Origin of the sequence: Methanoculleus taiwanensis, assembly GCF_004102725.1 — an archaeon.
Classification (GTDB): Archaea; Halobacteriota; Methanomicrobia; order Methanomicrobiales; family Methanoculleaceae; genus Methanoculleus_A; species Methanoculleus_A taiwanensis.
Window position 1 is genome coordinate 240,789 of record NZ_LHQS01000003.1, and the last position, 113,605, is coordinate 354,393.

Genomic DNA, 113,605 nt, shown 5'->3' on the forward strand with positions numbered 1-113,605 from the left:
GCCACCCGGCTCGTGGTGGACACGGCGAATACCGCAGCGCTCGCCGCCGCCTTTGCCGACGAGCGGATAGCGATCCCGTACCTGACCGGCTACGTCGCCGCCATCGCCCCGGACGCAATCTTCACCGAGAGCGCGGGCATACTCGTCATCAATTTTCCCGCTGCCGAATAGCGCGCGCGCCTGTACAAACACCGCAGGATGCCCGGAATGCCGCCCCCGGCAGGGCCTGCGGTGCCGCATTCCGGGAGGCGCGAAACATCATTTCTAGAACGATTTCATCCCCCGGAAAACAGACCATTTCCTGAGAACTCCCTTCTCCTGTCGCCAATATTTTCGGCACATTTTAATAGATCTGCAGGATATTTCACCGGAGTTCGAAAATTGGTATAAAATAATTCCGTCGGAGACGACAACACAAAACATATATATATTTTAAAAGTATTCGTTATTGTCGAGTGACCGCCCGATACCGGGCGAAAGACACATTAGGTGATAAACCATGAACTTCAGAGAGAATGAAGATGCAGTCTCACCGGTCATCGGTGTGATCTTAATGGTCGCCATCACGGTGATCCTCGCTGCGGTTATCGCAGCGTTCGTGTTCGGAATGGCGGGAAGCGTGGATACCCAGAAGAATGTCGCTATCGGGGTTAAGCAGGTCGCTACAAACAACCTGCAGGTAACAGTTCAGGGCGGTCAGGACCTGCCGGAACTCCAGTATCTGAAAGTGACTATTGATGGCGGTACCGCGATCTACACTATCGACGGTCAGAGCACTTTAGAGGCCACAACTGCTGTTAAAGTAGTCACGTCATCATTAAGTGTTGGAGAAGTATTTACAGCAGCTGGGCTTTCTGACAGCAATGATCACGTTGTTGTAGTCGGTCACTTCAACGACGGTAAAGAACAGTTACTCATTGATACCAACATTTAAAACCTCTTTTTTTCCATGGATACGCCAAGTAGAGAAAGCACCAAGGTTCTCCTACTTGCATTAATTCTCTCATTGTCTGTCGGCTATCCAGCACTATATCTGACCGATGAATGGATTTCCGCAAACCAACTGAACCACATCGTACACGGGAAAGATCTCCTGCATGATTACGAGCCATATGGCGCATTGAACTATCAGGAGAGCCATGACAACCTTCTCTGTTACACCCTTGCACTCCCAGTGATGTCCTATCCGGTATACATGCTCTTTAATCTCTGGGGCGACTCATTCAGGACATTCATCATCGCTTTGTGGATGATATTGCTCTTGCTCCTGCTCTTCTTGCTCGGGCACCGGTATATTAGGGATCTCAATTACCAAGATCGCTTTCTGGCTTACGGCGGAGTCCTCGCCTTAAGCGCGGCCATATTCTTCAACATCTGCTTCTACGAGCCGTTTTCCTTTAGCCGTGGCATCCAGGCATATGACATAGGCGTCTACCCGGAGGTCGCGGCAATCGTCTTTGCCAACCACATTGCCTTTGCAGTCTGCTGCCTCGTGACCTACCTCATCTTCCGGGAGGTCTTCGCTTCGGAGTGGTGGGGCATCTTCGGTCTCGCAACCCTGGTCGCAGGCTCGTCATACCTCTTCTGGTCGGGAAATGCCAAAGACCACATGCTGACCATTCTCTTCTTCACGATCGTCGTCTACTTCTTCATCCTCTTTCTCAAGCAGGGATCATACCTCCACCTCATCTCGTCCTTCATCGCCGTCGGATGGGTCGCCTGGGTGCGCCCGGAGCTCGGGCTGACACTCGCCATCGGCCTCGTGCTTCTGGCACTGTTCTTTGCCTATCGACGCGGTTTCCGTGCAGCGCTCACGACGCTCGTGTGCTCCGTTGCGATTCTTTTCGGGGCATTGACGCTGCTGCTGAACAACTACGGACTGACGGGACACCCTCTCACCCTCCCATGGATGACGGTCGAGGTGGATCAGGGATTATCAGCAATGGTTAACACGCACTATACGGTTCAGAAGATCGAGATCGCGGCGAACCTGTATCACATCTTCGTCAACCCGGTTTTTGAGAACGCTTCCGGCATCTTTCAGATCTCACCCCTCTCGTTCTTTGCCGTACTCCTCGCCGTGACGCTCGGGTATTTACTCATAACCCGCACGGCAGTTCATCTGGAACCTCTTGATCGGCGCTACATCATCACCTTCGCTGCTATCTCTGCAATCGTAATTTTCGCGTATCTCAGGTCACTCCCCGGCCTCGGCATCAGCCCCGGAATAAATCCCGACATCAGATATCTCTCGCCGCTTTACCTCCCCCTGACGGGGCTCGGGCTGTATGCATTGAAACTGATAGATTTTACCGAGCGGGATATTATTACGTCTTTAAAGACCCTCGGCGCCCTCGCCGTAACCGTCCTGCCGCTCGCCTATGTTATTCAACAATATCTCTGGCCTTCAAGCCTTGCGACGCAGCTGACATTTCTGATGTGGCTCTCATATTCCTTCCTCGCCGTTGCCGCCATAACGTACCTGCTCGCTCTCTCGAAGAGGCTAAAAACCGAATACGTAGCCTATGCACTTCCTATCCCACTGCTCTTCTCGCTCGTGTGGGAGAGCGTGGTCGATTTTCGCTTTGCAACGGTGGGTTGGGAAGGGTACCACTTCTGGATTCCACTGGTGCAGTATGTCTGGTATATGCAGTACCATATCTTCCCATTCTGATCCGGGCATTTATTTCCTTCCTGCCGGAACAGTATTAAAAACTAAAACCAACGCCTGTATATTCAGGGGCACGAATAACACCTATCATGCCACGGCCAAATGAGCGGGACAGCGCCATCTCCGAAGTGATCAGCGCCGTCCTCATGGTCGCCATCACCGTCATCATCGCGGCGATCATCGCCTCGCTCATCTTCGGCCTCGCGTGGATACCGGGGTTCGCCGCCAATCCCGTCACCGCCGAGCGGGCGGGCTCCGCCATCACCTTCACGAACCACGGCGGCGGCGGTATCGAGGAACTCCAGGAGATCCGGTGCTGGATCAACGGGACGACACCCGGAGTGGATCACTACGTCATCCTCGGCACCGCTCCCGGTTCCACCGCCGTCAACGCGAATGCGAGCGCGAGCGACGACTGGGTCATCGTCGTCGGCACGTTCCACGACGGAACAGTGCAGATCCTCCTCGATAGGCAGATCTGACGCGCCGGTCTGCCGGAGACGCTTCGGCACCGAAAGCGGGGTTTGCGACAGTTGCGACCATGTACACCTCTTTGCGACACGGCACGCGGACAGGTTCGCGAGCAGGCTCCGGAAGTACAGAATTAAAACACGCTCACCCGAAAGCGCCGGTGATCGGCACAAGATCGGGTGCACGGCCACTCCCCGGGCTATCACATCAGGAAGGACACCCTCCCGGCAGAGAGTTCCGGGACGGATGTGATCGCTCTGCAACAGGTATCCCCGCCGAAGAGAACGAAAGAACACCACAGGCCTCGTCTCGATCATCCGGATACCATAGGCACGTACGGCGCACCATCGCCAGGAAAGATTGATGGGATAGCCACCGGAATATCTCCATACAGGGGCTCTGGAAGGAATGAAATTCACCGTAGTTATCGAGAAAGACGAAGACGATTACTTCGTCGCGACGGTTCCGTCACTTCCGGGATGCCATACGCAGGCAAAAAGCCGCGATGAACTCTCGTCCCGGATCAGAGAGGCAATAGAGATCTACCTCGATGCGAAGGGCTGCACCGATCGCGAGGAGCTCATCGAAATGCAGATCATCGACGTTGAGACCTGCCGATCCGAAGAAAATAATTGAACGCCCCATGCTGCCGTGCCGCAGTGCGACCCGCCCACCCGCCACCAAATCATTTTTACCTCCCGCCGCCATGAACCCCACCGATACGAACCGGAGTATACGGTTCGGTCGCTTTTGGAGGTAATCGACTCATGCCCGAATTTGCCAATCCCTTTGCAGGGAACAACCTTGACCGCAAACTCTCCCACGGCGAGATCCTGCGGGCGATCCGCTTCTCAATCGCCGCGGAGTACGAGGCCATCCAGCTCTACATGCAGATCGCCGACTCGACGGAGAACGAGCTCGTGAAGAAGGTGATGGTCGACGTGGCGAACGAAGAGAAGGAGCACGCCGGGGAGTTCCTGCGACTGCTGCGCGAGCTTGCGCCGGAGGAGATGGACTACTACGACCACGGCACCAAAGAAGTCGAAGAGATGATCGAAGAAGTGAAGAAAGGCGGGAAGTAACCCACCGCCCGTTTTTTCAAGAGCGGCCGGAGGAAGCCCCCGGAAGCCGACACCGCACCGATCCCGGGATTCCTGCCGGTGCCGCGGCCGGTGCCTTCACGCTTCCCCCTCCGGCATGGCCGGGGATAGCAACGATACCGGTCATGCCGGAACCGGGCGGTTTCACAGCCTCGTAGACAAATACCGACTCCCTTATATCTTCTTTCGGCGAACACCACTTCTGGTAGCCGGATATTCGGCTGCAGAGAGATCAGGAGGAGACAGATATGCCTGAATTTGCAACACCGTTTGCCGGAAACAGCCTTGACCGTAAGCTGACGAAGGACGAACTCATCCGTGCCATCCGCTACAACATGGCGGCGGAGTTCGAGGCGATCCAGCTCTACATGCAGCTCGCGGACGCCACCGACGACCCCCTCGCAAAAGAGGTCTTAAAGGACATCGCCGACGAGGAGAAGGTGCACGCCGGTGAGTTCTACCGCCTGCTCATGGAGCTCGACCCGAAAGAGGGCGAGTTCTACCAGAAAGGAATGAGCGAGGTCGAGGAAGAGATCGAGAAGCTGGCTTCCCGATCCTGATCGTCTTTTTTCGCCGCGGATCGAAGAGTGTTCCCTCTCTAAATTCCGGAAAAAACCCGAAAAACCCGGAAAAGAATTATTGATCCGGAGTAATATATTTACACTATAGATAAAATTAAATGACGGGGCGGATAACGCTGATCAGCAATGATACCGATCCCGGTGCCCGACCCTGAGTTTTTCTCGCTCATCATTCTCCCGCTAGCCATCTTCTTCGCCCGTATCTGCGACGTCACCTTCGGGACGATGCGGATCATCTTCATCTCGCGGGGCATGAAACTCCTTGCGCCGATCCTCGGGTTCATCGAGGTCTTCATCTGGATCGTGGCTATCGGCCAGATCTTCCAGAACGTGGCAAACCCTATCAACTACTTCGCCTACGCCGCAGGATTCGCCGCCGGGAACTACGTCGGGATGGTCGTCGAAGAGCGGCTTGCCGTGGGTCTCACGCTCGTCCGGATCATCAGCCAGCGGGATGCGACGAACCTCATCGACTACCTCCGGGGATCGGGCTACGGGGTCACGGTCATCGACGCACAGGGAAAACAGGGGCCTGGCAAGATCATCTTCACCGTCATCAAGCGCAAAAACCTTCCCTACGTCCTCGACGCCATCCACCAGTACAACCCGAAGGCATTCTACGCCATCGAGGATGTCCGGCACGCGGCGGAAGGCACGTTCCCCATGATGCCGTCGCGCCCGGGGCCGTTCCACCTCGGGAGAGTCGCCCGGAAAGGGAAGTGAGCACCCTTTACTCCTCACCGGTGTACGCGATCCGGTAGACGGCGTTCGCGGTATCGTCCGAGACGGACAAAGCCCCGTCGGGCATCACCTGCACGTCGACCGGGCGCCCCCAGGCCTCCCTCCCCTGGAGCCAGCCCTCCGCGAAGACCTCGTATCCGACGGGTTTCCGGTTCTCGTCGAGCCGGACGAGGGTTACCCGATAGCCTATCGGAACGACGCGGTTCCAGGAGCCGTGCTCCGCGATGAAGATCTGGTTTTGGTACTCCTCCGGGAACGTCTCGCCGGTGTAAAACCGCATCCCGAGCGCCGCGACATGGGGCCCGAGCTCCTGCACCGGCGGCGTAAACTCGCTGCACGATCGTTCGCCGCCGAACTCGGGGTCGGCGATGGCGGTGCCGTGGCAGTACGGGAACCCGAAGTCCAGTCCTGCCGTCGGCGCCCGGTTGAGTTCGTCCGGCGGGCTGTCCTCGCCGAGCCAGTCGCGGCCGTTATCCGTAAACCACAAAACGCCCGTCTCCGGGTCCCAGGCGAACCCGACGGTGTTCCGGATCCCGCGTGCGAAGATCTCGAGGTCCGATCCGTCAGGGTTCATCCGCATAATCGTCGCGAACCGCTCGTCCTCCGGGTTGCAGGCGTTGCAGGGAGCGCCGACGGGGACGTAGAGTTTGCCGTCGGGGCCGAAGGCGATGAACTTCCAGCCGTGGATGGGCTCGTCCGGGAAGTCGTCGCTTACCACCACAGGCTCGGGCGGATCATCGAGGCGGGCTTCGATGTCGTCGTAGCGGATGACGCGGCCGATCTCGGCGACGTAGAGCGAGCCGTTCAGGAACGCGACGCCGTTCGGGGAGTTCAACCCATCCGCGACGACGAGCACCTCGTCGCCCACGCCGTTCCCGTCCCGGTCAGGGATGGCGTAGACGGCTCCCGGCGACCGGCTCCCGACAAAGAGCGTGCCGTCCGGGGAGAGCGTCATCGACCGGGCACCGGTGACGTTCCCGGCGTAGACCGAGATCGAAAAGCCCGGCGGGAGCGTGATCGTATCGAGCGGCAGGGCGGTCGCCGTCGCGGTCGGCGTCGAGGTGAGGACGAAGACCGCCAGCACGATGGAGATCGCAATCGTCAGCAGAATGACAAGACTCCTGTGCCGCATGGCTATCGTCGCGGGTATCGGGATGAGGGGATATAAAATGAGCGGCGGGGATCGTGGGGGGTGACCGGCAGGCTATGTCGTTTGCGGCCGCCCGGATGAGCGCGGCTCTTTCGGATACGGTCTGCAAAAAAGTGGAGAGGATGAATCAGGTGAGATACTGCATCTCTGACAGATCGACCGCCGGTACATATCGGACAACTTCTTCCGACTTGCCGTTCCAGGTGGCAGTGCACGAAAAGACGTACACCGGCACGATGTATTTCTGGGGCTCGGTTTTCGTCTCCATCCAGTACCCAAGCGAGATATTGGTTACCACAATTTTATCGTACTCCCACGGGAGTGGCTGTATCATGACGTTTCCGGAAGAAAGTCGCTGGTATGCCTGTTCCGGAGTCACGATCTTCACATCGTGGACCGGTTTCGGATCGAATTCCCTGAGAGAACTTCCGGCACTCACCACTTCGCCGTTCTCCCCAATTGTCGCCCCGACGCCTGCATGATACACCTGAAGTCCCTGTATTTCTTTGAAGAATGATACCTGCTTTGTGAGGGTATATACCGTTTGAGATGTCAAGGTGCTGCTTTCATACGAACATCCTATCCTCACCCCCTCAACGTGTACATCCTCAGGAAGAAAGCCTCGCTCCTTCAGGTAGGTCACCGCAATCACACGAGCCTCCTCGTCGGACGGGAGGTCCGGCTGCCTGTCAGGAGTATTGGGGTACTCTTTATCCGGAATAGAGTACCGGAACGCTCCGGAATTCGTATAATAATAAAATATCTCAGCAGAACCTTTTGAATCATCGACAATCTTGGCCTCGCCGCTTGATGTTCGAGGTCCTCTCACATCTCCCGATACACCGAATAGATTGCCGATGCGCCGGATCTCCTCGGTACTGGTGTCGGGGGGAACCGTCCGATAGACCGGATACGAATCGTTCACGTCCGGGAACGGCGCGGCAAGGACATACAAACCAGACGATCCGACGATATTCGGAAGCAGAGGAATGTCGACGGCACCTACGACGATGATTCCCAGCACAATGACTGTGAATCCGGTTAATAACGCCTTTCTCTTCATCACTTATCCCTCACACCCGCTCTGCACCGGCACACGCCAAAACCCGTCCCTGTGGTGGAAGAAGATTCTCACGGTATAAATACATTGCCACGGTTGACCGCTCGTCAGACCGATGAGTTCGGAAATACGTATATTGTAACAGCGTTATTCCCTAGACCGGGCGCAGCCTGCGGATATTCCCGCCCACCTGCAGGACAGTTCACAGTGGGAGCACGCAGACCCGGCCGCCCGCGGGCGAGGGGAAACAGCCCTCTTCCCGTCCCGAACGGAGGGCAAATCGGCGCCCGTTCCCCAGTTTTCCCGGTAGTTCCGGATGCCAGAACCCGCCAGAAAAATTCACCGAGAAATATCGCCCCAATTCCCTAAAAACGGCAGGATGGCAGGGACATATCGACCATATGAGCCAGAGTAATTTTCACAGGATGGAGAGTATGGCTCGCCCCAAGATCGTCCGTCTGAGGGCTTCTGTGAGGGTCGAAATCTCGGAGGATCTGCCGCGGATTGCTGGTATTTAACGATTGCTTGACCGGTACCGCGTATTCATCTTCGCGATGGCCGGGAAGACGACGGCCTCCCCACCGGATGGAGCCGTCCCGGCAGCTGCCCGCCGGAAGAGCGGCCAACCCGATTTTGCAATCTATATCATCATGGTATCGCCGTTTCATGAAAGGGAGGAGGGAGATCATTACAGACTCTTTCCTAGTTCGGGAACCGCCGGGACGTACTGGCAGAAGATTCCCGTTCCTTTATCCCCTATCGCGGTTCCGTAAAGGTAGTAGGTCGGTGTGAGGTAGGGCTGCCCGGGGCCGGGCGGAGCTGTATAATAGCAGAGCCGGATCTCGTTGGCGATTGCTTTCTTTGGGAAACTTACCGTGGTGAAGATACCGGTCTCTCTGAGTTCTTCAAGCGCTTCTTCGGGAGAGAGGATCGCAAACTCCCTGTAGGGCTCGACACCGCACCAGTGTCTGCTGACCTCGAGAATATCGCCGCCCCCGCCGATGGTGACCCGGATCCCGCTTCCGACCACGGGAAAGCCGCTCAGTGTGTCGGTGAAGAGGACATCACGATCCTCGTACGTGGCGATGGGTGTATCTCCCGAATGGTTCGAAAAGATTCTCTTACTACCTTGAGACACACTTGAAAATACCGCCCCTTCGGGCATGAGGTCGTGCGAGGTGAGGAATGCCTCGGCGATCTTCCGGCACTCTTCGTCGGTCGGAAGGTTTTCAGGGCAGTCCCTTGGATCCGCACCACCACATCGACCATCCCAGATGTAGGCCATATCTCCAGTCTTTTTTTCAATCTCAAACGTGTAGGGATCGCCCGTGACGTAATACGCCAGTGCATCCTCCTCAAGCGGTCCGGTCATGCCGAACTTCTCCGCCGCCTTCAGGGCATCGTCCTTCGACACAGCGGTATCAACCACCAGGTAGACCATGAGCTGCCTGGGGTATTCGGGTAAGGCGACAGCAGAGGTGATCGTAGAGACATCCCATAAACAGTATGGGTTGGCGACCTCCATCCTCTCGAATACGTCTCCATCCTCCTGCGGATATCCTGCCGGCAGCAGTGTCGTCCCGATAGCGATCAGCAGAAGGACCGCTAGGCCGATTGCAATCTCTCTCTTCACCATGTTTACCACCCCTGTTCGCACGGAGCCGTCTTATACCGAAAATCCGGCAGACCATCGGGCGGATTGATCGACTGCCCTGACCCGTTCGGGAGTCATCTGTCAGGCGGGAGACACCATGAGCGCACTCATACGTACGAAGAGATCCGACGCGTAATGCCTACGGGCTGTTTGAGGGTCGTTGTACGTTCGACAGCTGGATGAAACCCGGCATCCGGCTCTTCTGGTCTTCACTCCGGTATTCGCGATCAACCGGTTCAGGTATAGCCAAGAGGGAAATTAACTATTTGCAGTTAATAAAGGAATCGATTTGAAGGCTGGGAATTCCTCGCTCGATAGGCGCTACTCATGCCTATTCGGCGAGCGTTGCGACGAGGGGATAGAAGAAAGCGCCATTCCGGTTCTGTGAAGTAGAGCCAGAACTTCACCGGGTTGACTTCAGGGTGTTCCGCAGGGCACTCCCAGCAGCCCTCATCCTGCGTATCCCGGCACGCCGGGAAGAGAGACCATGCCGCCGTCTTCACATCAGCCGCCGCATCTCCGCGAGGGGCGGGAAGATCACGACCTCGCGGTCGACCTCCACCACCGGCTGGAGCCTCCCCGCATCCACCCGCCGGAGGAGGGGAGAGAGGAAGTCGCGGCCTTTCGCGTAATTGATGATGACGCCCGGGGAGAGCGGGTTGAACGCGGGCATCATGATAAGGTCCTTCCCGTTCACGACGCCCTGCCCGTAGAGGAAACAGGGGAACCGCTGCAGTTCGATCTCGATCACCGGGTGGTCGTGCCCCATCACCAGAAATCCGTGGTCGGGGAACGTCTGGTCGCCGTGGATCACCGTATACTCCCCGGCATCGTAGCGTTCGACGCTCCCTGCCATCACCGACGGAAGCATGGTATCGTGCGACCCCCGGACGAAGACGACCTCGCACTCCGCCCGGAGCCGCTCAACGATCGTCACGAACTTCTTCTGCACGCTCCGGGCGATGCGGTCGAAGGAGTGGAAGATATCGCCGTCGAGGACGAATATCTCCGGACTGAACCGCTCGAGGATCGCCTCGAACCGGTCGAGGAGGGTCGCCCCCTCACGGAGCGGGAAGTGCAGCCCCTGTGCATAGAGTGTCTCTTCAAGGCCGATATGGATGTCGGAGACGACGCAGAGCTTCTTCTCGCGGATATAGAGGGCACCAGAGAAGAAGTCGAACCGCTCGAGGAGCTCCGCCTCCATCGCACAGTTCACGCCGCCATCTCCCCCGCGATGCTGCTGATCACCCGGCGCTGGAATTCCCGCAGGAGCGAGAGCTTGTCCTTGACGTAGACGGCGTCGCTGATACCGAGGGTCGCTATCCCGAAGGCCATCGGGCTCGGCGAGGGAGCGGCCGTCTGCACCACCTCGATCCCGCCGTCCCGGATGGCGGCGACGATCTGCTTGATATTCGCCACCTCAAACTTATCCTCGATAACCTCGCGGTAGGTCTCCTTCATTACCGCGAACTCCGGAAGGCTGCTTGCGAACGAGATCAGCATATCGGCGCTCACCTGCTGCCGCCGGGCGCTCCTCCGCCGTCCCATGTAGTTCCGGAGGATCATGTAGGAGCGGGACGCGTTGATCCGGAAGAGACGCTTCAGGAGCTGGGTGTTCTCGATCGCGACCTCGAGGATAGCCTCGCAGTCCTCGGGTCTGAGCCGGGCGAGGATGGCGGGGAGATCAGCACTCTTCTCAAGCGGGATCGAGACGGCAAACCCCGTATCGCTGATCCCGACCGAGACGTTCGTCGTCACCTCCTGCGAGATGAGGTAGGCGACGATCCGGGAGAATCCATCGTTGAACCGGAGGCCGTAGTTGGTCATTACGTAGTAGAGGCGACGCTGATTCGTCGTGTCCGCCTGCTCCTCGACGACGATCCGCTCCGGCGTCGGGATCGCGTCGGTTCCGAGATATCCGGCCTGGTGCTCGAAGATCTCGCAGATGCTCCGGGCGCTGTTCCCGTCGATAGGATATCCGGCAAGCAGGTGATCGACGAGCTCCTCCCGTCCCATCTCCTGCATCAGCCCGATCATCCGCTCTTTGAAGAGGAGGACATGCCCGCCGAGGTCGAAGGAGAGGGGGAGCTTCTCCGAAAACCAGCTCGGTATCGTGGGGCGATCCCGCGTCGGGTCGACGTAGAGTTTTCCCCCGCGCCGGTAGACGAACGTGTAGCGCTGCCCGCCGAGGGTGAAGACATCGCCCTTGTTCATCCGCTCGAGGTACTTCTCGTCGAGCGTGCCGACCCGCACCTGGTCCCGGGTGAGGACGTCGCAGGAGAACTCGTCCGGGATCGTCCCCGAGTTTAAGAAGTAGATCATTCGTGCGTTCCGCCCGCGCTTGCCGAATGTCCGGCTTTCTGCGTCGTACCAGATCTTGGCGTAGATCTTCCGCTCCTCGAATCCCGCGTAGTCACCGGAGAGGTAGCGGATGACGCTCATGAACTCCTCCTCGTCGAGCGTGCGGTAGCAGTGGGAGCGCCGGACGACGGCGAGCGCGGTGTCGATATTCTGCCCGCCGTCGAGCGCCATCCCGAAGACGTGCTGGGTGAGGACGTCGAGGCAATTCTCCGGGATATGGATCCGGTCGACAAAACCGCCCCTTCCCTCGCGGAGCATCACCGCGCACTCCACGAGCTCGTCGCGGTCGAGGACGAGGATCCTCCCCTTCACGACCTCGCCGAGCCGGTGGCCGGCCCTGCCGATCCGCTGGAGGAGCGCGGCGACCGATTTCGGGGAGCCCACCTGGAGGACGAGATCGATATAGGGCATATCGATCCCGAGTTCGAGCGAGGTCGAGGAGGTGGCGACCTTCAGTTCCCCGGACTTGAGTTTATCCTCGACGGTAAGCCGCCCTTCCGTCCCCATCGACCCGTGGTGGCACCCGGTATTCTCGCCCGAGTAGTAGCCCGGATAGCGCACCCGGAGGTTATGGAGAACCCGCTCGGCACCGTTCCGCGTATTCGTGAAGACGAGGGTGTTTTTGTGCTCCTGCACCATCTCATGGATAATAGCGTAGAGGCGGGCGTTCACCTCCTCGGGAGAGGCCTCGATGAGATCCGGAACCGGGCAGACGAGCTCGAGGTCGAACTCCCGGGCAAACCGGGTATCGACGATCGTCACGTCGCGCTCCGCCCCCGCAAGGAACCGGGCGATCTCGTCGAGCGGCTCTATCGTCGCCGAACAGCCGATCCGCACGAACCCGCCGTCAGGTCTTCCGATGAGCTCCTCGAGCCGCTCAAGGCTGACCGAGAGGTGGACGCCCCGCTTCGAACCGGCGAGCGAGTGGATCTCGTCGACGACGACCCAGCGCACGGTCTTAAGCTTCTCCCGAAAGCGCGGGGAGTTTAAGAGGATAGCAAGCGTCTCCGGGGTGACGTTGAGAATGTGCGGAGCCTTCCGGCTCATCTTCGCCTTATCCGCCCGCGAGACGTCGCCGTGCCGGATGGCGTGCCGGATGGGCGTCGCGGCTATACCGCGCTCCTCCATGATCTCCCTGACCCCGGCGAGGGGCTCGGCCAGATTCTTCTGGATATCGTTTGCGAGGGACTTTAAGGGCGATACGTAGAGGCAGTAGACGCTGTCGGCAAGCCCTTCCGTCCGCGAAAGGACGCAAAGCCCGTCGATGATCGCAAGAAACGAGGAGAGGGTCTTCCCCGAACCCGTCGGCGAGCAGATAAGGACGTTCTTCCCCTCGTGAATGAGGGGTACCGCCATCCGCTGCGGGGGTGTAAAGAGAGCGTCCCGCCCGCCAAATTTTCGTATACACCACTCTCTGACATTCTCGTCCAGGAGCGCGAGGACTGCGCCGTCGCCCGCCTCCGTTGCTGCTGTCGTAACACTGCCCATGGGATACTCCTGCCATCACTGAAACTTCTCTGCCATCTCTGCCCGCGGAACACGGGCGAAGGGCGGCTCGCTGCGTATGCTGCGTGCGGTCCGGCCGGCGGGGGATTTTTAGACAATGCTTTCGGCATTTTTATATTGAGTAAAGCATGATGTAATGAAACGCAATTCCCCGCAAAAACTACAGCCAGACGTTTCGTTCGTACCAATGTACTGAGGGACACTCTTTCATATTCTTTTTCCCGGAAACATACAGGATCCGGAGAGGCGTTACAGATTTTTACCAGATATAATAGACCAAAATAGAAAGAAGGCTCAAAAATAACCGAAACGGCACAATCAAGCAGAGGGATCCGCCGAGAGATCGGCAGCAGAAGATGTACGCAAAAATAAGGGCACTTTCTGCACATTCGCCCCGGTCAGAGGACTGCGCCCGGAACGCTCCGCCATACGCCCCCATGTCCGGCGTTAGGACAGAAGCAGATATTCTAATGTATGATCTGATGACAACGTGTAACAGGAAGTACGATGACAAATCACCCGGTTAAGGACATGATGCGGCTTATGGCAACCAAGATACGCACGATCGCCGATGTCACGTCCGATGAAGAGATCGATGCGCTGCTGAACGAGATACTGAATGCAGACCGCATCTATACGATAGGCGCCGGCCGTTCCGGACTCGTGGCGAAAGGTTTTGCAATGCGGCTCATGCACCTCGGGCTGCAGTCCTTCGTCGTCGGCGAGACCGTCACCCCGGCGATGAGGAAGGGAGATATCATCATCGCGTTCTCCGGGTCGGGCGAGACGAAGACGGTTGCCGATATCTCCGAGACCGTCAAGGAGATCGGCGGCAAAGTCTGCCTGATCTCATCGAAGCGGGATTCCCGGATCGGCCGCATGGCCGACTGCACCGTCATCATCGAGAGCCAGCGCGACAGGGTCACCGACGAGTCTGTGGAGTTCGAGATCAGGCAGATGATGGGCGAGCACAAATCGTTCGCACCTCTCGGCACCATCTTCGAGACGACGGCCATGGTCTTTGCCGACGCCATCATCTCCCGCCTCATGGAGATCACCCAGTGCGACGTCGAAGATCTCCGGTGCCGGCACGCAAATATCGAGTGAACGGGGATACAAACGATCGACATGACGACACGACGATACGCCCGACGGGTTCTCGGGGTCGAGGCGTCGGGGATACGAAAACTCTTCGACGCGGGAGGGCCTGACGCGATCAATCTCGGCATCGGCCAGCCCGACTTCGATACGCCCGACCATATCAAGGAGGCGGCGATCCGCTCGATCCGCGAGGGGAAGACAGGCTACACCGCAAACGCCGGTATAATCGAGCTCCGGGACGCCATCTGCGAGAAACTGCAGCGGGAGAATACCCTCCCCTATACCCCGGAGCATATCATCGTCACGGCGGGCGGGAGCGAGGCGCTGCACCTCGTGATGCAGACGCTCGTCGATACCGGCGATCGTGTCCTCTTCGCCGACCCCGGGTTCGTCGCCTACCCGACACTCGCAACCCTTGCCGGCGGGCGCCCAGAGGGGCTGGCGCTCGATGCGACGCTGCATATCGACGTCGAGGCGGCGAAAGAGCAGATGGACGGCGCACGCCTCTTCATCCTGAACACCCCCGCAAACCCCACGGGAATGGTCGAGAGCGAAGCGTCCATCCGGGCGCTCGTCGAGTACGCGAACGACCGGGGCGTCACCGTCGTGAGCGACGAGGTTTACGAACATTTCACCTACGAAAAAGAGCACTGCAGTGCCGCCCGCTACGGCGAGGACGTCATCACCATCAACGCCGCGAGCAAGACCTACGCCATGACCGGGTGGCGGGTAGGGTTCCTTGCAGGGCCTACCGAATACGTCGACCAGTGCATGAAAGTGCACCAGTACTGCCAGGCCTGCGCCACCGCCGCCTCTCAGTACGCCGCCCTCGCCGCGTATACCGGCGACCAGACGCCGGTCGCAGCAATGCGGGACGAGTACCGCGCCCGCCGGGACATCCTCTACGACGGGTTGACCGGTATCGGACTCGAGTTCCCGCGCCCCGAAGGCGCGTTTTATATGTTCGTCCCGATGGGGCGAACGCTTATACAACAGGCGATCGAGAAGGGAGTGGTCATCGTCCCGGGCGAGGCGTTCGGTCGGAACGCTGCAGGCTACGCCCGTTTCAGTTATGCAACCTCGCGGGAGAACCTCGTGCGGGCGGTCGAGAGACTGGAAAGACTCATGGAGTGAAAAATAATGGTAAAAGAACTACTGCGAACGCTCTCCGATGCACACGGTCTGACGAGCAGCGAAGGGAACATCAGGGAGATCGTCAGAAAAGAACTCGCCGGGCACGTCGACGAGATCCGCGAAGATACCATGGGCAACCTGATCGCCGTCAAACGCGGCGGGGATTTCTCGATCATGGTCGCCGCCCACATGGACGAGATCGGCCTGATGGTGCAGTATATCGATGACAAAGGGTTCATCCGGGTCGTCCCGCTCGGCGGCTGGTTCGGACCTGTCCTCTATACCCAGCGCGTCGTGCTGCACGGTGCGAAGGGCCCGGTCCGCGGCGTCATCGGGGCGAAACCCCCGCACAAGATGAAGGACGAGGAGCGGAAGAAGGAGATCAAGATCGAGGATATGTTCATCGATATAGGTGCGGCGAGTGCCGACGAGGTGGCAGCGCTCGGCATCGAGATCGGAACGCCCATCACCATCGACCGCGAGTTTGCCGACCTTGCAGGGAACCGGGTGACAGGTAAAGCGCTCGACAACCGCGTCGGCGTCGCGATGCTGATCCGGACGCTCCAGCAGGCAAAGTCCCCGCATACCATCTACGGCGTCTTCACCGTCCAGGAGGAGATCGGCCTGAAAGGCGCGAAGGTCAGCGCATATTCGCTGAACCCCGACTGCGCCATCGCAACCGACGTCACCATCCCCGGCGACCACCCGGGTATCGAGAAGCGTGACGCGAGCGTCGAGATGGGCAAAGGCCCGGTACTCGTCATCGTCAGCGCCAGCGGACGCGGGCTGATGGCCGATCCCAGGATGACCGCATGGCTCCGGGAGACCGGCAAGAAGAACGATATACCCGTGCAGATCGAGGTGGGGACAGGCGGAAACACCGACGCGACCATCATTCACCTGGAGCGGGAGGGCATTCCAAGCATCCCCCTCTCCATCGCTGCGCGCTACATTCACTCCCCGGTCGAGGTCATCGACATGGCAGATCTCGAGGCAGGCATCAGGCTGCTCGTCGAGGCGCTGAAGACCCGCCCTGCTCTCTAATTTTTTTGCTGCCTGCAAGCGGGCATACAGTTTATATATTCCAGGGAAAGTAGGGTTCCCTCCGTACGGCGGGCGCACGATACGGATACGGGGGGGCGGCATATGACCTGGATCGAGGATATTGTCATCGGAAATCTCTTCGACTACGCGAGACTGCTCATCGTCGGCATCTTAGCCTACCTTGCTCTGGTGATCATTCTCCGCATCTCAGGTAAACGGACGCTCGCCGCGATGAACGCCTTCGACTTCATCGTCACCGTCGCCATCGGTTCGACCCTTGCAGCGGTCATTACGTCCACGACCGTATCGCTGCTCGAGGGAATCCTCGCACTCTTCATCCTCGTCGGCCTCCAGTACGTCGTCACCTGGTCATCGGTCAGATTTAATCTCGTCGAACGGATGGTCAAATCCGAACCGCGCCTCCTCTACTACGGGGGCGAACTGCTCCGGGACGCCATGAAGGCGGAACGGATCACCGAGGCGGAGATAGAGCAGGCGCTCAGGGCGCACGGGACAGACAGCCTTGCGAGCGTGCACGCGATCGTCCTCGAGACGAACGGGAACATATCGGTTCTCCCAGAGAGCGACAAAGGAAAGGTAACCTCACTCTCGAACGTCGTCGGACCGAGGCCATAGACGGGCATAGGGCTTCCCACCGTTCTGAGCGGGAGGATTTCATCGCCTGGAATTGCACGGCAATCCGCAAGAGGCACAAGACTACTGAAAAGAACGGTGCCCGAGAGAGAAATGCATACCCTAGGTGCATTCCGGACTGCGGTGAGATGTCTTTGTCATGCATAAGTCTTGTACCGACTCGACTTATGCATTCACCTCACCACGGCGATGCACCTTCAGGTGTGATCCCCCTCTCAGGCAAACACTCCCATAGTCTCTATACTATATAATGATTTTTCAACAATTGCCACAGCCAATACAACCAGGCATGACCAGGCCGCCCCTCACCCATCCGCGGCAGATCTGTGCAGAAACGATCGTTCCCACAGGGAGAGAACGCAAGGACGGTGACAGGCGTCAGCAGCCAACCGGCATGGCGGCAGACCGTCAAGAGGCTCGCCACAGAAGGCGGGTATCCTAATAATCCCCCCTGTAATCTGCGATGCGGGATTCAGGCGATTAAAAAGAACCGCGGCCTATGAGACAGCCCATCGACAGTGCCCCGGCAGAGTGCCGCACCATAACATAAGAAGAGGGTGCCCGAGAAATGAATGCATACCAGAGGATGTATCCCGGATCAGGATATCGTGTCTTTGTCATTTACAGGCTTATACCGTCTCGACCTGTAAATTCACGGTATCCCGACGATGTATCCCGGTCTGATCCTTTTCTCAGGCAGACACCCACAGGACGGCAGAACACATATACTTTTGTTGGCCATAACCTTGACAATTCCCTGCAAGCGGCACGGTGCCGTCCAGCAGCCCGATCAATCCTCGACGAATATCACCGTCACCGGACACTGATCGGCGGCCTCACGGACACAATCCTCCTGCGATGCAGGTGCGTCCCCTTCTGCTGGGTCGTCCCCGAGCCGATACGGCTTGGTTACCTGGCTGAGCTCGTCGTTCGGATTCTGCTCAAAGAAATCGGGGCAGAGCAGCCAGCAGGCCTCGCAGCTGATACAGCCTTCCCGGTCGATCGTAACTTTCACCATTGTTTCAGTCCTCCATGGTCATCCATCGTCAGGACACTCATCCCAGTTAAACGTAGCGCATCCCGCGAGGCACCCTGACCCCCCGGCACGGTTTGAAAATGCTTAACCGGAACCGTTCCGATACCGTACTCGGGAAAGAGATGGATATACACTGTGAACGAAGAGACGGCGTCCTGATCGCCACCCTCACGGGAAGACTCGACGGATTCGGCGCCGGCCGCCTATCGGAGGGTATCGCCGCAGCCCTGCAGGACGATGACCGTGCAATCGTCCTCGACTGCAGCGCCATGACCTACCTCAGCAGCGGAGGAATTCGCGTATTCATCGCTCTGCGGAAACGGATGAAAGAGCGCAGCGGCTCCGTCGCCCTTGCAGGAGTCGGCGACTACCCGCGAAAAGTCCTCGAGATGGCGGGAGTCCATACCATCCTCTTGATCTATCCGACGCGGCAGGAAGCGGTCGCCGCATCTTCCGCCCCGGGAGCGAGCCTCTCCGTCCTGCAGGAGATAGAGCGACCTTCGGCGGTGCAGAGCGGCGTGCGCTACTCGATAGAACCCGTATCCCGGAAGAAGAGCGCACTCCGCGTCGTCGGGAGCCTTGAGAACGTACTCTATGCACGGCTCGGAGAGGAGGATATCCGCACCCTCCGCTTCTCCGACACCGGCTACGCTCTCGGCCTCGGGGCGCTCGGGGAGGATCTCTCCGATGCATTCTCCCTCCTCGGCGAGATGGTGTCCCTGCACGGCGCGATGGTCTGGCTGCCCACCGACGGCAATAACACACCGGATTTTTTCGCACCGGTGAAGGATACGGGAGACGTCCGGATCTACTCGGGGTTCAATGTCGCCCTCGACGGCCCGTTCGCCGAGATAATCACCATAGAGACCGGAAGCGAAGACGGGATCACCCTTGCGGACCTCTACCGGCTGATCTTCAGCCTCGCTGAAGAGCGAAGGCTGGAACATGCCGGCGTCGTGGCCGTTGCCATGTGGTCGGTGGTCGCCGGGGTCTGCAGCTCCGGGGTGAAGCACGCCCCCGTCCGGAGGTGCGCCCCCGCGGACGGTTCGTCGATTATGGATCCGCAGAATATCGAAGAGTGGCTCGCAATCGATGAAGAGCCGAAGTACCGCGGGGATACGATGGTCAGTTTCGGCATCGGCGTCAACCGTACCGGCGACCTCTCTTCCTTCGACCCCGGGTGCATCGCGTCGCTCTCCTATCGCCATCCGGCAAACCCCGGTGCCGAAGCGATGTACCTGCATAACCACGGCGTCGTCTTCAGGAATGTTCCCTGGGACGGAACGCTCGATCTGGATACCCGTATCCGGTGGATCGTGAACGAGGGCGAGTTCGTCGATATGCGCCACCTTCTCGACAGCACCCGGATACGGCGAGCGAAACTCGGCGTGGCGTATATCACGGAGATCACGCGGGAACCCTGACGGCTCTGCAACCGCCTTTTTCAGAGTTCCGAGCCCTGAAGACCGTCACCTCTGCGGATGCCGGGAGGAGCCGGACGAATACACGTACTCTTTTTGTCGGAGGATCGTTCCTCGCAAACCCGAGCATTTCGGCGAACTCCATGGCTCCACCCGTGGCGCACCGCCATCGGTCGGCACGCTCTCCGGGAAGGCGGCTCAGATCCTCAACCCGGATACTGATAACGGCAGTCTTGACCGCTCCTGCGGGCGAACGGTACCAGGAAAGAACCGGCAGTTCTCATTCATCGGGACACGATACAAAGAGCAGAAGGCTGTCGTAAGGAGATGAGAAAAATAAATGACGCCCCGGCCGGGACTTGAACCCGGGTCAAAAGCTCCGCAGGCTTCTAGGATATCCACTACCCTACCGGGACTTGAGGGCTGTTAGACCTGCCTAATAAGGTAGATCTTCCAGGGATAAAAAGCATTCCTCTCCGGGTGGAGCGCCCACACCCGGAGAACTGTTCGTTGCTTCACCAATGCTCCATGAATTGAGGAGATAGCCGGAGATGCGAGTGGATTCAGACGAGATCTTAAAAAAAGGCGACAGGGAACTGCAGCAGGATCTACGGCGAACCTGCGCGCATCCTCACATCGACCTTGACCAGGTTGCCGGTCATCTCGATCAGGTACACGCCTGCCGTCCTCACCGTCACCTCTTTCCGGGCCTCGGTGCTGTACGTCTTTGCAAATCCATCCTGCAGAACGATCGCTCCGCTCCCCTGGTCGCGAACCGTCACGGTAAACCAGGCCTGATTATTGATGTTGGTCACGGTCACGGTCTCTTCCTTCTGCGAACCGTACTGGCTGGTGACGGTCTTCGTCCGGGTGACCATATCGGGTGTCACCGCAAACGCAATCACAAGCGGCGGTGACGAGAGGTTGTAGACGAATGCGTCAGTCGTGTAGTTGTACCGTGCCGTGGCATTGTATATCTCAAGATACGTGCTATTTCCCTGACCCGCCTCGGGCGGTGCCCGGTACGTCGGTTGCGCAAGACCGCTGCCGCCCGCGGTGGTCGGGTAAGGCGTCGCCTGCGTGACGTACGTATGGGTGGGCGTAACCGACGATGTACCCGAACTGCCGCTCCCCGACGACGACGCTGCCGACCAGAAGGAGGACTCTTCCGGCGGGAGATCAGCACACCCCGCCGATGCGAGCGCCAGAATCAGGATGGCTACGAAAAATACCCCGCTGATTACCCTTTCCATGGAGTAGGAGTTGCACAATCGAGTATTTATGCTTTTACTCTCGGAAAATCGGGGAAATAAAGAGACGGCGGCATACCTGCACCGTTCAACGGCATGCACGTTCATGAAACAGAACCCCCGCACCCGAAGGGTTGCGGGAAATAATGTTTCGAGGGGAGATACGGCCGCAGCTCCGGGCCGGCAGGGTCGCAGAGGCAAACCGGCCTGATGCCGCCCAGCAACCATTATCTGCGCCCGCACCATAGATTTAATGATTCTCATGAAGAAGAAGCAGGGGAGAGAGAAAAAAGAAAAGCCGTCTTCGTCGAACGTATTCTGTGACACAACACCCGGCGACGGAACTGCGATGGAGGAGACCTCGCTCCCCGGACGGATACTGACGCTCGCGAAGACCTGCCCGTACATGCAGATGCTCGCCGTCCTTACCGCCGTCGGGCTGCTCTTACGGTTATACAACCTCGGCTACAACTCCCTCTGGCTCGACGAGGCGTCGACGCTCTACTTTGCCCGCCAGTCACTTGCAGGCATCTGGGCGAGCACGGCAGGAGGCGAGTTCAACCCGCCCCTCTTCTACTGGATGGAGCATATCATGCTCGTCTTCGGAAACAGCGAGTTCATCCTCCGCCTTCTCCCCGCACTCCTCGGCGTACTGACGATACCGGTCTTTTACTTCGTCGGAGCGACGTTCCGGGATAAGAATACCGGCATCATTGCGGCGGCGCTCCTGACTTTCGCTCCGTTCCACATCACGTACTCCCAGGAGGCGCGTGCGTATGCACCGATGCTCTTCTTCTTCGCGCTCTCCCTCCCCTTCTACTTCAAGGCACTCCGGACGAACGACCTATCTTCCTGGATACTCTTCGGCATCCTCTCGTCCCTTGCCTTCTGGACACACTTCTACGCCTTCGTCCCGGTCGGCATTCTCCTGCTCTTCGGACTCGCCGCTCAGGCGGGAGAACTCAAGAAAGACCTCGGACAAATGAAAAACCTGATCATCGGCGGGCTGGCATTCGTCCTCGCCAGCCTCCCCCTCATCATCGTCACCGCAGGCCTCTTCGTGGAACGGACGGCGGCCGCCCCGACCTACGGCATCCAGAGCCTCCCCATCATCTACGAAACGGTGCGGCAGGTCTCGGGGTACAACGAGTTCGTCATGATCCTGTTCCTGGTGCTCTTCGTCGTCGGCACCGCTTTTGTCTGGAGAGACAACAAACAGGGAGCACTGCTCCTCATTACCATGATGGTTCTCCCGCTGATCGTCAGCCTTCTGCTCTCGACGAGCATGCCGATGCTTCCGCGCTATCTCATCTACCTCCTGCCGTTCTACTTCGTCGGGATCGCCGCATCGTACCAGGCTCTCTTCACGGTATTCCCGGGGAAAAAAGCCATCTACCTCTTTATCGTGGTCATCATGCTGCTGAGCGTGCCGTTCCTTGCCTCGTACTATACCGAGTACCAGAAGAACGACTGGCGAGGCTTTTCGGCAGCCCTCGGAGAGAACACGGCGGCCGGGGACGTCGTCGTCGTGATGCCCGGCTATATGCACCAGCCACTCAACTACTACTACGACAATACAACGGACAGCACTATCGAGTACGGGGCCACAACCTCCCAGGATCTTATATCGATACAGGACAGGCACGCTAATACCCGGACATTCTATGTCGTGACCGGCGATCTCAATGCCGCAAACCCGAACGGAGACGCCCTTGCCTGGCTTCAGCAGAACACCAGGTATGCAGGACAGAATATGGGGATATACCTCTTCGTATCGCCGTAAACGAGGAGACGGAATATGAATACCGACTATGACCTCTCCGTCATCATCCCCACCTTTAACGAAGAAGAAAATATCGCGGCGATCGTCGAAGCAGTGGATGACGTTCTTACCGCGAGCGGTCTTCGCGGCGAGATCCTCATCGTGGACGACAACTCCCGTGACGGCACTATCGGGATTGCAGAGGGACTTGCAGCACGCAAAACCAACGTGCGGCTCATCGTCCGGATGCACGATCACGGCCTGTCGCAGTCGGTCGTCGACGGCTTTTCGCATGCCCGGTCAGGGATCTTTCAGGTGATAGACGCCGACTTCTCCCATCCTCCGGAGCTCATCCCCAGCTTCTACGAAGCGATTCAGCGGAGTAACGACGTCGCTATCGGCAGCAGGTACATGAAAGGAGGGAGCATCGAAGCGTGGCCGCTGAAACGGCGCATCATCTCCCTCGGTGCGACGGCTTTCGGCCGGGCGCTCTTCCCGGATATCACCGACCCGGTGAGCGGCTTTTTTGCCGTCCGCCGGAGCGTCGTTGCCGATGCACCGCTCAAACCGCGGGGCTATAAAATTCTCATGGAGGTTCTCGGCAAGGGACGCTGGGACTCATTCGTCGAGATCCCCTTCGTCTTCAAAGACCGGGAAGAAGGCGAGAGCAAACTGAAACCCGCAACGATACTCGACTACCTCAAACAGTGCAGCGATATCGCGTTCTTCTCGCTCCGGCACCGTAACGGGGCGGTCTGGCATGAGTGGAAGAAGATCTTCAGTTTCGGGCTCGTCGGGATATCGGGAATTCTCGTCAACATGGGGCTGCTCTATCTCCTGACCGAATACGCAGGACTCTACTACCTTCTCTCGGCTCTCATCGCCATCGAACTCTCCATCATGAACAACTTCTTCTGGAACGACGTCTGGACGTTTAAATCGCCGAAGAACCTCCGACTCGAGCGGAAACTGCATCGCTTCGCATCGTTCCAGTTCGTCGCGATCGGCGGCCTCCTGATCAACCTGACCGTTCTGTACGTGCTGACCGAGATCGCAGGGGTATACTACCTGCTCGCAAACCTTGCAGGAATCCTCATCGCATTCGCCTGGAACTACATGGTCAACAGGCACTATACCTGGAAGTCCGCATAGTCACAGTAAAAAGAGAGCGCCTCTTCCCTTTCAGGAAGAGTATGCCCCAATAATGCCTTTGTAGACCCTGACGGCATTCTCGAGGTCGGTGATCGCGATACGTTCGTCCACGGCGTGAAGAGTCCTGATATCGCCCGGCCCGTAATCGACGACATTAAAACCCGCCCACCGGAGATACCGGGCATCGGTCGCCGCCCACTGGAGGATCGGGGCGGCGGGCTTACCGTAGACCTGCTCGATAGCATTGCAGACGACCCCGACGAGCGGTGTTGCGGCCGGCGTCAGCGTCGGTTCCGCCACATTGATCTCGCGTATCACGGCGTTCTCTGCATGGGCGGCTATCGCCGCAAGGAGAGACTCCGCCGAACAGCCCCAGGGAAGACGGATATCGAGCTCCATCCTGCACCGTTCCGCGACGATATTCGCCTTCTCCCCGCCCTCGATCCGGCCGGGGTTGTACATGATCCGGGTCAGGACATCGCGAAGCCCCTCTATCCCGAAGATCTCCTGGAGAACCTGCGACGACCGCTCCACGATCGCCTGCATCTCGCCTCCCGCCGCATACTCGCGTGCATGAAGTTCCTTCATGTACTCGATCAGCGAGACCGCCTCCATAATCGCGCTCCTGCCGACGGCAGGATAAAGAGAACTATGGCCGGGCTCCCCTGAAAAACAGAGTTCCAGACGGCAGAGCCCCTTCTGTCCGATACAGGGGTTGAGCGGAGGCGTCGGCTCGGCGATCAGGCAGTCCCGGGGCGTGAGCAGACCTTCCTTCAGCAGGGAAGATATACCAAACTCGCCTCCCGTCTCCTCGTCGCAGACGAAGGCGAACTGCACCTTCGGCTCCTCCCCGGCATCCACGAGATCCTTATACGCCGCAAGGAGCGCCGCACAACCGCCCTTCATATCTGTGGCGCCCCGCCCCCATACAAACCCTCCGGCAATCTCGCCGCCGTACGGGTCATGCACCCAGGCATCGGCTATCGCCGGAACGACATCGACGTGCCCGCAGAGAAGGAGTCGGGAATCCGGTTCCGTCGTAACGAGGTTCTCCCTGCCGCCCGGGTACGACAGAACCCGGCTCCGGACACCGAGCGCATCGAGATACTCCCGGATATACTCGATGACCCCGGCCGTCCCACCGGGGGGATTCTCACTCTTGATCCGGACGAGCGACGAACAGAGGTGGGCGACATCCATGCCGTATCACCTCACAGGGCAGGCCGTGTTCTGACGAACTCGTCGAAGAGGTTGGCGAGGGCCGAACCGCGGTAGAGCCGGCGCAGGAACGCCTGGTCGAATAACTGATCGACGATTACGGAGAGATACCCCGCCGGGATAGGCCTTTTCTCCTCGGGATTCAGCACGATGCGGAAACCCCGGTACGAGGCGGGATCATCGTTGTCATAGATGCCGCTCCAGAGGAGGGGAAGCGACTCGAATGTATCGGGATGCTCCACCTTCAGCCAGTTGATGAACTCCGGGAAGAGAGCACGCTCACCCTGCTTCTCCTGGTCGAGTCGCCACCGCAGGTATTCCATATTCATGATGTTCTTCGGCGACATATAGTTGAAAGACAGCATTCCGAGCGTAAAATCGATATGGGCGAGTGAATCGACGAAGTAAAAATACAGCACCGGATGGAAGTCAGAAGGATCCTCAAGTATCAGCGACTTGTTGTACATCTGCTTCATGACACCGACATATTCGTTCTCTTCCAGCATACCAATCTATTGGAGAGAGAGTTAAAAAACATTGCTTTCGCGGAAAAATAAGAGCAGGCGGGAGGGTTTTCCGGAGAGAGCCAGGCCGGGTCAGTCCGGGAGGCCGAAAATGAATCTACCGGAAGAACGGTTCACGAATGCTCACAGCCTCTCTGAAAGCCGCTTCGAGGTCTTCGCCATGCTTTCCCCGGATCGGGATCAGGTTATCGCTCCGGAGAAGGCAGGGTTTGAGCTTCCCGTCCGAGGTGACGCGAAGCCGGTTGCAGAATTCGCAGAACTCCGTATTGTGGAGCGGCCGGACAACCTCGACCTCGGCATCGTCAAGGCAGTACTTCTTGCGGTGGTGCATCCTCCGCGTCACGATCTGCTCCGCCCGGGTATTTAGATCGCGCTCGACGCCGTCGACGTCTCCGTGGAACTTACAGCCGTGAAAGTCCATCAGCTCGATGACCTGCAGGATGAGGTTGCGGTTTCCCCGGACAAACTCCATGAAGTCATCGAACTCGTCGTCGTTGATCCCCTCAAGGAGCACCATATTGAGCTTCACCGGCGTGAGACCGGCATCGATGGCCGCCCGGATACCTGCAAGCACCCGGTCGAGTTGATCCCGTCCGGTAATCTCCCGGTATCGATCGGGTCTGAGCGTATCGAGACTGACATTTACCCGGGAGAGACCTGCCTCCTTGAGCGCGGCAGCCTTTCCTGCAAGCAGGGTGCCGTTCGTCGTCATCGACGACTCGATGCCCGGCGGCACCGCCCGGATAATATCAAGGAGATCCGGGCGGAGCATCGGCTCTCCCCCGGTAAACTTGATACTCCGGATGCCAAACTTCGCCGCGACCTGCATCAGTTCGGCGATCTCCTCGGTGCTCATCTGCTCTTTCGGGTTGACCTCACCTTCTGCGTGGCAGTAGATGCACCGGAGATTGCACTCCGATATCAGGCTTATCCGGAGATTCGTTACGGTACGGCCGTATGTGTCCTTAAGCGCCATCCTTTCGCCCTATGAAACTTTTCGCGATGATATACGTCTCGGTACTCCCTCTCCGCGTGCTTTTCGTCCGGTAGCCCCTGACAGAATGGAAGTGCTCTTTGATATCGTTCATCAGGTCGGCGAAAAGCTCGCCCTGGAACGACTTTATCACAAAGTTACCTCCCGGCTTGAGGACATTGCAGGCGAACGCGAGTGCTTCTTCGCCGAGCCCGATCGCTCGTGCCTGATCGTAGCTCTTCTGCCCGGAGAGCTTCGGAGATACGTCGGAGACCACAACGTTCACGACGTCGAGCTCGGCCAGAACCCGCTCCTGCACCTCCTTCTGCGTAAAGTCGCCGACGATCGTAGTGACGCCTTCGAGGGGTGCGATGGGGTTTAAGTCGATACCGACGATCTTCCCGTCCGTGAGCTCGCGCAGTACCTGCAGCCAGCTCCCCGGTGCCGCACCCAGATCCACCACATTGTCGTCGGGACGGATGATACCGTTTCTCTCCTGGATCTCCAGGAGTTTATATGCGGCACGGGATCGGTACCCGGCCTTCATGGCCCGGTTGTAGACCTTATCTCTCGACCACTGAGAACCCATTCTGCAAACACTCCTCCCGTATACGACCGGTGCGAACGATTAACCCACCGGCAGATCAACAAAAGATCACTGACACTATATGCTTTCGTGCAACATCAAAGTATGGGATTCCTGCAAAGTCGGTGCATTCCCCCGACCATTAAATGCGCAATCGTAAAACACTATAATTAAAAGTATGATTATATAGGTTATAATTGATTTTGATAAGGGGTCATGATGTTAAAGGCAACGATTGATGCGGAGATATTCAGGGAGTCTATCGACGCAATGGCGGCTCTTGTCACCGAGTGCCGACTTCATACTGAGGAGGATACGCTTCGAACACGGGCAGTCGATACCGCAAATGTGGCTATGGTCTCGCTTGAGCTGAAGAGCGGAGCCTTTGAATCGTATACGGCAACGCCGGGAGAACTCGGTCTTGATATCGCGAAGATGAAGAACGTCCTCGGGATGATGGGCAAGGGCGACACGCTGACGATGGATCTCCCCGAAGAGGAGCGCAAACTCGAGATATCGTTCAAGGGATACCGCTACTCCATCACGCTCCTCGATGTCAACACGATCAGGAAGGACCCGAACCCGCCGACGATAGAATTGCCGGGCAGAGTGATCATCTCCGGGAACGCGCTGAACAACGCGATCAAGGCTGCCGCAGTCATATCCGATAAAATAGCTCTCGGCATCGATCCCGATGCGATGACATTCTACATGGAGGCAGAGGGCGATACCGATCATATCAAGCTCGCTCTCGGCGAGGACGAACTCGTGAGTTTAAACCCGGTCTCCGCCCGGTCCCTCTTCTCGCTCGACTATCTCAAGGATATGGGCAAGGTCATGGCAAAAGCGGCAGAGGTCGAAGTCCACCTCGGCGTCGATCATCCGGTCAGGTTTGCGTTCGATATCGCCGACGGCAATGGTCGCGTCGAGTATCTCCTTGCACCCCGGATAGAGGCTGATTGATGGTAATCGCTCTTGATATTAAAGAGCTTGTCAAATACCCTTTTTTAAAAGAATCGGAACAGCTCGTCAGGAAACAGTTCGAATCGCTCGACCGGTTTCTCGCAGGGCCTCGCGGCGGTGAAGCCCTGAAACACGCCGAGGAGCGCGTCCTTGACGCCCTCGCCGGGAAGAAAGAGTTTCGCGACGACGAAGCGCACCAGGTATCTCCCGAGATCGAGATCGCAAGTTACGCGCTCGCCCGCATGCTGGTCTCCTGCAACGGCGACCGTATGCTCATCGACCGCCTCACACGATTCGAGGCAAGGCGGGCATTGCACTTCCTTGAAGCCGAAGAGCCTGAAAAGAAGCAGTACATTGCACAGAGCGTCGGCCTCGATATCGGCAGGGGAACGATACCGGTCTCCGGGTACGTCGAGCTCGTCGCGCAGCTCCGGGACTCCCGCTGGCGGCTGATCAACCGTGACGTACGTGCAGGTATCGTTACCCTCGATACGGACGAACGCGACGAACTGCTCCGCGAACGCATCCGGGTCGTTCTTACCCGCCAGCTGCCCCTGAAAGTGCCGAAATCGCTCTGCGAACAGTTCGCCCCGATAACCGCCGGGATAACCGCGGCATACCAGCAGCAGATCCTGGAGCAGTTCGGCGCGGTCGAAGAGAATGCATTCCCGCCCTGCATAGGGAGCCTCATTGCAGCGATCACCGCAGGCACGAACCTCCCCCACATGGGCAGGTTTGCGGTAACCGCATTCCTCCACACGATCGGACTGAGCCCGACAGAGATTGTCGGCATGTTTCAAAGAGCTCCGGACTTCGACGTCGGAAAAACGATGTACCAGGTGGAGCATATCTCCGGGCGGAGCGGGACAGAATATACGCCGCCGTCATGCGCGACCATGCGCACGTTCGGGCTCTGCGTCAACCGGGAGAAACTCTGCGAGCGTGTCAGCCACCCCCTCTCCTACTACAGAATAAAGAAGAACGATAAGAAGAAGCAGCCTTAAGCCACTCTTTTATCGAGGGCGGAACCCGCCGCACTCAGCGTGAGGATGAAGACCACCAGAGCGAGAAGGTACGCTAAGCCCTGAAACTCCGCCATAACCGGGGGCAACAGGATGAGCAGCGCGATGAAGAGCGCGAGACTCGCGATCGCGGTCACTACCTCGAGAATTCGTATATTCATAGTATCAGATCATCGTCAGGACGGGGTAAATCATTATGCTTTCTCCGCCCCGGGGAGACCGGACACCGCCACCGTTATGGCGTCCGGTGAGAACCTTATCTTCATGGACAGCGCTGAAGCGGAGAGGCTCCTCCACCAGCATGTGACGACCGGGTCGCTCCTCGTCCACAGTTACGCCACGGCGGCGGTGATGGCGAAGATCGCAGAACACCTCGGCGAGGATGCGGAGACCTTCCGGGTGATCGGCCTGCTGCACGATATCGACTACGAACGTACGGGAGGCGACATGACCCGCCACGGCCTCGAAGGATACCATATCCTGATCGAAGCAGGTCTTCCGGAAGAGCAGGCACGAGTGATCATGCGGCATAATCACATGCTCTTTGGCGACTACACTGAGCCCGTCGAGATAGCCCTGCAGGCGGCGGACAGCGTCTCCGGGCTGGTTCTCGCCTGCGCACGGGTCAAGGGCGGAAAGATAGACGAAGTCTCGCCAAAGACCGTCCGGAAAAAGTTCAAGGAAAAGTCCTTCGCCGCCGGGTGCGAGCGCGAGCGGATCGCAGCCATCGAACCCCTGATGGATACGGATACCCTGTACCGCCTCGCCATCGAAGGCCTTGCAGAAGTGAAAGACCGGGTCGGTCTCGTATAGACGCTACCCTTATCCCGCTCGCCTGCGAAAGGTATGTGCTATGGCTCCAGATGAACGCGCAGAAGTCGTCCGGAAACTCGGGGAGGCCGTCACGATGCTGACGGACCGGATGGACGTGCGGCTCATCCCCGAGGTGGGCATGAACATCGCCTACGCGCTTCCCGACCCACGGAGCAGAGAAGACGTCGCGGCCGTCCTCGGCAGAATCGTGCGGCTCGGCACGGCGGTTCATCCGGTCGGCGAGATCGCCTTCGGTGCCAGCGATCACGTCGCGCGTATCGTCATGACGGCGATGAAGTTCGATTCCGCCATACGGAGCGCGGCGAATATCCGCTACTCGGAGGCGGTGATCGACGAACTCGAGAACCTCATGTTCGAGATCTGCTCCTTCGACCGAACACACGAACCCCCCGGCATCCGGACGATGGACTGGGGCGTGGCATCCTGCTGCAGAGACGGTGTGCCGGACGTGATCTACGATACCGGAGCCGCCGGGAAAGAGCCGATGATTCGCATTCTCGGTGAAGACCCGGTCGTAGTCGCACATAATATTCTTAAACTGTCGAACCGCATAACATATACACAAGTTTAGGGAAGGTCAATAATGGGAATTAAACCGTCTTACATCAAGAACCTCGGCGAAGAGCTGATGGAGAAACATGGCGAAAAGTTCAGCAACAACTTCGACGAGAACAAGCATGCAGTTCTTGAAGCGGCAGTGATAGACAGCAAGCGCGTCCGGAACCGCGTCGCCGGGTATATCTCAAGAAAGATTAATAGAAGAAGACGGTAACCCTCATAGTATGTTTGAGGGAGTTCTTCCGGCAATCATCACCCCTTTTGAAAGGAGTTCGACGCTGGATCTCGATATTGGAGGGTTACGCTCAAATATCGAATTTTTAGTGCAGAACGGCATTCACGGCATCGTCCCGTGCGGCTCAACCGGCGAGTCGGCCACACTCAGTTTTGAAGAGCACGAGCGCGTCGTCAGCGAGACCGTCGATGTCGTGAACGGCCGGATCCCCGTGCTTGCCGGAACGGGATCGAACAACACCGAAGAGGCCGTAAGGCTTACCCGGTCCGCAAAGGATGCCGGGGCGGACGGCGCCCTTATCATCAGCCCGTACTATAACAAGCCGAACCGCTCAGGACTCGTCAAACACTTCACCCGGCTTGCGGATCTCGATATTCCCCTGATTCTGTACAACGTGCCGGGGCGGACGGGTCAGAACCTGCAGCCGGATCTCATCGCGGAGCTTGCGCGCCACCCGAACATCGTCGGGGTCAAGGAAGCAAGCGGCGACATTACCCAGATCTCGGAGATCATCGAAAAGACGCGGGACGAGGATTTCATAGTGCTCTCGGGAGATGACGCCATGACACTCCCTATCCTCTCGCTCGGCGGAGCAGGCGTCATCTCGGTCGCGGCGAACATCGATCCCGGCCGGATGGTCGCGATGTACGAGTCCTTCAACGCCGGAGATATCAAAAAAGCGCAGCAGCTCCACTATACGCTCTCGCCGCTCTTCCGTGCCATGTTCATCGATACGAACCCGATCCCGGTGAAGAAAGCAGTCGGGCTTAAGGGCATGGCGGCAGGGCCGGTGCGGCTGCCGCTCGATAACCTCGACGACGCAAAGACCCGCGCTCTTTCGGAGGTGCTTGTGCAGTATGACTAAGATAGTAATAGCCGGTGCTCTCGGCCGGATGGGAACGACGATCGCGAGGATCGTGGACGAATCCCCGGGCCTCGAGCTGGTCGGCGGAGTCGACATCAAAGAGGGGACGCTGCTTGGAACCGACGTGGTGACGCCGGATCGGATCGACGAACTCCTGCAGTCACGGCGGCCCGACGTCCTGATCGATTTCACGGTCGCCGATGCCGCCGTGGAGAATATCAAGGCAGCCACACGAAACGGCGTGGCGCTCGTCGTCGGGACGACGGGTTTTTCACCGGAGCAGCGTGCGGTTATTGAGGAGGCCGTCGTCGGCACCGTTCCCGCCGTGATCTCGAGCAACTACAGCGTCGGCGTCAATATCTTCTGGCAGCTCGTCCGGCAGGCCGCACGTATGCTCGCCGACTACGACGTCGAGGTGACCGAGGCTCACCACCGGTACAAGAAGGATGCGCCGAGCGGTACGGCAAAGACCATCCTCGAGATCCTCGACCAGGAGCTCGGGAGCCGTGAGAAGGTGTACGGAAGAGAGGGAATGAGCGAGCGGAAGGACGAGATAGGCGTCCACGTCATCCGGGGAGGCGACATCGTCGGCGATCACTCGGTTCTCTTCGCCGGAAACTACGAGTGCATCGAGGTATCTCACCGCGCCTACGACCGTGCGGTCTTTGCAGAAGGAGCGGTGCGGGCGGCGGCATGGGTGCATGGAAAAGAGAAGCGGATCCACTCGATGCAGGATGTTCTCGGCATCTGATCGAGATCAAAACCCCGTAACAGAAAAAACTGCTGCCCGCCGAGCAGTAAACCGAAATATATTTTTAACATTTTGCCGCACATATAGAGTCGGAGGAAATAAATTGGTCGCAATTGTAGATGTAGAGAAGTGTACGGGCTGTGAGACCTGCGTTGGCATCTGCCCCGCCGAAGCGATTCGGATGGAAGGCGACAAAGCAGTAATCGACATCGACCTTTGTGTCGATTGCGAGTCCTGCGTCGACGAATGTCCCGCCGAAGCAATCTCAATGGAATAAGAATCACATTCTTTAATAACACCAAGACTACAGATACTTTTGTCTATGATAAATGTAGGAGTGCTTGGTGCCACAGGAGCGGTGGGACAGCGCTTCGTTCAGCTTCTGGCTGACCACCCCTGGTTTCATCTGGAGGCGCTCACCGCTTCTGAACGAAGTGCGGGAAAGAAATTCGGTAACGTGGTAAACTGGCGCCTTGATGCGCCGTTTCCGGAGTCGATAGGCGATATCGCCGTCACTCCGACTACCGTCGAGAGCGTCAAGAACTGTGATCTCGTCTTCTCGGCGCTTCCTGCCGATATTGCAACCTCGATCGAGGCCGACATAGCAGCCGCCGGGGTCGCCGTATGCAGCAACGCCCGGTCGCACAGGATGGATCCGATCGTCCCGCTCGTCGTCCCGGAGGTCAACCCCGATCACCTGGGTCTTATCGACGTGCAGCGCGATAGAGGCCGGGACGGATTCATCGTAACGAACCCTAACTGCTCCACCATTGTTCTCGTCATGGCACTTGCACCCCTGCGTTCATTCGCATTCCGTGACGTACGCGTGGCAACCATGCAGGCGATCTCGGGAGGAGGATTCTCCGGGGTATCCGCAATGGATATCTATGATAATGTCGTCCCCTACATCGGCTCTGAAGAAGAGAAGATGGAGACCGAGACGCTGAAGATCATGGGAACCTTTGACGGGGCTGAGGTGCAGGACGCTCCGTTCAGCGTGAGTGCGAGCTGCCACCGGGTTCCGGTCGTCGACGGACATACCCTTGCGGTATGGGTCGACGTGGAGAACCCTGTCGATGAAGTGAAAAAAGCTTACGCAAGCTTTAAATCCCCGTTCAGCAATCTTCCATTACAACCGGCAAAGCCTGTTGAGATCTTCGACCAGCCCGATCGTCCGCAGCCCCGCCTTGACCGCAATAGAGGCAGGGGTATGACGGTCTCGGTCGGCAGAATCCGGGAAGGACTGCGGTTCGTTGCACTCGGTCACAACACCATCCGGGGTGCCGCAGGTGCTTCCGTCCTCAACGCCGAGCTGATATACTCGAAAAAGTATCTCTAATGAGGTGAGCCAACAATGATTAAGGATAACACAGTATTCGTTGGGAATAAACCTGTCATGAACTACGTACTCGCGGTGGTTACCCAGTTCAACAATGGAGCGGACGAGGTTGCTATCAAAGCACGGGGGAAGGCCATATCACGTGCCGTTGATACGGCCGAGATAGCCCTGAACCGGTTTTTAGCAAATGTCAGTAAGAAAGAGATCTTTACCTCCACTGAGATGATTGATACCGATACCGGCAAGACCAATGTGTCGAGCATCGAGATCGTCCTCTTCCAGGCGCGGTAGACGCCTCCCCGGCGTCCTATTTTCGAAATTTCCCGGGAGACGAACTGCCGGAACAGACCCGGGACTTTTTTTTGCGAAGCGTCCACGAGCAGCCCCGCGAACCGGCTTGACGCCCTATCCAGCGCAATACGCGGGAAAGAACCCCGTATCACTCGAATATCCCCAGGCCATCCCGAGTGAGACCATAAAGGATTTATCACCTTCACAATAATGTACTGAGCAATGCGATGGGGAGCGCTCGGGATTGTTCTGATGCTCATCTGCGTACTCGCCGTCCCTGCATTTGCAGGCGACGATGCTACGCGATACAGTTATATCACGATTAAAAGCGTTTCCGTCAACCTTGTCGAGGAGCACGCCGTCATAACCGTCGATTACACTATCGACGACGGAATCAGCCTTCTCGTATTTCTTCTCGGGCAGTCGGACTTAAAGAAGAAGGTGCTGCAGATCCTCGACTTTGAAAATGCACGCATCCAGCGGATCGACCTTAACCGTGCCCTGATCATCGTCAACAATGCGTCGCAGGACTACGGAAACAACGCCTATTGGTTCCCCGCCCACACCTTCAACGTGGAAGTGCCCTCGCTCACCATAACGACGCCACAGGAGACCAGGCACTATGAGAACGTACAGGCATTTCCAGGCGGCATCGGATACTTCGCCGCCCCCTGAACCTTCACAGGATCGGCCGGGCGGTACGGCAACACCACTTTTCGGAGTCCGACACGTCGGAGCAGTGTCTCCGGATGCAGGTTAGTCGCCAGGAAAGGATCATCCGGCCGCGCCCGTTCAGGAATGCCAGATAACAATCCTCCGATAGTGGGGCTTGCAGTCTCCGGGTTAAAAACCGGGCGTGCCCCTCACACCGGCGGGGCGGAGTCACGCCTCTCTCTCGATCGCCGTCGTTCCATGCTCCCCCGCCCACCTGCCGAGAAGGGACTGGAGATACACTCCGAAGAAGGCGAGGAAGAGTCCACCGATCGTCGCAAAGACAATGTAGCGTATCCCGACATCTTCGGCGATCGGAAACTGCGGAATCTCGCTGATCGAGAGCGTATAGATGCTGGCGCCGTAGGCGATCGCCCCGAGTGCCAGAACGAAGAACGGCAGGGCAACAACTCTTCTGAGATTCTCCCGTTCGTTCAGGAAGATATCGATCATCTTACCGACCGATGCGACGAGTCCCGCTGCGGTGAACCAGACGATTGCGCCGTAGATGAACGTCAGGATATAGAAGAAGATACCGGAGGTCTTGTAGAGGGCGAGGAGGCTCGTAAAGCCCATGACAATCCCGACGATAACCATCAGTATCGCCGCGATGTAAGACACAAACGTAAAACGCCCGCCCTGCAGAGATACCTGCAGCGACGTGACGAAGTAGTGGAAGATCTCGTCGACGCCAAACCCCTTGAAGAGCAGATACGTGCCGATGACTCCGACCACGACGATGGTGGCGCCTTCCGGATACCCGAGCAGGTATGCGGTCGCGTAGAGCAGCATGGCAAGACCGAGCGGGACGAGGACGATCTTTGCTATCTTGGGATCGTCGAGGAGACGCTTTAAGATATAGTAGGTGCCCTCGAGGTTCGGCATCTGGTTGACGACGACTCTCCTCACGCTGCTGACCGGCACCCGGGACTGGATGATCGGCATGACGTACTCGTCTTCGGCACCGTCCGTCACCAGGATACAGGACGTGGCGCCCGTCGCCCCGAGGATAGTATCGAGACCCGACGCTATCCGGCGATCGCCCTCAAGGAGGTTCGTGTGGTTGCCGCTGATGACCGCTATGGCGACCTCTTCTCCACGGCCGTGGAGGAGGTCGTAGATCTTGACGGTCTCGAAGATGGCGTTGACGTCCGAGTCCTCAGGGTCAACGAGGGCGAGAGCGTTTGCCGTCTTCAGGCACGCCTCCCTCCCGACCACCGGACCTTCGATCCCGGCCTTATAGCCGATATCGTCGTCGCGATCGACACAGAGGACTAGCGTCCGGTCTCTGGACATCTCAATAGAGATCGCTTCAAATCTATTAAATGATTTTCAACCCTTTGAAGAATCATTCACAGATTTCTGCCTTTCGTGCGGGAAAAATAGGGATTATATAAGTTTTGCGCGCTGAAGAAGGAGCAGATCGTCGGTCGTGAGCTTCTCGCCACTGCGGAAATTCTGGAAGATCTGTTCTGCTTCTTTTCTGACGGCTTTCTGTTCTTTGGTGACCTTCGTCTTCTTCGTCTTCTTGCGAAGGCCCGAGATGACCTTATCGTAGTCGCGAAGCTCCTTCTGACAGGCGATGAACTGCTTGTGCTCCTCGTCTGCGGACTCCTGCGCCTCGACGAAGAGCTGGTGGGACTGATCTGCAGCCTCGCGGGATTTGTCGGCCTTGCGGTACGACTCCACCATCAGGTCGTGGTGCTGCTGTGCAAGCTCGGCCTTCTCGGTCACTTCCTTATGGATCTCGGATGCGAGCCGGCGAAACTCGCGGGCATCGGTCAGCTTCGTCCGCATCTCTTTATTCTGTTCAAGCTCCGCTTCCTGCTCTTTCACGGAGGCTTTGAGCTGCTTGATCTTATCGATCAGTTCGCGCTCTTTATCGGTGCTGTAGACCTCCGTCTGCTGCTTGAACTCAAGGTGCTCGATCTGCTTCTGAACTTCCTTGATGCCGCGGTTCTTCAGGTTCCCGTGCTCTTTCTTGAATGCTTCAAGATCCTCGAAGAGTACGTTCGCCTTATCGTTGTAGTCGTTGCGCTCCTCTTTCAGTCTCTGAACGTCTCCGTTGTTCTGGTCACGGAGCTCTTTGTGCTTCTGCGCCTCCTCAACGAACTCGCGGGTCTGGTTGTTCAGCGTGTTACGCTCCCGGGCGTACTTGCTGGCAAGCGCATTCAGCTCGTTCCTTCGGTTTTTATGCTGTTCAGACTCTGCGAGAAACTTCTTTCTCTTATCAACTAAATCGTTCAACATCCACTACCAATCCTCAACGTTCGCTACCTGTCCGGTGTAACCCCGCCGAAGTGGATAGGTCGATACCGGAGACTCCGGAGTTAGTGACAACGTAACAAAAGACGGCTCGCCGGACAGAATCGTCCAGGCCGATATGCATCCATCTGCTCATGGTTGTTCAACCCCCGGTACCTCGCGGCATCTCCCGATGACTGGTGTAACCGGGAGCACCACCATTCCACCCATATTAGGCGGGATTTTACAGGATCGTTCTATTATTCAAATGTCATCCGCACTATTAAGTATTTCGGGAGGACGTGCATACCCGTTCAACACCGCCGTCAGGAGCGGCGCGGCACGGAACGGGCCACCGGTACCACCGGAAAAAGAAATGAGGAGAATATATTCAGAGGAAGTCGATGAGATGTCCGCTGGTCGCGTCCCGTGAAGGGGTGCGGCGTCCGGACGGCGTGGCCTGGCGGTTCACGACGGGTTCGAATGCACGCTGCTGCCCGAGAATCTGTGCACTCTTGACACCGGTCATGATGGCCATGACACGGACGCGGCCTTCGTACTCGCTGTTGACACGCGCTCCCCAGATAACGTCTGCATGCGGGTCGAGCTCGTAGGTGAGGGAACTTGCGATCTCCTCGGCATCCTGGAGCGTCAGATCGTTTCCGCCGGTGATGTGGATGAGGCTACCGGTCGCTCCGCGGTAATCGATGTCGAGGAGCGGGTGGTTCAGGCACTCGTGCACGACGCTCTCCGCCTTGTTCTGCTGCTTGCTCTCACCGACGAGCATCACCGCGACGCCACCCTTGCTCATGATCGCACGGACGTCGGCGTAGTCGATGTTGATGAGCGAGGGCTCGGTGATCGTCTCGCTGATACCCTTAACGGTCTCGGCGATGAGCTGATCCATGACCGAGAAGGCCTGTCCGAGCGGCAGGTTCGGCACGAATTTGATAAGGCGGTTGTTGTCGAGAACGATCACCGAGTCGGCGGCCGCGGCAAGCGCTTCCATGCCTTCCTCGGCCCGGAGAAGCCTCGCCTTCTCGACCTGGAAGGGATAGCTGACCATTCCGACGACGATGGCTCCCTGCTCTTTTGCTATCTGCGCCACGACCGGAGCAGTTCCGGTGCCGGTACCGCCACCCATACCCGCAGTGATGAAGACGAGGTCGGCGTCGGCGAGCAGACCCTCGAGCGTCGGGCGTGCCATCTCTGCAGCCCTTCTCCCGACATCGGGGAACCCGCCGGCACCGAGACCCTTCGTCAGGGATTTGCCCACGAGCACCCTCTTATCAGCCTGGATCATATCCAGGTGCTGCTTGTCGGTGTTGATCGCAATCGTCTCTGCACCGTTGACCTGCATGTGGTATAAACGGTTGATCGTGTTGTTACCGGCACCACCGCACCCGACGATAACAATACGCGGCTGGCCGATCATGTCGTCGCCATCATCGTTCATGGCGTTCTTGGTAAATCTCTCTCGCTCTGCGTGTTTCAAAGCTTCATTAATGATAGTCTGCATAGATTGCATTACCCCCTAAACTTTGAAGGAAACCTGATCGATCTCGCGAAGGACGCGGTTGCCGTGCTTCTCGAGAAGCTCCCGGACGGAATATCGTACAGCCTCCGAAACGGTAGGGAACTCCCCGGCCTCTACCAGTTTCTCAAGCATCTCAACCTGCTGCCTGGGCAATCTGATCGTGATTCGGTCCATCATCGTTATCACTCATATCCGACACATGACAGACAAGAGTCTGCTATTTGTCAGACCACGGTCACCTTATTATCTGACAACATCAGATAAACCCAAATAACATCCCGATGGTATAAAAACTTTTTTAAATTGCTCCAGGAGTTCTCAAAACCGTTTTATGCATTGCAATCTACAATCTACCTGCGATAAGTGCCATCATTATGAGTAAAAAATTTCCGACGAAAGTGGTGCACGGCGGAACCGTGCAGTGGCACAAAAGCCGTGGAAGCGGAGAACTGCTCGATTTTAGTGCAAACATCAATCCGTTCTCCCCCGAAATCGACTGGAAGCCCAACCCTGCAACACTCGCAGACTACCCCGACGACCGGTACGAAACCCTCAAAGGGGTCATCGGGCGGACTTTTTCGCGGAGTCCCGAGGAGATTGCCGTGGGCAACGGATCGGTCGAGCTTATCCGGGCATTCTGCGCGGTCGTTCTCGGCGAAGGCGACGCCGTCTTCCTTGAAAAGCCCACCTTTGGCGAGTACGAACTCGCGGCCCGCATGGCGGGAGCGACGCCCACGCCCGATGAGCAGGCGGCATCGGTGCGCTTCTGCTGCAACCCGAATAACCCGACTGGCTCACTTCGTATGCGCGGCACCGTCACCACGCTTCTCGAAGAGACGGCCGCGACCGGTGCATACCTCTTTCTCGACGAGGCCTTTATAGAACTCTCCGATCCCTGCCAGAGCCTCGTCGATCTCCGGCACGAGAATCTCTTCCTCCTGCGCTCCCTCACAAAATGCTTTGCCGTTCCCGGAATACGATTCGGCTACGGGTTTTCCGACCCCGATCTCATCGAGCAGATCGAGGCGGCACGCCTCCCCTGGACGGTCAACGCATTTGCCGAAGCCTATGCAATCGAGGCGTTCGCACACTACCACGAGCTCGAACACTCACGAGAGTGTATCGCCGGCGAACGCCGATGGCTCTGCGAACGGCTCGGCGAGATGGATCTTCCTTATGGCGAACCGTCCGCAAACTATATCCTCATCGCACTCCCGCTTCCGGCACCGGGCGTCGTGGAGCGGCTCCTGCACCGGGGAATCCTTGTCAGGGACTGCTCGTCGTTCGGGCTTCCGAAGCATATCCGGATCGCGGTCAGAACCCACGAGGAGAACCGACAGCTCATTGAGGCGCTCGAGGCATGCTTGCGCTGATCATGGCCGGGGGGGCCGGCTCGCGCCTCGGGATGGCGGAAAAACCGCTCGTCACCATCGGCACCAGGCCGATGATAGCCTACGTTCTTGACGCCTTCGCATCCGCAGGGCATGAGACACTGGTCGTCACCTCGCCACGGACGCCGGTTACCAAGAACTGGTGTCGTGCAAACGGGATCGAACGATACGACGCCGAAGGCTCCGGATACATCGACGACCTCGAAGAGACGGTACTCGCACTCGATCTCGGCGAACCCCTCTTCACCTGCGTTGCCGACCTCCCGTGCCTGAATGCCCGGATCATCCATACAATAGAAGAGCGCTACCGCACCGCCGGCACGCCGGCCTGCTCGACCTGGGTTCCCCACGACCTCTGCAGGGAGTACGGGTGCAGGACGCAGTATACGGCGATCGTGGACGGCGTGGACGCCTGCCCGGTCGGGATCAATATCGTCGACGGGACGCGTATAGGGAGTGCGCAGGAGGAGGTGGCGGTGCTGATCCGCGATCGACGACTGGCCTTTAATATCAATACCCGCGAGGAGCTCGCCCTGGTACGGTCATACCTCTGCAGATGAAAGATCGCTTCCCGACTTTTCCGCACACGCGGGTTCAACGGCCTGTTTTTTGAGAGAAACACTATTATCGCATCATCACCGACCTATCAGTATGGAGCTCTGCCGGGAAATCGAACTTGAGGGCCATATCATCGATTCCGGCATCATGACCCTCGTATTCGATAAGATCATGGACATGGGCGGGGAGTTTGAGATCCTCACCTTCAACGTAGGAAAACATAAAAAAGACCCGAGCTATGCGCGGCTTCGTATCACCGCCGCCGAAGACCAGCAGCTCGACTCCATCCTCTCCGAGCTGCACCGCCTCGGTGCACGCTCACCCGAGATTAAGGATGTCACCCTCAAACCGGCAGAGGGCGACAGGATTGTTCCGAAGGGCTTTTACTCGACCACCAACCACCCGACGTTCGTCAAGTACCGGGACGAATGGCTCCCGGTCGAGGGGATCGAGATGGACTGTCTCATCGTCGTTCTGGAGGATGCGAAGCGAGCGATCTGCACCCCCCTCTCAAAGCTTAAGGCGGGAGACGCCGTTGTCATCGGTGAGAACGGCGTCCGGGTCGTGTACCCCGAACGCCCCCGGAAAGTAAGCACGTTTGAGTTCATGCACGGCACGGTATCCTCCGAACGGCCGAGCGAGACGATCATCGCCAAGCTCGCACGGGAGATCCTCGCCCTGAAGAAGAAGGGCGGGAAGATCGCCATCGTCGGCGGCCCGGCGATCGTGCATACCGGTGCGGCGGACTCTCTCGCGAAGATGATACGGGAAGGCTACATCGACGTCCTCTTTGCCGGCAATGCCCTTGCAACCCACGACATCGAGTACAACCTCTTCGGCACGTCGCTCGGCATGGATCTCAAGACCGGGACGCTCGTCACGGGCGGCCACAAGCACCACATCTATGCCATCAGCGAGATCATGCGTGCCGGTTCGATCAAGAACGCGGTCGACCTCGGTATCGTCACCGGCGGAATCATGTACGAGTGCGTGAAGAACGGCGTTCCGTTCGTGCTTGCAGGTTCCATCAGGGACGACGGCCCTCTTCCCGACGTCATCACCGACGCCATGGAGGCGCAGGATGCCATGCGGGAACTCATTCAAAAAGATGTCGGGATGGTCCTGATGATCGGGACACTACTCCACTCGGTCGCCGTAGGGAACTGCCTCCCCTCCTACGTCAAGACCATCTGTGTCGATATCAATCCCGCATCCGTCACCAAGCTGATGGACCGCGGCACGATGCAGGCGGTCGGCGTGGTGAGCGATGCGGGTGCGTTCCTGCCCCTGCTCGCCAAGCAGCTCGACGAACAGAGTAGTTCATCTACCGCGTAAGCGGCATGCAGTAGGGGCGCTCCTCCCGGAGCACGAACTCCCACTCCTGCTTGCAGGCGCAGTCCTCTTCTGCGAGAACCCGAAGGAGTTCCTTATCCCCGGTGAGCGAGTACTCGCCGATTCCCTTCACAATCGGGCGGTCGCAGGCACCGCAGTTATGCGGCCCCCGCATCTGCCCGCCGCCGACAGGGTCGCAGAGGATGTGAACGGGCGAGCGGATCAGCACGTCAAGAGCGCTCCAGAGATACGGCGGGCGATAGGCGTTCTGTTTCCAGAGCCGCTCCACGTCGGTTCTGGTCTGGACGGTGCAGAGGTTCATCGAGATCATATCGGCAACAGGCGAGACCTCTTCTATCGAGCGCAGCATATCATCCCGCGCCTCGGCTTCGGTCAGGAACGGGGGCTTCATCATCAGGTAGGCCTTAACGCCCGCCCCGGCGCGACGGGCGGTTGAAGCCGCCTGCAGGAAATCGGCGTAGGTAAAACCCTTATCGATGCTCTTCTCCCGGATAGCGTCGTTCGTGGTCTCAAGGCCCATCGCAACATGAAGAGGGGTAGACCAGGTGCCGTCGTCGATACAGGCGACGAACTCCGCCAGGCTATCCTCGCTCACGTACTCCGGCCTTGTCTCCGCAACGACCAGCTTGCCGCGGAACGCCAGGCCGGCGGCAGTCAGCACCGCCGGAGGGACCTCCGCAGGGTCGAAGAAACTCCCCGAGGTGAAGATCTTCACCATCTGGTAGTCGTCATCGGCGAACGACTCTTTCACCCAGGCGATCTGCCCGAGGAGACGGTCGACAAGTTCGCTTTCGGAGAGCGGCGGGTAGCGTTCGTGACGGTATCCGCACATCAGGCACCGGTTCCAGGAACAGCCCGCCGTCCTGAAGATGACGGTCACCGTTTCGAGAACCTGTCCATCGTAGAGGTCTTTTCCCCGCCAACAGGCCAGAGGTTTCAGAGCACTTTTGGATATCATTAACACCATACCAGTTCATTCTATGATTATGAAAAGGATCGCATGGCTATCACTCATAAGCATGCTGCTGATCGTGGGCACCGCATCGGCGGCATACATCGGCATCAGCGCGCCCGATCGTGTCGAGGCAGGCGCCCCGCTCATTGTGACGGGAACCACGATGCCCGAAGGCCTGACGAAGCCGTCGCTCAATCCGGGCTTCTCGACAGATGTCGTCCTCTACTACGCGGTCGGAACAAAACAGGAGGTTGCACGAAACACCATCGTCATCCAGCAGGACGGGACGTTCAGAACGACGTTCGAGACGGCGGGACTCCGGAGCGGCCAGTACACCGTCGAGATCATCGACCCGACAAAGACGACCTTCGGCGGGAGCTCCACCACCCTGCAGTTCGTTACCATCGTCAATAGAGCCGAGGAGATTAAGCTCACCGCACCCACCACCCAGATCTACGACGGCACCCTGAACCTCGCCGGCTCGGTCCCGGCCCTCGGAGATGCAGGCATCCAGATCGAGGTCAGCCACGAAGCAGCAACGGCTTTTGGTCCCGCGTACATCAAGACCGACAAGAACGGGGCTTTCTCGCTCGAAGTTCCCATCTCGGAGGGCGGGACATACCGGGTGCAGTATGCCGACTATAAAGGGTTCATCACCGCCGTCGACTACACCGTCACCGGAGGCTTCGTGAACCCCACAGGCCCTACGCCGACGATACTCCCCGATGCCATGACCGCCTCTGCCGGCGCCTCGCGTGACTCCCCTGCATACTTCGTCATCGATACGAAACCAGGACAGGTAACAGTCACCACCTCGCCCGGCATCGACTGGGTGATCGAGTACGCCGATGAAGACCAGGCCACCCATAAGGTAAACAATAAAGGCCTCGTCGAGGGAGAAGAAGCCTCGTTCACCACCCGGGGCGGCGTGGTCTACGTCAAGGTATATCCCATGAGTTATACGGACAGCGGCACCGTCCGCCTCACGGTCGAGAACGCAGAGACCGTTCAGGCAAGCCAGACGGTACCGCCGGTCTTCGGTGACGTCCCGACGACGACGCAAGCGACCCCGATACCCGTGGCGCTCGGTATCTTCGCCCTGCTCATCCTGCTTGTGATCAGGCAGCGGTGACCAATCTATTTTTACCCGGAGAACCCACACTATAAGGCGAGCCGGGATAGTCTAGTCCGGAAAGGCGGTGGCCTTGAAAGCCTCTGGTGCTCGGCACCTCGGGAGTTCAAATCTCCCTCCCGGCGTTCTTACTTTTGTGCATGTTCACTGTTTCAGAGCGGAGCCGCCGGCACCCCGCATACCTTCCTGTTTGAATACGACGTGACTGTTGCCCGCCGCGACACGTTTCCGCAGACACGCTCCCTCATACAGCTGAAGCGCCGCGATCCGATAGCGGGGTCACGTCAGGTCACGGACAATAAGAATGCTGTTCGGATCACGAATACAGAGAACAACGCCGTCCGCCACCGCGCCTCTGACGCCTCCGGCGGACGGCGTACCAGTGCTCGGATGAGGGAAAACATGCACATCCCCATCCCGGAAAAGGCTCGTTTGATGCTATTTTCCGGTTTTTAACCCAGATCCCTGAAGGCTGAATTTAGTCGGGAGATTTCGCGGAGGATATCGACCTGATTCCCGAAATACTGGAGATACTTAGAGTTACAACGGCAATATGAGGGGCAGTACGTTCTGGAGGATAGATCCCCCGCCTCACTCCGGGATCAGCCGTCTGTGGGCTTCTATGAGGGTCGGTTTTCCGGCGGATTCTCCCGGAACTGCTGGGATATAAGCGTTGCTGAGCCTGAGCGACGGGCAGGAGACGCTCCTCACGACGCGAGGCCGTGTCGGCCGGGTGAGGGCGCAGGCGTACCGGATATCGAGAGGAACCGGTGCAAGGATTGGAAACTTCCTGCCGGAGCATAGCCGCCGATGCCCGAAAAGGAAGGCCTGGTATCTCCCGCCTCTTGATCAGGAGCAGTAAGCGCACCCCGACCGTTTTCCGGCCTTCCTCATTATGGCGAGGGCTATACCTGCCAGAACGACCAGCCCCAGCCCTATAATAACGATCTTCATCACCCTCACATGCACTCCCTCCACAATTGAGAGATCTTTCCAATCAGGTTCATTTCAGGCCTCCGTGCCTATCCTCCATGCCCGCACCTGGGGGCGGCAGCATCGGCACCACGGTGCATAAACCTTGCGGGCACCATTCACTCCTACTCGGAGAGGAGCGGGAATATACTCATCAGGCCAGGATCGAGCGGTTTTTTCTTCTGCCAGGCCTCTTCAAGCGGCGTATAAGTAACCTCTCCCCTCACCTCTCCGGCCATGCACCCGCTCCGGCCTTCGAGGAGTGCCGTAACGGCCGCAACACCGAGCTTGCTGCCGAGCACGCGGTCACGTACCGTAGGCGGCCCCCCCGCTGGAGGTGCCCGAGAACGACGACACGTGACTCGAACTCGAGATACTCCCGGAGGGATTCGGCTATCTCAAAGGATCTCCCCGGCCGGTCGCCTTCAGCCACGACAACGATCGCGCTCTTCTTGCCGATGGCAAGCCCCTCTTCAAGTCGGGCGGCTATCTTTGCAAGCGCTATCGATTCTTCGGGGATAATCAGCTCCTCAGCACCGCCGGCAATACCGCTCTCGAGCGCAAGGTAGCCGCTCTCCCGGCCCATCACCTCGACAAAGAAGAGGCGATCGTGCGACCGTGCCGTATCACGGATCCGATCGATTGCATTGAGGGCGCAGTTCGCGGCAGTATCGAACCCGATGCAGTAGTCGGTACCGTAGACGTCGTTGTCGATGCTCGCCGGCACCCCGATAAGCGCTACCCCCCACTCTTCGGCGAGAATGCTTCCGCCGTGGAAAGTCCCGTCGCCCCCGATCAGGAGCAGCCCGTCCAGCTCCGCCTGTTGAACGGTCTCTGCAGCCTTTGCCCTCCCTTCCCGGGTTTGAAACTCCGGGGAGCGGGACGTCTCGAGAATCGTTCCGCCGAGGTGGATGGTGTTCCGGATCGCCGTCCGGTCGAGCGGCATCGTCTCGCCCTCAATAAGCCCGGCATACCCTCTGCGTACCCCGACCACCTCCACCCCGCCTGCAAGCCCGGTGCGCACCGCAGCCCGGATACAGGCATTCATACCCGGCGCATCACCGCCGCTCGTCAGTACGCCTATCCGCTTCATCGAGATTCCCCGAAATGCCGGACGATCAGGCTCGCTTCTCCATGAGCTCCGGCATCGCATCCTGGAGCGCCTCGACCCCGGGCAACGGTTTTCCCGCAAGGAGTTCCAGTACGGCTCCGCCGCCCGTCGATATATGCGAGATCCGATCCGCAAACCCAAACCGCTCGACCGCCTCGATAGTCGAACCGCCACCGACTGCCGTGGTTCCCCGGATCGAGGCAATAGCCTCCGCGACCTGCCGGGTTCCCGTTGCAAACTCGGGGATCTCAAAGATACCCATGGGTCCGTTCCAGATGGCGGTACGGCAGCGGGAGAGCGCCTCCGAAAAGTCATGAACCGTCTCCGGTCCGATATCGGCAATGCGGCATCCCTCCGGAATCGCGGTTATCGGAACGGTGCGTGTCTTTGCGCCCGCCTCCAGCAGATCGGCCACGACGACGTCGCGCGGGAGGAGGAGGGTGACCGGCAGCGATTCGGCCTTCTTCTCGATCTGCCGGACCGAATCGAGCTGATCCGCTTCCACACGCGATGCTCCGACGCGGAATCCCTCACTCGTGATGAAGGTGGATGCCATGCCTCCCCCGATGATCAACAGATCCACCTTCGTGATGACATTCTCAAGGACAGCGAGTTTGTCGCTCACTTTCGCACCGCCGATAACCGCAGCAAACGGCCGCTCTGGGTGTTCGAGAAGATCTGCAAAGAGATCGAGCTCCCGCTGCAGGAGCAGCCCCGCCACCGCAGGCAGGTAGTTCGGAACGCCGACCACCGATGCCTGGACACGGTGGGAGACTCCGAAAGCATCGTTGACGTACACGTCGGCAAGACGTGCAAGATCTCTGGCAAACCCGGGGTCGTTTGCTTTCTCTCCCTTGTGGAACCGGAGATTCTCGAGCAGCACGACATCCCCGTTTCTCATGCCGGAGACAGCTGCCTCGACCTCCGGCCCGACACAGTCGCGGAGCGCCGCGACGGGTTTATCCAGCAACTCGGAGAGGCGTTCGGCGACCGGGGCGAGTCGGAGAGAGTCCACCGCCTTTCCACCCGGCCGGCCGAGGTGAGAACAGAGAATGATCCGTGCATTCCTCTCGAGCAGGTAACGTATCGTCGGCAGTGTTGCACGTATCCGGGTATCATCGGAGATAGCCCCGCTGCTGTCCAGCGGGACGTTGTAATCGACCCGGATAAGTAAACGCTTTCCATGCACATCGATATCCTGTATGGATTTTTTCCTCATTTTCACCACTCCCGGCATGTTGTTCGCCCCCGGCGGGACGAGGAAGCGTCCGACATCTGCATCCGCATCATATACTACAGATCCGTGCCGTAGCCACGGATACCGACATCAGCCACTGGTTCTTCGGGATGCGCCCCGTAGCATATAATGCTGTTGCTCACAGATCGTCCGGGACAAAAGACGGTGATCCGGATACCCCCTCTCACTTCGCAAAAGAACTTCTGCCGGGATTTCAGCAAAAGACCTGCAGAAACGGACTTTGCAGGGCACCTCCTGCAACGGTCCGAACGCCCGTCCAAGGCCGTCGATGTGGATCGAAATCCGGCAACGTCCGCATCCCGCGCCGCACCTGTACACCACACGGGGAGGCTGCCCAAACAGAACCTGCCCGGCAGAAAAATGAAACATTGTGCCCCGGGATCGACCCCGGCGGTCTCGCGCATACTTTTTTTACGTGACGGAACGAAACGTACGTATACCGGAAAGCGAAAAGCTCGAGGACGGTACGCCGCATCACCACAGGATTGCGCCCATCCCTTTTCAGGTAGCAGTATACATCGCCATCGGGCCCGGTCAACCGGATATAACGAGGAGTGAAGAGACATGTGCATCGCAATGCCCGCTGAAGTACTGGAGATCAAGGACGAGAATATCGGGGTCGTGGACTTCGGCGACCTGCGGCAGGAAGTCAGGCTCGATCTCGTGGACGTGGAGGTCGGCGAGTTCGTGCTGGTTCACGTCGGGTTTGCAATTCAGAAACTCTCGAGAGAGGAAGGGCTCGAGACCCGTGAGATCTTCCGGCAGGTTCATGCAGCGATGATGGAGGAGTAATGCACGAGTACAGCATTGCCCACGACATCTACGCGACCGCACGCCGCGCTGCCCTCGAGAACAAAGCAGACCAGGTGAAATGCGTCCACATCGATTTCGGCGAGATGGCAATGGTGAACCCGGAGCAGGTGAAGTTTCTCTTCGAGGTTATCATCGAGGAGGATCCGCTCTTTGCCGGGGCGACGCTCGACTGCCGGAACGTCGCGATCAGATCCCGTTGCGCCTGCGGATACGAAGGGAACGAGCGGTTCGTCTGTCCGGAATGCGGGAAACTTCCCGAGATCGTCGACGGCAGGGAAGTCGTCGTCACTAACATCGAGATTGAAGTCGCGGACTGAAAGGCGCGGCTCAGCAGGGCAGGATACGGATCCTTTTTCAGACACTCTTCTTCTCTGCAGGGAGCAACTCATATCGGGCAGCGGATGCCACTCTGCGACGCGCATATGCTGCACTGTCCGGCCTAGCTCTTCCCGGCGGATCTCCGATTGCCGTTTTTCCATCATAGCCCGCGGAGCACGCCGCCGCGCAGTACCGGGACACTGACCGCTCCGAAGAAGAGATACTTTATGGGGTGCCGGATCAAACGTACTAAGAATCAGTCATACTTCCGGACTTCTATCGAGGATCCGGTTCAGATCGAATATTCGGAATTATTTCTCAGAGAAGTGGATGCACGATGAAAGTTAACCTCATGCACGGAGCCGGTGGAGAGGTGATGGGCGAACTCCTCAGGACCATTACCAATCTGAAAAATAACAACGCCGGTGGAATCGGGCTCGAATCACTGGATGACGGTGCAGTGATCCCCATTAACGGCCAGAACATCGTTTTTACTACCGACAGCCATGTCGTCTCCCCGATATTCTTCCCGGGCGGCGACATCGGCAGGATCGCCGTCTGCGGAACCATCAACGATCTTGCCATGATGGGGGGGAGGCCTATCGCACTTTCGTGCGGGATGATCATACCGGAGGGATTCGAGATCGCCGACCTCGAGCGGATCGTTGCGTCGATGGATGCCGCCCTCGGAGAATGCGGTGCAAGCCTTGTCACCGGCGATACCAAAGTGCTCGAGCGAAGCGCCCTTGATACCATCATCGTCAACACCGCCGGAATAGGCATCGTTGAGCGGCCCGTGCGTGATAACGGACTTGCCATCGGCGACCGCATCATCGTCAGCGGCACCCTCGGCGATCACGGCGTCGCCATTATGGCGCACCGGGAAGGATTCGAGTTCGGAGACCAGATCCGCTCGGACGTATCGCCGCTCTGGTCGCTCGTCGAGAGTGCGATGGCGGCGGGAGAGATCCATGCGATGAAGGATCCCACGCGGGGCGGGTTTGCAAACGCCATCAACGAGATGGCCAGAAAGAGCGGGCACGGCGTCGTCATCGAGGAGGAATCGCTTCCGCTTCGGAAGAGTGTCAGGAGTGCGGCAGGCATGCTCGGCATCGACCCGCTCGAAGTGGCGAACGAAGGGAAGGTGATCCTCGGCGTGAAACCGGAGGACGCCGAGGCTGTTCTCGAAGCAATCCGTTCACACCCCTACGGTCGGGACGCCGCTATCGTCGGCACCGTCGTCGAGGGGTCGAATGTCGTTATGAAGACCGCCATAGGGGGAGAGCGGTTCATCGAGCCGCCGATCGGCGACCCCGTTCCAAGAGTCTGTTAGAGCGATACCCGCAGATACCCTTTTTGAGTTGCCGTGCCGTAACCCTGCGAATCGGACAGGAATGATAGAGCTGCAGACGGGGGGAGAAATACGGATATAAAGCAGGGAACAGGGATCGAGATACGGATGGTGAACACCTGGGACGAAGAGGTGATCGCCGATCTCTATCGCGCAGGAGGATGGTGGAACGAACGGTGGGATCCGGCCGGGCTCGACGCCCTCGTTCGGGGGAGCTTTGCCTTCGCCGTCGCCGTCGAGAGAGAGAGCGGCCGGGCGGTCGGCATGGGCCGGGTCATCTCGGACGGGGTCTCCGACGGATATATTCAGGATCTCGTCGTCCTGCCCGACTACCGCGGACGGGGCATCGGGAAGATGCTTGTTGCAGCGCTGCTCGAGCAGTGCAAAACTGCGGGTCTCGGATGGATAGGGCTGATCGCCGAGCCCGGAACAGAAGAATTTTATCAGCCGATGGGCTTTTCGAGACTCGAAGGCTTCGTCCCCATGCGATATTACGGAGAGCAGTGAAGATGCTGTCACTGGATGATTTCAAACCGGTTACCCTGGATGACAGGGACACATTTACGAAACAGTACGCACTGTACCCGCAGGTACACAGCGATAATACGTTTGCAAACATGGTCTGCTGGAACCACTATGCGGACTACCGCTACGCCTGCATCGGCGATGCGATTATCATCTCGAGCACGATCGACGGCGAGACGACGTTCCGCCCGCCGATAGGCCCAAAGAATCCCGATCTCCTCCGTGAAGTGCTGGAACTTGCCGCATCGGCAGGCGGCAGAAACCCGCTCATCTCGCTCGACCCGGACTCGACGGCATGGATACAGACGCTCTACCCGGATCTTCTCCTGCACCCGGATCGGGACTTCTTCGATTACATCTACCGCGCCGAGGATCTCGCCGAACTCCCCGGCGGTGAGTACCTCTCCATACGCCGGAACCTCAACAAGTTCCGGCGCGAATTTTCGTATACGACCGATGCGATCACGCCGGATACTATTGATGAGGTACTTGAGTTCCTCATCGAGTGGTGCGAGTGGAAGGACTGCGACTCGGTTCCCATCCTCGCCTACGAAAAAGACGCCATCCTCTATGCCATGGAACACTTCTTCGATCTGGAGCTCCGCGGCACTATTATCAGGGTCGGAGAGAATATCGGCGCAATATCGGTGGTGGGACGGCTGAACGAGAATACCGCGGTGGTGCACTTCGAAAAGGCGCTGCCCGACGTGTACCGGGGCATCTATCGTGCGATCAACGCCGAGACCGCGGCCGGCCTCGTGAACGAGTACCTCTGCATCGACCGGGAATGCGACATGGGGGTTCCGGGACTCCGGGAGGCGAAGATGCGGTACAAACCCGACCATATGGTCGAGGTGCACTACGTGCAGAAAGACGACCTGAAGGCGAGCCTCTCATGACCCGACCGGTCGATCTCCTCCTCGAGAATGTGACGCTCCCGGACGGGCGGATCGCCGATGTAGCCATCGATCGCGGGATCGTGAGGCACGTCGGGGCGCCGCTCAGGGCGTACGAATCCGTCGACTGCAGCCGTCTGATCTGCATGCCTGGAGCGATCGATATGCACGTCCATATGCGGGGCGGAGAGCAGGCGTACAAAGAGGACTTTGCCAGCGGCACGGCAAGCGCCGTCGCCGGCGGGGTGACGGTCGTCGTCGATCAGCCGAACACCATCCCTCCCCTCACCACCGGAGAGCGCATCACCGCGCGGATACGGGATGCGGCGGAGCATGCCGTCTGCGGTTTTGCGGTGAACGCCGGCGTCACGGCGGATGCGGATCTCGAGGGGATGTGGCGTGCGGGCGCACTTGCTTTCGGGGAGACGTTTGCAGCTCCCTCGAGCTACGGCGAGGCGCTTTCGCCCGAGGAACTCAGCGGTGCCCTCCAGCGGATTGCCCGGATCGGTGGAGTCGCCACAATCCACGCAGAGGAGATCGTTTCCGGAAAACTGCCGCAGACCCTCGCCGATCACGACCGGATGCGTCCGGCGGACGGGGAGGCGCGTGCGGTCGCGATCGTCGGCGGGCTTGCACCCCCCGGGTCACGGATCCACTTCTGCCACCTGAGCACCGCCGCGGCCGTCAAGACCGCACGAGGCTCGGTCGAGGTGACGCCGCACCACCTCTTTCTCTCCCGCGAACGGTTCGACCCGGAGGATGCGGCCGGGAAGGTAAACCCCCCGCTTCGGAGCGAGACCGACCGGCGGCATCTCTGGTCGTGCTGGGAGAAGATCGATGTCGTTGCATCCGATCATGCCCCGCATACGGCGGAGGAGAAGCGCCGCGCTCTCGCCGAAGCACCGTCTGGGATTCCCGGCGTCGAGACGATGGCTCCCCTGCTCATGGCAGCGGTGCAGAAACGGGAGATCTCGCGGATCTCGGTGATGGAAAAGACGTCCTGGACACCGGCAGTCCTCCTCGGCATCCCGGTCGCCGGGTTTGCCCCCGGCGATCGGGCAGACTACGCCCTGTATCCCCGTGAGATCGCGAGCGTCGATCCGGACGCCCTGCACTCCCGCGCCGGGTGGTCGCCGTACGCGGGCTATGAAGCGGTCTTCCCGGTGGAGGTTATCATGCAGGGAGTTCGCGCATATAAAGACGGCGACCACCTGGCCGCACTCCCACGGTGGTACCCCGGGGATGGATATAATATCCCGGAGAACAAATACTAGTCTGCCGATACAGCGCACTTTATAGGTCCCCGTGTGATCATCTGGCGAGATGCCCGGATATGAACCTCGGGACAACCCAGGTGCGCGACAGGCAACGCCCGGCATAGGGTTAAAAAGCGGGTGAGGTACGGCACCAGCCACCGGTGATCTCTGCTTGTTAGTGTCGGGCGACACTTCTGATTATCCTCTTGAGAGAGCCGTGGTCCTATGAATTCCTTTGCAGAAGCCGTAACAGAGACCGATAGCGGGGTACGTATCGCACTCGACGTCTCGGCCGGTGCGAAGAAGAATGCTTTTCCTGCAGGATACAACGAATGGCGAAAGAGCATCCGCTGTCAGATAGCAGCTCCTGCCGTGGGCGGAAAAGCGAATCGGGCGATCATCGCCCTCGTCGCAGAAACCCTCAGCGTGCCGCGCACCTCCGTGACGATTGCATCGGGAGCCGCATCATCTACAAAGACTCTTCTTATCGCGGGTCTGCAGCGTCCGACAGTTCTGGCAGCCCTGGAGTCAGCCGAAAAACAGTAGAAATCCAGGTCTCGGACTGGAATGGCCGCCATTCACCACGCTGCATTAAAACACCAATATAATTCAGCAATAATCTAAATAACTGGCGGATATTCGAGGAATCCGCATTTCATCTCAGGATGGATTCATGATATGGCTGCCACTTAATTTAAGTAATTTCACTATAGATATATAGCTTGACCTATGTTCAGGCTTATGAATGTTTGCATGACATATGGCGATTATCTTCCCGTTCTATGGGGGGTTTTACATGTATTCACCGGAAACTACGAAGTACCTTATTCACCTTACTTTGCAGACAGAGGGGGTGGTCGACAAACCTGATGTCGTAGGCGCAATATTCGGCCAGACAGAAGGTTTACTCGGCGAAGACCTCGATCTGCGTGACTTACAGAGGACCGGGCGGGTCGGACGGATAGACGTCCAGACCGTCACAAAACGCGGGGAGACAAAAGGCGAGATCCTGATATCTTCCTCGCTCGATCGTGCGGAGACCGCGCTGCTTGCATCGTCGCTGGAAACGATCGATCGCGTGGGACCGTGCGCAGCGCACGTTACCGTCGACCGGATCGAGGATATCCGCGTAACAAAACGCCGGAAGATCGTCGACCGGGCAAAGGAGCTGCTGCTCGAACACTTCGACGAGGGCGAGATCAACAGCGACGAACTGCTCGACGAAGTGCGCGAAGTTATCAGAATAGAGAAACTCGAACTGCTCGGCAGCGAAAAGGTACCGGCAGGTCCGAACGTCATCGATTCGGATGCTATCATCGTCGTCGAGGGGCGGGCGGACGTCATCAACCTCCTCCGCTACGGCATCAAGAACGCCGTAGCCGTCGAAGGCACCAATGTTCCGGATATCATCATCGATCTCTGCTCCCGAAAGACCGCGACGGCGTTCCTCGACGGCGACCGCGGCGGTGAACTGATCCTGCGCGAGCTCTTACAGGTAGCCGATATCGATTTCGTGTCGTACTGCCAGCGCGGAAAGAGCGTCGAAGGGATGACCAGAAAGGAGATCATCAAAGCGCTCCGGAACAAAGTGCCGGCGGAATTTACCGCTGAATACACAGGAAAAATCGACCAGGAGCAGCCGGAAAAAGCAATTCCGGCTGAGGCGACAGCACCGGCAGACGAAAAGGCTCCGGGTGCACAGGCCCGGGAACCGGAGAAGAAACAGGAAGAAACGGAGCAGGGAGTCCCGACAACGCTCGCAGACCACATTACGAACGTGAAAGGCCGTAACCTCGCCCGATTCCTCTCTTCCGACACCGCCGTCCTTATGGAGTCGAATGCCGCAGATCTGGAGACGGCTCTCGAGAGCTTGAATGGGAAGGTGGAAGGGCTCGTCGTCGACCGTGTGGTCGATCAGAGACTCCTCGACCGCCTCTGCGGGAAGAACCTCGAGTACGTCGCCGCCCGTGACTTCAAGGGAATCACCAAGCGGCCGGCATCCATCAGGCTTATAAAGATGGGGTAGCGGATTTTGGCGTGCAAATTTATATATGTTTATATTTACAATTTTTATTTCAGGGAGAGAATATGCACAAGGAAGAGCTTATACCGCTACATGGGATGCTTACCGAGATAAAAGACTTTTTTGAAATGATGAACCCTGAGTTGAAATTCTCACAGTATTACTCCCTCAAGATCGACCCGACGCAGGTTCATAAAAGTAAGATGGAGCACAAATACGCGATATTCGTCCTTGGAACCGAACTTGCAAACGCAATGAAAGATGTCGAGTTTTCGTCATCAGGCAGGATTTCGGCACGCATGCGGGAGCTCGCCGAAAAAACGTTGAAGGAAATCGAATATCTCCAGTAATCGGAAAGACACCGTTTCTCTGCATGGACTCCCTCACTGAGGGCGTCCTATGCCCCCTCCACCCGGTTCCGTCCGAACGGGCGCGCAGGGGCAGATCACTCTTAAGACCTCATCTCCCGTTCCTTCCCGATAAGGAACCCGGCAAGGAGCTTCGGGATGGGGGCTGCCATACAGTGCCAGTTCGGCGTCCCGTTCACTTCGAGAACGGTGTAATCCCGGCCGTCGAGGAGCAGGTCTACGCCGCAGTAATCGATCCCGACAGCGCGGGCTGCGGCCTCGGCGATCGAGGCCATCTCCGGGTCGACCGGGAGAGCCCTTCCGATCCCTCCCTGGTGGATATTATGCGTCAGGCTGTCGGAGACGCGCTCGATCGCGCCCACGGCCTCGCCGTCGATGACGAAGACCCGGAAATCCCGGTCGTTCCAGACGTACTCCTGCAGGTACCACGGCGGCGCCTCGAGATCGGCGACGTCGGTTATCAGCCGGATCCCGTTTCCGTCAAAGCCGTAGAGAGGCTTGTAGACGACTTTTCCGCACTCCTCGATGAAGGAGCGGGCTCTCTCGCACGAAGGTGTAAACAGCGTCCGGGGCGTATTCACGCCCTGGCGGAGGAGAAGCGCCGTCGTCGTCACCTTACAGGCACAGGTCACGATACTCTCCGGGGTATTCACGACGCAGTTGTCGAGAGCGAGAACGTTCAATGCCTCGAAATCATGGCCATTCTGCCGGATACCGCATGCCCAGATGAGCTCGCGCTCAAGGTTGCTCTCGAGCGGATCGAGGGAATCGAGATCGAGGATCCCGTATCCCGCTCCGGCCTTCTCAAGTTCGCTGATTACCTGCCCTGTGGAGTTATCGGTGGGCGTATCGGTCGGTTTTGGAACAATGTAGATCATGCTGTTCACGCCGTTCCCGGCCAGGGGCATACCATCTGCACCTGAACGGTTTGTACATACCCTTTTCTACCTGGGACAATAAAACCGGTGGTGAGGAAAAACGTGACCGAGACCCGGAGACGAGTAATTGCATGCGGAAATCCGCTCATGGGAAACGACGGAGCGGGAGCTTCCGTGCTACACCTCCTTATGGAGCTGAATCCCGAGATCGATGCGGTAGACGGCGGAACCGGCGGGCTCGGTCTCATCCCCCTCATGGAGGGTTACGATAAGATCGTGATTGTGGATGCCATGGTCGGGATCGGAGAACGCGCCGGGGACGTGCGGGTCTTCCGCGAACCGCCACCGGTGCGTCACGGAACACTCGCCCTCCATGAAGTCGGTGTCGGCGAGGCAGTCACCATTGCACGCGAACTCGGCCTTGCTCTCGATGTAGTAACCATCGGCATAGAGGTCGGCAGAGTGGAGCAGTACTCACCGGTGCTCGACCCTGCCGTGGAAGACGGCGTAAAGGCGGCATATGCGCTTGTTCTTCATGAACTCGCGGAGTAGAACCGTCCCCGGCAGAACCGTTACCCAAAAGAGAAGAGGTGTCTTTGGAGAATAGGGCAATCTTTCCCCACATCCGCTATTATCGACGACAAAAGAATAAATATCGCATATATTAAATATCAGTGACGTGAAGTGGTCGTATGCAGCTGCCGCGCGGAACGTTTCACCGCCTTTATAAATCAGTCACCCTTCGTTCACTGAAGGATGAACTTGCGAGTACGCAGTTCACCGGATACTGTTCGATCGCACTCGGGAAGGAAAGCGCCATATTGGTATTCGATAGGGGGCAGGTGCTGCTTGCCGAGTGCGGTGCGGAGAAGGGACAGCAGGCGCTGGACGATCTGCGGAGAAACGAAGAACGCGAGGCAGCGGCAGAGCTGAACCATCTCACACCTGAACAGATCAATCTCGCACAGGAGTTCAACCGCCCCTGCAGCACCGAGTCGCCGAAGGCCGGTGATTCCGGGAGAGCATCGCGGGTCCGGAGCGAGAGACAGAGACAGGCAAGCTCCCCAAAACCGGGGCAGGGAGCAAAGCCGCCCGCACCACCTGCAGCAGCGCCGCACGTTCGGCCGGGCAAAGCGACGGGCGGCAGTATAGGGGCACCTCCGGCTCAAGAGAACCAGGAAGACCTCAACTCGGTCATGCAGACGATCGAAGAGATGGATCTTGAGAAACTCAATAGTACGTTCAGGGCAAACTGCAAGGATATGCTGCGGAGGATTAACCTCGAGCATCTCATTCAAGATGGTGACATGTAGAAGGAGTTGACGCCAGTTATGGATCCAACGGGATATACAACATTCCTTATGACCTTTATCGCAATCACCACGGTAATTCTGGTGATCGCCTGTGCAGGATGCCTCTACTTCATCGTAGATCTTCACAGGAACCTCTCCACGATCGTGGATCTCCACAGGAGAGTTACGGTAGACGCCGGGCTCGCAATCTCGCATCCGAAACGGCCATTCGTGCAGGCCACGGGGGGTTTGAAGGAAGAAGAGCCGGAAAGCAGCATAAGAACCGATATCGATCTGGCCGCCGCGGGGAGCCTGCAGGAGCATCTTGCCGCTATCGCAGAGAAGTACAGCCTTACGTCCTTCACGCTTGCCACCACGGATGGTCTTGTCATCGGATCGACGCGTTCCGACCCGCAGAAAGAGGCGGCGGAATGGAGTTACCTCTACCAGCAGGGAGAGAGACCGGAGAATGAGGATGTCAGGCTTATCGGTGTTTCCCACAAGGGAGAGACGGTGATCGGTATCGCCCGTCCGGTGCGGAAGGTTTCTTCCGATGCTCTGCCGGTGCTTGAACAGGACGTCGGAGAAGCCCTCCGGAGATGGGTATGATCTACCCGAGACAGAACGGGGAATGAGCTACAATGGTGTATGTATATACAATTGCATCCGGTAAGGGCGGTACGGGAAAGACGACCGTTACGGCAAACCTCGGCCCGATGCTTGCAAAGTACGGCAAGAAGACCTGCATTCTGGATGCTGATGTCGGGATGGCAAATCTCGGACTCATCCTGGGACTTGAAAATCTCCCGGTAACACTCCACGAAGTGCTCGGGGGGAAGGCATCTGTTCGGGACGCCATCTACGACGGCCCGCTCGGGGTGAAGGTCGTTCCAAGCGGCCTCTCGCTCCAGGGGTTTCAGAACTCCGATCCGGATCGCCTCCGCGACGTCATGAGCGAGCTCGTCGGTGACTTCGATGTGATGCTCATCGATGCTCCTGCGGGGATCAGCAGAGACGGCATCATTCCGCTGACCGTTGCCGACGGAGTGGTCCTCGTGGTCAATCCGGAGATATCGTCCATCGTCGACGCCCTGAAGACCAAGATACTGACCGAGACCGTCGGCGGCCATATAGAGGGGGCGATACTCAATCGCGTCACCACGAACAACGACGAGTTCAACCGGGCGCAGATGGAGAAGCTGCTCGGCGTCCGGATCCTCGGGATCATCCCCGAAGATCCGAACGTCCGGCGTGCGTCCGCAGGCCGTCACCCAATCGTGGTAAAATACCCGTCTTCTGATGCATCACGGGCGTTCAGGCGCATTTCTGCGGGCATTGCAGGGATCGAGAGTCAGGACGACGAACTTGACCGCCCGGCGCGGGAGGGGTTCGTCGACAGGCTTGCGAGGACACTCTTCAGAGGGAAACGATGACGCTTGGGAGCATACTGCTCGCACTCTTCGGTATCATCATACTCTTTCAGCTCTTCATGATGTACGTCATGTACCGCTGTATCCGGCAGCAGCAGGACGAGATCGACCTCCTGCAGGGGAAGACGTCATTCTCCGAGGACGATCTTGAAATGCTCATCAAGGCCGCCAGAAACGTTGCAGACCTCAGGTGATCCATCCCCTCCCTCCAAAAAAAGCGGGGGGCAAGCGGGTCTTCCGGGGCGGTCGTACCGGCCGCCCCCCTACTCTTGAAAACAGCAAACTGCCACTTATTGTACGTGCCTCGCCATCCGACCTCCGAAAAACGGCATAATCGGGAGAGAAGTTTTTTCCTCGAATGGCAGAAAACACAATGTATAAATATCGGAGGATTTTTATATCACAGTGATTGAATCTACCAAGAGGCTCATGAGATGGATATACGTGTAGATAAGGACGCGTGTCTCGGATGTGGTCTCTGTGTCAAGGATTGTCCCATGGACGTCTACGAGCTCCAGGAGGGGATAAGCGTCCCCGTAAAACCTAAGAACTGCATGGGCTGCCTCTCCTGCCACGAGATCTGCCCGTCCCAGGCACTGGAGCACCGCGGGATCTATCCTGCCCGGAGGCACTACATCGACATACGGGTCTGTGAAATGTTGAATAGGGTGATCTGATGACGGCAAGTTATATCGACGAGCTGCATGAGAGTTTCCATACCGATATCGTCTACCTCTCCGAGGACATCCCCCTCGACTGCACACCGCGACCGAGAGAGATGGAACAGACGCTCCACGGAGTTATGAAACTCAACGGGCTCATCATCCGTTCACTCGAAGAGATCGCAGGCCGGGGGGCAAATGCGGTCACGTACCGGGCTGGAAAAAAGTTCGGCCATGAAACTGCCAAATACTTCCAGAAGCGTGAAGATGTCGAAGGAGCACTTCACGAGCTCTCGGATCTCCTCTCAGGGCAGTACACCTTCGAGGTCTGGAAACCCGAGGATAAAGAGAGTTTCATCATCGAAGAGAACGGCGAGACGTTCATCTACCTTGTATTCCACGACTGCATCGTTCGCCAGACGCTTCGCCGGAACGGTCTGGAACAAGGCGGCCCGCTCTGTCAGACACTCTTCGGGTACGTCGTCGGCGCAATCGAAGAGATAACGGGGCGGCGTGCGAAGCTCGAGATCGTCCACACCGGGCCGAACGCCTGCTTAAAGAAACTCATTCTGAAATGAGGTGACCCTGTGAAGATAGCCATTGAAGAACTTGCAGGGTGCTCGGGGTGCACGATCGCCGTGCTCGACCTCCACGAGATGATCCTCGACCTCGTTGAGAAGGCCGATATCGTCTACTCGCCGGTGATTATGGACGTCAAGGAACCGCCGGAAGGTATCGACATCGCGTTCGTAACCGGAGCAATACGGAACACCGAGAACCAGGAGCGGTTGAATCTCCTCCGCAAAAGGGCAAAGAAGATCGTCGCCTTCGGCACCTGCGCCTGTTACGGCGGCGTCTCGGGGCTCTCGATGCTCAGCAGCAATGCCGAACTCTTCGACTACGTCTACCGCGGCGTGGAGACGGCACACCCGGACGGCACCGTCCCCAAGGATGTACCGCCGTTCCTGTACCGGGCATTCGCCGTCGGGGATATGACGAAGATCGACTACTACATCACCGGGTGCCCGCCGAAAGAAGCACTCCTAAAACAGATTATTCCGGCGCTGATCGCCGGCGATACGCTTGAGCTCTCCCGGAAGTCCGTCTGCGCCGAGTGCGACCGGACGATGGGGCCTGTCGAGAACTGGTCGATGAAACGGCGGTATGAGGGGATACCCGATCGTGAACACTGCCTGCTCGGCCAGGGGTACCTCTGCCTCGGGAGCGTGACCTTCGGGAGGTGCGCAGCGGCGTGCCCGAAGAATAACGTGCCGTGCCACGGGTGCAACGGGCCTTCGCTCGATATCCTCCGCGAACCGTGCCGGGACATCTACAATATGATGGTGCGGCGGATCTCCGATCTGACGGATAAACCGCAGAAAGAGGTTGAAAAAGAACTCTACGACGTCGCCCATACAATGTACGCGTTCACCATCGGAAGCCTGATCATGGAAGACAAAGAGAACTCGAAGATTCGCGACCTGATCAAGGAGAGGAGCGGATGAAAGAGATCACCATCAGCCCGGTCACGAGGATTGAAGGGCATGCAGGAGTCAAGATCTACGTAAACGACGCCGGCGAGGTCGATTCCGCCCACTTTCAGGTCGTCGAACTCAGAGGGTTTGAGAAATTCCTCATCGGGGCGGCCGTCGAAGAGGCGCCCCGGATCACGCCCCGGATATGCGGCATCTGCCCTTCGGCCCACCATCTCGCCGCAGCGAAAGCGACGGATCAGATCTTCGGCGTCGAACCGCCGGAGACGGGGAGAAAACTCCGCGAACTTCTCAACGTCGGGCAGTTCGTCCACTCGCACGCCCTGCACTTCTTCATGCTCGCAGCACCCGACTTCCTCATCGGCCACGAGGCTCCGCCGGAGGAACGCAACGTCATCGGGCTTGCGAAGAAATCGCCCGAGATCGCAAAGAAAGCGATTGCAGTCAGGAAGTTCGGGCAGCGCCTGACCGAAGCCGTCGGCGGCAAGCCCATCCACCCGGGGAACGCACTGCCGGGCGGGATGAGCGCGCCTCTGAGCGAGAGCAGGCGCGCCGACCTTCTTTCGATGGCAAAGGAATCGCTCGCCATCGCGGAGGAGGGATGGGAGATCGCCCGCACACTCCTCGACGACGTCGACCAATCGTTCGGTGCCGTCGAAACGGCATTCGTCGGCCTCTCCGATAACGGGACATTCACGACGTATGACGGCACCGCAGAGGTGCTCGGAGCCGGAGGAGAGCGGATCGGATCCTTCTCGGGAGAGGACTACACGAAGTACATCGACGAGTACTCGGAACCCTGGTCGTACCTGAAGTTCGCCCGGCTCAAATCAGGCGGTTACTACCGCGTCGGGCCACTGGCGCGGCTCAACATCGTCCGGGAGATGGGAACCGAGCGTGCCGACGAAGCACTCACCGAGTACCGCCGGAAATTCGGTATGCAGAGCCAGACCACCCTGGCCTACAACATCGCCCGGTACATCGAGTTCATTGCATCGTGCGAAAAGGCGGTCGCCTATCTTTCGGATACGGGCATCACCGGGCAGGATATCAGAACGCCTGCAAAGGAGGTCGCATCCAGACGCGGCGTCGGTATCATCGAAGCGCCGCGGGGCACCCTGATCCACGACTACTCCGTGAGCGAGGACGGACTGATCGAGCGGTGCAACCTGATCGTGGCGACATGCCAGAACAACTATGCGATGGACAGGGGGGTTGAAGACATGGCGCGCAGGGTCGTGCAGAACGGCACCCTGACCGAGAGTGCGGCAAACCGGATAGAGATGGTGATCCGTGCGTACGATCCCTGCATCTCGTGCGCAACCCATGCCATCGGAGAGATGCCCATCAGGATAGAGGTTGAAAACGTTAACGAGAGGAGATGAAGAGATGTTAAAACAGATTCTTGGAGAGTTCTTGAAACTCGACGGCGTGACCGCTGCCGTCGTCGCCGGACGGGACGGCTTTGTCATTGAAAGTGTGGTTGCAGGCGATGTGGACATCGAAGCGCTCGGAGCGATGGCGTCGACCGGCATGGGAACATCGGAGGCGATGAGCATGGAACTCGGGCAGGGGGAGATGCACCAGATGCTGGTCGAACTTGAGAACGGCCCGATCCTTCTCTCGCCGCTCTCCGAAGACGAGCTGATCGCTATCGTCGCGAATGCGAACGTCAACGTGGGCAGGATCAGATACGAGCTGAAGAAGAACCGTGACCGGATAACCGCCGCACTGTGAGACCGATGCTGCCTGAAGGGACAACGCTTGGCAAGATGCAGAGCACTCTCGCAAACATCATGACCGTCAGCCCCGGGTTCACCGGAGCACTCACCATCACCGGCCCGGACGGCGGCGGATTTCTCGTCGTCGAAGGGGGGCAGCCCATCGCCGCGAGGTTCGAGGAGGAGGAGCGGGTTTACATTATCAACGGCGAAAAAGCGCTCGATTATCTCTACGGCAGGCCGACGCTCGACTGCACGATGATGGCATACACCCCCGAGGAACTCGACGCGGCATGGGAGTACTGCAGGGATAGCGGCTGCCTTGCCGTCGAAGAGGAACCTGACGGGGAAGAACCCGCCAGTCCCGAACCGATGATGAGCGAAGAGAGGCTGGCACAGATAGGTAAGCAGCCGGGCGTGATTGCCGTCTCGGTATTCCATGAGGGATTTGCGCTCCAGTCCATCGGTAACGCAGACGTCGAACAGGTTGCCGCCGTCGCGGAGGATCTCCTCCGGGCAGGCGTGAAGATCGTCTCGGATATGGAGATGGGCGATTTAAACCAGATGATCCTCGAGTCTCCCGACGGCAAGCTGATCATCGCGCCGTACGGCGATCTCTATATCTGCGTCTTCACCGGGCCCGATGCACACCTCGGACTCATCAGGCTGGCCATCCGGGGCATCCAGGAAGAGACCTGAGTCCGGAACCAACCAGACCCTTTTTCTTCTCGCATGCGGATAATCGAAAGTATGCGATACTATTCCGGCGGCGAAGAGCAGATCCGCTACGCCGACGTGAACCGTGCCGTCGAAGCGGCGTTTGCCGAGGCCGGCAGAGGGAATGTCCGGATGCCGCCGAAGGTCTACGTCGATTTCGATTCCGGGGATCTCCGGACTATGCCCGCCTACCTGCCGGCGCTCGGCATTGCAGGGGTGAAACTCGTCACCGTCCATCCAGAGAACCGCTCCCGCGGCCTTCCGACCGTGATGGCGCTCACCGTCATCATCGACCCCGGCACCGGCCTACCGAAGGCCGTCATCAATGCAACCGGGCTCACCGCCATGCGTACCGGGGCGGCAGGAGCCGTGGCGGCGAAACACCTCTCGGCGAAGAGATCGGTGACGCTCGGCCTCATCGGAAGCGGCAGGCAGGCCGAGGCGCAGCTCGAAGCGATCGCTGCAGAGCTCGCCGTCGAGGAGGTAAAGGTCTGGACACGGAACGCAGGGCATGCCGAGGCGTTTGCCGGGCGGTATGCCCGGTACCACGCTCGCAGCGTCTCGCTAGAGGAGGCATGCGACTGTGACGTGCTCGTGACCACCACCCCGTCGACCACGCCGGTCGTGCGTTCGGAATGGATCCGGGACGGCACGCATATCAACGCCATCGGTGCGGACGCTCCCGGCAAACAGGAGCTCGACCCCGCTCTTCTCCGGCGGGCGAGCGTCTACGTGGACGACCGGGAGCAGGCCATCCACTCCGGCGAGATCAACGTACCCGTAAGCCAGGGACTCTATACACAGGGAGAGATCGCCGGCACCCTCGGGGAGGTGGTTCTCGGAGAGAAGCGGCGGGAGTCGCCTGAAGAGATTACCATCTTCGACTCGACGGGGCTTGCCATTCAGGACCTTGCCGTCGCCAGTATCGCCATGCAGAAGATGGCGAGCGTGACGCTGCCGTTCCCGTGACCGAACGCGGGTGCTGCTCTGGAAAAAGGGATAGAAGAAGAGCCTACTCTTTCTCGGGCGGTTGTGCGAAGGCCTTCCAGACCTGTTCGCGGTAGACAGGGCCGCTATTGTAGCTGCAGAACGGAATAAGGCGGCCGTCCGGTGTCGCATAGTGGATGCAGCAGCGCCGGACACGCTGGAGATCGTAGTTGAAGTTGTCCATGAAATGCATCGTGCCGATGAAGAGAGCATTCCAGTGGAACTCCCGCAGCGCTTCGAAGTTATGCAGTACAAGCGCCTTTGCGATCAGCTTCCAGAACTCCGTGGTGTTGCCGCTCTCGGCCTTCTTCACGGAGACGTGCAAGTCCCGCACGCCTTCGACAAGAGTCACGTACTTATTGATCGATCCGCCTTTCCGGAGTTTCGTCTCCATCTTCTTGATCGAATCGAAGAAAGTATCGACGTCGAGCATTCTGTTTACCGGAACCATGCCGTCATCGGTGACAAAGACGTACGTCGCAGCTCCGCAGTGCTGATGCGCCGTGAAGACGAGCTGCGGTTTACCGGTATAGGCTTCTACGAGCTCCGATACCGGGACGACGCAGGGTACCGGGTAGAAGTAGTCTTTCTTGATGATGCCGCCGGTCTGCTCGTCGATGCAGTCGGCGAGATCCGGTATGGTGATCCGCTCTTTTGCGACGTCGTCGTCGCTGGCGGCTCCGGTGAACGCCACCGGCTGGAAGTTCACGCCGCGGACGACGTTGATCCGTTCCGCCGCGTACCGGATGATATCGCCAAGCTCGTGATCGTTTCTGCCCCGGATAACCGTCGGCACCAGCACGACACCCAGACCGACTTCTGCACAGTTACGGAGCGCTTTCTCACTGGTCGGGAGGATAGGATTCGTCTTTCTGGAGACCCCGTCAAAATGGAGATATACCGTGCTGAGGCCGGCATCCTTCAGCTCCTGGACATAGTGCACGTCCTTTGCGAGGTTCAATCCGTTCGTCGCGATCTGCACCTGCTGGAACCCAAGTTCCTTGGCCTTTCTGACGATCTCCGGCAGATCGTCACGCATAGTCGGCTCTCCGCCAGAAAACTGGACAGCGGGAGCCGGCACAGGCTTTTCTCCACGCAGGAGCCGCATCATGTCCACAATCTGTTCGAAAGTCGGTTCGTATATAAAACCGCACGCACGGGCATTGGCAAAGCAGAAGTCGCAGTTTAAGTTGCAGCGGTTGGTCAGGTCGATATTCGCAAGCAGGGTCGTTGAAGAGTGATTATTGCAAAGACCGCAGGCGGTGGGGCATTCGTTCTCGGACGCGGATACCTGCGGGTTCGAAACGCCGTTGCCAACAACCTCGTACTCTTCGAACCGCCTGAACATCGCCGAGTCGGACCAGTACAGACCACGGTATGTCCCATGCTCCGGGCACGTCCGCACCAGCCAGATCTTCCCGTCCTCTTCTACGACATCCGCGTCCAGCACCATGCGGCATGTGGGACAGAGGCTCTTTGTCTTCTTGATAATCATTGAATCACCTGTGCCATCGTCCATTCTGATCTCATGTTTCGATACCTTAATCTTTATATTTACTCTTTATACTAGACTATTGGCGACCAGAAGCTTGGATATCGCTTACATTGCGCTCTCACTATTGTCAGCGATATGGATAATGATTCCGGCATACGTGCCAAACTCCGCTGCCGCTCTCTTCGGGGGCGGCAGGCCGATTGACTTCGGAAAGACATTTTCCGACGGCAGGAGAATATTTGGCGATGGAAAGACCTACCGCGGTTTCATCGGCGGGGTGACCGCCGGAGTGCTCGCAGGAGTCGCCGAGATCCTGCTTCGTAATCTCGCGGGCTGGACGTTCCTCCCGGAGCTGACACCCCTCTCGGTCGTGCTGCTTGCCGCAGGAGCTCTCCTCGGCGATCTCGCCAAGAGTTTCATCAAGCGGCGCCTCGGCAAAGACCGGGGAGAGAAGTGGCCGGTCGCCGACCAGTACGATCTGGTGGTCGGGGCGTTTGTTCTCGTCCTTATAGGGAATCCTGCGTGGTTTTTTGAGACCATAACCCCGGCAATCGCGATATGGATTCTCATTCTGACACCCCTGCTCCACCGGCTCGCAAACATTATAGGATATCTTACAGGAGTGAAGGACGTACCATGGTAACTACTATTCAGGAGATGCTGCTCGAAAGCGGAGCAATAGAGTTCGGAGACTTTCTCCTCGCTTCGGGAGCACGGAGCAGATACTACATCGACATCAAGACAGCCACAACCAATCCGGTCATTCTCGGAGCAATTGGAGAAGAGATTGCAAAAGCCCAGGATTTCGACGTCGTAGCCGGAGTCGCGGTAGGAGCGGTTCCGATAGCAGTAGCGGTCTCGCTCGCGAGCGGTAAGCCCTTTGCCATCATACGCAAGACCGAGAAGGAGCACGGCAAATCAGGCGCCATAATAGGGGACGTGAAGGATAAAAAGGTGCTCCTTGTCGAAGATGTAACGACATCGGGCAGAAGCGCTCTCTACGGTGTGGAGGCGCTCCGCTCCGCCGGTGCAGAGGTCGGAGCCGTGGTGACCGTCGTCGATCGCGAGGCCGGCGCTGCCGAAATGTTCCGGCGCCAGGGAGTCCGATTCGATGCTCTCGTGCGTGTCAGTGAGGTTCTGAACGAATAACCATTAAACAACATGCGGTTCATATAGATGGATATGAAAATACTTGTTGTAGGTGGTGGTGGCAGGGAACATGCGATCACCAGAGCGCTTTCCTGCAACAGCGACGTAAGAATTTTTTCTGTGATGGCCAGGAGGAATCCCGGGATAGCCCGGCTCTCCGAAAACGTGCTGATCGGAAGAGAGACCGACGTTTCGAAGATAACGCAGTTTGCCACCGAATCCGGTGTGGAGAGCGCAGTCATCGGTCCTGAAGCCCCCCTCGAAGCAGGCATCGTCGATATGCTCGAAGAAGCGGGCATCCCCTGTATGGGTCCAAACCGCACCGCGGCACGCCTCGAGACGGACAAATCCTTCTGCCGGGAAATGATGGAACGGCATGGTATCGCCGGATGTCCGCAATACCGCGTCTTCCACGATGTAGAAGCGGCACGCGAATTCATCGAAGGCTACGACGGCGACCTCGCCATCAAACCGATCGGGCTCACCGGAGGAAAAGGAGTCCGCATCATGGGCGAGCATGTCGATACCAGAGGTGCCGTCGAGTATGCAGAGAGCCTCGGCGGCGATCTCATCGTCGAGGAGCGGCTGATCGGCGAGGAATTCACCCTGCAGGCGTTCGTCGACGGCACCCACCTCGTACCGATGCCGCTCGTTCAGGATCACAAACGCGCGTACGAAGGCGACATGGGCCCGAACACCGGCGGGATGGGATCGTATTCGCTCCCCGACCATCGGCTCCCCTTCGTCAGCGCTAACGACTACGAAAAGGCTCTTTCCATCATGCAGGACGTCGTCGCGGCAATGAAAGGTCGCGGCACGCCGTATCGGGGCATTCTGTACGGCCAGTTCATGAACACCCGGGAGGGGCCGAAGGTCATCGAGTTTAATGCACGGTTCGGAGACCCCGAGGCGATGAACGTCCTTTCACTCCTCGAATCCGACTTCTCCGAGGTCGTCTGCCACCTCGTCGAAGGAAATCTCTCCGCTTCGAGCGTCAGGTTCGCGAGGAAGGCAACGGTCTGCAAGTACCTCGTTCCGGAAGGATACCCCGACAACCCGATCTCCGGCCGCCCTCTTACCATAGGCGACGCCGGGAAGGCGCTGACGTACTACGCGAACGTAGAGGAGCAGAACGGCACACTTCATACCCTGACCTCCCGTACGCTCGCCTTTGTCGGCATCGGCGATACACTCGAAGAGGCGGAAGCAGTTGCGGAAGGCGCAGCCGCCTCGGTCAGCGGCCCGGTCTTCCACCGGCGGGATATCGGAACCCGCGAGCTCCTCGACCGGCGGTGCAGGCATATGCAGGAGATTCTATGAAGAAAGATTTCGTCTCGATCATCGACCTCGACCGGGAAGAACTCGAGTCCCTTATCACCGAGGCGCGGCGGCTGAAGACGCTGAAACAGGAGGGCACGCTGCACGAGCTCCTGCCGGGGCGAAACCTCGCCATGATCTTCGAGAAGGCCTCGACCCGGACACGGGTCTCCTTCGAGGTCGGGATGACCGATCTCGGCGGGCACGCTCTCTTCTTAAACCCGCACGACATGCAGCTCGGCCGGGGCGAGGAGATCCGCGACACCGCCCGGGTACTTTCACGCTACGTCGACGCGGTCATGATCCGGGCGTACCATCACGAAACCATCGAGGAGTTTGCCCGCTACTCGACGGTTCCGGTCATCAACGGACTCTCCGACAGGCTGCACCCCTGCCAGGTGCTCTCCGACATCCTGACGATGAGAGAACACTTCACCTCGCTCGAGGGACTCCGCCTTGCCTGGATCGGTGACGGGAACAATGTCTGCAATTCACTGATACTCGCTTCCGCGCTCACCGGAATGGAGATTGCCGTGGCAAGTCCACCCGGGTACCAGCCGAAGGACGATATCGTCGAAATGGCACGCAAAGCAGGAGGGCACGTCAGTATCGGCAGTGACCCGATGGTTGCAGCGCAGGATGCGGATATCCTCTATACGGACATCTGGGTCTCGATGGGCGATGAACCCGAACGCGCCGCACGCCTGCGGGCATTCTCCGGATACACCATCGATACCGCACTCGTCAGGCATGCTTCCCCGGACGCCATCGTCATGCATTGCCTGCCCGCACACCGGGGCGAGGAGATCACAGGCGAAGTGCTCGAAAGTCCGCAGAGCATCGTATGGGATCAGGCAGAGAACCGCCTCCACGCCCAGAAGGCGCTGCTCGCAAGGCTGATCGGCGGCTCCCGGCAGGAACAATAAAAAAAAGAATATTCTTTACTCTTCTTTTATGAACTCGGCGAGCTCGGTGAAGAGGTACTGCTGCACCTCCTCGACGACCTCACGTCGTCCGCGGAAAGCCAGCAGTTCCCGCGCATCGCCGTCCATATTGGCAAAGTACATCTTTCTCGGGCGCTTCACGACTTCGACATCGAATTTTTCCGGAATCTTGAAAATTATCGACCGGGGCACGCCCGGCGGAACGAGTAAATCAAAGAGTTCTTCGTCTGTCACCTGTATCACCGTTACTTTCCAATCTTGATCCGCCTGGCCATAATGCACGGCCCGCCACAGACCCCGCCGAGCGGATCTTTCGGCTTTCCGATCGAGTTCATGCACCGCCCCATCAGGGCTGCACCACGGGCAAGACCGTCATCGACGAAGACGAGGTGATCGTTCGGTACATCGTAGATCCCCCTCTCGGCAATGCCGTCGAGGATATACTCAGGCTTCCTCCCGGAGATTGCGGCTCTCCCGGTGAACCCGATCGCGGAGTTTGCAGGAACCATCCCCTGTGCGATGGCAACATCGACGAGACGGAGTGCCATCTCCGCACAGACGTGGTCAACGACCTGCGTGAGCAGGCCGATACCATGGTTATCATAGATCTCTTTCCCGATCTCTTTAAGGATGTCCATTTCACTGCCGTTGACGCCGCAGTCACACCCGATCAGTGCAACGCCCGACTCGGCGGCCGCGGCGGCGCAGACCGGCACTCGCCCGAACCGGGTGCGGTCAGGCGGAACGATGCGGATATCGATATGCTCGTGGCAGCGATCGACATATTCCTTGACAAGAGAGCCCTTCCGGTTCGAAAATCCGCTCCCGATGCTCTTATCCCCGAGGAGGTCGAGAGCGGTGCCGGTCCGCTCCCGGACAAGCCCCGTTCCCCGCACGATCGAGTCGGGTATCGCTCCGGCAAGCCCGCAGAAGTTGCCGATGGTCTTGGCGAACGGGTTCGGCTCGTCGGGTGCGACGTCGCTCGTTATCCGTCCGTCAAGCGTCGTCCCGAAGTCTATGGAGAGACAGGGGTTCCGGAAATCGACCGGCGTCCACTTCGCACCCTCCTTAATGCCTGCCATCGCAAGCTCGCCCTCCATCTCGTTCGCCACCATCTCGACACCGGTACACCCGACCGGCGGGACGACTCCGGCAACCGCGCCGACAAAGACAACCCGGTCGGCAAAACTGTGCTCCCGCAGTTTCTTCGGAAGATTCTCGATCGACATAGGGGGCGTCATCTTCCGGGGCGGAACGCCTGCCTCAAGACACCCGTTCGCGAGCGCAATAATGAAATCCCCTACCTGGTCGGGGGAATCCATCGCCGCCACCACGCCCGTACTCCGGACGACGAAGTCGAGGTCGTCCTGAATAGAGAGGTTCGCCTCTTTATGGCACCGGATAAGGGTGTCGCGGACGAGCTCCGTTACCGACTCGCGGGTCAGCTCTGTCCCGTCGAGCGTGGCGCCGAAGACCTCCTCGCCCGGTCTCGGCGGCCGGACGTCGCGGCTCATGGTCACGTTCTTATTGATGATATACGTTCGACCGGTCTCGAGATTCGTACCGGTGAGGATGCACTTCGTCGTCGTATTTCCCATCTCGACGGAGGCCACGATAAAATAGGGTTTCACCTTATACTCCGGCATCGTCATCCCGGCCCCGTGCGAGATCGACGGTGGAGGCGGGCTCTCCACGATATGTGGTTTGGGTTTGAAAAAGCGCTCCAAAAAGCGGGCACACATAGTAGTCGTTTTCGCGTCTGTGTCTTTATATCTTTCCATAGTGAGGGTACAGGCCGGCATTCCTCCCGCTCCACCACCGGTTTTCCGGCGATGCACATGCCGGGAGCTGGATACCGGTACCAGCGGTATTATATATACCGGCGTCCGATACCCTACGTGACTGGCTTTAGCGCCCTGAATTTGCCGCTATGGCCATATCCGAGGAGATGGTGATTATGGTTTCACTGAACGATGATATGAAGGCAGTCTTTTCGAAGACGAAAGTGTTCCCGATGGCAACAGCGTCTAAAACCGGGGTTCCGAACGTGGCTCCGATGGCATCGGTCGAGCTCGCCGACGATGCCACGATATGGATCATGGATAACTACATGCAAAAGACGCTCGAGAACCTCAAGGAGAACCCCGCAGTGGCGCTCTATGTCTGGGACCCCGACACCAAGCGGTGCTTCCAGGTAAAGGGATCGGCGGAGATCCAGACGTCGGGCGAGGCATACGAAAAGTTCCGCGCCAAGATGAAGGCGAAGAGTGAAGCGTACCCGGCAAAGTCGCTTATCGTGATCTCGATCACCGAGGTCTTCGAGTGCACGCCGGGTAAAGAAGCAGGAAAGAAGGTGCTGTGAGCACCGATCTTCCATCTATTTTTTCATATTCTTGCAGAGGCGGGCCTGCAGCCCGAAGTAATTCGAGAACCCGACGGCGTGGTTCTGGTCGATGGTGCAGCTGTCAAAGGATACGAGATCGTCCGAGTAGATCGCCGAATCGGACGCCCTGCCGAGCACCTTGACGCTGCCCTTATAGAGGCCGACGTCGACTGTGCCGGTGACGCGCTCCTGCGTCGTGTCGATGAACGCGTTCAGGGCATGGTAGAGCGGTTCGTGGACGAGACCCATGTAGCCGAGTTCCGACCACTTGTCGTCGACGATATGCTTGAACGCCAGTTCGTTCCTGGTCAGCACGAGGTGCTCAAGGTCGTGGTGGGCGGCGAGGAGGACGGTTGCAGCCGGATGCTCGTAGATCTCGCGGGCTTTGAGCCCGAGGATACGATCTTCGATCATATCGTTTCTGCCGACGCCGTTCTGCCCTGCAATCAGGTTCAGGCGCTTGATAAGGGCAAGACCACTGAGCCTCTCTCCGTTGAGCGAGACGGGCACACCCTGCTCAAAGCCGATAGTGATCTCTTCCATCCTGTCGGGAGCATCCTTCGGCGAGACCGTCCACGCGTAGATATCATCGGGCGGGTGGAAGGACGGATCTTCGAGTTTGCCTCCTTCGATGCTTCGGCTCCAGCAGTTCTCGTCGATACTGTAGGGCTTATCCTTGACGACGGTCACCGGAATGTTGCGCTCCTGCGCGTACTGGATCTCCCACTCACGGGTCAGGTTCATCTCACGCATCGGGGCAACGATATCGTACCCTCCCGCTCTGAATATGAAATCGAACCGGAGCTGGTCGTTGCCCTTACCCGTGCAGCCGTGAGCGATGCAGCGGGCGCCCTCCTTATCGGCGATCTTTACGATCTCTTCGGCAATGAGCGGCCGTGCAAGGGCGGTTCCCATCGGGTAACCTTCATACGACCCGTTCGCCTTGATCGAGCGGAAGAGGTACTCTTCGACGAACCTCTCCTTGACATCGATCGTATAGTGCTGGTCTGCGAGCAGTATTCCCTTCTCTGTTGCTCTCCGCATCTCTTCTTCGGGCTGACCGACGTCGACCGCGACGGTGACGACTTCATCGTAGCCATAGTGTTCCCGCAGAAGGGGGACACAGATGGAGGTATCAAGACCTCCGGAAAATGCAAGGACGACTTTTCCCTTCTCCATTCTCAAACTCCCGCGTCGCACTGGATATAGTTCTGTAGCAGAACGATACAGTCCACAGTAGTATGATCTTTCTCCCAATAAATGAATGGTATCGTAAATCAGCCCTCATAACGCACCACCGATAGTCCTTCAGGGAAACCGTGGGCGGCGGCCGGGCTATCAATGCTGCCAGTCTTCCGCCGTGTTAGCCATACAAAATGGGTCGCTTCCATTGCCTCATACAAAAAAAACGGGCGCGGGGTCGTCGACAGGCATCACGTTGACCGAGCGGAACAGGGGCGCGACCTAAAATGCCATACTGCCCGTTATATTGCCCCTAACACCAGAATATCTGAAAATAGCCCGATTTACGGACAGTCTGTACAACGAACCAAAATTCCTTCCCAAAATGACGATTTTTTCAAAATTCCCAGTATAATCGCCCAATTTTCGAAACCGGAAATTATAAAGTGGCATGAATAGAAATCAGATCTATCGGTGTCATATACACGCACATTCGAATATCCAGATTTTTTGAGAGGATTCCATGGAGCAGTACAGAGAAGAGAAACCAATAGTCCAGGTCGCGAATCTGGTAAAAATCTTCGGCCCAAAACCCGAAAAAGCCCTGCAGCTTCTGCAGTCGGGCTCATCAAAGCAGGAGATTAAAGAGAAGACCGATCATGTCGTCGCCCTGAAGGATGTATCGTTCTCGGTCTATCCGGGTGAAATATTCGTCCTGATGGGGCTGTCGGGATGCGGAAAGTCGACCCTGCTGCGCTGCCTCAACCGGCTCATCGAACCGACTGCCGGCATGGTGTCGCTCGAGGGCAGCAATATCGTAGCCCAGTCACCCGACGAGCTGCGGCAGACACGGCGGCGGAAGATCGGCATGATCTTCCAGAACTTCGCCCTGCTTCCGCACCGGAACATCATCGGAAACGTTGCGTTCGGACTTGAGGTGCAGGGCATGCCTGAGGAGGAGCGCCGCCGGAAAGCCCGGGAAGCTCTCGCACTCGTCGGGCTTTCCGGTTATGAGGAGAGCATGCCTTCCGAGCTCTCGGGCGGTATGAAACAGCGTGTCGGGCTCGCCCGTGCGCTCGCGAGCGACCCGGACATTCTCCTGATGGACGAAGCATTCTCCGCCCTCGATCCGCTGATAAGGAGGGACATGCAGGACGAACTCATCGAACTGCAGCAGCGGCTCAACAAAACCATCGTCTTCGTCACGCACGACCTCGACGAGGCTTTGAAACTCGGCGACCGGATTGCACTGATGAAAGACGGTGAGATAGTCCAGGTCGGCAGTTCCGAGGATATCCTGACGAGGCCGAGCAACGCATACGTCGAGAAGTTCGTCGCCGATGTGGATATGGCAAAGGTGCTGACGGCAAACGACGTGATGAAACGCCCGGAACCGGTGGCACCGAGCACCGCCGGCCCGAGAGTCGCCCTGCACCTGATGGAAGAGCACGACATCGCCAGCATCTTCGTCGTCAACCGGCAGCGGCAGGTCAGGGGGCTTGTACTGATCGACGACGCCGTCGAAGCACTCAAGTCAGGGAAACTGCTGGAAGACGTCCTGATCACCGATATCCCCACGGTCACCTGCGACACGCCCGTCGCGGATATCATCCCGGTGATCGCCGACAGCCGGTATCCCATTGGCGTCGTCGACGTGAACGGAAAGATCCGGGGGATCATCGTCCGTGGCTCGGTGCTCGCCGCCCTGGCACGCAAAGAGGTGGCTGTAGAGCAGCCGGCCGCACCGCCTACAACGGTCCAACACGCCGGCCCGGTGGAGAAGGAGGTCGATGCAGATGCTGCCTAAGATCCCTCTTGGTGACGGCGTGGAGATGCTTGTCGACTGGATAGAGGATTATTTCGGCTGGCTGCTGGACGGGATCAGCGGCGGGCTCAAATTCCTGGTCGACGGGTTCCAGGACATTCTGCTCCTCATTCCGGCACCGGTCTTCATCGTCCTCGCCGCGATCCTGGTCTACTTCATGACCCGCCGGGATCTGAAGGTCACCCTGCTGACCGCTCTCGGCCTCTTGCTGATCTGGGATCTCCAGCTCTGGGATCTTGCGATACTCACGTTCGCACTGGTGATCTCCGCGACCCTGCTGGCACTCGCCATCGCCATCCCGCTCGGCATCCTCTCTGCAACGAACGAGCAGATACATGCCGTACTGCGGGTGGGACTCGACTTCATGCAGACGATGCCCTCCTTCGTCTACCTCATTCCGGCCGTGATATTCTTCGGCCTCGGGAATGTCCCGGGCATCATCGCTACGGTGATCTTTGCGATGCCTCCCGCGATGCGGCTCACGAATCTCGGAATCCGCCAGGTTCCGACAGAACTCATAGAAGTTGCGGACGCGTTCGGCACGACTCCTGCACAGAAACTCATCAAGGTGCAGCTCCCGGTCGCTCTCCCGACGATCATGGCAGGCGTCAACCAGTGCATCATGCTTGCACTCTCGATGACGGTGATCGCCTCGATGATCGGTGCGGCGGGTCTCGGGCTTGAAGTGCTGAAAGGGATCCAGCGGGTCGATGTCGGGAGCGGATTTGAGGCAGGTCTTGCTATCGTCATCATCGCCATCATCCTCGATAGGATCACCCAGAACCTCCTCCCAAATAAAACCTCCCCATAAATCCTTTATAAAGTCGGGATCTAATGTAAAAGAGGTCATTTCTGGCCTTTTTGACATGTCGTGCAGAACGGCCAAGAGAAAGGTTTCTCTATGATCACCGGCAGAACACCGGTGCATCCTTTTTCATCATGCAGACTGTTCGGCATGCGACTATCGCTGCCCCGACGAACAGACAGATGCGGGGCAGATCAGTAAACAAGGTGAATTTATGTTTTTCAAAAAAGGAAGCATCATTGCGCTGGCCGGGTGCCTGCTCGTCCTCTGCGTTCTGGCGGCAGGCTGCACGACGCAGCCGACAACGACACAGACCGAATCGAAGGGCGAAGTCAGTATCGGCTACGTAACCTGGGATTCGGAGATTGCCAGCACCAATGTGCTTAAACAGACATTTGAGAAGGCCGGATACGACGTCGAGATCGTCGCCGTCGATGCAGGGCCGCTCTACCAGGCGGTTGCGAACGGCGATGTCGACTGTACGATCTCCGCATGGCTCCCCGCCACACAGGCAAACTACTGGGAGGAGTACGGTGACCGGATCGATATGGTCGGTAGGAACATGGAAGGAACGAAGATCGGACTTGTCGTTCCGTCGTATGTGACCATCGACTCCATCGACGAACTGAACAGTGTCACGGAGAAGTTCGGCGGAAAGATCACCGGCATTGAACCCGGTGCCGGTATCATGTCACGGACCGAAGAGGCGATCGACGCATACGGTCTTGATTACGAGATCGTCGCAAGCAGCAGCGCAGGCATGGCTGCCGAGCTCCGTTCCGCTGTCGCAGACGAGAGATGGATCGTCGTGACCGGATGGACGCCGCACTGGAAGTTCGCCCGGTGGGATCTGAAGTACCTCGACGACCCGAAGGGCATCTACGGCGGTGAAGAGTATATCGCGACGCTCGCCCGCCAGGGTCTCGCGACCGACAAGCCCGGTGTCTATGAGATCCTCACCCGGTTCAACTGGACAGCCGCCGACATGGAGTCGGTGATGGTCTCCATCGAGGAAGGCGCATCGGACGAGGAAGCGGCAAAGGCATGGGTCGATGCCCATCCCGACCAGGTGAACGCCTGGATCGGCACTCAATAACTCTTTTTTCCGACTCTGCCGGAACATACGGGCTGTCGGCCAGGTCTTTGCCCCGTGCCCGGTCAGCGGTGACGCGGACGAACTCCAGAGGTGCTCGGCTGATATCTATCAGCATTGCCTTCCGATTGCGGGCGTCGGTGAGCGGATGCACATGAGTAATAGCCACAGAATATCTCCGGGCAGATTTGTGCAACACAGCACCGGTTAAGCAACGCTTATATATCGGCAATCCAGGCCGAGATCTTCCGAATTTCGACCCACACAGAAGCCCTCAGACAGCCGATCTCGGGTCGATCCAGGGGGAGACATCCCCGGAAAATTACTCTGCCGCATATGGCCGACATGGCTCTCCGATCCTGCCGTTTTACGGTGATCGGGGCGACATATACAGGATAATTTCCGGTACTGGAATCCGACATCCGAAGAGGGCGATAGAACCGGAAAATAACGCCGATTTGACCTTCGTTCGGGAGGCCCGGAGGGTGACTTTCCCGCGGGGAGACGTGTTTCGCGATCCGCTGTTCGAAGAGATCCCGGCAAGCCCGGGAGAACGCAGAAAACAGGGCATTTTGCGTAATTACTGCCACAGTTATCGTCCATCCATAAGCCATACGCAGATCCAGATCGGCTGCGCACGCTCATCAGGCCTTCCTCTTCAGTCCGAAGAATTGCCGGACGAGCCCGGCATTCTCTTCCCGGATCCTGCTATGTCCACCAGCCAGTTTTTGCCCGACCTCTTCTGCGATGCGGCTGAAAAGTTGTGACCAGGAAGGCGATTGAGAAAGGGATTTTATACCGTCTCATTACGGGTGCTGTTGCACATTGGAGTTATCACTCTTGGTTGTCGTGGAACTCTGTTTCCGTAGCCTTCTGAGTGCAGTCTCACTGCAAGAATTGCCTGGCGATTTCCCGCATGGCTTTCTTTGTCATGGCAGTTCACCCATATACCGTATACGTTCAAGCCGCCCCGGAATGCCGTTGGTTACGGACTCCCATGCCGTATCGCGGTAACGTTCGTAAGATCGGAAACGACAGGGAAGGCCGGTGGCTGTAAACGGGTCGTCTCCCTTCATGAGCTGGAAATGCAGATGCGGCGCCATTGTATTACCCGAATTGCCGACTTCGCCGATCAGAGCGCCTGCCTGTATCTGCTGCCCTTCTTCTACGTTCACTGAGCCGCTCCGGAGATGCGCCAGAAAAGCCGAGCAGCGTTCCGAGCGGACGACGACACAGTTTCCGGCGATCCGGTGGAGATCGATCTTCCGGCGGGAGGGTGCACGCATGAACGAATAGGTGAGAAGGAGCGAGTGAAAGATATCCTTGAACGTGTTCACTTCCAGTATGTCGGGCCAGCCGTCGCGGACCATGACGACTTCGCCATCAAAGGGAGAATATATCGGCTGAGCCCAGCCATAGAAGTCATTTACCGAGACATGACCGTATAGTTGATGAAGCCTGTTTTTCGACGAAAACCGCATGGAAGGTTCCCATTTTGCCCTTACGAAATCGAAGGCATAGCGCAGGCCGAACTGCTCCGTGCCGTGGCTTGGTACACGGTATGCAGGCGTACGGACGGCCGTCCATTCACCACGGAGTGGGAACTCGACAGTATTGTTATCTTCCGCGTTGCGCATGAATCTTCCATCCCCTCCTCATCGCGGGCACAACTGTAAGAATGCACTTCTTTCGAATTAAATCCTGGGTATCAGCTTCTGCACGCTCCTGTTCCATCCGGGTGCCGGCATCCCGGGAAGCACAGGCCCCTCCCCTTATCGCGACGGCAGACCAATCACCCCGGCCGCACCGCCACCATCCCCTGACGGACGAAGGCTGCCTGCATGCATAAATAGTGCAAGCACAGTATGCAGTCCTGAACCAGAAGGTTTTACCATGGATGGAACACAACAGAAATGGTATTATGTCCTGAGAGGCGTCATCGCGCTCCTCTTCGGGATTGCCGCCATCGTATGGCCGGCCGTCGTTCTCGAGTTCTTAGTCTACTTCTTCGGCTTCTTTGCCATCATCATCTCAGCATTCGCACTCATCGCCGGAGCAACCTCCGGCCCTTCCGGCAGCGCAAAGTGGTCGATCATACTCCTCGGGCTCCTCGGGATTCTGATCGGCATCTTAACGCTTGTCTCACCGTACTTCTTTATCGTGATCATCATCTATCTTATCGCGTTCTGGGCATTGATCACCGGTGTCGGCGACTTTGTCGCCGCATTCACCGCATCGGCAGGAATGGGGATGCGCCTCTTACTCGTGCTCCTCGGCATCGTATCGCTGATCTTCGGAGGAGTTCTCCTCTTCTACCCGCTCCTCGGTGCAGCCACCATCGTCTGGGTGCTCGGGATCTACGCCATCATCTTCGGCATCCTCGGAATACTCTACGGAATCACCGGCGGAAGCACCGGGAGGGCGCCACTAGCGGCATAAGTCCTGCGACCGCTACCGTATCGTCATGAGAAAAAAGCGGAGGCGTCTTCTGCGGGGGAAGAATATCCCCCGCAGCATGATCTTCCGGTTATGCCGTTCCGATATAGTGGCCGAGCGGTTCGATGGTGATCTCCTCGCGCTGTATCGCGTCGATCGCCATCGCAGCGGCGCGGGCCGCCTGCAGCGTGGTGATGTAGGGAATGCCGTAGTCGATAGCCATGCGCATGATCTGGAGGTGATCCTGCCTTGAAGCCTTGTCCGCAGGCGTATTGATAATGAGACTGATGCCGCCGTGACGCATCATGTCGATGACGTTCGGGGAACCTTCCTGGACTTTGCGCACCAGATTCGCCGCGATACCGTTCTGGCCGAGGAACTCCACCGTTCCACCGGTGCCGTAGAGGGAGAGACCCATCTCGCTAAGCTTCCGTGCGATCGGCATCATTTCTTCCTTCTGCTCGTCCGTCACCGAGATAAAGACATTGCCGCTGACCGGAAGGGTGTTGTCGGCAGCGGTGCAGGCCTTATAGTACGATCGGCCGAAATCGTAATCGATGCCCATGACCTCGCCCGTGCTCTTCATCTCGGGGCCGAGCACCGTATCGACGCCCGGCAGCTTGTTGAAGGGGAGCAGCACCTCCTTGACCGCTACATGGCCGATCTCCCGCTCGGTAACCCCGATATCGGCAAGTTTCCTGCCGATCATAACTTTTGCCGCCACCTTGGCGAGCGGGATGCCGGTCGCCTTTGCAACGAAGGGAACCGTCCTGCTCGCACGCGGGTTGGCCTCGAGGACGTATACCACGTCGTTCTTGACCGCATACTGGATGTTGATGAGCCCGACGACACCGAGGCCGAGGGCGAGTTTCCGGGTGTAGTCCCGCACCTGCTGGATCACCGATGCGGAGAGCGACTGCGGCGGAATGACACAGGCGGAGTCTCCGGAGTGGACTCCCGCCTCCTCGATGTGCTCCATGATACCGCCGATCAGCACGTCGGTGCCGTCGCAGACGGCGTCGACGTCGATCTCGACGGCATTCTGGAGGAAGGAGTCGATCAGGACGGGGTGCTTTCTGCTCACCCGGACAGCCTCTTTGATGTAACTCTCAAGCTCCGTCTCGTCGTGGACGAGCTCCATCGCCCGGCCACCGAGGACGTAACTTGGACGCACCAGAACCGGGTAGCCGATCTTCTTCGCCATCGTCCGTGCTTCCTCTTCGGAGTATGCGGAGCTGTTCGGAGGACTCGGGATCTCGAGTTTCGCCAGGAGCTGGCTGAACCGGTCGCGGTCCTCGGCAACGTCCATGGCGTCGGGGCTGGTTCCGAGGATCCGCACAGGGAGATTGAGTTTCTGTATCGCCTCACCGAGCGGGACGGCAAGATTTACGGAGTTCTGGCCGCCGAACTGCACCATGACCCCGTAGTAGTCGTCCTTCTTCAGGATGTTCACCACATCCTCAAGCTGCATCGGCTCGAAGAAGAGGCGGTCGGAGGTGTCCGCGTCGGTCGAAACCGTCTCGGGGTTGTTGTTGACGATATGCACCTCGACTCCCTCCTCCTCCCGGAGCGCCATGACGGCGTGGACGGTGCAGTAGTCAAACTCAATCCCCTGTCCGATCCTTATCGGGCCTGAACCCAGGATCAGCACCTTCTTCATCCCGTTCTTCGTGATCTCGCACTCGTTTTCCCAGGTCGAGTAGAAGTACGGGGTCGTCGCCGGGAACTCCGCAGCGCAGGTATCGACCATCTTGTAGGTCGGCGAACCGGCAAGCGCGTCGATCTCCTCCGGGCTTCTGCCCGAGAGCTCGGCGATCTCCTCGGTCGTGAACCCGTAGCGCTTTGCGTTCCGGACATCTTCGGGCTCGAAATTCCTCTGCAGTTTCTGCTCCATCACGACGACGTTCTGCATCTTCTCGAGGAAGAAGGGTGTGATGGCGGTAAGGCTCGCGATCTCCTCGACCGAGAAGCCCTCCCGGAAGGCATCGAAGAGACAGCCGAACCGCTCGTCGGTCGGTCGGGTGAGGATCATCCGGATCTCGCTCGGGCTCGTGTGCCGCTTCATATCCGTGTCGAGCGACCGGAGCGCCTTCTTAAAGCCTTCCTCAAGCGTCCGTCCGATCGCCATCACCTCGCCGGTGCTCTTCATGGCAGTGGTGAGCGTCCGGTCGGCGGACTTGAACTTGTCGAACGGCCAGCGGGGCACCTTCACCACGATATAATCGATGGCAGGTTCGAAGGATGCCGGGGTGGCACCGGTGACGGTGTTCGTGATCTCGTCGAGGCGTAGGCCAATCGCTATTTTGGCTGCAACTCGTGCGATGGGGTACCCGGTCGCCTTGGAGGCGAGAGCGGACGACCGTGAGACACGGGGGTTTACCTCGATGACCCGGTAATCACCGTCGCGGAAGGCGAACTGGACGTTGCACCCGCCCTGAACGTCGAGCGCACGGATGATCTTGATTGCGGCGCTGCGCATCATCTGGAATTCATCGTCGCGGAGCGTCAGGATAGGTGCCACGACGACGGACTCCCCGGTGTGGATCCCCATCGGATCGACGTTCTCCATACCGCAGACGATGATGCAGGTATCGGACGAGTCCCGCATCACCTCGAACTCGATCTCCTTCCAGCCGGCGACGCTCTCTTCCACGAGAACCTGGTGGATGCGGGAACGGGCAAGGCCGAGTTCGATGATACGGCGCATATCCTCGGCGGTGTGCGCAACACCGCCGCCGGAGCCGCCGAGCGTGTATGCAGGCCGTATGATGGCGGGGAGACCGACCTCGGCAAGAGCCGTATCGATCTGGTCCAGCGATTCGAGGATCATGCTCTTTGGGATCGGCTCGCCGATAGCGTTCATCAGGTCGCGGAACTGCTCGCGGTCCTCGCCGCGGTAGATCGCTTCAAGAGGCGTGCCGAGGATCTCGACACCCTCAAGAGCTCCCATCTCTGCGAGCTCCGCGGTCATGTTGAGGCCGGTCTGCCCGCCCATGCCGGAGAGGATCCCATCCGGCTTCTCCTTCTTGATAATCTTCGCGATTATTTCCGCCTTCAGCGGTTCGACGTAGATGGCGTCCGCCATATCGGGGTCGGTCTGGATCGTCGCCGGATTCGAGTTGACGAGGATTACTCGGATACCCTCTTCCTGGAGGGCGCGGCAAGCCTGGGAGCCGGAGAAGTCAAACTCCGCCGCCTGCCCTATCTGGATCGGCCCCGAGCCGATGAGAAGGACCGATTTAATATGATCTTTTCGCGGCATCAGGGAATCCCCCGGTAAATTCTGTCAAAGAAGTGTATTTCCGTATCGCGCGGCCCGCCGTGCGCTTCGGGATGGAACTGGACGCATGTGATGTTCAGATCCTTGTTCTCGAATCCCTCGACCGTACCGTCGTTGACGTTCCGGTAAGAGATCTCGCAACCCTCAGGAAGGGTATCAGCATCGACCGAAAACCCGTGGTTCTGCGTGGAAATGTAGATGCTGCCGTCTTTGTAGCGGACGGGCTGGTTCGTGCCCCGGTGGCCGAACTTCATCTTGTAAGTCTCGGCGCCGAGCGCGAGCCCGGTCACCTGGATCCCCATGCAGATACCGATGATGGGCAGCTCGCCCGCAAGATCGCGGATCAGCCTGATGACCGCCGTCGCCCTGCGGGGATCGCCGGGTCCGTTGCTGATGAAAAGGGCGGTGGGCTTGCATGCCATCACCTGATCGGCAGTCGCGTTGTGGGGGAAGATACAGAGGTCAGCGCCCCTTTTTGCAAGACTGACGAGGATATTGCGCTTGATACCGAGATCGATGACGGCTATCCGTTTCCCGGGTCCGGCCAGCCGGTACGGTTCCGGACAGGATACGCTGTCGATCAGATCCTGATCGGTTATCGGCGCGACCGACCGTGCGCGCTCGATCGCCGCTTCCTCGTTATCGTCGCCGACGATGAGCGATGCACGCAGCGTGCCGCTCATCCGCGTTTTGATCGTCAGCATACGTGTATCGACACCGGTTATACCAAAATGCCCGTTCTCTTCGAAGAACCGGGCGAGAGAAGAGTTCGTAGAGGGTTTTGCGCAGATCTCGCGGGTGACGGAGCCCAGCGCATGAACCCGGGGACTCTCGAAATTTTGCGTGTCAACACCGTAATTTCCGATTGTAGGAAAGGTGAACATTAAGATCTGACCGGCATAACTCGGATCCGTCAGGGACTCCATGTAACCGGTCATCTGTGTGGTGAAGACGAGTTCGCCCGAGCAGCTCCCTTCAACACCAAAACCATTTCCTTTTATAAAAGTGCCGTCTTCAAGACCCAGAACCGCCTTCATGAATTACCATAGTACATGTGTCCGGGACCTTATTAACGGTAGTGACGGATCGGCGTCCTGCCGCATCCCGTCCGTCTTTCTATCGACCATCCTGCCGAAAGGACACCCCGTTACGTTCATATGGTATACCGCACACTGCGATGCATGGAGGTCAAGAGAGTTCCAGTCGAGAGCCGGACGGTCGAGACACCGATCGGACCGTTCATCATCAGTCTCGTCCGCGAGGACCTTGGCGGCGTCTATCCGGGTATGCGGCGATATACGGTGGAGATCCGACATGCAGAGCAGTGCGTCTACCGGTACGTGATCAACTCATATGAGCAGCCGCCGCATACACTCTTCTCCACCGACGAGGTGGCTGAGATTGTATTCGGCAGACTCGCGTATGACGTAGCGGCACGCCCGCAGCACTATACGGAAGCTCTTGCGCCCGTTCACCGGGCGCTCCCGGGCGGAACCTACGACGTCGTCATCCTGCAGGGGAGCCCGCGGCAGTTCGGCAGTTCGGCAACCCTTGCCGGGTGGTGCGCCGACGAGGCATCACGGCAGAACCGGTCAGCGCATATCTTTTCCGTGCACGAGATGGAGATTCGGCCATGCTCCGGCTGCTATGTCTGCTACAACCAGGGGATCTGCCCAATCGATGACGATATGCCGGTTATTATCAAGGCCATCGAGACAGCGTCCCTCCTCATCATCGCAACGCCGGTCTACACCAATACCGTTCCGGCAGGCCTCAAGGCCGTCATCGACCGCGGCCAGGCGCTCCATGCGCGGCATACGCTCCTCGGGAGACCCTCTCCGGGCAATGGCCTTCTGATAGCCATCGCAGGGCGCCCGGGTCCTGAGCCGTTCGAATGCACGCGATCGGTCACAAACGCGTTTATGCGGAACATCGGCATCCATCCTGCCGGGGAGATCACGATCGACCGGATGGATACACGCCGGGATGTCAGGGCGATTGAAGGGCTCGAAGAACGGGTCAGGACGGCGGTCGCTTCGCTGCTTTAGCCTGCAGCGAGCCGAAGGCTGATATAGGGGGAACCGGGATGATGGTATATGGCAGATGTTATTGTTGAGATAGTCGGGCTCTCCGAGTCGGAATGCGGCCCGTTTCCCTGTGACGAGACGCGCAGCTGCGGCCTTGAGGTCTGTTATCCGTCGAACCGCATGATGGACGCCATAAGCGCCCTGCGCGACGAGCTGAAGAAGGAGTACGGCGATCGGGTCGAGGTTCAGCTGACCATCATCGACGAGGCCGTGCCCGATTACGTCAGAACCCTTATCGAAGAACGGCAGCCACCCATTCCGATGATCCTCGTGAACGGGCGGCTCACGTCCATCGGTAGGATCTCATTCCCGTTGATAAAAGAGGAGGTCGATTATGCCCTGGAGGAGGCTTAATAGACCTTTTTCAGCTCGCCGGTAGCGAGGTCGAAGTAGAGGCCGTGCACCCGGAGACGCCCCTCCTTCTCCGCCGCGCGAACCGGCGGGTAGGTGCGGAGGTGTTCGAGCTGCAATCCGATATTCTCAAGCTCGATGAGCCGCCGCCTGATCAGTTCCTCTTCAGGCGTCTTTGGAACCTGCATCCGCGTATCGACACGGCGCTTCGCTTCGATTGCGTTGTTGAGCCAGAGCGGGATGTAAGCATCCTTGCTCTCCTTGTCAAGCGCCTTCATCGCCCCGCAGTCGGAGTGTCCGCAGACGACGATGTCCCCGACTTTCAGGTGGTTTACGGCGTACTCAAGAACGGTGGCAAAATTCCAGTCGTGCACCGGGACGATGTTGCCGATGTTACGCTGGACGAATATCTCACCCGCCTTTGCCCCGGTGATCCGCTCGGGGTTGACGCGCGAGTCCGAGCAGCCAATCCAGAGGACGGTCGGGCTCTGGCTCGAGACGAGGCTCCCGTAGTGTTCGGGGTCCTGATTAAAATCCTCTTTGAGAAACGTCTTGTTACCTTCGAGAAACTTGTCGATCATTACATCACCACGGTATCATATTAGAGGCTTCCCTCGGAGGGGTTTGCCTGGAAGAGACTGTATCGCCAGGGGATACATATACCCTCCGCCTTTTCCCGTTTGAAAAAAAAGAGAACAAATGGAGATTAAAAGGCGCTAACGCTGCACAGCGCCGAGATTTGCCTGCTCGACCGTTCGTGCGTAGCGGGCGAGCACGCCGGAGAGGTTCCGCTGCCTTGGAGTCCAGGATCTCCTCCTCTCCTCAAGGATTACCGGATCCACGAGCAAATCAAGGCGTTTCTCGTAGAGATCGACCTCGATCGGGTCACCTTCCCGCACCAGCGCGATCGGGCCGCCGACTTCGGCCTCGGGAGCGACGTGCCCGATGCACGGGCCGCGTGTGCCGCCGGAGAACCGACCGTCGGTGACGAGGACGACACGGGTATACCCAAGCCCCATCAGCGCCGATGTCGGGGAGAGCATCTCGGCCATCCCCGGCCCTCCGCGCGGCCCTTCGTAGCGGATGACGAGAACGTCCCCTTCGGTGATCTCCCGGCTCAAAATGGCCGCCATCGCTGCCTGCTCACCGTCGAAGACCCGGGCAGGCCCCCGGTGCCGCCACATTGCCTCCGGAACGGCAGCGCACTTCACGACGGCGCCGTCGGGGGCGAGCGACCCCGCGAGAATCTTGAGCCCGCCGGCAGGGCTGACCGGGCCTGCGACGGTCTTTAAGATCTCGCCGTCGGCCTCCTTCGCCTCACGGGCGATGGAAAGGATGCTCTTCCCCGCTACGGTCGGAGAGTCGTCGAGGTACGCACTGAGCTCCCGCAGAACCGCAGGGATTCCGCCTACCCGGTGGAGCGCGAGCATCGAGTGCGGCCCTGCGGGCTGCATATGGCAGATATGCGGTGTCTGCTCACTGATGGCGTTGAAGGTCTCAAGATCGAGAGGCACCTTGGCCTCACCGGCTATCGCCATCAGGTGAAGAACGGTGTTCGTCGACCCGCCGAGTGCCATATCCACCCGCACCGCGTTCTTCAGGCTCTCGAGCGTAATGATCGAACGCGGTCGGATATCCTCTCTGACGAGTTCGACGACGCGCTCGCCGCTCTCGCGCGCGATCCGGAGTTTACCTGCATCCACCGCCGGGGTTGCGGCACACCCAGGGAGGCTCATTCCAACCGCCTCGGTCATGCACGCCATGGTATTTGCGGTATAGAGACCCTGGCAGCTGCCGCAGCCCGGCATCGCCGCACACTCGAGCTCGCAGAGTTCGTCCTCCCCCATCACGCCGGCGGCGACCTTCCCGACTCCCTCGAAGACATCGATAAGCGAGAGGTCGCGCCTGTCCTGGTAGCCGGGGAGCATCGGCCCACCGGTGACGACGATCGCCGGGATGTTGCAGCGTGCCGCGGCCATCAGCATCCCCGGGACGATCTTGTCGCAGGTGCCGACGCAGACGAGGCCGTCGAACCGGTGCGCCTCGACCATCAGCTCAATCGAGTCGGCAATATTCTCCCGCGACGGGAGGGAATAGCGCATCCCCTCATGCCCCATCGCGATGCCGTCGCAGATCCCGATCGTCCCGAACTCAAAGGGAACACCGCCTGCCGCAACGATCCCTTCGTTCACCTTCGCCGCGACCGACCGGAGGTGTATGTGCCCCGGGACGATCGTATTCCAGGCGTTCGCAACACCGATGAACGGAAGACCCATCTCCTTATCCGTCACCCCGAGCGACCGGAGCAGCGATCGGTTCGGCGCTCTCTGGTAACCTGTCTTAACAGTCTCACTCCGCATGATCATCGTATCCGTTGGAAGGTACGTGGGACGTACGCCTGTATAAGATCTCGGTGCACCACACGGGGCAGGATCGTTCCCCAAAAGACACACCGCAACGATGAAGAGCAGCAGGATTGCGTCAGGCAACGAATCCCCGAGCGGAAAGAGAGACCATAAAAATACGTCCTGTCGGGGTTATCGGCAGGTCTGCCGCCAGGAACCCTCTTCCCAGCCTCACTGTAACCAGTCTGGAGAGAGGCCGCAGGGACAAGGGGAGGGGAAAAAGAGCTGGAGGCTCTACTCCGCAGGGAGAGAACCGTCGTAGAGGTTGACCACGCCGCCGATGACGATGACGGCGGGCGGGCGGACACCTGCCTCCCGGCACTGCCCGACGATCGTCGCGAGCGTTCCGACCGTGACACGCTGGTCGGGGCGCATCCCGCGCTCGATAACGGCGACCGGCGTGGCGGGATCTTTCCCGCCCTCAACGAGCGCCGAGGCGATCTCCGGCAGGTTCTTAACGCCCATCAGGATGACGAGCGTCCCCGCGCTCCGAGCGAGAAGTTCCCAGTTCAGAGCCGATTCGGGCTTTGTCGGATCCTCGTGGCCGGTGAGGATCGTCACCTGCGAGGCGTACTTCCTGTGCGTGACCGGGATTCCGACGCACTCCGGCACGGCAATGGCGCTCGTTATCCCCGGGACAATCTCCACCGCTATCCCATGCTCCCGCAGCACCTCGACCTCCTCGCCGCCGCGCCCGAAGAGGAACGGATCGCCTCCTTTCAGGCGGACGACCGTCTTTCCTTCCCTGACACGGGCGACCATCAGATCCTCGATCTCGTGTTGCTCGAGGGTGTGGTTGCTGCCGTACTTCCCGCAGTCGATCAGCTCTGCACCGGCAGGGAGCGTTGATAAGATCTCCTCGCCCGGAAGCTGATCGTAGAGCACCACGTCGGCCGCATCGATGACTTCGCGCGCCCGCAGGGTCAGAAGCCCGAGACTCCCGGGACCCGACCCGACCAGATATGCCTTTCCGCTCATTGTGCTATCCCCAGTGTCTCGTATGCGTCCCGGATCAGGTCTTCGGAGAGAGCATGGAGTTCCCGCCCGCATTCCCGCGCATCTTCGAGCGTCCTGATATGCTGCTCGACCCGTTCGAAACGCGTCCCGTCGAGCGCGAGTACCTCCGCGATCAGGTCGCCGCCCCGGCAGTAGATCCCCTGCGGGGTGAAGCACCCGCCGCCCACCTCTTCCATGACCGCACGCTCTATCTCGGCGTCGAATCGTGTCGCGGCGTGATCGAGGAACGAAAGCGTCTCGACAAGTGACGGGTCGTCCCGGCAGACGACGGCGATCGCTCCCTGGTTCGGTGACGGAACGAACTCGCTGACCGGGAGGCGATTCCCCGCGAGGCGGTACCCGAGCCGCTCGATCCCCGCTTCCGCAAGGACGATGGCGTCGTACTGCTTCTCCCGGAGCTTGCGGATCCTTGTATCGACGTTACCGCGGAGCGGATTGACCGTGATCGAGGGATCGAACCGGAGGAGTTGGGCACGGCGCCGGGTGCTCGACGAACCGACAATCCGGACATCATCGATCGCTCCTTCGTAGGCGAGGAAATCCGCCGGGGAGTCACGCTCCAGTACCGCACCGAGCGTGAGCCCTGCAGGGCGGGCGGCAGGGATATCCTTCATGCTGTGGACGGCAAGGTCGATCTCACCCCGGAGAATGGCATCGTCGAGTGCCCTGACAAAGACACCCTGCCCGCCGATCTCGTGGAGCGGGACGCCCGTCGTCGTGTCGCCTTCCGTGCTGATAACGAACGTCTCCACCTCGATATCCCGGTCGGCAAGCATTCTGCAGACCCGTTCGGTCTGCACCAGCGCAAGAGCGCTGCCCCGTGTACCTATTCTGACAGACATGTTACATACGCCGCAATAATCTGGTCGACATCCTGGTTCGTGTGCACGGCAGAGAGGAAGTTCGTCTCAAACTGGGAGGCGGGGAGGAAGACACCCGCATCGAGCATGCCTTTCCAGAATTTCCCGAAGGCCGTGGTATCGCACTCCTGCACCTCCCGATAGTCCCGCGGCACTTCCGGGCGGAAGTAGTGCTTGAACATCGAACCGAGTCTGACGAACGAACCCCGGCCACTCCTCGGGATCGCCTCTTCTATCGCCCGAGCAGCCTCGTCCATCCTCCGGTAGAGGTCGCTGTGTGCGTGAAGATGCCGGATGGTCGCTATCCCCGCGGCGAGGCTTAGCGGGTTGCCGCTGAAGGTGCCTGCCTGGTAGACCGGCCCTAAAGGCGCGATCATCTCCATGATCTCGCGCCTCCCGCCGAATGCACCGATGGGGAGTCCGCCGCCGATGATCTTGCCGAAGGTGGAGAGGTCAGGCTTCACCCCGTAGGCGGCCTGCGCACCCCCGATACCGACCCGGTATCCGGTGATCACCTCGTCGAAGATGAGGAGGACGTCATGGGCGGCGGTGATCTCCCTGACCGCCGCAAGATAGCCTTCATCCGGGAGGATGAGCCCGACGTTCCCCATGACCGGTTCGAGGATGAACGCGGCGATATCATCGTTCGCGGAGAGCAGGGTCTCGAGCGCCTCAGGGTTGTTGAACGGCACCTGCCGGGTGTGTTCCACAAGCTCCGGGAGCACGCCCGCCGAGTTCGGGATCCCGAGCGTTGTGGCACCGGAACCCGCTTTCACGAGCACCGCATCGTGCGCTCCGTGGAACCCGCCCTCGACCTTGACGATATCCTTCTTTCCGGTGTATCCCCGGGCGAGCCGGATGGCGGACATCGTCGCCTCGGAACCCGACGAGACGAACCGGATCATCTCAAGACCCGGGTGGTCGCCGACTATCAGCCCGGCAAGCTCGATCTCAAGCGGCGTGGGTGTCCCGTACAGCCACCCGGAGGCGAGCTGCCGCTCTATTGCCTCACGGATTCCGGGATGAGCATGTCCAAGGATCAGCGGCCCAAACCCGAGACAGCAGTCGATAAGATCGGTGCCGTCCGCCGTCGTCAATCGCGAACCCGCCGCACCGGTCGTGTAGAAGGGATAGGGTCTGATGGCGCGCACCGGGCTGCTGACACCCCCCGGCATCAGCATCTTCGCTCGTTCGTAATAATCACTGCTCTTCATCAAGCCACCTCGCTGCGTCTTCGGCAAAATAGGTCAGAATGAGATCCGCTCCCGCCCTTTTGATGCAGAGCAGGCTCTCCATCACCACGGCGCGCTCGTCGATCCAGCCCCGCTCGGCGGCGGCCTTGATCTGGGCGTACTCGCCGCTGACCTGATAGGCGGCGATTGGGAGCCCGAGCTCTGCGAGCGAAGAGAGGATATCCAGGTACAGTCCTGCCGGTTTGACCATCAGGATATCCGCACCTTCGTCCGCATCGAGCGCCGACTCCAGATACGCCTCGCGGGCGTTGCCCGGATTCATCTGGTAAGTGCTCCGGTCGCCGAAGGAGTACCCGGAGCCTGCCGCATCCCGGAACGGCCCGTAGAGAGCGCTCGAAAACTTCGTAGAGTAGGACATGATCAGGACGTCCTGATACCCGGCGCCATCGAGCGCCTCCCGGATCGCCTGCACCATGCCGTCGAGCATGCAGGACGGCGCGACGACATCGGCGCCGCTCTCTGCCTGGCTGACGGCGATCTTCGCCATCAGGTCGAGCGAAGGATCGTTTAAAAGGTCGGGACCATCGCAGGTTTCACCGACGATACCGCAGTGACCGTGATCGGTGTACTCGCAGGCGCAGAGGTCGGTGCAGACCACCATATCCGGCACGGTGGTTTTGATCGCCCTGACCGCCCGCTGGACGACGCCGCCTGCGGCATACGCCCCGCTCGCCTCGCAATCTTTCTGTCCGGGTATCCCGAAGAGGATCACCGCACGGATGCCGGCATCCCGGAGCCGTCTGACGTACGTCGCAACACCGTCGACCGGGTGGCGGTACTGCCCGGGCATCGATCCGATAGGCTGCGGCTCTTCGATCGATTCGTCGACAAAGATCGGAGCAATCAGGTCTTTCTTCGAGAGCGTTGTCTCCGAGAGCAGAGGCTGAATAGTCCTCCGCCGGAGCCGTCTCATTCGTCGCGTGGGAAACATAACGGTTCACCTTGAATCATCGCCCGTACGAGGGCTTCCGCCGTAGCCAGATCGCCGCATTCAGCGCTCGACCGGATGGCAACGGTCATATCCGAGAGGATTTTTTTAATCACCGACCGGGTCAGGTCGTCGACGACGGAGGCGACCCGGGGATCGGCCGCCCCGAGGCGGTGCAGCGCACGGTCGCGCTCCCGTAGCCGGATCGACTCCGCCCAGGTATAGAGGAGGGCGAGCGTCTCGTCCGCTGCCGCCCGCTTCATCTGGCGGACGAACTGATCGAGTTCTTCGTTTATTATCCCCTGAGCCCGTTCCGCCTCCGTTTTGCGGGAATTTAAGTTTGTATCGCTCACTTCACGGAGATCGTCGATGGTAAAGAGGTGAACGCCGTCTATCGACCGGACATCCTCCTCCACGTCCCGGGGCTGAGCGATATCGATCAGGATGAGGTGGCGCGGGTGAACGTCGAGCGGCCAGAGCCGCTCCTCCATCACCGCCCGGATCTCACCAGCGTGGATCACTGGGTGCGGTGCTGCGGTGCAGGAGATGACGACGTCCGAAAGGGCTATGTATCGATAGAGATCATCGAACTTGACCGCTTTGCCGCCGATCTTCCCGGCAAGGATCTCCGCACGCCGGGGTGTTCTGTTGGTGACGTAGATGGCAGTCAGATCCTTTGCGGCAAGCGCCTGCGCGACGAGCATTCCCATCTCGCCCGTCCCCACGACAAGGATATGCCGATCTTTCAGGCTCCCGAGGAGCTTCTCCGCCAGCGTCACCGCCGCAGATCCTATGGAGACGGCGCCCCGGTTTATCTCCGTCTGCCTGCGCACGCGGACACCGACGTGGACGGCCTTCGTCACGCAGAGCTCGATGAGCGTGCTGCAGGCACCGGCAGTCTGCGACAGGGAGAGCGCTTTTTTGAGCTGGCCGAGGATCTGATCTTCCCCGACGATCATGGAGTCGACACCGGAGGCGAGCTCGAGGAGGTGCCGGGGGACGCTCGCCCCTTCGAGGACGAAGAAACCCTCCCGCCCCTGTTCCTGCAGGAACTCGGTGAGCGCGGCACCCTCGCCCTGCACCACGACCTCCACCCGGTTGCAGGTCTGCAGGAGCAGGGCACCCTTGAAATATGCCCGGGCAAGCCGGAGGAACTCATCCTCGTCGGGAAAACGGAACCGCTCGAGGGTGGCGATATCGGCGGAATGGTGGTTTACGCCCGCAAGCGCGAGCGGTGAGAAGGTCGATTCAGGCACGCAGATACCTCTCCTCTGCAATCCGCCGTGCGTCGGCGTAGTCGGATGCAAGAGCCGTCCAGATCTCCTCATCGGAGAGGATGCTCCAGAGTGCCGCCGACCGCTTCTCCTGCGACGGCTCGGTCTCCTTCAGCATGGCTCGAAGTTCCCCCTGCAGCTCGATCATACCGTCCAGTTCTCCATACTCTTCCTCAAGCCTCATCCGTATATACCGCGGCACGGCGGGGCTCATCCCGAACGTGGTTATCGCCATCAGGTAGCGGCGTCCCCGGATCACCGACGGGATCAGCACATCTCCCTGCTCCCCTGCCGCATTGTTGAAGTGAACACCCCTTCTCCTGCAGATCCTGCCGATCCGGTCGTTCAGTCCGGCATCGGGAGTCGCGGCCACGACGAGGAAGGCATCCCCGACCAGTCGCTCAAGATCGTCGTCCGGCATCCCGGCGAGGTCTGTCCGGCGCCGCCGTACCGCAAGATCGTCGAAGGCAGGCGCAAAAGAACGGCTGATCACCGTTACATCTGCCTCATGACGAAAGAACGCAGCCTTTCGAGCCCCGACCTCTCCCCCTCCGAAGATAAGTACCGCCCTGCCCGTAAGATCAAGCATGAGAGGGATCATCTGATGTATATGTGGTGAAACGTCCAGATTAAGGTGTTGGATTTCGGCCTGGGGCGTGGAAATACCCCCCAGGAGCACTATTCCCAAAGCCCGTCAGCGTGGTTTCAGAACGCTTAACCGGCGGGAGATCCGATCATCTTCCGATTTATATGGCAGACGATACCTACGCATTCGACGAACTCGAGGGGACGCTGAACCGCACGAAAAACCTCCTCTGGCCGATAAACTGGGCGATATGGTTCCGCCTCGCAGTTATCACCCTCTTTGTCGGCGGGGGTTTCAGTTTCCCGAACGTCTTTCAGTACAACTTCCCCGGAGACGACTACGGAGCACCCATGGCCGGAGGATTTGACGGTTTCGCACCGCTCTTCTTCGGCGTCATCGCTCTTGTCCTGATCCTCGCACTCTTCTTCATGTTCGTCAGCGCGACGGTTCAGTTCGTCTTCGTCGAGAGCCTTGCCTCCCGGTCGTTCCGGCTGGCGCCGCTCTTTTCGAAGCACCTCGGGAAAGGTGCGCGGCTCTTCGCCTTTCAGCTGGCACTATCCGTACTCATGCTGCTCGCCATGGCCGCAATCTTCCTCGTCATCTTCGCTCCCATGGTTCTTGGCGGCGGTTCGATCGGGGTATCGTTCTCGCTCCTTCTGCTGGTCCTCATCCCCGCAGCCATACTGGTAGCCCTCATATTCGGCCTGGTCATCCAGCTGACCGTCGACTTTGTCGTCCCCATCATGCTCCACGACGACTGCGGCGTCATCTCCGGATGGCGGCACCTCTGGCCGGCAGTCTCGTCGCAGGTGCTGCAGACGGTCGTCTACATCGTCGTAAAACTCATCCTCGCAGTTCTCGCAGCGATCGTCGAGGCGATACTCATCATCCTCGCCTTGATCGTCATCGCCATACCCTTCGCCCTGATCGGGATTGCCCTGATCGCCCTCGGAGTCCAGAATATCGCAATCTTCCTGATCCTGCTCATCCCCTACCTCATCATCGCTATCCCCGCAGCGCTCCTCATCCAGGTGCCGTTCGTCACCTTCCTGCGGTACTACTCGCTTCTCGTCCTCGGAAGACTGGCACCGCGGTACACTCTCCTCGCATAACCCTTTTTTCGGGGAGGGAAATCTTCTAAATAATAATCCGCAGTATATCGCCGAAGGAGCATGCACGAACTGGTCTCCCCGGTGAATTCACGGTCGATCCTGAAATACACGGGCTACCTTCTGCTGATGATCGGCGCTATCATAGCAGTGCCGGTCGCTGCCGCGCTTATTCTCGGCGAGATTGTCCCGGCAGCGATCTACGCGGCGAGCAGCGGCGTCACCCTGCTTGCCGGCGGCCTTCTGATCCGTCTCCTCCCCGAGTGCGAGCTTCACCAGAAAGAGGCGATTGTCATCGCCGCTATCGTCTTCCCCTTAAGTTCGATCATCAATGCCGTCCCCCTCGCTCTCGTAAACAACCTGCCGGCACTCGATGCGCTCTTTGAGAGCGTATCCGGACTGACGACGACCGGCCTCTCCGTCGCACCGGCAGGGGTGAGCGCCCTCTTCCTCTTCACCCGGTCATGGGCGCAGTGGGTCGGCGGCATCGGTATCGCCGTCCTTGCACTCTCCATTCTCGTAACACCAGGAACAAGCGCGTTCCGGCTCTTTGACGCAAATATCGGCGAGACGCGCCTTCGACCGAACGTCGCCGGGACGGCCAGGGTACTCGGGACGGTCTATGCAGGGATCACCATCCTCACCTTCATACTGCTGCTCCTCGCAGGCATGCCGATCTTCGATGCAGTCTGTCAAGCATTCACAACGGTATCTACAGGAGGATTCTCAACCAAACCTGAGAGTATCGCCGGGTTTTCGGGGGGCGGCATCCCCATCATCATCGCGTTCGGGTGCATCATGGGAGCGGCCAACTTCGCCCTCTACCCAAAACTCTTCAGAGCGCCGCGAACTGCTCTCGCGAGCATCCAGTTGCGCTACTTCATACTCTTCCTCACTCTCGGGACAGTCGGCCTCGCTGTCACCATTCCAGGAGCTGCGCCCGGGATCATCGTCTCGGAGGCAGCCTTCCAGGCAATCTCGGCACTGACGACAGCGGGCTTCTCGACGATCGATATCGGCGCTCTCCCGGATACATCGAAAGCCGTGCTGACGGCGCTGATGTGGATCGGCGGGGGGGTCGGTTCGACGGCGGGCGGGATTAAGATCGTCCGCATTGTGATACTGGTACAACTCGTCCGGATTGTATTCGTCAGATTCTTTGTACCGCGGGAGACCGTCATCCCGCTGAAGATAAGAGACCATATCGTCGACGAACAGAAGCTCACGTACCTCTTCACCTTCGTCCTGCTCTACTTCGCCGCCGTCGCTCTCTCAGCGTTCGCCGTTATGCTCCACGGAGTTCCCATGGTCGATGCAGTCTTCGAAGTCTCGAGCGCTCTTGGGACCGTCGGCCTCTCCTCCGGCATTACCGGGGCGGAGATGGCAGGAACACTGAAAGCCGTCCTGATCGCCGATATGCTGCTCGGAAGAATTGAGATAATCCCTCTTCTCATCTTCCTCATGCCCAGCACGTGGCGAAGGAGGCCTGACCGCGCCGCCGGAACAGGCGCCGGGAAGGCGCCTGCAGCCCAAATTCCGATCGTCAGGTAGCGGGGCGGGAGCGCCCGGCGGGCGAATCCTGCCGGGAAAGACTCATCAGCGATCAGGACAGTGACTGGCAGAGAACTCCGGAGCAAAAATGGTGCAGATAGACCTCCTCGTCCTGTTTACACTGGCACTCGGCCCGGGAATCTTCTGGGTCTGGTACTTCTACCACCGGGACCGGTACGACCCCGAACCGGCGTATCTGGTTCTGCGGATGTTCCTCCTCGGCATCGCCGTCACGTTTCCGGTCGCTTTCATTGAAGGGGTCGTCGGCATCCTGATAGCCTCACCGCTCGTTCTCGCGGTTATCGTCGCACCTATAGTCGAAGAGTACGGGAAGTATTTCGTTGTCCGGAAAGGGATCTATCGCGACCGAGAGTTCGACGAACCCATGGACGGTATCGTCTACGCGGCGTCGGCAGCACTCGGATTCGCATCGCTCGAGAACCTGATATACGTATTCTCGGCCTATACCCTCTCTCCGGAAGCGGCGGTAGGAACGATCGTCGTTCGTGCACTCTTCTCGGTTCCTGCACACGCCCTCTTTGCATGCATCTGGGGATACGCCCTTGGGAGAGCGAAGTTCGCTCCCCCCGAGCAGCGCCGGGGGATCGTTGCCCGCGGCCTCGTCGTTGCGATGGTTCTCCACGCCCTCTTCAATTTTCTGCTCATCACGGCAGAAGTTTACGCGCTTGCGATGCTCGTCTTTATTCTGGTGCTGATACCGGGGATGTGGCTGCTCGCCAACCGGAACATCGGCAGGGCGCTTGGCAGGGAGCGGTGAAGAGACGGAGACGACCGGCAGGTATAAGGGGATAGGCCGGGGTAACATCCGGATTACGGAAGCGAACCATACATGCGTATCATCATCGTCGGTGCGAGCCCGCTCGGACAGCATCTGGCACAGCGCCTGATCCGCGAGCGGCATGAAGTTATCCTGATCGACAGGGATGCCGGGCGTGCCCGGGAACTTGCAGAGATCCTCGACTGCACCGTTATCAATGCGGAGGGTACCCGGCCGGACGTGCTCGAAAAAGCAGAGATTGGAGACGCAGATGCCGTGGTGGCATGCACCGACCACGACCAGGACAACATCATCATCGGCCTGGTTGCGCGTAAATCGGACGTCCCCGAGATCGTGCTTCGAACCGACGATGAACAGTTCCTGGCGGTGGCGAAGAAACTCGGGTTCCACCACATCATCAACCCGGCGCAGATCGGATCGATGATCATCACCGATGCGCTCAGGGGCGTGGATACCACCGAGCTCTCCACACTCATCCGCGGCGATGTCCGATTTATCAGTATTATCGTTGAAAAGCGGCTTAAAGGAACCAGAATGGACGATATCAACCTTCCCGAGGATAGCGCCGTCATCGGCATCTACCGTGACGGCCGGTTCCTCCTGGCAAGAGAGAAACCCGCGCTTCGGCCGGAGGATGAGCTCATCATCGTCACCCGAAGCGCGTATGTCAGGGAGATCTGCGAGAATCTCTGCGAGGAGACGGAGAATATCATCATCTAGCGTGCACCATTTCGATAGGCTTATATCCTACCGGATACCACGTTGTAAGGCACACGATGTGTGCGCCGATAGTGTAGTGGTTATCACTAGGCGTTGCCAACGCCTAAACCCGGGTTCGAGTCCCGGTCGGCGCATCGATTCTTTCTGTTCTTTGCATCTTCTTTCCGGCATCGTCACATAGATTCTGCCCGCATCGACCCAAAATGGCCGGAGACATGTGAAGTGCGGGGATGAAGCGGTTCATGCCTCCTTTGCCCAATACGCCCGGTAGAGAGCGGAGCTCCCCATAACAGACAGAAAACAGGAGGGGACTACCGTTCGCCCAGGGCGTGCGGCACCATTACCATCCCTTTCAGGCATTCCTGCACGAACTCACGCACCTTCCACGCACTCAGCGTATCGCTCTGGACAAGCACCTTATCACCGATCTTGATGACGGGAACGCCGTATAGATTTATCTGACGGAGTTCTTCGATCTCTGCAGATCCCTCACCAACGATCCTTTCAAGAACCACCTCATCGTAATCGATGCCGAGCTCGGCAAGTATCAATCGGACGTTGTCCGTCGCCTGCGCACAGATGTTGCAGCCTGAACTTCGGTATATTACAATGACGCTCACCGGAACCACCGGAGCAGCATTACAGGCAGATGTAAAAAAGGTTCCTTCGAGGCAGATGCATCCGGAATCTCCGTCGTGCACTACGACAGAGGATGCCACCCAGGACAGGACTTCGCCGGAGCTCGGGGATCAATCATAGATGATTCCACCACCAGCCCGACAGCCGGGCATGATCGGCACCGTCGGGAGAGTCGGGCAGGGACGGTTCATCCCGCCGCATGACTCTCCCGCTGCCCCTCCTCTTAAGAATGGCCGTTGATCAGGTCGTATTCACCGTTACGTTGCCGGTCTCATTCCCTCCGCCGACAGAGACCGTCGGGGGCACCATCACTGCATTCACAACATGGATGACACCGTTGCTCGCCTCGATATCACTCGTCGTCACCATGGCTCCGTCAACCGTCACGACACCGTTCGTCGTGTTGACGGAGAGTGTGCTGCCTTCAAGGGTCTCAAGGGAGTTTAACTGTGCCAGATCCGAGGACATGTACTGTCCGGGAACAACGTGGTACAGCAGAATCTGCTGCAGATCGCCCTCTGGATCCTGCATCAGCTGATCCAGCGTGCCTGCAGGCAATTGCTCGAAAGCACTGTTCGGCGGTGCAAAGACCGTATACGGCCCCTCCTGACTCAGCGTATCGGTCAGATTCGCAGCCACAAGTGCATCGACGAGTGTCGAGAACTGGGAATCGTTCGCTGCGATATCGACGATTGTCTGATCCGCAGTCTCGTTTGCAGTCTCGTTTGCAGTCTCATTGCCGGGCAGCTCGGTCGTGCACCCGCAGCATACGGTCAGTGCCCCGAGCACCAGAGCAACCAACACCATTCCATACAATCTCATACCTACCCCCTCCGTTTCAAACGGATGTACAGTGCGCTACGACGCACTCCTCATATATAAGAGTGACTCACAGGAGGCGGCCAGATGATTGCGCCCGAAGCCGGGAGAGACCTCGCGGCCCGGAAGGATCGGGAGGAGAAACTCCGGGAGGCGGTTTGAACTCATTTCCAGATCGCCAGCGTCGAGATGAGATGCCGTACCGGGTCGTACACCCGGATAGCGTGGTTGCCGGTATCCGCAATGTAAAAAAGCCCGCCGAAGGCTACAAGCCCGCCCGGTTCACTCAGCATACCGTCCCCGGCGAGACCGTCCCGGTAGCCGCGTCTCCCGTTCCCTGCCATGGAGATGACCCAGTCCGTCGCCACATCGAGCCATTTGATCTTGTGGTTCCCGGTGTCCGCAATGTAAATGCGGCCGTCCGCGAACGTCACACCGAGCGGGTGGTGAACTCGTGCCATCCGTGCGATAGTATCGAGGTCACCGAAATCGGTGAGGCCGTGACCGATGCGTGTCGTGACCATCCCACGACAGATCTGCCTGATCGCGGAGGCATCGCTGTCCGCCACATAAAGCACCTCGCCGTCCGTCGTAATGCCGGTAGGCTCTGCAAACGCTGCTTCCTCAAGCGGCCCGTCGATGAGTGCCGCGGCTCCGGTGCCGGCATACGGCCGGACCTCGTGCGTAGCAAGATCCATCCTCCATATCTGGCGCGTTCCCGCCATGGCTATCCAGAGATCCTCGCCGAGCAGCACGAGATCCCGGGGAGAACTGAGCGCGACGTCGGTATCCCCGCCGATGTCCCTCCCGGGCATCGCCTCAAGCCCCGTGCCGGCGATCGTTTCCACCGTCCTTTCCCGGAGAGAGACTCTTCGGATGAGGTGATTGCCGGTATCGGCAACATACAGAACCGACTCCCGGCCGTCGTATGCAAGTCCCTGCGGCATGTAGAAGGCAGCCTCCTCGAAGGATCCGTCCCGGCGACCGGGTTTACCGGATCCGATAGCCTCGAGTATCTTTCCGTCCGGCCTGACAAGAAGAATACGGTGGTGATTCGAGTCGGATATAAAGAGCCTCTCTCCCCCGTAGTCGGCCTCGATCTTCCCCGGATAGTAGAGCATGCCTCCTCGTGCGGTATCCCGAATGAATCCGAAGGCCATACGCTCCTTCTTCAGCGTTCCCCGTCCTTCATACGTCCTGCTTATCTTCGCGATCATCGGATCGAGCCGCTCATAGATCCCTTCGCCCTCTATCTTGCCGACAACAGCTCCCTCGGGATCGATCAGGACGAACGACGGCCACGACCTGATACCGAAGCGGCGCCAGAAGGTCAGATCGCGGTCGACGATAACGGGATGCTCAAAGCCAGTATGGAGGATAGCCTCCCTGATATTCCCGGTCACACGCTCAAGCTCGTATCGCGGGGAGTGCACCCCGATGACGACGAGCTCCGGATACTTCTCGACAAGCCGCGTAATATCCGGCATCACCTGCATACAGCTGACGCAGCAGAATGTCCAGAAATCGAGCAGCACGATCTTTCCTGCCAGATCCTGCATCGAGAGAGGGCGATCCGTATTGAACCATTCAAGGTCTGCGGGAAACTCGAAGAGAGAGATCTGCTCCATGATGGCAGTGTCTACAGCGGGCGGATTATATGAATGTTGGGATGTGGCGGAAAGGGACTCATCCGCCGCAGGGGGAGCTCCGGCACGGAGTATCATGCAGGAGGCAGTTCTCTCCCGGCCCTCCGGAGCATCCCGGCAGCAAACCTGACGCCATCCTCCACCCGGCTCTGCTGGATGACATCCGGTTTGACGAAAAATTCGTGCCGGAGCGAGAGCATGGTTGCAGATACCGAATCCCAGAAGGTGCTCTCATTACCCGGCTCCCGAGGACCTGCCGGCATATGGAACCCTTTCAGTGATTCCGGGAAAATCCGGGCGAATGCCGCGGCAGATTCGTCTCCCTTTGCGATCCGGAACTGCCTGATATCAAGGGCAACACCGGCGAAAGTCTCAATATCAGGGCAGTGGTCGGTGAGGTGCAGCCAGAACGAACGCAGCTGCGTTTCGGAGAAGACGGCCTGTTCAGCCCGGTTCACGAGGAGGAAGATCGGTGACGAACCGAGCGCATCCAGATACGCACCGGAGAGGACGGCGATAGCCCGAACGATATCCGCGACGGTGTTTTTCCGATCCCCGGAGTAGATCTCGACGGCGTGCGGGGAAGTGCCGAGGTAGTCGGAGAGACCGAGGAGCATATCGGCGTAGGCGCTCACCCACGCAGGGTCATGCCACCGCAGAGGCGGTACGATCCGCCGCCCGTGACGATCATTCCTCGGGATCGACGGATCTGTATGGAGAGAATACTTCAGATCGGCGGGAACCGGCCGGTCACGCTGATAAAGCAGTTCTATCGAAGATTGCGTAAGAAATGCACCGACATCCTGTCCGGTACGCTCCACCTCGGTCTTGTTCTTGATCAGGTCTGCGGGAACCTCGACGATATCACACCGGGCATTCCGTGCCCGTTCCCAACGTTCGATCAGCCCTCCCCGCTGCTTCAGTTCGGTGACATTGGGGTAGACAAAATGTACTCGTGCCATCACTCATCGGCATACCCATACCTCCCGGTGAGAAATAAGTTGGCACTCAGGAAGGTTCGGCCTCCCCGGCACCTTTATGGACAGCATCGGTCTTACGGAAGGACGATGGATACCAGTGAGCTCCAGAAGCAGCTCTCCTTTCTGAAGGCGGAGAGGGACCTTCCGGAACGGTTCGGCATTCCGACGGATGCATTTCTTCCCCTTTTCTTCTCGCTCCGGTTCGGAGGAGACTGGAGTTATGCTGCAGAAGAGATCCAAACGATCTCGATAGCGAAGAAGACGTCCATATACGACGACGAGACGAGGGTTGGGTATACACGCGAGGAGATCTTCCTCCTCGTCAACCCGCAGATCATCGAGAGCGAGGGGACAGTTCACCGGCTCGAGAAGTGTGGTGATGAACAGATTCGGATGCTGGTTGCGCGACCGTTTCAGGTGAAGGTGCAGGCCGAGCAGATCATCATAATGACCGTCAACCCCCTCCGGCGCGAGATCGTCACGGAGAGACTCCCGGAGACGAAGATGACCTTTTCAGGATCGACGGCATACGATCTCGCCCACGAGATGGAGCATCTCAGCGAGGGAAAGGTCTCGGGAGAGAGTCTCTGGGAGTTTCGGATCCGATAACCGGATGAACCGGGCGATGCAGGTTGCCTGCGTCTCCGGGTGTCGTCCCGGAGCATACGCAACGCCACCGGCATACCTGCCGCATTCTCCACCGTAAAGCGGTTAATCGTCGTACATGTCGAGTGCTTCGAGATCGTCATCGATACTGTCGGGATACGGAACATCCATCACCACGGCACCGTCCTCGAGGACGTCGCCGATCTCAAAGTACAAGCCGGGTGGGTACTCCCGTTCTTCCATCTTTCCGCTTGATTGCCTGACAAGTAGCCACATACGCTACCTCCATATTGCACTCCGTCCGGCCGTATGCCGCGTGCAAGAGCGGCATACGGCCTGAGGAGATCTGCCATACTCTTGTATCGCCAGAAGGGGAATATGGAGTTTACGATCCGGGAACGATTCAATCCAGTGTACATTCTAAAAATCCCGGATGATTTGACCTCCAGCCAGGAGCGCGCCCCGCACTCCGGAAGAATGGCAGGCCGGAACGGTATCAGCAGGTATAAGAGCACGGCCGTAATCGGGATACCCGGGTGAGAACCATATGCTCATCGGCCTGATCTCTGATACGCATGACAATCTGGAAATGGTCGACCTGGCCGTCGGGAGGCTGAATGATGAGGGTGTCGACCTTGTCCTGCATGCCGGCGACTACGTCTCTCCGTTCGTCATTCCCCGCCTCGGAAGACTGAACGCTCCGCTTATCGGCGTACTCGGGAATAATGACGGAGATCACGCACTGCTGAAGGTCCGGTTCGCCGAGGCGGACGATCTCGAACTGCGGGGTCGGTTTGCCGCCGTTACGGCAGGCGGGATTACGCTAGGTCTGCTGCATGGCGAAGAGATCGAACTCCTCTCAGCACTTACCGAACGGCAGGCCTTCGATGTCGTCGTCCACGGCCATACTCACCGGGCAGGGATGCAGATGAGCGGGGAGACTCTCGTCATCAACCCGGGCGAGGTCTGCGGCTACCTCTTCGGGGAACCTTCGATCGCACTGCTGGAGACGGGTACCCGAAGCGCAACGATCGTGAACCTCCGGTGAGGACGGCGTGGCCTGCAGAAGAGCCCGGGGGCGCCCACCCCGGCACGCGGCGTATAGCAGCTGCTATACCGGATCACAGGCTCATACCGAGTATAATAATGGTTAAATATAATTGGTGCATTCTCCGCTTCACGTAAAGGGGGAGCGTAATGAGACAGATTTTGCTTTTGAGCGTAGTATTCCTTTTTCTGGCGTTACCTGCCACGACAGGGGCAGATCCCGCCGGAGAGGAGAATACAACGGGAGATCTGACGACGGATACCGTGACAGGGGATATGACCCTGATCGGCGCCATCGAGGCGGACCGGAATCTGACCGAGTTCGCCCGGGCGCTCGACGCGACCAACCTGACCGCGACACTTCAAATCGGCGGCCCCTATACCGTCTTTGCACCGGAAGATTCCGCCTTCGCAGCCCTGGGCAACGAAACCGCGGGAGAACTTATGAACGACACCGAGCGACTCAGAACAACTCTCGAGTCTCACGTTGTCAGGGGAGACCTCACAGCAGAGCAGCTCAAAGAGATGGTGCAGGATAGGAACATGACCGGCAGGGAAGCCGGGATCACGCTGCAGACGCTCTCCGGAGAGAATCTGACAATCGATCTCGACGAGACGAACAACCGGTTGACGGTGAGCGGCGCGATGATTCTCACGCCCGATATCAATACAAGCAACGGCACCATCCACACCATCGATCAGGTGCTGATGCCTGCAGACGAATCGAAGGTGCAGGACTATATCGTCACCGGGGCGGACAACAACGAGACGGTGGTCATCCCGCTCACGAGCGCCATCACCGTCCGGCTCCCGGAAAACCCGTCGACCCCATATTTCTGGAACGTAACGGTCACACGGGGCATGGAGCTTGTCGGTGAGACGTTCATACCCGAATCCGGGAACGAAAGCGCCGCGGCTCCCGGTATCCGGGAGTGGCACCTTGTGCCGAACGATACGGGCACCCACCAGTTCACGGCGCTCCTCCAGGAACCCGGGGAGAATACCACCGAAACCGTGGAACGGTTCCAGATCACCATGCAGGTCGTCGAGAACCGGACCGACGTCTTCACCGGGGCGGATAACGGAGGCACGGTGACCCTTTCGCCCGGCACCTATGCCACCGTCAGACTGGATGAAAATCCGTCGACGGGGTACGTATGGAATGTCTCGACGACCGACGGGCTTACCATCGTCGGCGATCTCTTCACCGAAAACGAGACAGGTCTCGTCGGGGCGGGCGGAACCCATGAATGGTTCTTCAGAACAGCGGACGGGGGAAGAGAAACCTTCTCGGCCGTGTATAAACGCCCATGGGAGAACGCCACAAGCACCGATGACAGATTCATCCTCGCCGTAAACGTCTCGGACACCGCAACCGGGATCTAAGGGAGGCATGAGGCAATCCCACGCCTGCATCCGGAGATCCCGCAATACCGGATAAGAAAAGAAGATCCGGGGGTTACTGTCTGCGCAGGAAGAAGATGCCTCCGACAGCAGCCACAGCCAGAATGACCACGCCGATGATCGCGAGCATCGGAACCTCGCCGATCGGGGCGGAGGTCTCGCTGCCGGTAGTAACCGGCGCCGTTGCAGTCTCCTCCGGCTGAACAGTCACCGTTTCGGTCGGGGTGATCTCCGGGGTCTCCGTCACGTTGGACGGTTGGGTGTCGGAACTGCCGGTTTCCACCAGATCGCCGGAGAAGATACTGCCCCCGGTCCCACCGCTCGGTACAGGCAATCCGCCGCCACCACTGCCACCGCCGCCACCGCCGGGCGTCGGTGTGGGGGGTACGGCAGGTGCGCCGAAGAGTCCGTAGATGCTGAAGTGGTCAACGACGGCTTCGACGTAGTTTTGATCCATGTTCCGTCCGGTCGTGACATCCTGCCAGGCAGACCCGTCCCACCAGGTGATCTTCAGGCTGTCTTCAGAGAGGCCCGCAGCAGCGATCTCGGCATCGGTATAGTACATCCGGAAGGTGACTTTGGAGATGGCGCTGGCCGGGATCGTCGTCGAGATAGCGACGAACTTCATGCCGCTCAGGCCGGCGATACCGGCGTTCACGGGGTTCTGGTCGCCGGGATACCGGGCGACGCTCAGCTGTTCACCGCTCAGCGGAGTTTCCGTCACAAGACCGATCCAGAGACCGGCACCGGGGAACGAAAAGGGCGTCTCCTGCCCTGCCGGCATGGTAACCTCCACCGACTCGATCGAGCCGGGCGGAACTGCCGGAATGGCTTCCCGGGTGGTCAGGCTGAGGCGAGTGACCTCTCCGGACGCGAACGTTGTGGTCTGCTGTGCAGAGATACCGTTCACATAGAAGGTGATCTGCTGGCCGGATTTATCACCGACAACAATGAGTGTCGGCTCTCCGGGATAGACCCACCCATAGGCTCCGGTCTTGGTCGTCACGATACTGCCGCACTCTTTCCCGTCGATATATGCCGCGATCTCCGTCCCCGCCAGTGCAGGATTGCCGAGGTTATCGGCGACCGAGCCGTTGAAGAACTGCGGGAGCGGCGGGTTCGACGCATCCTCTGCCAGAACGGTGGTGACCAGAGCGCAGGAGACCACGAGACAGATGAGCATTACGTATCCTTTTTTCATGTTTTATCCCCACATAAAGAAAAAGCGGGAACCGGGGTTCCCGCCGTTTGCTGTCAGTTTCTGCATCCCCTTCTCGGACGTGCAGTATTCCTAGCAGCAGAGGTTCACTGCCGGGATGTTCAGGGGTGTTGAGGAGAAGCCTGCAAGCGTGTCGCAGTTCTTCATGAAGACCCAGTATCCTCGTCCGACATCCATGGTCGGCGCCTCATCGCACCCGGCGGTGTAGACCCAGCAGTCCTCGTTCACGGACGGGCTGACGACGAGTGTGTAGCCAATCTTCCCGTCGGGAGTCTCCGCCACGGAGACGAGCGTCTTGTCGACCGGCAGGGTCTCCCACAGAAGGCAGTCCTGGTCGAGGCAGTATGCAGGCCCGATCAGGTTCCAGCCGGGCTTAAGGCACTTTACGGCCGGGCTTGTGATCTCCGGGTTGATCGCGAGCGGCACACGGTCGTCGCGGATCATCTTGATGAAGATCGCATCAAGCGGCCCTATCTCGGTCGAGTCGATGACCTGCACCCAGGTCTGCTGCTCGGCATCCCACGTGACTGCAGCGCAATAGTCAAGGCCGTCGCCGAGCTTGCTGATCGATCCCCAGCTGCTGTTGACGAGCGAGATCGGAGTGGAGAGCGTGTTCCAGCCCATCTTAAGGGCGTAGTAGTCGTACTCACCCTTCAGCTCAAAGCCGAAGGCAGCCTTCTGCTCGCCGATGACGACTGCAAAGGGCTGAGTCAGCCACGGCTCGTAGGTGCAGGTTCCGTAGACGGCATCACCGATGCCAGGTCCGACACCGGAGGGGCCGCTGATAGCGCCGTAGTAGTTGTAGGTCGCATCGGTGGGATCGAAGTCCTCGGCACCGACCTCAGTGGGCAGAGCGATGGAATCGACCACGAAGAGGCCGGCATCGTCGCTCCCGACGAGGTCGTTGAAGTTCACGTCGCCACCGTAGGTGAAGACGCCGATGCCTGCAGAGAACGCAAGGGATGCTGCGTCGGTGCGGTAACCTTCGGCGATAGCCTCGGCAACCGCGCACCCGTGGCCCTCGACGGTGTTCTGCTCGATGGCAGACTCGTGGTCAAGGATACCGATACCGAGGCCGGCGCTGAGCGCGTAACCGCACGCATTCTCAAGGAGCGCTTCGGTCTCGGCGATGGCCGCGGCGTTCGCGCTTGCGTCCGCGAGGACGTTGTTGCAGGTGACGATCGAGTTGATCGAGGCAATACCCACGGCAAGGCCGGCGGCACCGCTCGCAGATCCGACCTCAAGAGCGGATGCTTCGTAGGTCTCCGCAGTCGCTCCCTCAACGCAGGCAGTGACGTTCACGTCGTTGCCGTCGATGGAGGACCTCGGAGCGACGATACCGACGCTCGCACCAAGACCGCCCGCAAGAGCGACCGGGTCGCCGATACCCTCGGCGTAGAGGTTCATCGAGAGGCAGTTTTCAACGGTTACGTCATTCTTTTTCACGGTGTTCTGGTAGTAGTTCTCTTCGATAGTGCTCTGACCGACGGGGATGTCGATCTGATCAAGGGTGTTCAGCGTTACGATACCGATACCGGCCGAGCCGAGGAGGCCGTATGCGCCGGAATACTCGTTCGGGACGCCCTCGATGGAGGCGCCGTCGTACTCACCGCAGATATCGATATCGACGGTGTTTTCGGAGATGTCGTTGATATACGCGAGAGCAGTGATACCGACCGCAGCCACGCCGTTCAGGCCGGTCGTGACGGCATCCCTGGTGCCGACGAGCTCCTCTTCGGCATATGCAGCGGCCTTGAGAGCGCTGCTGACGGAGACATCGTTCCCGGTGATGACTGCAGAGTAACCCGAGGGGCCGATGATACCGAACCCGGCACCGAGCCCGGTCTGACCGGCCAGGGCATCTTCAATACCTACTTCGGCGTACGAGGCGGCGACCGCCGCGGTATCGACGCAGACATCGACGGCATTGTCGTTGATCTCAACATTTCCGCAGGTATCCGCAAAGACACCGATGACGGCGCTCGACGATCTCACGGTAGCGAATGCATCGGTGGAACCGATGATCGAGTTTACCGATTCATTCACCAGCATGGCCTGCTCCTGCACGAACATGCCCTCACGGGCGAGCCGTGCCATCAGGCAGTCGGGCGTCATGCCGGAGTAGGATGCGACCGCAACACCGACGACGGCGTTGCTGCCGCCGACATCGACGCAGTTGCCGATGACGGTCGTGTCGTAGGTGTCATAGAGCGTGATACCGAGTACCTCGGTTGCTGCAAGACCAACGGTGTTCGCATAGCCGGTCTCGTCTCCCGCAGCAGAAGCAACCTCGGTGTCGAGGAGCACGGTGACACTGTTTTCGTAAACGTCGGAGTCGTAGCCACCCCAGAGGCTCAGGCCTTCCGCCCAGATGCCGCCGTAGGCAAGGGCAAAGGCCTCACTCTCGTCGGCAGCCTCGATGCAGAGGTCGACACTGATAATGTTGTCGTGAACGTCCGCATCGCCGCAGGCATCGATATCGACACCGGTGGTGCCCGACCACTCTGCAACCGATTCACCGGCGACCTCGGCGTGCATCGCGTCCATTACCTGGGCACGCTCGGAGGTTCCGACGGCGATCGCTCCGTTAAGGGACGAAGCCGCAACATTGGCTTCCATATCGACACAGTTCCCGGCAATCTGAGACTGGTAACTGTCACAGACATAGATGCCCTCCATCCAGAAGGCTGCACTGCATCCTGCATCGAGGTTGTCGACGACTCCGTTGCGGACAAGGCTCTCAAGACAGGCGTCGATACCGACGGTGTTGCCGATGACCTGAACCTTCTCGGCGGAGTCGACGTTGATGCCATATCCGGTGGCAACGACACCAAAGACCTTCATGCAGATCTCGTTGCCGACGATCTGGCCTTTCTCGGCGTCCCATACATCGATACCGTACGGGTCGGCGGTGTACGCCTCGGTACAGGAGTCGATCGTGTTGGAGTCGACAAGGACTTTCAGGCCGGTCGCATAGATGCCGTCGGCGTAGGCGTAGTCAGCCGCTGCAGTCGAAGTGATCTCGTTGCAGGAGACCTCGGCGAAGTCGCCTTCGACATCGATACCGACGGTTCCGGCGAAGCTCCCGATAACGCAGACATCACAGGTTGCGGTAACGTCGACGACGTTCTCTTCAACCACCGCGGAGTATCCGTAGACCGAGATACCGGCGGCATACGCGTAGCAGGACTGCTCAACCGCTGCCGAGATCTCAGAGGATCTCATCCCTGACCGGTGGTCTGCCTTATATCCGGTCTCAAGAACGCTGACAATCGATTCTTCGGTCGCGACGGTGTTCCCGGAACCAATGACGTTAATACAGATGGCGTTGCAGTTTACCTGAGGATTCTCAGAGTCGTCGACGTAGATACCGTACGCTTCCGCGCAGGCATCGATCGTGATGCCGTTGCCGGATATGACGGCATTATCAGAGCAGTAGACAGCGATACCGTCGCCAAACAGTACATCGAGGTCTATGCAGTTGTCGGTTATCCGAACATTGTCGGCATACTCAGCGAGAATCCCGACCTCTTCGGCATTGATGATGGTAAAACCGCTGACGGTAACGTCCGCCGCATCGTGGATGTAAATGCCGATCGGCTCTCCCGTCGCGTCGAGGACCGTACCCTCATCGGCGATCACGGAGACCCCGCACTTGGTGATCTCGACCGACTCATAGTAGGTCGCGTCGCCAACATGCACAATGCCGTATTCTGCGACGGCATCGACTGCCTCCTGGATGGTCGCGAAGTGATCGCATCCGTATCCCGGAGTAGATGGTCCGTAGCTCGGACAGACCCAGACCTCACATGGCGCAGGCGCCGAGGCAGTTTGAGCCGACACAGCAGGCGTGGTATTCTCCACATCCGCTGCACTTACGGGCACGAACAGCAGTGCCGCAATGGCCAGTGCAAACACCGACCAGAGAAGCAACCGGTTTGATTGCCCGGATTTTGATTTCGTCATGCTTTCTTCACCTGTTTTCATACCCATCGCCTGAACGATGTTAGACGCGCATAGACGTAACTCACATATATAACTTTCTCATACAGGGGAATCTGCGAGAAATAATTAAATAAAATAATCATTGTCCTGACCAACCCCTTTTATTCGCAGGTTAATAATAATAATCAAAATATGCGTCTGCCCCAAGAAACGTTTAAATAATAGGTTCAGGCATACGGCACACCCATGAAACGGAGACACTTCCTGTGCCTGATAGCCCTTTTACTGATAGCGGGCACGTTCGTTACAGTAGCCGGGGCGGAGCGGGTCATAATCGGGTTTCGGGGCGACCCCGATCAGACAATGCTCCGGCACGGCACAGGCATGCATCTGCATCACGGAATTTCGGCAGTATCGGTGGATATGCCAGTATACGCCATCGAGAGGATTGCACGCGACCCCAGGATAGCTTATATCGAACCGGACTACCAGGTGCATGCCCTCGGGGATACCGTTCCCTGGGGTATCGAGAGAGTCGGGGCACCGACGGTGCACGAGGCGGTCGACGGGGACGGAGTACGCGTGGCCGTGCTCGATACGGGCATCGATTACACTCACCCGGATCTCGAAGGAAACTACCGGGGCGGATACGACTTCGTCAACGACGATGCCGATCCCATGGATGACAACGGCCATGGAACACACTGTGCAGGCATCATTGCAGCAGAGAGAGATGAGAGCGGTATCATCGGTGTCGCTCCGAAGGCCGATCTCTATGCGGTCAAGGTGCTAAGCAGCGGCGGCGGCGGATACATCAGCGATGTCGTATCAGGCATCGAATGGGCGATCGAGAACGACATACAGATCATATCGATGAGCCTTGGCAGCAACTCCGACTCCTATGCCCTTCGCTCGGCCTGCGACGCAGCATACGAGGCGGGGATCGTTCTCGTCGGGGCCGCAGGCAATGACGGCAGGTATTCCGGGTACGGCGATACGGTCGACTATCCGGCCAGGTACGGCTCCGTGATTGCGGTCTCTGCAATCGACGAGAACAATCAGCGGGCATCATGGTCGAGTACCGGGCCTGCCGTGGAACTCGCTGCACCGGGCGTCGGGATCTACTCGACCTATCCTGACGGGTACCGCTCGGTGAGCGGAACGTCAATGGCATGCCCGCATGTCGCCGGCGTTGCGGCACTCGTCCTTGCAGCTCACCCTGACCTCGGCAACACCGAAGTGCGGGAGCTGCTCACCACCACTGCAACCGATCTCGGGCGCTCGGCGTGGTACGGCTACGGGTTGGTGAACGCCGCCGGGGCGGTAGGCGATGTCGTCGTCACGGATACGACCCCGCCGGGTATTACCGGCGTGACCGTGAAGGAGATAACCGGAACCGGTGCGGTGATCACCTGGCAGACCGATGAACCGGCATCGGGCACCCTCCGGTACGGCACCTCCCCCTCAGCCCTGAACGACCAGGTCTCAGAAACCGCTTCAGGCGTTTCGCACCGCATCACACTCGCAAACCTCGAAAAAGGCGTCACATATTCCTATACAGTCTCATCGACAGATGCGTATGGGAATACCGCCACCGACCCGGCCGGGGAGATCCCGTACACCTTCACGACATTGACAAACGATCTCCCGGTTGCCGATGCAGGCGCCGATAAGTCGGCAGGCGATGCGGACGGTGACGGCCTTGAGGCCGTCCTGCTCGACGGATCAGGGTCATCCGACCCCGACGGTTCCATCGTCGCCTACGAATGGCTGGAGGGAGACGCTACCCTTGGCACCGGAGAGCAGATCACCTATGCGTTTGCCGTCGGAACACACACGGTCACGCTCCGGGTCACCGATACCGACGGTGCAGCTGCAACCGACTCGGTACAGGTGGTTGTAAAAGCCAATCAGCCACCGGTTGCAGTTCTCAGCGGAGACGGCACCGCACATGTGGACAGTCCGGCAGCCTTCGACGCCGCGGGATCGTACGATCCGGACGGTATGATCGTGCAGTGCGACTGGGAGTTCGGCGACGGCACGAGCGGAACCGGGACGGCGGCAACCCACATCTATGATTCGGCGGGCACCTATGCCGTTACACTCACCGTCACCGATAACGGAGGCAGATCGTCCACGGAGACGCAGGCCGTCACCGTTATCGGGGTGAACGAAGCACCCGGGATGCACGTTTGGGATATCGATATGCTGGTAGAGGAGAACTCGTATCGCACCTACTGCATCGCGACCGTCACAATCGTCGATGACGGCAACAACCCGGTTCCGGGAGCTGAGGTCACCGGATACTGGGGCGGCCTTGGAAGGGGCACAGGATTCGGAACGACGGACAGCGCCGGTTCGGTAACCTTTACGTCGAACGCGGTGCGCCGGAACGGCGGGCTCTTCATCTTCACCGTCGATCTGGTAGAAAAAGAAGGCCGGACGTATACGCCTGCTCTGAACCTCGAGACATTCGATTCGGTTTCGGCCTGAAACAATCCATTTTTCACCCGAAGCGGGCAACAGCCGGAACCGGATACAATAGAACCGTCTTCAGATGCCTCCTGCGGATATCACCGGCTCGATGACCGGGCATGCAGGCTCTTGTTCTGGCCAGGGAACGCTTAAATACCCGGAATCCGGGTACAATCCGCCGGAAAAACGACCATCACAGAAGCCCGCAGACGGACGATCTCCGGTCGGGGTATGCTATCCATCCCCTCAAAATTACTCTGCCTCATATGGCCAGTATACCTCACAATTTTCCGAGTATTTTCAAAATAGGGCAGAGATAATCCGGCATCCTCTTTTAGCAGAATCGGTCACAAAAAACTCCGGTAAAATCGAAAATGAACGCCGATAGGCCCTTATTTTACAATGGAAGATGGTGCTCCCCGGGCACGACTGCGCCCCGGATACCGGACGAAGCGGTGCAGGGCGGACACCGGATCCATCGAGAGTACCCGAATGTTTTAAACCCGGTAGAATGGCCACCCCGAACAAAAAAGTGAACTTGCCAGACGGGATCGGCAGATCACCGCAGATTCATAAGCCGCCAGATAGGCTTGCCCAATCCGAGATCGGCTTTGAGATAGGCGTCCGAGACATTTATCGATTCGGGAACCTCGAAAAAGAGGAAGCCCTCCAGTCCCTGGTATCGATCAAGCTGTCCGCCGAGGTATGACTGCCCATGCGAGGTCACCGCGGGGACATCGATCGGCTGATAGGTCGAGTCCTGGTGTACAAGCGTGAACGACCGTGCTCCGGGAAGCCTGACACGGTAGTTACTTCCGTCCCCTTTATACCCGAGGTGCGTGTACTTGAGCGCGATGAGGAGATACTGCTGCCCGAATCCGGCCTCGAACCGTTTCTCCGGCGAGTCTGCTGCCGTAAACACATGCGCCAGCCTCGTTGATTCGACGATGAGCGAGAGCATGTTGTCCCCGCTCGAGTCGTCATAGCAGTAGCGTTCGCCAAGGCCTAAAGCACCGGGAAATGCGGGAGTCGGTATCGGAGAGGGCGCTGCCTGCAGCAAGAACTCATCCGGAGCGACATCTGCCGTATCGCTGAGCGATGCCATTGCCACGTGCAGACGCTCCGTTCCCACGGCGATGCGGTCGAGTGCTGTCTCGACCGCGGCAGGGTCTCGGAGCCCGCTCTCGGTGAGCATCCTGCCGGCCGCGCTGTACTCGTCAAGAGCTGCAATAAAGTCCGTTCTGGCCGATTCGTTTTCAGGGGAGACCGTGCAGGCCTCGGCATCCCGAAGTGTCGAGAGAGCCAGATCGGATAGCGCCGGAGCCAGTTCAGAAAGTGCCCTTTCATCCTGGTAGTATGCGGCGTGAATATTCTGGACAGAGAGCATCAGGAGTGGGAGACTCGAATCCGCCATCAGCAGGGCGAACGCATCGTCGCCCGAGAGGGGGGCGAGACTGCCGCTCTCACCCGCTACATCGGAAGCATTCTGAACCGGAGCGGCAGGGGTGGATGCATCGACGGCGAACAGATTCAGCGGGAGCGGAATGAAACCGGCATAGACGGTGCCTGCCGAGGCTTCTCCGGGCACGACCGCCGTAAAGACGATCCCGCCGAGTAGACCAACGAGCACCAGCGTTGCCAGGAGGGAGTTTTGCAACCGCATACCGCAGAATACCAGAAGATAACATATAATTTTTTCTGATTTCAATAAAACGATCCGTATCGGCAAAATCCTCAACCCGGAGAGGGGAAGAACCCGCAGCGTGTCGGAACACCGCATATCTCCCATTCGATCCCGGGAAACTGCCTACTGCATGGTCTTGCCGAGTGCCCAGACAGGAGAACCCTGATCCCCGAGGTTCACGGAGATGCAGGCATCGGAGACGTTGAGCGACGCGGGTACGTCGTAGATAAGGTAACCCTCGGTCGTCTCGTACCGGCTCAGCGTAACTGTCCGGTATGGAGCGCCGTAGGAAGTGGAAGAGGTTACCGTGAGCGGTGAATACGTCGCATCGT

Annotated in this window: 116 protein-coding genes and 3 tRNA genes (2 of these 119 only partly in view); 73 read left to right on the forward strand and 46 right to left on the reverse strand. The window is 58.8% G+C overall.

The window, feature by feature from the left end:
- The 8 genes from ABH15_RS11745 to ABH15_RS11780 all read left to right on the forward strand — a co-directional run.
- Positions 1–171, forward strand: the 3' portion of a protein-coding gene (locus tag ABH15_RS11745) for a hypothetical protein (RefSeq protein WP_128694575.1). Its footprint begins 276 nt before the window's first position; 171 of the gene's 447 nt are visible here — the last part of the coding sequence; its start codon lies off the left edge, out of view; its stop codon occupies positions 169–171.
- 328 nt (positions 172–499) lie between these two features.
- Positions 500–934: a type IV pilin gene (locus ABH15_RS11750; protein ID WP_128694576.1), complete on the forward strand. Its 435-nt coding sequence runs from the start codon at positions 500–502 to the stop codon at positions 932–934.
- A 243-nt stretch (positions 935–1,177) separates the two neighbouring features.
- A complete protein-coding gene (locus ABH15_RS14035) occupies positions 1,178–2,674 on the forward strand; it encodes a hypothetical protein (RefSeq protein WP_128694577.1) in 1,497 nt (498 codons plus the stop codon).
- Positions 2,675–2,760: 86 nt separating this feature from the next.
- Positions 2,761–3,153 (forward strand): type IV pilin, encoded by a 393-nt coding sequence (locus tag ABH15_RS11760; RefSeq protein ID WP_128694578.1) that lies wholly within the window; start codon positions 2,761–2,763, stop codon positions 3,151–3,153.
- Between the two features lie 397 nt (positions 3,154–3,550).
- Positions 3,551–3,778 carry a type II toxin-antitoxin system HicB family antitoxin gene (locus tag ABH15_RS11765; protein ID WP_128694579.1) on the forward strand — a complete coding sequence of 76 codons (228 nt, stop codon included), beginning with the start codon at positions 3,551–3,553 and terminating at the stop codon, positions 3,776–3,778.
- A gap of 131 nt (positions 3,779–3,909) precedes the next feature.
- Entirely contained in the window at positions 3,910–4,224 is a 315-nt protein-coding gene (locus ABH15_RS11770) for a ferritin family protein (RefSeq protein WP_128694580.1), read from the forward strand.
- A gap of 266 nt (positions 4,225–4,490) precedes the next feature.
- A complete protein-coding gene (locus ABH15_RS11775; protein ID WP_128694581.1) occupies positions 4,491–4,802 on the forward strand; it encodes a ferritin family protein in 312 nt (103 codons plus the stop codon).
- 147 nt (positions 4,803–4,949) lie between these two features.
- On the forward strand, positions 4,950–5,546 hold the full coding sequence (locus tag ABH15_RS11780) for a DUF2179 domain-containing protein (RefSeq protein WP_128694582.1): 597 nt from the start codon (positions 4,950–4,952) through the stop codon (positions 5,544–5,546).
- Between the two features lie 7 nt (positions 5,547–5,553).
- Here the strand turns inward: ABH15_RS11780 and ABH15_RS11785 are convergent, their stop codons facing one another.
- The 5 genes from ABH15_RS11785 to ABH15_RS11805 all read right to left on the reverse strand — a co-directional run bounded on the left by ABH15_RS11785 (position 5,554) and on the right by ABH15_RS11805 (position 13,277).
- Positions 5,554–6,696 carry a PQQ-dependent sugar dehydrogenase gene (locus ABH15_RS11785; RefSeq protein ID WP_128694583.1) on the reverse strand — a complete coding sequence of 381 codons (1,143 nt, stop codon included), beginning with the start codon at positions 6,694–6,696 and terminating at the stop codon, positions 5,554–5,556.
- A 145-nt stretch (positions 6,697–6,841) separates the two neighbouring features.
- A complete protein-coding gene (locus tag ABH15_RS11790) occupies positions 6,842–7,777 on the reverse strand; it encodes a hypothetical protein (protein ID WP_128694584.1) in 936 nt (311 codons plus the stop codon).
- A 685-nt stretch (positions 7,778–8,462) separates the two neighbouring features.
- Positions 8,463–9,410 carry a hypothetical protein gene (locus ABH15_RS11795; RefSeq protein WP_128694585.1) on the reverse strand — a complete coding sequence of 316 codons (948 nt, stop codon included), beginning with the start codon at positions 9,408–9,410 and terminating at the stop codon, positions 8,463–8,465.
- A 517-nt stretch (positions 9,411–9,927) separates the two neighbouring features.
- Complete coding sequence (locus ABH15_RS11800) at positions 9,928–10,644, reverse strand: metallophosphoesterase (RefSeq protein ID WP_128694586.1); 717 nt, start codon at positions 10,642–10,644, stop codon at positions 9,928–9,930.
- A complete protein-coding gene (locus ABH15_RS11805) occupies positions 10,641–13,277 on the reverse strand; it encodes an ATP-dependent helicase (RefSeq protein WP_128694587.1) in 2,637 nt (878 codons plus the stop codon). Before ABH15_RS11805 ends, ABH15_RS11800 begins: the two co-directional genes overlap by 4 nt.
- A gap of 525 nt (positions 13,278–13,802) precedes the next feature.
- Here ABH15_RS11805 and hxlB point away from each other — a divergent pair.
- The 4 genes from hxlB to ABH15_RS11825 all read left to right on the forward strand — a co-directional run bounded on the left by hxlB (position 13,803) and on the right by ABH15_RS11825 (position 17,210).
- Complete coding sequence (gene hxlB, locus ABH15_RS11810; protein ID WP_128694588.1) at positions 13,803–14,402, forward strand: 6-phospho-3-hexuloisomerase; 600 nt, start codon at positions 13,803–13,805, stop codon at positions 14,400–14,402.
- A 21-nt stretch (positions 14,403–14,423) separates the two neighbouring features.
- Positions 14,424–15,530: a pyridoxal phosphate-dependent aminotransferase gene (locus tag ABH15_RS11815; RefSeq protein ID WP_128694589.1), complete on the forward strand. Its 1,107-nt coding sequence runs from the start codon at positions 14,424–14,426 to the stop codon at positions 15,528–15,530.
- Between the two features lie 6 nt (positions 15,531–15,536).
- Positions 15,537–16,574: a M42 family metallopeptidase gene (locus ABH15_RS11820; RefSeq protein WP_128694590.1), complete on the forward strand. Its 1,038-nt coding sequence runs from the start codon at positions 15,537–15,539 to the stop codon at positions 16,572–16,574.
- A gap of 102 nt (positions 16,575–16,676) precedes the next feature.
- Complete coding sequence (locus tag ABH15_RS11825) at positions 16,677–17,210, forward strand: DUF421 domain-containing protein (RefSeq protein ID WP_128694591.1); 534 nt, start codon at positions 16,677–16,679, stop codon at positions 17,208–17,210.
- 808 nt (positions 17,211–18,018) lie between these two features.
- Here the strand turns inward: ABH15_RS11825 and ABH15_RS11830 are convergent.
- The gene (locus ABH15_RS11830) at positions 18,019–18,246 is read right to left on the reverse strand and encodes a ferredoxin (RefSeq protein WP_128694592.1); all 228 of its coding nucleotides are present in this window, start codon (positions 18,244–18,246) and stop codon (positions 18,019–18,021) included.
- 140 nt (positions 18,247–18,386) lie between these two features.
- Here ABH15_RS11830 and ABH15_RS11835 point away from each other — a divergent pair, with 140 nt between their 5' ends.
- Positions 18,387–19,688 (forward strand): STAS domain-containing protein, encoded by a 1,302-nt coding sequence (locus tag ABH15_RS11835; RefSeq protein WP_128694593.1) that lies wholly within the window; start codon positions 18,387–18,389, stop codon positions 19,686–19,688.
- Here ABH15_RS11835 and ABH15_RS13720 read toward each other — a convergent pair.
- From ABH15_RS13720 to ABH15_RS11845, 3 genes are all read right to left on the reverse strand, one after another.
- Positions 19,672–19,830 carry a hypothetical protein gene (locus tag ABH15_RS13720; RefSeq protein WP_164913747.1) on the reverse strand — a complete coding sequence of 53 codons (159 nt, stop codon included), beginning with the start codon at positions 19,828–19,830 and terminating at the stop codon, positions 19,672–19,674. The genes ABH15_RS11835 and ABH15_RS13720 overlap by 17 nt on opposite strands.
- A gap of 199 nt (positions 19,831–20,029) precedes the next feature.
- Positions 20,030–20,101, reverse strand: a tRNA-Arg gene (locus ABH15_RS11840).
- Positions 20,102–20,293: 192 nt separating this feature from the next.
- Positions 20,294–20,938 carry a hypothetical protein gene (locus ABH15_RS11845; RefSeq protein WP_128694594.1) on the reverse strand — a complete coding sequence of 215 codons (645 nt, stop codon included), beginning with the start codon at positions 20,936–20,938 and terminating at the stop codon, positions 20,294–20,296.
- Positions 20,939–21,188: 250 nt separating this feature from the next.
- Between ABH15_RS11845 and ABH15_RS11850 the strand changes: the two genes are divergently transcribed.
- Positions 21,189–22,718 (forward strand): glycosyltransferase family 39 protein, encoded by a 1,530-nt coding sequence (locus ABH15_RS11850; RefSeq protein WP_128694595.1) that lies wholly within the window; start codon positions 21,189–21,191, stop codon positions 22,716–22,718.
- Between the two features lie 15 nt (positions 22,719–22,733).
- Entirely contained in the window at positions 22,734–23,849 is a 1,116-nt protein-coding gene (locus ABH15_RS11855) for a glycosyltransferase (RefSeq protein WP_128694596.1), read from the forward strand.
- Positions 23,850–23,879: 30 nt separating this feature from the next.
- On the opposite strand, the gene ABH15_RS11860 is transcribed toward ABH15_RS11855, so the two are convergent.
- From ABH15_RS11860 to ABH15_RS11875, 4 genes are all read right to left on the reverse strand, one after another.
- On the reverse strand, positions 23,880–25,049 hold the full coding sequence (locus ABH15_RS11860) for a M20 family metallopeptidase (protein WP_128694597.1): 1,170 nt from the start codon (positions 25,047–25,049) through the stop codon (positions 23,880–23,882).
- An 11-nt stretch (positions 25,050–25,060) separates the two neighbouring features.
- Entirely contained in the window at positions 25,061–25,573 is a 513-nt protein-coding gene (locus tag ABH15_RS11865; protein ID WP_128694598.1) for a hypothetical protein, read from the reverse strand.
- Between the two features lie 115 nt (positions 25,574–25,688).
- Positions 25,689–26,567 carry a GTP 3',8-cyclase MoaA gene (gene moaA / locus ABH15_RS11870; RefSeq protein WP_128694599.1) on the reverse strand — a complete coding sequence of 293 codons (879 nt, stop codon included), beginning with the start codon at positions 26,565–26,567 and terminating at the stop codon, positions 25,689–25,691.
- The gene (locus ABH15_RS11875; protein WP_128694600.1) at positions 26,557–27,153 is read right to left on the reverse strand and encodes an RlmE family RNA methyltransferase; all 597 of its coding nucleotides are present in this window, start codon (positions 27,151–27,153) and stop codon (positions 26,557–26,559) included. Before ABH15_RS11875 ends, moaA begins: the two co-directional genes overlap by 11 nt.
- Before the next feature lie 216 nt (positions 27,154–27,369).
- Here ABH15_RS11875 and ABH15_RS11880 point away from each other — a divergent pair, with 216 nt between their 5' ends.
- On the forward strand, positions 27,370–28,113 hold the full coding sequence (locus tag ABH15_RS11880) for a DNA polymerase sliding clamp (RefSeq protein ID WP_128694805.1): 744 nt from the start codon (positions 27,370–27,372) through the stop codon (positions 28,111–28,113).
- Positions 28,113–29,117: a DNA primase regulatory subunit PriL gene (gene priL / locus ABH15_RS11885; RefSeq protein WP_128694601.1), complete on the forward strand. Its 1,005-nt coding sequence runs from the start codon at positions 28,113–28,115 to the stop codon at positions 29,115–29,117. The genes ABH15_RS11880 and priL overlap by 1 nt, the downstream gene beginning before the upstream one ends.
- Here priL and ABH15_RS11890 read toward each other — a convergent pair.
- Positions 29,114–29,296, reverse strand: coding sequence for a hypothetical protein (locus tag ABH15_RS11890; RefSeq protein WP_128694602.1), 183 nt, complete (start codon positions 29,294–29,296; stop codon positions 29,114–29,116). The two genes, priL and ABH15_RS11890, sit on opposite strands and share 4 nt — an antisense overlap.
- 103 nt (positions 29,297–29,399) lie before the next feature.
- Between ABH15_RS11890 and ABH15_RS11895 the strand changes: the two genes are divergently transcribed.
- The 9 genes from ABH15_RS11895 to ABH15_RS11935 all read left to right on the forward strand — a co-directional run bounded on the left by ABH15_RS11895 (position 29,400) and on the right by ABH15_RS11935 (position 34,683).
- Entirely contained in the window at positions 29,400–29,948 is a 549-nt protein-coding gene (locus tag ABH15_RS11895; protein WP_128694603.1) for an HDIG domain-containing metalloprotein, read from the forward strand.
- A 40-nt stretch (positions 29,949–29,988) separates the two neighbouring features.
- On the forward strand, positions 29,989–30,540 hold the full coding sequence (locus ABH15_RS11900) for a thiamine-phosphate synthase family protein (protein WP_128694604.1): 552 nt from the start codon (positions 29,989–29,991) through the stop codon (positions 30,538–30,540).
- A 12-nt stretch (positions 30,541–30,552) separates the two neighbouring features.
- Positions 30,553–30,741, forward strand: a complete 189-nt coding sequence (locus ABH15_RS11905; RefSeq protein WP_128694605.1) for a 30S ribosomal protein S17e — start codon at positions 30,553–30,555, stop codon at positions 30,739–30,741.
- Positions 30,742–30,751: 10 nt separating this feature from the next.
- Entirely contained in the window at positions 30,752–31,627 is an 876-nt protein-coding gene (gene dapA, locus ABH15_RS11910) for a 4-hydroxy-tetrahydrodipicolinate synthase (protein WP_128694606.1), read from the forward strand.
- A complete protein-coding gene (gene dapB / locus ABH15_RS11915; RefSeq protein ID WP_128694607.1) occupies positions 31,620–32,378 on the forward strand; it encodes a 4-hydroxy-tetrahydrodipicolinate reductase in 759 nt (252 codons plus the stop codon). Before dapA ends, dapB begins: the two co-directional genes overlap by 8 nt.
- A 103-nt stretch (positions 32,379–32,481) precedes the next feature.
- Positions 32,482–32,655 (forward strand): indolepyruvate ferredoxin oxidoreductase subunit alpha, encoded by a 174-nt coding sequence (locus ABH15_RS11920; protein WP_128694608.1) that lies wholly within the window; start codon positions 32,482–32,484, stop codon positions 32,653–32,655.
- A gap of 45 nt (positions 32,656–32,700) precedes the next feature.
- Positions 32,701–33,717: an aspartate-semialdehyde dehydrogenase gene (gene asd / locus ABH15_RS11925; protein WP_128694609.1), complete on the forward strand. Its 1,017-nt coding sequence runs from the start codon at positions 32,701–32,703 to the stop codon at positions 33,715–33,717.
- Between the two features lie 15 nt (positions 33,718–33,732).
- Positions 33,733–34,008 carry a DNA-binding protein Alba gene (albA, locus tag ABH15_RS11930; RefSeq protein ID WP_128694610.1) on the forward strand — a complete coding sequence of 92 codons (276 nt, stop codon included), beginning with the start codon at positions 33,733–33,735 and terminating at the stop codon, positions 34,006–34,008.
- Between the two features lie 222 nt (positions 34,009–34,230).
- The gene (locus ABH15_RS11935; protein WP_128694611.1) at positions 34,231–34,683 is read left to right on the forward strand and encodes a hypothetical protein; all 453 of its coding nucleotides are present in this window, start codon (positions 34,231–34,233) and stop codon (positions 34,681–34,683) included.
- Positions 34,684–34,890: 207 nt separating this feature from the next.
- Here the strand turns inward: ABH15_RS11935 and ABH15_RS11940 are convergent, their stop codons facing one another.
- From ABH15_RS11940 to ABH15_RS11955, 4 genes are all read right to left on the reverse strand, one after another.
- Complete coding sequence (locus ABH15_RS11940) at positions 34,891–36,015, reverse strand: DUF373 family protein (RefSeq protein WP_128694612.1); 1,125 nt, start codon at positions 36,013–36,015, stop codon at positions 34,891–34,893.
- 93 nt (positions 36,016–36,108) lie between these two features.
- Positions 36,109–36,969: a coiled-coil protein gene (locus tag ABH15_RS11945; RefSeq protein WP_128694613.1), complete on the reverse strand. Its 861-nt coding sequence runs from the start codon at positions 36,967–36,969 to the stop codon at positions 36,109–36,111.
- Between the two features lie 385 nt (positions 36,970–37,354).
- Positions 37,355–38,482, reverse strand: coding sequence for a cell division protein FtsZ (ftsZ, locus tag ABH15_RS11950; protein ID WP_128694614.1), 1,128 nt, complete (start codon positions 38,480–38,482; stop codon positions 37,355–37,357).
- A gap of 15 nt (positions 38,483–38,497) precedes the next feature.
- Positions 38,498–38,677, reverse strand: a complete 180-nt coding sequence (locus tag ABH15_RS11955; protein ID WP_128694615.1) for a ribbon-helix-helix domain-containing protein — start codon at positions 38,675–38,677, stop codon at positions 38,498–38,500.
- A 197-nt stretch (positions 38,678–38,874) separates the two neighbouring features.
- On the opposite strand from ABH15_RS11955, the gene ABH15_RS11960 reads away from it, so the two are divergent.
- The 3 genes from ABH15_RS11960 to ABH15_RS11970 all read left to right on the forward strand — a co-directional run bounded on the left by ABH15_RS11960 (position 38,875) and on the right by ABH15_RS11970 (position 41,784).
- A complete protein-coding gene (locus ABH15_RS11960) occupies positions 38,875–39,873 on the forward strand; it encodes a pyridoxal phosphate-dependent aminotransferase (RefSeq protein ID WP_128694616.1) in 999 nt (332 codons plus the stop codon).
- The gene (locus tag ABH15_RS11965) at positions 39,861–40,451 is read left to right on the forward strand and encodes an NTP transferase domain-containing protein (RefSeq protein WP_128694617.1); all 591 of its coding nucleotides are present in this window, start codon (positions 39,861–39,863) and stop codon (positions 40,449–40,451) included. The genes ABH15_RS11960 and ABH15_RS11965 overlap by 13 nt, the downstream gene beginning before the upstream one ends.
- A 91-nt stretch (positions 40,452–40,542) precedes the next feature.
- Complete coding sequence (locus ABH15_RS11970; RefSeq protein WP_128694618.1) at positions 40,543–41,784, forward strand: ornithine cyclodeaminase; 1,242 nt, start codon at positions 40,543–40,545, stop codon at positions 41,782–41,784.
- Here the strand turns inward: ABH15_RS11970 and ABH15_RS11975 are convergent.
- Positions 41,774–42,760, reverse strand: coding sequence for an archaeosine biosynthesis radical SAM protein RaSEA (locus ABH15_RS11975; RefSeq protein ID WP_128694619.1), 987 nt, complete (start codon positions 42,758–42,760; stop codon positions 41,774–41,776). The two genes, ABH15_RS11970 and ABH15_RS11975, sit on opposite strands and share 11 nt — an antisense overlap.
- 28 nt (positions 42,761–42,788) lie before the next feature.
- Between ABH15_RS11975 and ABH15_RS11980 the strand changes: the two genes are divergently transcribed.
- The gene (locus tag ABH15_RS11980) at positions 42,789–43,889 is read left to right on the forward strand and encodes a hypothetical protein (RefSeq protein ID WP_128694620.1); all 1,101 of its coding nucleotides are present in this window, start codon (positions 42,789–42,791) and stop codon (positions 43,887–43,889) included.
- Positions 43,890–43,929: 40 nt separating this feature from the next.
- Positions 43,930–44,014 (forward strand) — tRNA-Ser (locus ABH15_RS11985).
- Positions 44,015–45,084: 1,070 nt separating this feature from the next.
- On the opposite strand, the gene ABH15_RS11990 is transcribed toward ABH15_RS11985, so the two are convergent.
- Together ABH15_RS11990 and ABH15_RS11995 are read right to left on the reverse strand one after the other, a co-directional pair.
- Positions 45,085–45,954, reverse strand: a complete 870-nt coding sequence (locus ABH15_RS11990) for an ATP-dependent 6-phosphofructokinase (RefSeq protein WP_241648107.1) — start codon at positions 45,952–45,954, stop codon at positions 45,085–45,087.
- 25 nt (positions 45,955–45,979) lie between these two features.
- A complete protein-coding gene (locus ABH15_RS11995; RefSeq protein ID WP_128694621.1) occupies positions 45,980–47,191 on the reverse strand; it encodes a phosphoglycerate kinase in 1,212 nt (403 codons plus the stop codon).
- Between the two features lie 603 nt (positions 47,192–47,794).
- On the opposite strand from ABH15_RS11995, the gene ABH15_RS12000 reads away from it, so the two are divergent.
- From ABH15_RS12000 to ABH15_RS12040, 9 genes are all read left to right on the forward strand, one after another.
- Positions 47,795–48,022, forward strand: a complete 228-nt coding sequence (locus ABH15_RS12000) for a HypC/HybG/HupF family hydrogenase formation chaperone (protein WP_128694622.1) — start codon at positions 47,795–47,797, stop codon at positions 48,020–48,022.
- Positions 48,022–48,360, forward strand: coding sequence for a hydrogenase maturation nickel metallochaperone HypA/HybF (locus ABH15_RS12005; protein WP_128694623.1), 339 nt, complete (start codon positions 48,022–48,024; stop codon positions 48,358–48,360). The genes ABH15_RS12000 and ABH15_RS12005 overlap by 1 nt, the downstream gene beginning before the upstream one ends.
- 338 nt (positions 48,361–48,698) lie before the next feature.
- Positions 48,699–49,694, forward strand: coding sequence for a hydrogenase expression/formation protein HypE (gene hypE, locus ABH15_RS12010; protein ID WP_128694624.1), 996 nt, complete (start codon positions 48,699–48,701; stop codon positions 49,692–49,694).
- Positions 49,695–49,820: 126 nt separating this feature from the next.
- Complete coding sequence (locus tag ABH15_RS12015) at positions 49,821–50,219, forward strand: GNAT family N-acetyltransferase (RefSeq protein WP_128694625.1); 399 nt, start codon at positions 49,821–49,823, stop codon at positions 50,217–50,219.
- A 2-nt stretch (positions 50,220–50,221) separates the two neighbouring features.
- Complete coding sequence (locus ABH15_RS12020) at positions 50,222–51,136, forward strand: DUF2156 domain-containing protein (protein ID WP_128694626.1); 915 nt, start codon at positions 50,222–50,224, stop codon at positions 51,134–51,136.
- On the forward strand, positions 51,133–52,407 hold the full coding sequence (gene pyrC, locus ABH15_RS12025) for a dihydroorotase (protein ID WP_128694627.1): 1,275 nt from the start codon (positions 51,133–51,135) through the stop codon (positions 52,405–52,407). The genes ABH15_RS12020 and pyrC overlap by 4 nt, the downstream gene beginning before the upstream one ends.
- A 207-nt stretch (positions 52,408–52,614) precedes the next feature.
- The gene (locus tag ABH15_RS12030; RefSeq protein ID WP_128694628.1) at positions 52,615–52,935 is read left to right on the forward strand and encodes a DUF167 domain-containing protein; all 321 of its coding nucleotides are present in this window, start codon (positions 52,615–52,617) and stop codon (positions 52,933–52,935) included.
- A gap of 250 nt (positions 52,936–53,185) precedes the next feature.
- The gene (gene dnaG, locus ABH15_RS12035) at positions 53,186–54,415 is read left to right on the forward strand and encodes a DNA primase DnaG (RefSeq protein WP_128694629.1); all 1,230 of its coding nucleotides are present in this window, start codon (positions 53,186–53,188) and stop codon (positions 54,413–54,415) included.
- 62 nt (positions 54,416–54,477) lie between these two features.
- A complete protein-coding gene (locus ABH15_RS12040; RefSeq protein WP_128694630.1) occupies positions 54,478–54,762 on the forward strand; it encodes a UPF0058 family protein in 285 nt (94 codons plus the stop codon).
- 101 nt (positions 54,763–54,863) lie between these two features.
- Here ABH15_RS12040 and ABH15_RS12045 read toward each other — a convergent pair whose 3' ends face one another.
- Positions 54,864–55,688 (reverse strand): ATP-grasp domain-containing protein, encoded by an 825-nt coding sequence (locus tag ABH15_RS12045; RefSeq protein WP_338323538.1) that lies wholly within the window; start codon positions 55,686–55,688, stop codon positions 54,864–54,866.
- Between the two features lie 60 nt (positions 55,689–55,748).
- On the opposite strand from ABH15_RS12045, the gene ABH15_RS12050 reads away from it, so the two are divergent.
- From ABH15_RS12050 to ABH15_RS12105, 12 genes are all read left to right on the forward strand, one after another.
- Positions 55,749–56,210: a hydrogenase maturation protease gene (locus ABH15_RS12050; protein WP_241648108.1), complete on the forward strand. Its 462-nt coding sequence runs from the start codon at positions 55,749–55,751 to the stop codon at positions 56,208–56,210.
- A 140-nt stretch (positions 56,211–56,350) separates the two neighbouring features.
- Positions 56,351–56,971, forward strand: coding sequence for a hypothetical protein (locus ABH15_RS12055; protein ID WP_128694631.1), 621 nt, complete (start codon positions 56,351–56,353; stop codon positions 56,969–56,971).
- 18 nt (positions 56,972–56,989) lie between these two features.
- Positions 56,990–57,559 (forward strand): hypothetical protein, encoded by a 570-nt coding sequence (locus tag ABH15_RS12060; protein WP_128694632.1) that lies wholly within the window; start codon positions 56,990–56,992, stop codon positions 57,557–57,559.
- A gap of 32 nt (positions 57,560–57,591) precedes the next feature.
- Positions 57,592–58,383 (forward strand): cell division ATPase MinD, encoded by a 792-nt coding sequence (gene minD, locus ABH15_RS12065; RefSeq protein ID WP_128694633.1) that lies wholly within the window; start codon positions 57,592–57,594, stop codon positions 58,381–58,383.
- A complete protein-coding gene (locus ABH15_RS12070; protein WP_128694634.1) occupies positions 58,380–58,574 on the forward strand; it encodes a hypothetical protein in 195 nt (64 codons plus the stop codon). The genes minD and ABH15_RS12070 overlap by 4 nt, the downstream gene beginning before the upstream one ends.
- Before the next feature lie 240 nt (positions 58,575–58,814).
- Positions 58,815–59,057, forward strand: coding sequence for a 4Fe-4S dicluster domain-containing protein (locus ABH15_RS12075; RefSeq protein ID WP_128694635.1), 243 nt, complete (start codon positions 58,815–58,817; stop codon positions 59,055–59,057).
- Positions 59,057–59,620 carry a hydrocarbon binding protein (contains V4R domain) gene (locus ABH15_RS12080; RefSeq protein ID WP_128694636.1) on the forward strand — a complete coding sequence of 188 codons (564 nt, stop codon included), beginning with the start codon at positions 59,057–59,059 and terminating at the stop codon, positions 59,618–59,620. Before ABH15_RS12075 ends, ABH15_RS12080 begins: the two co-directional genes overlap by 1 nt.
- Positions 59,621–59,629: 9 nt before the next feature.
- Positions 59,630–60,547, forward strand: coding sequence for an NADH-quinone oxidoreductase subunit B family protein (locus ABH15_RS12085; RefSeq protein ID WP_128694637.1), 918 nt, complete (start codon positions 59,630–59,632; stop codon positions 60,545–60,547).
- Complete coding sequence (locus ABH15_RS12090) at positions 60,544–61,920, forward strand: Ni/Fe hydrogenase subunit alpha (protein WP_128694638.1); 1,377 nt, start codon at positions 60,544–60,546, stop codon at positions 61,918–61,920. Before ABH15_RS12085 ends, ABH15_RS12090 begins: the two co-directional genes overlap by 4 nt.
- Positions 61,921–61,924: 4 nt before the next feature.
- Positions 61,925–62,272 carry a roadblock/LC7 domain-containing protein gene (locus ABH15_RS12095; protein ID WP_128694639.1) on the forward strand — a complete coding sequence of 116 codons (348 nt, stop codon included), beginning with the start codon at positions 61,925–61,927 and terminating at the stop codon, positions 62,270–62,272.
- A gap of 5 nt (positions 62,273–62,277) precedes the next feature.
- A complete protein-coding gene (locus tag ABH15_RS12100; RefSeq protein WP_128694814.1) occupies positions 62,278–62,955 on the forward strand; it encodes a roadblock/LC7 domain-containing protein in 678 nt (225 codons plus the stop codon).
- Positions 62,956–63,006: 51 nt separating this feature from the next.
- A complete protein-coding gene (locus ABH15_RS12105; protein ID WP_128694640.1) occupies positions 63,007–63,942 on the forward strand; it encodes an ornithine cyclodeaminase family protein in 936 nt (311 codons plus the stop codon).
- Between the two features lie 43 nt (positions 63,943–63,985).
- On the opposite strand, the gene tes is transcribed toward ABH15_RS12105, so the two are convergent.
- On the reverse strand, positions 63,986–65,455 hold the full coding sequence (gene tes / locus ABH15_RS12110; RefSeq protein WP_128694641.1) for a tetraether lipid synthase Tes: 1,470 nt from the start codon (positions 65,453–65,455) through the stop codon (positions 63,986–63,988).
- Positions 65,456–65,597: 142 nt separating this feature from the next.
- On the opposite strand from tes, the gene ABH15_RS12115 reads away from it, so the two are divergent.
- The 4 genes from ABH15_RS12115 to argF are packed head-to-tail and all read left to right on the forward strand — an operon-like array spanning position 65,598 to position 68,847.
- Positions 65,598–66,098 carry a CDP-2,3-bis-(O-geranylgeranyl)-sn-glycerol synthase gene (locus tag ABH15_RS12115; protein ID WP_241648109.1) on the forward strand — a complete coding sequence of 167 codons (501 nt, stop codon included), beginning with the start codon at positions 65,598–65,600 and terminating at the stop codon, positions 66,096–66,098.
- Entirely contained in the window at positions 66,092–66,604 is a 513-nt protein-coding gene (gene pyrE, locus ABH15_RS12120; RefSeq protein WP_128694643.1) for an orotate phosphoribosyltransferase, read from the forward strand. The genes ABH15_RS12115 and pyrE overlap by 7 nt, the downstream gene beginning before the upstream one ends.
- Before the next feature lie 27 nt (positions 66,605–66,631).
- Positions 66,632–67,924, forward strand: coding sequence for a phosphoribosylamine--glycine ligase (gene purD, locus ABH15_RS12125; RefSeq protein WP_128694644.1), 1,293 nt, complete (start codon positions 66,632–66,634; stop codon positions 67,922–67,924).
- A complete protein-coding gene (gene argF, locus ABH15_RS12130) occupies positions 67,921–68,847 on the forward strand; it encodes an ornithine carbamoyltransferase (protein ID WP_128694645.1) in 927 nt (308 codons plus the stop codon). The genes purD and argF overlap by 4 nt, the downstream gene beginning before the upstream one ends.
- 15 nt (positions 68,848–68,862) lie before the next feature.
- Here the strand turns inward: argF and ABH15_RS12135 are convergent, their stop codons facing one another.
- On the reverse strand, positions 68,863–69,099 hold the full coding sequence (locus ABH15_RS12135) for a hypothetical protein (protein ID WP_128694646.1): 237 nt from the start codon (positions 69,097–69,099) through the stop codon (positions 68,863–68,865).
- 11 nt (positions 69,100–69,110) lie between these two features.
- Positions 69,111–70,607 carry a methanogenesis marker 14 protein gene (locus ABH15_RS12140; RefSeq protein ID WP_128694647.1) on the reverse strand — a complete coding sequence of 499 codons (1,497 nt, stop codon included), beginning with the start codon at positions 70,605–70,607 and terminating at the stop codon, positions 69,111–69,113.
- A gap of 215 nt (positions 70,608–70,822) precedes the next feature.
- Between ABH15_RS12140 and ABH15_RS12145 the strand changes: the two genes are divergently transcribed.
- Entirely contained in the window at positions 70,823–71,227 is a 405-nt protein-coding gene (locus tag ABH15_RS12145; RefSeq protein WP_128694648.1) for a pyridoxamine 5'-phosphate oxidase family protein, read from the forward strand.
- 15 nt (positions 71,228–71,242) lie between these two features.
- Here the strand turns inward: ABH15_RS12145 and ABH15_RS12150 are convergent, their stop codons facing one another.
- Positions 71,243–72,427, reverse strand: a complete 1,185-nt coding sequence (locus ABH15_RS12150; RefSeq protein WP_128694649.1) for an argininosuccinate synthase — start codon at positions 72,425–72,427, stop codon at positions 71,243–71,245.
- A 526-nt stretch (positions 72,428–72,953) separates the two neighbouring features.
- On the opposite strand from ABH15_RS12150, the gene ABH15_RS12155 reads away from it, so the two are divergent.
- From ABH15_RS12155 to ABH15_RS12170, 4 genes are all read left to right on the forward strand, one after another.
- Positions 72,954–74,237, forward strand: coding sequence for a quaternary amine ABC transporter ATP-binding protein (locus ABH15_RS12155; RefSeq protein ID WP_128694650.1), 1,284 nt, complete (start codon positions 72,954–72,956; stop codon positions 74,235–74,237).
- Positions 74,221–75,066, forward strand: coding sequence for an ABC transporter permease (locus ABH15_RS12160; protein ID WP_241648110.1), 846 nt, complete (start codon positions 74,221–74,223; stop codon positions 75,064–75,066). Before ABH15_RS12155 ends, ABH15_RS12160 begins: the two co-directional genes overlap by 17 nt.
- A 208-nt stretch (positions 75,067–75,274) precedes the next feature.
- Complete coding sequence (locus ABH15_RS12165) at positions 75,275–76,156, forward strand: glycine betaine ABC transporter substrate-binding protein (protein WP_128694651.1); 882 nt, start codon at positions 75,275–75,277, stop codon at positions 76,154–76,156.
- A gap of 503 nt (positions 76,157–76,659) precedes the next feature.
- Positions 76,660–76,920: a hypothetical protein gene (locus tag ABH15_RS12170; protein ID WP_128694652.1), complete on the forward strand. Its 261-nt coding sequence runs from the start codon at positions 76,660–76,662 to the stop codon at positions 76,918–76,920.
- Positions 76,921–77,082: 162 nt separating this feature from the next.
- Here ABH15_RS12170 and ABH15_RS13725 read toward each other — a convergent pair whose 3' ends face one another.
- The gene (locus ABH15_RS13725; RefSeq protein ID WP_164913748.1) at positions 77,083–77,523 is read right to left on the reverse strand and encodes a peptidoglycan DD-metalloendopeptidase family protein; all 441 of its coding nucleotides are present in this window, start codon (positions 77,521–77,523) and stop codon (positions 77,083–77,085) included.
- Between the two features lie 523 nt (positions 77,524–78,046).
- Between ABH15_RS13725 and ABH15_RS12180 the strand changes: the two genes are divergently transcribed.
- Positions 78,047–78,592: an HdeD family acid-resistance protein gene (locus ABH15_RS12180; protein ID WP_128694654.1), complete on the forward strand. Its 546-nt coding sequence runs from the start codon at positions 78,047–78,049 to the stop codon at positions 78,590–78,592.
- Between the two features lie 88 nt (positions 78,593–78,680).
- Here ABH15_RS12180 and carB read toward each other — a convergent pair whose 3' ends face one another.
- Both carB and carA read right to left on the reverse strand, forming a co-directional pair.
- Positions 78,681–81,851, reverse strand: a complete 3,171-nt coding sequence (gene carB / locus ABH15_RS12185; protein WP_128694655.1) for a carbamoyl-phosphate synthase large subunit — start codon at positions 81,849–81,851, stop codon at positions 78,681–78,683.
- Complete coding sequence (carA, locus tag ABH15_RS12190; protein WP_128694656.1) at positions 81,851–82,906, reverse strand: glutamine-hydrolyzing carbamoyl-phosphate synthase small subunit; 1,056 nt, start codon at positions 82,904–82,906, stop codon at positions 81,851–81,853. The genes carB and carA overlap by 1 nt, the downstream gene beginning before the upstream one ends.
- A 144-nt stretch (positions 82,907–83,050) precedes the next feature.
- On the opposite strand from carA, the gene ABH15_RS12195 reads away from it, so the two are divergent.
- Positions 83,051–83,917 (forward strand): flavodoxin family protein, encoded by an 867-nt coding sequence (locus ABH15_RS12195; protein WP_128694657.1) that lies wholly within the window; start codon positions 83,051–83,053, stop codon positions 83,915–83,917.
- Between the two features lie 48 nt (positions 83,918–83,965).
- Positions 83,966–84,310 carry a hypothetical protein gene (locus ABH15_RS12200; protein ID WP_128694658.1) on the forward strand — a complete coding sequence of 115 codons (345 nt, stop codon included), beginning with the start codon at positions 83,966–83,968 and terminating at the stop codon, positions 84,308–84,310.
- On the opposite strand, the gene ABH15_RS12205 is transcribed toward ABH15_RS12200, so the two are convergent.
- The 8 genes from ABH15_RS12205 to ABH15_RS12240 form a co-directional block, all read right to left on the reverse strand.
- Positions 84,307–84,888, reverse strand: coding sequence for a carbonic anhydrase (locus tag ABH15_RS12205; protein WP_128694659.1), 582 nt, complete (start codon positions 84,886–84,888; stop codon positions 84,307–84,309). The two genes, ABH15_RS12200 and ABH15_RS12205, sit on opposite strands and share 4 nt — an antisense overlap.
- Positions 84,889–85,023: 135 nt before the next feature.
- Complete coding sequence (ilvD, locus tag ABH15_RS12210) at positions 85,024–86,667, reverse strand: dihydroxy-acid dehydratase (protein WP_128694660.1); 1,644 nt, start codon at positions 86,665–86,667, stop codon at positions 85,024–85,026.
- Positions 86,668–86,946: 279 nt separating this feature from the next.
- Positions 86,947–87,690 carry a uroporphyrinogen-III C-methyltransferase gene (gene cobA, locus ABH15_RS12215; protein WP_128694661.1) on the reverse strand — a complete coding sequence of 248 codons (744 nt, stop codon included), beginning with the start codon at positions 87,688–87,690 and terminating at the stop codon, positions 86,947–86,949.
- Positions 87,687–88,571 (reverse strand): hydroxymethylbilane synthase, encoded by an 885-nt coding sequence (gene hemC / locus ABH15_RS12220; RefSeq protein WP_128694662.1) that lies wholly within the window; start codon positions 88,569–88,571, stop codon positions 87,687–87,689. The genes cobA and hemC overlap by 4 nt, the downstream gene beginning before the upstream one ends.
- Positions 88,556–89,803 carry a glutamate-1-semialdehyde 2,1-aminomutase gene (hemL, locus tag ABH15_RS12225; RefSeq protein WP_128694663.1) on the reverse strand — a complete coding sequence of 416 codons (1,248 nt, stop codon included), beginning with the start codon at positions 89,801–89,803 and terminating at the stop codon, positions 88,556–88,558. The genes hemC and hemL overlap by 16 nt, the downstream gene beginning before the upstream one ends.
- Complete coding sequence (gene hemB / locus ABH15_RS12230) at positions 89,790–90,773, reverse strand: porphobilinogen synthase (protein ID WP_128694664.1); 984 nt, start codon at positions 90,771–90,773, stop codon at positions 89,790–89,792. Before hemB ends, hemL begins: the two co-directional genes overlap by 14 nt.
- Positions 90,752–92,026: a glutamyl-tRNA reductase gene (gene hemA / locus ABH15_RS12235; protein ID WP_241648111.1), complete on the reverse strand. Its 1,275-nt coding sequence runs from the start codon at positions 92,024–92,026 to the stop codon at positions 90,752–90,754. Before hemA ends, hemB begins: the two co-directional genes overlap by 22 nt.
- A complete protein-coding gene (locus ABH15_RS12240) occupies positions 92,019–92,633 on the reverse strand; it encodes a precorrin-2 dehydrogenase/sirohydrochlorin ferrochelatase family protein (protein ID WP_241648112.1) in 615 nt (204 codons plus the stop codon). The genes hemA and ABH15_RS12240 overlap by 8 nt, the downstream gene beginning before the upstream one ends.
- Positions 92,634–92,794: 161 nt before the next feature.
- On the opposite strand from ABH15_RS12240, the gene ABH15_RS12245 reads away from it, so the two are divergent.
- The 5 genes from ABH15_RS12245 (at position 92,795) to ABH15_RS12265 (ending at position 96,943) form a co-directional block, all read left to right on the forward strand.
- Positions 92,795–93,742: a DUF7544 domain-containing protein gene (locus ABH15_RS12245; protein ID WP_128694667.1), complete on the forward strand. Its 948-nt coding sequence runs from the start codon at positions 92,795–92,797 to the stop codon at positions 93,740–93,742.
- Positions 93,743–93,802: 60 nt separating this feature from the next.
- On the forward strand, positions 93,803–95,290 hold the full coding sequence (locus ABH15_RS12250; RefSeq protein ID WP_128694668.1) for a TrkH family potassium uptake protein: 1,488 nt from the start codon (positions 93,803–93,805) through the stop codon (positions 95,288–95,290).
- An 88-nt stretch (positions 95,291–95,378) separates the two neighbouring features.
- Positions 95,379–96,068 (forward strand): PrsW family intramembrane metalloprotease, encoded by a 690-nt coding sequence (locus ABH15_RS12255; protein ID WP_128694669.1) that lies wholly within the window; start codon positions 95,379–95,381, stop codon positions 96,066–96,068.
- A 72-nt stretch (positions 96,069–96,140) separates the two neighbouring features.
- Entirely contained in the window at positions 96,141–96,809 is a 669-nt protein-coding gene (locus ABH15_RS12260) for a potassium channel family protein (RefSeq protein WP_128694670.1), read from the forward strand.
- Positions 96,810–96,871: 62 nt separating this feature from the next.
- Positions 96,872–96,943 (forward strand) — tRNA-Gly (locus ABH15_RS12265).
- 177 nt (positions 96,944–97,120) lie between these two features.
- On the opposite strand, the gene ABH15_RS12270 is transcribed toward ABH15_RS12265, so the two are convergent.
- From ABH15_RS12270 to ABH15_RS12285, 4 genes are all read right to left on the reverse strand, one after another.
- The gene (locus ABH15_RS12270) at positions 97,121–97,429 is read right to left on the reverse strand and encodes a glutaredoxin family protein (protein WP_164913749.1); all 309 of its coding nucleotides are present in this window, start codon (positions 97,427–97,429) and stop codon (positions 97,121–97,123) included.
- A gap of 259 nt (positions 97,430–97,688) precedes the next feature.
- Positions 97,689–98,270, reverse strand: a complete 582-nt coding sequence (locus tag ABH15_RS12275; RefSeq protein ID WP_128694672.1) for a fasciclin domain-containing protein — start codon at positions 98,268–98,270, stop codon at positions 97,689–97,691.
- A 161-nt stretch (positions 98,271–98,431) separates the two neighbouring features.
- Positions 98,432–99,895, reverse strand: coding sequence for a thioredoxin-like domain-containing protein (locus tag ABH15_RS12280; RefSeq protein ID WP_128694673.1), 1,464 nt, complete (start codon positions 99,893–99,895; stop codon positions 98,432–98,434).
- A gap of 92 nt (positions 99,896–99,987) precedes the next feature.
- A complete protein-coding gene (locus ABH15_RS12285) occupies positions 99,988–100,878 on the reverse strand; it encodes a hypothetical protein (protein ID WP_128694674.1) in 891 nt (296 codons plus the stop codon).
- Positions 100,879–100,980: 102 nt separating this feature from the next.
- On the opposite strand from ABH15_RS12285, the gene ABH15_RS12290 reads away from it, so the two are divergent.
- Positions 100,981–101,502, forward strand: coding sequence for a RimK/LysX family protein (locus tag ABH15_RS12290; RefSeq protein WP_128694675.1), 522 nt, complete (start codon positions 100,981–100,983; stop codon positions 101,500–101,502).
- Between the two features lie 102 nt (positions 101,503–101,604).
- Here the strand turns inward: ABH15_RS12290 and ABH15_RS13730 are convergent, their stop codons facing one another.
- Positions 101,605–101,775, reverse strand: a complete 171-nt coding sequence (locus tag ABH15_RS13730) for a hypothetical protein (RefSeq protein ID WP_164913750.1) — start codon at positions 101,773–101,775, stop codon at positions 101,605–101,607.
- Between the two features lie 271 nt (positions 101,776–102,046).
- Between ABH15_RS13730 and ABH15_RS12295 the strand changes: the two genes are divergently transcribed.
- Both ABH15_RS12295 and ABH15_RS12300 read left to right on the forward strand, forming a co-directional pair.
- Entirely contained in the window at positions 102,047–102,547 is a 501-nt protein-coding gene (locus ABH15_RS12295) for a metallophosphoesterase (RefSeq protein ID WP_128694676.1), read from the forward strand.
- Between the two features lie 275 nt (positions 102,548–102,822).
- On the forward strand, positions 102,823–103,932 hold the full coding sequence (locus ABH15_RS12300; protein WP_164913751.1) for a protease inhibitor I42 family protein: 1,110 nt from the start codon (positions 102,823–102,825) through the stop codon (positions 103,930–103,932).
- A gap of 73 nt (positions 103,933–104,005) precedes the next feature.
- On the opposite strand, the gene ABH15_RS12305 is transcribed toward ABH15_RS12300, so the two are convergent.
- Positions 104,006–105,151 (reverse strand): hypothetical protein, encoded by a 1,146-nt coding sequence (locus tag ABH15_RS12305; RefSeq protein ID WP_128694678.1) that lies wholly within the window; start codon positions 105,149–105,151, stop codon positions 104,006–104,008.
- A gap of 90 nt (positions 105,152–105,241) precedes the next feature.
- Positions 105,242–109,135: a NosD domain-containing protein gene (locus tag ABH15_RS12310; RefSeq protein ID WP_164913752.1), complete on the reverse strand. Its 3,894-nt coding sequence runs from the start codon at positions 109,133–109,135 to the stop codon at positions 105,242–105,244.
- A gap of 225 nt (positions 109,136–109,360) precedes the next feature.
- Here ABH15_RS12310 and ABH15_RS12315 point away from each other — a divergent pair, with 225 nt between their 5' ends.
- Positions 109,361–111,607, forward strand: a complete 2,247-nt coding sequence (locus tag ABH15_RS12315; RefSeq protein WP_128694680.1) for a S8 family serine peptidase — start codon at positions 109,361–109,363, stop codon at positions 111,605–111,607.
- A 541-nt stretch (positions 111,608–112,148) separates the two neighbouring features.
- Here ABH15_RS12315 and ABH15_RS12320 read toward each other — a convergent pair.
- Together ABH15_RS12320 and ABH15_RS12325 are read right to left on the reverse strand one after the other, a co-directional pair.
- Entirely contained in the window at positions 112,149–113,252 is a 1,104-nt protein-coding gene (locus ABH15_RS12320) for a hypothetical protein (RefSeq protein WP_128694681.1), read from the reverse strand.
- Positions 113,253–113,396: 144 nt separating this feature from the next.
- Positions 113,397–113,605, reverse strand: the final stretch of a protein-coding gene (locus tag ABH15_RS12325) for a hypothetical protein (protein ID WP_128694682.1). Its footprint extends 997 nt past the window's final position; 209 of the gene's 1,206 nt are visible here — the last part of the coding sequence; its start codon lies beyond the right edge, outside the window; the stop codon is at positions 113,397–113,399.

Bases quoted from the DNA above. Each gene is read 5' to 3' on its own strand.
- ABH15_RS11750 (WP_128694576.1), top strand. From the start codon at position 500: ATGAACTTCAGAGAGAATGAAGATGCAGTCTCACCGGTCATCGGTGTG.
- ABH15_RS14035 (WP_128694577.1), top strand. From the start codon at position 1,178: ATGTCCTATCCGGTATACATGCTCTTTAATCTCTGGGGCGACTCATTC.
- ABH15_RS11760 (WP_128694578.1), top strand. From the start codon at position 2,761: ATGCCACGGCCAAATGAGCGGGACAGCGCCATCTCCGAAGTGATCAGC.
- ABH15_RS11765 (WP_128694579.1), top strand. From the start codon at position 3,551: ATGAAATTCACCGTAGTTATCGAGAAAGACGAAGACGATTACTTCGTC.
- ABH15_RS11770 (WP_128694580.1), top strand. From the start codon at position 3,910: ATGCCCGAATTTGCCAATCCCTTTGCAGGGAACAACCTTGACCGCAAA.
- ABH15_RS11775 (WP_128694581.1), top strand. From the start codon at position 4,491: ATGCCTGAATTTGCAACACCGTTTGCCGGAAACAGCCTTGACCGTAAG.
- ABH15_RS11780 (WP_128694582.1), top strand. From the start codon at position 4,950: ATGATACCGATCCCGGTGCCCGACCCTGAGTTTTTCTCGCTCATCATT.
- ABH15_RS11785 (WP_128694583.1), bottom strand. From the start codon at position 6,696: ATGCGGCACAGGAGTCTTGTCATTCTGCTGACGATTGCGATCTCCATC.
- ABH15_RS11790 (WP_128694584.1), bottom strand. From the start codon at position 7,777: ATGAAGAGAAAGGCGTTATTAACCGGATTCACAGTCATTGTGCTGGGA.
- ABH15_RS11795 (WP_128694585.1), bottom strand. From the start codon at position 9,410: ATGGTGAAGAGAGAGATTGCAATCGGCCTAGCGGTCCTTCTGCTGATC.
- ABH15_RS11805 (WP_128694587.1), bottom strand. From the start codon at position 13,277: ATGGGCAGTGTTACGACAGCAGCAACGGAGGCGGGCGACGGCGCAGTC.
- hxlB (WP_128694588.1), top strand. From the start codon at position 13,803: ATGACAAATCACCCGGTTAAGGACATGATGCGGCTTATGGCAACCAAG.
- ABH15_RS11815 (WP_128694589.1), top strand. From the start codon at position 14,424: ATGACGACACGACGATACGCCCGACGGGTTCTCGGGGTCGAGGCGTCG.
- ABH15_RS11820 (WP_128694590.1), top strand. From the start codon at position 15,537: ATGGTAAAAGAACTACTGCGAACGCTCTCCGATGCACACGGTCTGACG.
- ABH15_RS11825 (WP_128694591.1), top strand. From the start codon at position 16,677: ATGACCTGGATCGAGGATATTGTCATCGGAAATCTCTTCGACTACGCG.
- ABH15_RS11830 (WP_128694592.1), bottom strand. From the start codon at position 18,246: ATGGTGAAAGTTACGATCGACCGGGAAGGCTGTATCAGCTGCGAGGCC.
- ABH15_RS11835 (WP_128694593.1), top strand. From the start codon at position 18,387: ATGGATATACACTGTGAACGAAGAGACGGCGTCCTGATCGCCACCCTC.
- ABH15_RS13720 (WP_164913747.1), bottom strand. From the start codon at position 19,830: ATGGAGTTCGCCGAAATGCTCGGGTTTGCGAGGAACGATCCTCCGACA.
- ABH15_RS11845 (WP_128694594.1), bottom strand. From the start codon at position 20,938: ATGGAAAGGGTAATCAGCGGGGTATTTTTCGTAGCCATCCTGATTCTG.
- ABH15_RS11850 (WP_128694595.1), top strand. From the start codon at position 21,189: ATGATTCTCATGAAGAAGAAGCAGGGGAGAGAGAAAAAAGAAAAGCCG.
- ABH15_RS11855 (WP_128694596.1), top strand. From the start codon at position 22,734: ATGAATACCGACTATGACCTCTCCGTCATCATCCCCACCTTTAACGAA.
- ABH15_RS11860 (WP_128694597.1), bottom strand. From the start codon at position 25,049: ATGGATGTCGCCCACCTCTGTTCGTCGCTCGTCCGGATCAAGAGTGAG.
- ABH15_RS11865 (WP_128694598.1), bottom strand. From the start codon at position 25,573: ATGCTGGAAGAGAACGAATATGTCGGTGTCATGAAGCAGATGTACAAC.
- moaA (WP_128694599.1), bottom strand. From the start codon at position 26,567: ATGGCGCTTAAGGACACATACGGCCGTACCGTAACGAATCTCCGGATA.
- ABH15_RS11875 (WP_128694600.1), bottom strand. From the start codon at position 27,153: ATGGGTTCTCAGTGGTCGAGAGATAAGGTCTACAACCGGGCCATGAAG.
- ABH15_RS11880 (WP_128694805.1), top strand. From the start codon at position 27,370: ATGTTAAAGGCAACGATTGATGCGGAGATATTCAGGGAGTCTATCGAC.
- priL (WP_128694601.1), top strand. From the start codon at position 28,113: ATGGTAATCGCTCTTGATATTAAAGAGCTTGTCAAATACCCTTTTTTA.
- ABH15_RS11890 (WP_128694602.1), bottom strand. From the start codon at position 29,296: ATGAATATACGAATTCTCGAGGTAGTGACCGCGATCGCGAGTCTCGCG.
- ABH15_RS11895 (WP_128694603.1), top strand. From the start codon at position 29,400: ATGGACAGCGCTGAAGCGGAGAGGCTCCTCCACCAGCATGTGACGACC.
- ABH15_RS11900 (WP_128694604.1), top strand. From the start codon at position 29,989: ATGGCTCCAGATGAACGCGCAGAAGTCGTCCGGAAACTCGGGGAGGCC.
- ABH15_RS11905 (WP_128694605.1), top strand. From the start codon at position 30,553: ATGGGAATTAAACCGTCTTACATCAAGAACCTCGGCGAAGAGCTGATG.
- dapA (WP_128694606.1), top strand. From the start codon at position 30,752: ATGTTTGAGGGAGTTCTTCCGGCAATCATCACCCCTTTTGAAAGGAGT.
- dapB (WP_128694607.1), top strand. From the start codon at position 31,620: ATGACTAAGATAGTAATAGCCGGTGCTCTCGGCCGGATGGGAACGACG.
- asd (WP_128694609.1), top strand. From the start codon at position 32,701: ATGATAAATGTAGGAGTGCTTGGTGCCACAGGAGCGGTGGGACAGCGC.
- albA (WP_128694610.1), top strand. From the start codon at position 33,733: ATGATTAAGGATAACACAGTATTCGTTGGGAATAAACCTGTCATGAAC.
- ABH15_RS11935 (WP_128694611.1), top strand. From the start codon at position 34,231: ATGCGATGGGGAGCGCTCGGGATTGTTCTGATGCTCATCTGCGTACTC.
- ABH15_RS11940 (WP_128694612.1), bottom strand. From the start codon at position 36,015: ATGTCCAGAGACCGGACGCTAGTCCTCTGTGTCGATCGCGACGACGAT.
- ABH15_RS11945 (WP_128694613.1), bottom strand. From the start codon at position 36,969: ATGTTGAACGATTTAGTTGATAAGAGAAAGAAGTTTCTCGCAGAGTCT.
- ftsZ (WP_128694614.1), bottom strand. From the start codon at position 38,482: ATGCAGACTATCATTAATGAAGCTTTGAAACACGCAGAGCGAGAGAGA.
- ABH15_RS11955 (WP_128694615.1), bottom strand. From the start codon at position 38,677: ATGATGGACCGAATCACGATCAGATTGCCCAGGCAGCAGGTTGAGATG.
- ABH15_RS11960 (WP_128694616.1), top strand. From the start codon at position 38,875: ATGAGTAAAAAATTTCCGACGAAAGTGGTGCACGGCGGAACCGTGCAG.
- ABH15_RS11965 (WP_128694617.1), top strand. From the start codon at position 39,861: ATGCTTGCGCTGATCATGGCCGGGGGGGCCGGCTCGCGCCTCGGGATG.
- ABH15_RS11970 (WP_128694618.1), top strand. From the start codon at position 40,543: ATGGAGCTCTGCCGGGAAATCGAACTTGAGGGCCATATCATCGATTCC.
- ABH15_RS11975 (WP_128694619.1), bottom strand. From the start codon at position 42,760: ATGATATCCAAAAGTGCTCTGAAACCTCTGGCCTGTTGGCGGGGAAAA.
- ABH15_RS11980 (WP_128694620.1), top strand. From the start codon at position 42,789: ATGAAAAGGATCGCATGGCTATCACTCATAAGCATGCTGCTGATCGTG.
- ABH15_RS11990 (WP_241648107.1), bottom strand. From the start codon at position 45,954: ATGAAGCGGATAGGCGTACTGACGAGCGGCGGTGATGCGCCGGGTATG.
- ABH15_RS11995 (WP_128694621.1), bottom strand. From the start codon at position 47,191: ATGAGGAAAAAATCCATACAGGATATCGATGTGCATGGAAAGCGTTTA.
- ABH15_RS12000 (WP_128694622.1), top strand. From the start codon at position 47,795: ATGTGCATCGCAATGCCCGCTGAAGTACTGGAGATCAAGGACGAGAAT.
- ABH15_RS12005 (WP_128694623.1), top strand. From the start codon at position 48,022: ATGCACGAGTACAGCATTGCCCACGACATCTACGCGACCGCACGCCGC.
- hypE (WP_128694624.1), top strand. From the start codon at position 48,699: ATGAAAGTTAACCTCATGCACGGAGCCGGTGGAGAGGTGATGGGCGAA.
- ABH15_RS12015 (WP_128694625.1), top strand. From the start codon at position 49,821: ATGGTGAACACCTGGGACGAAGAGGTGATCGCCGATCTCTATCGCGCA.
- ABH15_RS12020 (WP_128694626.1), top strand. From the start codon at position 50,222: ATGCTGTCACTGGATGATTTCAAACCGGTTACCCTGGATGACAGGGAC.
- pyrC (WP_128694627.1), top strand. From the start codon at position 51,133: ATGACCCGACCGGTCGATCTCCTCCTCGAGAATGTGACGCTCCCGGAC.
- ABH15_RS12030 (WP_128694628.1), top strand. From the start codon at position 52,615: ATGAATTCCTTTGCAGAAGCCGTAACAGAGACCGATAGCGGGGTACGT.
- dnaG (WP_128694629.1), top strand. From the start codon at position 53,186: ATGTATTCACCGGAAACTACGAAGTACCTTATTCACCTTACTTTGCAG.
- ABH15_RS12040 (WP_128694630.1), top strand. From the start codon at position 54,478: ATGCACAAGGAAGAGCTTATACCGCTACATGGGATGCTTACCGAGATA.
- ABH15_RS12045 (WP_338323538.1), bottom strand. From the start codon at position 55,688: ATGCCCCTGGCCGGGAACGGCGTGAACAGCATGATCTACATTGTTCCA.
- ABH15_RS12055 (WP_128694631.1), top strand. From the start codon at position 56,351: ATGCAGCTGCCGCGCGGAACGTTTCACCGCCTTTATAAATCAGTCACC.
- ABH15_RS12060 (WP_128694632.1), top strand. From the start codon at position 56,990: ATGGATCCAACGGGATATACAACATTCCTTATGACCTTTATCGCAATC.
- minD (WP_128694633.1), top strand. From the start codon at position 57,592: ATGGTGTATGTATATACAATTGCATCCGGTAAGGGCGGTACGGGAAAG.
- ABH15_RS12070 (WP_128694634.1), top strand. From the start codon at position 58,380: ATGACGCTTGGGAGCATACTGCTCGCACTCTTCGGTATCATCATACTC.
- ABH15_RS12075 (WP_128694635.1), top strand. From the start codon at position 58,815: ATGGATATACGTGTAGATAAGGACGCGTGTCTCGGATGTGGTCTCTGT.
- ABH15_RS12080 (WP_128694636.1), top strand. From the start codon at position 59,057: ATGACGGCAAGTTATATCGACGAGCTGCATGAGAGTTTCCATACCGAT.
- ABH15_RS12090 (WP_128694638.1), top strand. From the start codon at position 60,544: ATGAAAGAGATCACCATCAGCCCGGTCACGAGGATTGAAGGGCATGCA.
- ABH15_RS12095 (WP_128694639.1), top strand. From the start codon at position 61,925: ATGTTAAAACAGATTCTTGGAGAGTTCTTGAAACTCGACGGCGTGACC.
- ABH15_RS12100 (WP_128694814.1), top strand. From the start codon at position 62,278: ATGCTGCCTGAAGGGACAACGCTTGGCAAGATGCAGAGCACTCTCGCA.
- ABH15_RS12105 (WP_128694640.1), top strand. From the start codon at position 63,007: ATGCGATACTATTCCGGCGGCGAAGAGCAGATCCGCTACGCCGACGTG.
- tes (WP_128694641.1), bottom strand. From the start codon at position 65,455: ATGATTATCAAGAAGACAAAGAGCCTCTGTCCCACATGCCGCATGGTG.
- ABH15_RS12115 (WP_241648109.1), top strand. From the start codon at position 65,598: ATGATTCCGGCATACGTGCCAAACTCCGCTGCCGCTCTCTTCGGGGGC.
- pyrE (WP_128694643.1), top strand. From the start codon at position 66,092: ATGGTAACTACTATTCAGGAGATGCTGCTCGAAAGCGGAGCAATAGAG.
- purD (WP_128694644.1), top strand. From the start codon at position 66,632: ATGGATATGAAAATACTTGTTGTAGGTGGTGGTGGCAGGGAACATGCG.
- argF (WP_128694645.1), top strand. From the start codon at position 67,921: ATGAAGAAAGATTTCGTCTCGATCATCGACCTCGACCGGGAAGAACTC.
- ABH15_RS12140 (WP_128694647.1), bottom strand. From the start codon at position 70,607: ATGTGTGCCCGCTTTTTGGAGCGCTTTTTCAAACCCAAACCACATATC.
- ABH15_RS12145 (WP_128694648.1), top strand. From the start codon at position 70,823: ATGGTTTCACTGAACGATGATATGAAGGCAGTCTTTTCGAAGACGAAA.
- ABH15_RS12150 (WP_128694649.1), bottom strand. From the start codon at position 72,427: ATGGAGAAGGGAAAAGTCGTCCTTGCATTTTCCGGAGGTCTTGATACC.
- ABH15_RS12155 (WP_128694650.1), top strand. From the start codon at position 72,954: ATGGAGCAGTACAGAGAAGAGAAACCAATAGTCCAGGTCGCGAATCTG.
- ABH15_RS12160 (WP_241648110.1), top strand. From the start codon at position 74,221: ATGCAGATGCTGCCTAAGATCCCTCTTGGTGACGGCGTGGAGATGCTT.
- ABH15_RS12165 (WP_128694651.1), top strand. From the start codon at position 75,275: ATGTTTTTCAAAAAAGGAAGCATCATTGCGCTGGCCGGGTGCCTGCTC.
- ABH15_RS13725 (WP_164913748.1), bottom strand. From the start codon at position 77,523: ATGGTCCGCGACGGCTGGCCCGACATACTGGAAGTGAACACGTTCAAG.
- ABH15_RS12180 (WP_128694654.1), top strand. From the start codon at position 78,047: ATGGATGGAACACAACAGAAATGGTATTATGTCCTGAGAGGCGTCATC.
- carB (WP_128694655.1), bottom strand. From the start codon at position 81,851: ATGCCGCGAAAAGATCATATTAAATCGGTCCTTCTCATCGGCTCGGGG.
- carA (WP_128694656.1), bottom strand. From the start codon at position 82,906: ATGAAGGCGGTTCTGGGTCTTGAAGACGGCACTTTTATAAAAGGAAAT.
- ABH15_RS12195 (WP_128694657.1), top strand. From the start codon at position 83,051: ATGGAGGTCAAGAGAGTTCCAGTCGAGAGCCGGACGGTCGAGACACCG.
- ABH15_RS12200 (WP_128694658.1), top strand. From the start codon at position 83,966: ATGGCAGATGTTATTGTTGAGATAGTCGGGCTCTCCGAGTCGGAATGC.
- ABH15_RS12205 (WP_128694659.1), bottom strand. From the start codon at position 84,888: ATGATCGACAAGTTTCTCGAAGGTAACAAGACGTTTCTCAAAGAGGAT.
- ilvD (WP_128694660.1), bottom strand. From the start codon at position 86,667: ATGCGGAGTGAGACTGTTAAGACAGGTTACCAGAGAGCGCCGAACCGA.
- cobA (WP_128694661.1), bottom strand. From the start codon at position 87,690: ATGAGCGGAAAGGCATATCTGGTCGGGTCGGGTCCCGGGAGTCTCGGG.
- hemC (WP_128694662.1), bottom strand. From the start codon at position 88,571: ATGTCTGTCAGAATAGGTACACGGGGCAGCGCTCTTGCGCTGGTGCAG.
- hemL (WP_128694663.1), bottom strand. From the start codon at position 89,803: ATGAAGAGCAGTGATTATTACGAACGAGCGAAGATGCTGATGCCGGGG.
- hemB (WP_128694664.1), bottom strand. From the start codon at position 90,773: ATGTTTCCCACGCGACGAATGAGACGGCTCCGGCGGAGGACTATTCAG.
- ABH15_RS12240 (WP_241648112.1), bottom strand. From the start codon at position 92,633: ATGCTTGATCTTACGGGCAGGGCGGTACTTATCTTCGGAGGGGGAGAG.
- ABH15_RS12245 (WP_128694667.1), top strand. From the start codon at position 92,795: ATGGCAGACGATACCTACGCATTCGACGAACTCGAGGGGACGCTGAAC.
- ABH15_RS12250 (WP_128694668.1), top strand. From the start codon at position 93,803: ATGCACGAACTGGTCTCCCCGGTGAATTCACGGTCGATCCTGAAATAC.
- ABH15_RS12255 (WP_128694669.1), top strand. From the start codon at position 95,379: ATGGTGCAGATAGACCTCCTCGTCCTGTTTACACTGGCACTCGGCCCG.
- ABH15_RS12260 (WP_128694670.1), top strand. From the start codon at position 96,141: ATGCGTATCATCATCGTCGGTGCGAGCCCGCTCGGACAGCATCTGGCA.
- ABH15_RS12275 (WP_128694672.1), bottom strand. From the start codon at position 98,270: ATGAGATTGTATGGAATGGTGTTGGTTGCTCTGGTGCTCGGGGCACTG.
- ABH15_RS12280 (WP_128694673.1), bottom strand. From the start codon at position 99,895: ATGGAGCAGATCTCTCTCTTCGAGTTTCCCGCAGACCTTGAATGGTTC.
- ABH15_RS12290 (WP_128694675.1), top strand. From the start codon at position 100,981: ATGGATACCAGTGAGCTCCAGAAGCAGCTCTCCTTTCTGAAGGCGGAG.
- ABH15_RS13730 (WP_164913750.1), bottom strand. From the start codon at position 101,775: ATGTGGCTACTTGTCAGGCAATCAAGCGGAAAGATGGAAGAACGGGAG.
- ABH15_RS12295 (WP_128694676.1), top strand. From the start codon at position 102,047: ATGCTCATCGGCCTGATCTCTGATACGCATGACAATCTGGAAATGGTC.
- ABH15_RS12300 (WP_164913751.1), top strand. From the start codon at position 102,823: ATGACCCTGATCGGCGCCATCGAGGCGGACCGGAATCTGACCGAGTTC.
- ABH15_RS12305 (WP_128694678.1), bottom strand. From the start codon at position 105,151: ATGAAAAAAGGATACGTAATGCTCATCTGTCTCGTGGTCTCCTGCGCT.
- ABH15_RS12310 (WP_164913752.1), bottom strand. From the start codon at position 109,135: ATGACGAAATCAAAATCCGGGCAATCAAACCGGTTGCTTCTCTGGTCG.
- ABH15_RS12315 (WP_128694680.1), top strand. From the start codon at position 109,361: ATGAAACGGAGACACTTCCTGTGCCTGATAGCCCTTTTACTGATAGCG.
- ABH15_RS12320 (WP_128694681.1), bottom strand. From the start codon at position 113,252: ATGCGGTTGCAAAACTCCCTCCTGGCAACGCTGGTGCTCGTTGGTCTA.